This window comes from Bacillus sp. 2CMS4F, from assembly GCF_023161785.1.
Classification (GTDB): Bacteria; Bacillota; Bacilli; order Bacillales; family Bacillaceae; genus Bacillus; species Bacillus halotolerans.
In genome coordinates, this window is the sequence record NZ_JALNTO010000008.1 from 1 (window position 1) to 115,343 (window position 115,343).

The 115,343-nt window shown below is 44.5% G+C and carries 116 protein-coding genes and 3 pseudogenes (1 of these 119 running past the window's edge); 56 read left to right on the forward strand and 63 right to left on the reverse strand.

Going from position 1 to position 115,343, the window contains the following annotated elements; translation table 11 throughout:
- Positions 1 to 97 precede the first annotated feature (97 nt).
- The gene (locus MTN95_RS12525) at positions 98 to 367 is read right to left on the reverse strand and encodes an excalibur calcium-binding domain-containing protein (RefSeq protein ID WP_248338370.1); all 270 of its coding nucleotides are present in this window, start codon (positions 365 to 367) and stop codon (positions 98 to 100) included.
- A 211-nt stretch (positions 368 to 578) separates the two neighbouring features.
- Between MTN95_RS12525 and MTN95_RS12530 the strand changes: the two genes are divergently transcribed.
- Positions 579 to 1,478 carry an SDR family oxidoreductase gene (locus MTN95_RS12530; RefSeq protein WP_248338372.1) on the forward strand — a complete coding sequence of 300 codons (900 nt, stop codon included), beginning with the start codon at positions 579 to 581 and terminating at the stop codon, positions 1,476 to 1,478.
- Between the two features lie 45 nt (positions 1,479 to 1,523).
- On the opposite strand, the gene comK is transcribed toward MTN95_RS12530, so the two are convergent.
- The gene (comK, locus tag MTN95_RS12535) at positions 1,524 to 2,102 is read right to left on the reverse strand and encodes a competence transcription factor ComK (protein WP_024120818.1); all 579 of its coding nucleotides are present in this window, start codon (positions 2,100 to 2,102) and stop codon (positions 1,524 to 1,526) included.
- A gap of 292 nt (positions 2,103 to 2,394) precedes the next feature.
- Between comK and MTN95_RS12540 the strand changes: the two genes are divergently transcribed.
- Positions 2,395 to 2,628: an IDEAL domain-containing protein gene (locus MTN95_RS12540; RefSeq protein WP_248338374.1), complete on the forward strand. Its 234-nt coding sequence runs from the start codon at positions 2,395 to 2,397 to the stop codon at positions 2,626 to 2,628.
- 28 nt (positions 2,629 to 2,656) lie between these two features.
- Here MTN95_RS12540 and MTN95_RS12545 read toward each other — a convergent pair whose 3' ends face one another.
- Entirely contained in the window at positions 2,657 to 3,514 is an 858-nt protein-coding gene (locus MTN95_RS12545; protein ID WP_248338376.1) for an SDR family oxidoreductase, read from the reverse strand.
- Positions 3,515 to 3,625: 111 nt separating this feature from the next.
- Between MTN95_RS12545 and MTN95_RS12550 the strand changes: the two genes are divergently transcribed.
- The 7 genes and pseudogenes from MTN95_RS12550 to MTN95_RS12575 all read left to right on the forward strand — a co-directional run bounded on the left by MTN95_RS12550 (position 3,626) and on the right by MTN95_RS12575 (position 10,478).
- The gene (locus MTN95_RS12550) at positions 3,626 to 5,155 is read left to right on the forward strand and encodes an FAD-dependent oxidoreductase (RefSeq protein ID WP_248338378.1); all 1,530 of its coding nucleotides are present in this window, start codon (positions 3,626 to 3,628) and stop codon (positions 5,153 to 5,155) included.
- Between the two features lie 257 nt (positions 5,156 to 5,412).
- Positions 5,413 to 5,790, forward strand: a pseudogene (locus MTN95_RS21680) (protoglobin domain-containing protein); the annotation flags it as partial.
- Positions 5,791 to 5,799: 9 nt separating this feature from the next.
- Entirely contained in the window at positions 5,800 to 6,594 is a 795-nt protein-coding gene (locus tag MTN95_RS21685; RefSeq protein WP_373271219.1) for a methyl-accepting chemotaxis protein, read from the forward strand.
- A gap of 137 nt (positions 6,595 to 6,731) precedes the next feature.
- A complete protein-coding gene (locus tag MTN95_RS12560; protein WP_105955337.1) occupies positions 6,732 to 7,289 on the forward strand; it encodes a biotin transporter BioY in 558 nt (185 codons plus the stop codon).
- Between the two features lie 6 nt (positions 7,290 to 7,295).
- On the forward strand, positions 7,296 to 8,735 hold the full coding sequence (locus MTN95_RS12565) for an acyl-CoA synthetase (RefSeq protein ID WP_248338380.1): 1,440 nt from the start codon (positions 7,296 to 7,298) through the stop codon (positions 8,733 to 8,735).
- A complete protein-coding gene (locus MTN95_RS12570; protein ID WP_105955336.1) occupies positions 8,732 to 9,826 on the forward strand; it encodes an acetyl-CoA C-acyltransferase in 1,095 nt (364 codons plus the stop codon). Before MTN95_RS12565 ends, MTN95_RS12570 begins: the two co-directional genes overlap by 4 nt.
- 70 nt (positions 9,827 to 9,896) lie before the next feature.
- Complete coding sequence (locus MTN95_RS12575) at positions 9,897 to 10,478, forward strand: histidine phosphatase family protein (protein WP_105955335.1); 582 nt, start codon at positions 9,897 to 9,899, stop codon at positions 10,476 to 10,478.
- Between the two features lie 28 nt (positions 10,479 to 10,506).
- On the opposite strand, the gene MTN95_RS12580 is transcribed toward MTN95_RS12575, so the two are convergent.
- The 3 genes from MTN95_RS12580 to MTN95_RS12590 form a co-directional block, all read right to left on the reverse strand.
- Positions 10,507 to 11,478 (reverse strand): ABC transporter substrate-binding protein, encoded by a 972-nt coding sequence (locus tag MTN95_RS12580; RefSeq protein ID WP_248338382.1) that lies wholly within the window; start codon positions 11,476 to 11,478, stop codon positions 10,507 to 10,509.
- A gap of 228 nt (positions 11,479 to 11,706) precedes the next feature.
- Positions 11,707 to 12,699 (reverse strand): NADPH:quinone oxidoreductase family protein, encoded by a 993-nt coding sequence (locus tag MTN95_RS12585; RefSeq protein WP_095713693.1) that lies wholly within the window; start codon positions 12,697 to 12,699, stop codon positions 11,707 to 11,709.
- 71 nt (positions 12,700 to 12,770) lie between these two features.
- Positions 12,771 to 13,220: a GNAT family N-acetyltransferase gene (locus tag MTN95_RS12590; protein ID WP_248338384.1), complete on the reverse strand. Its 450-nt coding sequence runs from the start codon at positions 13,218 to 13,220 to the stop codon at positions 12,771 to 12,773.
- Between the two features lie 441 nt (positions 13,221 to 13,661).
- Here MTN95_RS12590 and aprE point away from each other — a divergent pair, with 441 nt between their 5' ends.
- Positions 13,662 to 14,807 (forward strand): subtilisin AprE, encoded by a 1,146-nt coding sequence (gene aprE / locus MTN95_RS12595; RefSeq protein WP_202852686.1) that lies wholly within the window; start codon positions 13,662 to 13,664, stop codon positions 14,805 to 14,807.
- A gap of 40 nt (positions 14,808 to 14,847) precedes the next feature.
- Here aprE and MTN95_RS12600 read toward each other — a convergent pair whose 3' ends face one another.
- Positions 14,848 to 16,140 carry a M48 family metallopeptidase gene (locus MTN95_RS12600; RefSeq protein WP_248338386.1) on the reverse strand — a complete coding sequence of 431 codons (1,293 nt, stop codon included), beginning with the start codon at positions 16,138 to 16,140 and terminating at the stop codon, positions 14,848 to 14,850.
- A gap of 142 nt (positions 16,141 to 16,282) precedes the next feature.
- On the opposite strand from MTN95_RS12600, the gene MTN95_RS12605 reads away from it, so the two are divergent.
- On the forward strand, positions 16,283 to 16,678 hold the full coding sequence (locus tag MTN95_RS12605) for a YhfM domain-containing protein (protein WP_248338388.1): 396 nt from the start codon (positions 16,283 to 16,285) through the stop codon (positions 16,676 to 16,678).
- A gap of 41 nt (positions 16,679 to 16,719) precedes the next feature.
- On the opposite strand, the gene MTN95_RS12610 is transcribed toward MTN95_RS12605, so the two are convergent.
- The 4 genes from MTN95_RS12610 to MTN95_RS12625 form a co-directional block, all read right to left on the reverse strand.
- Positions 16,720 to 18,261 (reverse strand): fatty acid--CoA ligase family protein, encoded by a 1,542-nt coding sequence (locus tag MTN95_RS12610; protein ID WP_248338390.1) that lies wholly within the window; start codon positions 18,259 to 18,261, stop codon positions 16,720 to 16,722.
- Positions 18,262 to 18,378: 117 nt separating this feature from the next.
- Complete coding sequence (locus tag MTN95_RS12615; protein ID WP_105990533.1) at positions 18,379 to 19,023, reverse strand: SDR family oxidoreductase; 645 nt, start codon at positions 19,021 to 19,023, stop codon at positions 18,379 to 18,381.
- 63 nt (positions 19,024 to 19,086) lie between these two features.
- Positions 19,087 to 20,082, reverse strand: a complete 996-nt coding sequence (lplA, locus tag MTN95_RS12620; RefSeq protein ID WP_248338392.1) for a lipoate--protein ligase — start codon at positions 20,080 to 20,082, stop codon at positions 19,087 to 19,089.
- Between the two features lie 12 nt (positions 20,083 to 20,094).
- On the reverse strand, positions 20,095 to 20,829 hold the full coding sequence (locus MTN95_RS12625) for an MBL fold metallo-hydrolase (RefSeq protein WP_105955327.1): 735 nt from the start codon (positions 20,827 to 20,829) through the stop codon (positions 20,095 to 20,097).
- Positions 20,830 to 20,986: 157 nt separating this feature from the next.
- On the opposite strand from MTN95_RS12625, the gene yhfH reads away from it, so the two are divergent.
- Together yhfH and gltT are read left to right on the forward strand one after the other, a co-directional pair.
- Entirely contained in the window at positions 20,987 to 21,121 is a 135-nt protein-coding gene (yhfH, locus tag MTN95_RS12630; RefSeq protein ID WP_024120799.1) for a protein YhfH, read from the forward strand.
- Positions 21,122 to 21,392: 271 nt separating this feature from the next.
- A complete protein-coding gene (gltT, locus tag MTN95_RS12635) occupies positions 21,393 to 22,682 on the forward strand; it encodes a glutamate/proton symporter GltT (RefSeq protein ID WP_105955326.1) in 1,290 nt (429 codons plus the stop codon).
- 41 nt (positions 22,683 to 22,723) lie between these two features.
- Here gltT and MTN95_RS12640 read toward each other — a convergent pair whose 3' ends face one another.
- The 4 genes from MTN95_RS12640 to MTN95_RS12655 form a co-directional block, all read right to left on the reverse strand.
- Complete coding sequence (locus MTN95_RS12640) at positions 22,724 to 23,131, reverse strand: ASCH domain-containing protein (protein WP_105955325.1); 408 nt, start codon at positions 23,129 to 23,131, stop codon at positions 22,724 to 22,726.
- 14 nt (positions 23,132 to 23,145) lie between these two features.
- Positions 23,146 to 24,186 carry a M42 family metallopeptidase gene (locus MTN95_RS12645; RefSeq protein ID WP_248338394.1) on the reverse strand — a complete coding sequence of 347 codons (1,041 nt, stop codon included), beginning with the start codon at positions 24,184 to 24,186 and terminating at the stop codon, positions 23,146 to 23,148.
- A gap of 133 nt (positions 24,187 to 24,319) precedes the next feature.
- Complete coding sequence (locus tag MTN95_RS12650; protein WP_081638270.1) at positions 24,320 to 24,502, reverse strand: hypothetical protein; 183 nt, start codon at positions 24,500 to 24,502, stop codon at positions 24,320 to 24,322.
- Positions 24,503 to 24,592: 90 nt separating this feature from the next.
- A complete protein-coding gene (locus MTN95_RS12655; RefSeq protein WP_095713702.1) occupies positions 24,593 to 25,369 on the reverse strand; it encodes a YhfC family intramembrane metalloprotease in 777 nt (258 codons plus the stop codon).
- A 121-nt stretch (positions 25,370 to 25,490) separates the two neighbouring features.
- On the opposite strand from MTN95_RS12655, the gene fabHB reads away from it, so the two are divergent.
- Positions 25,491 to 26,468: a ketoacyl-ACP synthase III gene (gene fabHB / locus MTN95_RS12660; protein ID WP_248338396.1), complete on the forward strand. Its 978-nt coding sequence runs from the start codon at positions 25,491 to 25,493 to the stop codon at positions 26,466 to 26,468.
- A gap of 42 nt (positions 26,469 to 26,510) precedes the next feature.
- On the opposite strand, the gene MTN95_RS12665 is transcribed toward fabHB, so the two are convergent.
- The 6 genes from MTN95_RS12665 to MTN95_RS12690 all read right to left on the reverse strand — a co-directional run bounded on the left by MTN95_RS12665 (position 26,511) and on the right by MTN95_RS12690 (position 35,394).
- The gene (locus tag MTN95_RS12665; protein ID WP_105990528.1) at positions 26,511 to 28,838 is read right to left on the reverse strand and encodes a YhgE/Pip domain-containing protein; all 2,328 of its coding nucleotides are present in this window, start codon (positions 28,836 to 28,838) and stop codon (positions 26,511 to 26,513) included.
- A 70-nt stretch (positions 28,839 to 28,908) separates the two neighbouring features.
- The gene (locus MTN95_RS12670) at positions 28,909 to 29,484 is read right to left on the reverse strand and encodes a TetR/AcrR family transcriptional regulator (protein ID WP_248338398.1); all 576 of its coding nucleotides are present in this window, start codon (positions 29,482 to 29,484) and stop codon (positions 28,909 to 28,911) included.
- Between the two features lie 149 nt (positions 29,485 to 29,633).
- The gene (gene hemY / locus MTN95_RS12675; protein ID WP_101863793.1) at positions 29,634 to 31,046 is read right to left on the reverse strand and encodes a protoporphyrinogen oxidase; all 1,413 of its coding nucleotides are present in this window, start codon (positions 31,044 to 31,046) and stop codon (positions 29,634 to 29,636) included.
- Positions 31,047 to 31,060: 14 nt separating this feature from the next.
- The gene (hemH, locus tag MTN95_RS12680; RefSeq protein ID WP_248338400.1) at positions 31,061 to 31,993 is read right to left on the reverse strand and encodes a ferrochelatase; all 933 of its coding nucleotides are present in this window, start codon (positions 31,991 to 31,993) and stop codon (positions 31,061 to 31,063) included.
- 74 nt (positions 31,994 to 32,067) lie between these two features.
- Complete coding sequence (gene hemE / locus MTN95_RS12685; protein WP_248338402.1) at positions 32,068 to 33,129, reverse strand: uroporphyrinogen decarboxylase; 1,062 nt, start codon at positions 33,127 to 33,129, stop codon at positions 32,068 to 32,070.
- 120 nt (positions 33,130 to 33,249) lie between these two features.
- Positions 33,250 to 35,394, reverse strand: a complete 2,145-nt coding sequence (locus tag MTN95_RS12690; RefSeq protein WP_248338404.1) for a transglycosylase domain-containing protein — start codon at positions 35,392 to 35,394, stop codon at positions 33,250 to 33,252.
- Positions 35,395 to 35,515: 121 nt separating this feature from the next.
- Between MTN95_RS12690 and hmoB the strand changes: the two genes are divergently transcribed.
- From hmoB to MTN95_RS12710, 4 genes are all read left to right on the forward strand, one after another.
- Positions 35,516 to 36,016, forward strand: coding sequence for a heme-degrading oxygenase HmoB (hmoB, locus tag MTN95_RS12695; protein WP_044156545.1), 501 nt, complete (start codon positions 35,516 to 35,518; stop codon positions 36,014 to 36,016).
- 48 nt (positions 36,017 to 36,064) lie between these two features.
- Positions 36,065 to 36,379, forward strand: a complete 315-nt coding sequence (locus MTN95_RS12700) for a hypothetical protein (RefSeq protein WP_248338415.1) — start codon at positions 36,065 to 36,067, stop codon at positions 36,377 to 36,379.
- A 79-nt stretch (positions 36,380 to 36,458) separates the two neighbouring features.
- A complete protein-coding gene (locus MTN95_RS12705; protein WP_216394564.1) occupies positions 36,459 to 37,850 on the forward strand; it encodes a hypothetical protein in 1,392 nt (463 codons plus the stop codon).
- Positions 37,851 to 37,922: 72 nt separating this feature from the next.
- Positions 37,923 to 39,113, forward strand: a complete 1,191-nt coding sequence (locus tag MTN95_RS12710) for a M20 family metallopeptidase (protein WP_248338417.1) — start codon at positions 37,923 to 37,925, stop codon at positions 39,111 to 39,113.
- Positions 39,114 to 39,129: 16 nt separating this feature from the next.
- Here MTN95_RS12710 and MTN95_RS12715 read toward each other — a convergent pair whose 3' ends face one another.
- Genes MTN95_RS12715 through ecsA form a run of 3 tightly spaced genes read right to left on the reverse strand, consistent with a single transcriptional unit; the run spans position 39,130 to position 41,822 of the window.
- Complete coding sequence (locus MTN95_RS12715) at positions 39,130 to 39,837, reverse strand: EcsC family protein (protein ID WP_024120784.1); 708 nt, start codon at positions 39,835 to 39,837, stop codon at positions 39,130 to 39,132.
- A gap of 22 nt (positions 39,838 to 39,859) precedes the next feature.
- Positions 39,860 to 41,086 (reverse strand): ABC transporter permease, encoded by a 1,227-nt coding sequence (locus MTN95_RS12720; protein ID WP_248338420.1) that lies wholly within the window; start codon positions 41,084 to 41,086, stop codon positions 39,860 to 39,862.
- A complete protein-coding gene (gene ecsA / locus MTN95_RS12725) occupies positions 41,079 to 41,822 on the reverse strand; it encodes an ABC transporter ATP-binding protein EcsA (RefSeq protein WP_024120782.1) in 744 nt (247 codons plus the stop codon). The genes MTN95_RS12720 and ecsA overlap by 8 nt, the downstream gene beginning before the upstream one ends.
- A gap of 490 nt (positions 41,823 to 42,312) precedes the next feature.
- Between ecsA and MTN95_RS12730 the strand changes: the two genes are divergently transcribed.
- The 3 genes from MTN95_RS12730 to MTN95_RS12740 all read left to right on the forward strand — a co-directional run bounded on the left by MTN95_RS12730 (position 42,313) and on the right by MTN95_RS12740 (position 44,618).
- Positions 42,313 to 42,750: an HIT family protein gene (locus MTN95_RS12730; RefSeq protein WP_003327743.1), complete on the forward strand. Its 438-nt coding sequence runs from the start codon at positions 42,313 to 42,315 to the stop codon at positions 42,748 to 42,750.
- A gap of 146 nt (positions 42,751 to 42,896) precedes the next feature.
- Positions 42,897 to 43,976 carry a 3-phosphoserine/phosphohydroxythreonine transaminase gene (gene serC, locus MTN95_RS12735; RefSeq protein ID WP_248338508.1) on the forward strand — a complete coding sequence of 360 codons (1,080 nt, stop codon included), beginning with the start codon at positions 42,897 to 42,899 and terminating at the stop codon, positions 43,974 to 43,976.
- A gap of 123 nt (positions 43,977 to 44,099) precedes the next feature.
- A complete protein-coding gene (locus MTN95_RS12740) occupies positions 44,100 to 44,618 on the forward strand; it encodes a tryptophan transporter (RefSeq protein ID WP_248338422.1) in 519 nt (172 codons plus the stop codon).
- Between the two features lie 73 nt (positions 44,619 to 44,691).
- Here MTN95_RS12740 and yhzF read toward each other — a convergent pair whose 3' ends face one another.
- Entirely contained in the window at positions 44,692 to 44,883 is a 192-nt protein-coding gene (gene yhzF / locus MTN95_RS12745; RefSeq protein ID WP_024120779.1) for a membrane protein YhzF, read from the reverse strand.
- Positions 44,884 to 45,009: 126 nt separating this feature from the next.
- Here yhzF and MTN95_RS12750 point away from each other — a divergent pair, with 126 nt between their 5' ends.
- Both MTN95_RS12750 and MTN95_RS12755 read left to right on the forward strand, forming a co-directional pair.
- Complete coding sequence (locus MTN95_RS12750; protein WP_024120778.1) at positions 45,010 to 45,366, forward strand: YtxH domain-containing protein; 357 nt, start codon at positions 45,010 to 45,012, stop codon at positions 45,364 to 45,366.
- 177 nt (positions 45,367 to 45,543) lie between these two features.
- A complete protein-coding gene (locus tag MTN95_RS12755) occupies positions 45,544 to 46,155 on the forward strand; it encodes an HTH-type transcriptional regulator Hpr (RefSeq protein ID WP_010333593.1) in 612 nt (203 codons plus the stop codon).
- Here the strand turns inward: MTN95_RS12755 and MTN95_RS12760 are convergent.
- Complete coding sequence (locus tag MTN95_RS12760) at positions 46,152 to 46,493, reverse strand: YhaI family protein (protein ID WP_024120776.1); 342 nt, start codon at positions 46,491 to 46,493, stop codon at positions 46,152 to 46,154. The genes MTN95_RS12755 and MTN95_RS12760 overlap by 4 nt on opposite strands.
- A gap of 207 nt (positions 46,494 to 46,700) precedes the next feature.
- Here MTN95_RS12760 and MTN95_RS12765 point away from each other — a divergent pair, with 207 nt between their 5' ends.
- Both MTN95_RS12765 and MTN95_RS12770 read left to right on the forward strand, forming a co-directional pair.
- Positions 46,701 to 47,219, forward strand: coding sequence for a DUF3267 domain-containing protein (locus MTN95_RS12765; protein WP_044156556.1), 519 nt, complete (start codon positions 46,701 to 46,703; stop codon positions 47,217 to 47,219).
- Positions 47,220 to 47,290: 71 nt separating this feature from the next.
- Positions 47,291 to 47,509, forward strand: a complete 219-nt coding sequence (locus tag MTN95_RS12770) for a hypothetical protein (protein WP_081638266.1) — start codon at positions 47,291 to 47,293, stop codon at positions 47,507 to 47,509.
- A 70-nt stretch (positions 47,510 to 47,579) separates the two neighbouring features.
- Here the strand turns inward: MTN95_RS12770 and yhzE2 are convergent, their stop codons facing one another.
- Together yhzE2 and yhzE1 are read right to left on the reverse strand one after the other, a co-directional pair.
- Positions 47,580 to 47,666, reverse strand: a complete 87-nt coding sequence (gene yhzE2 / locus MTN95_RS12775; RefSeq protein WP_003155248.1) for a sporulation protein YhzE2 — start codon at positions 47,664 to 47,666, stop codon at positions 47,580 to 47,582.
- Between the two features lie 125 nt (positions 47,667 to 47,791).
- The gene (yhzE1, locus tag MTN95_RS12780; protein WP_003327753.1) at positions 47,792 to 47,878 is read right to left on the reverse strand and encodes a sporulation protein YhzE1; all 87 of its coding nucleotides are present in this window, start codon (positions 47,876 to 47,878) and stop codon (positions 47,792 to 47,794) included.
- 159 nt (positions 47,879 to 48,037) lie between these two features.
- On the opposite strand from yhzE1, the gene MTN95_RS12785 reads away from it, so the two are divergent.
- Positions 48,038 to 48,913, forward strand: a complete 876-nt coding sequence (locus tag MTN95_RS12785) for a peptidylprolyl isomerase (RefSeq protein WP_227598321.1) — start codon at positions 48,038 to 48,040, stop codon at positions 48,911 to 48,913.
- 43 nt (positions 48,914 to 48,956) lie between these two features.
- On the opposite strand, the gene MTN95_RS12790 is transcribed toward MTN95_RS12785, so the two are convergent.
- The 6 genes from MTN95_RS12790 to MTN95_RS12815 all read right to left on the reverse strand — a co-directional run bounded on the left by MTN95_RS12790 (position 48,957) and on the right by MTN95_RS12815 (position 56,705).
- The gene (locus MTN95_RS12790) at positions 48,957 to 49,169 is read right to left on the reverse strand and encodes a sporulation YhaL family protein (protein ID WP_010333590.1); all 213 of its coding nucleotides are present in this window, start codon (positions 49,167 to 49,169) and stop codon (positions 48,957 to 48,959) included.
- A 124-nt stretch (positions 49,170 to 49,293) separates the two neighbouring features.
- Positions 49,294 to 50,238, reverse strand: coding sequence for a 3'-5' exoribonuclease YhaM (yhaM, locus tag MTN95_RS12795; protein ID WP_248338424.1), 945 nt, complete (start codon positions 50,236 to 50,238; stop codon positions 49,294 to 49,296).
- A gap of 73 nt (positions 50,239 to 50,311) precedes the next feature.
- On the reverse strand, positions 50,312 to 53,209 hold the full coding sequence (locus tag MTN95_RS12800) for an ATP-binding protein (protein ID WP_248338426.1): 2,898 nt from the start codon (positions 53,207 to 53,209) through the stop codon (positions 50,312 to 50,314).
- 4 nt (positions 53,210 to 53,213) lie between these two features.
- The gene (locus MTN95_RS12805) at positions 53,214 to 54,440 is read right to left on the reverse strand and encodes a metallophosphoesterase family protein (RefSeq protein ID WP_248338428.1); all 1,227 of its coding nucleotides are present in this window, start codon (positions 54,438 to 54,440) and stop codon (positions 53,214 to 53,216) included.
- Positions 54,441 to 54,556: 116 nt separating this feature from the next.
- Positions 54,557 to 55,816, reverse strand: a complete 1,260-nt coding sequence (locus tag MTN95_RS12810; protein ID WP_248338430.1) for an ABC transporter permease — start codon at positions 55,814 to 55,816, stop codon at positions 54,557 to 54,559.
- Positions 55,809 to 56,705 (reverse strand): ABC transporter ATP-binding protein, encoded by an 897-nt coding sequence (locus MTN95_RS12815; protein WP_044156564.1) that lies wholly within the window; start codon positions 56,703 to 56,705, stop codon positions 55,809 to 55,811. Before MTN95_RS12815 ends, MTN95_RS12810 begins: the two co-directional genes overlap by 8 nt.
- 127 nt (positions 56,706 to 56,832) lie before the next feature.
- Between MTN95_RS12815 and MTN95_RS12820 the strand changes: the two genes are divergently transcribed.
- Positions 56,833 to 57,018, forward strand: coding sequence for a YhzD family protein (locus MTN95_RS12820; protein WP_059336506.1), 186 nt, complete (start codon positions 56,833 to 56,835; stop codon positions 57,016 to 57,018).
- A gap of 20 nt (positions 57,019 to 57,038) precedes the next feature.
- On the opposite strand, the gene MTN95_RS12825 is transcribed toward MTN95_RS12820, so the two are convergent.
- Complete coding sequence (locus MTN95_RS12825) at positions 57,039 to 57,806, reverse strand: enoyl-CoA hydratase (RefSeq protein WP_024120767.1); 768 nt, start codon at positions 57,804 to 57,806, stop codon at positions 57,039 to 57,041.
- Positions 57,807 to 57,971: 165 nt separating this feature from the next.
- On the opposite strand from MTN95_RS12825, the gene MTN95_RS12830 reads away from it, so the two are divergent.
- The 3 genes and pseudogenes from MTN95_RS12830 to khtU all read left to right on the forward strand — a co-directional run bounded on the left by MTN95_RS12830 (position 57,972) and on the right by khtU (position 60,096).
- A complete protein-coding gene (locus MTN95_RS12830; RefSeq protein ID WP_081638265.1) occupies positions 57,972 to 58,310 on the forward strand; it encodes a hypothetical protein in 339 nt (112 codons plus the stop codon).
- 61 nt (positions 58,311 to 58,371) lie between these two features.
- Positions 58,372 to 58,869 carry a K(+)/H(+) antiporter subunit KhtT gene (gene khtT / locus MTN95_RS12835; RefSeq protein ID WP_010333581.1) on the forward strand — a complete coding sequence of 166 codons (498 nt, stop codon included), beginning with the start codon at positions 58,372 to 58,374 and terminating at the stop codon, positions 58,867 to 58,869.
- A gap of 7 nt (positions 58,870 to 58,876) precedes the next feature.
- A pseudogene (gene khtU / locus MTN95_RS12840) lies at positions 58,877 to 60,096 on the forward strand (K(+)/H(+) antiporter subunit KhtU).
- Positions 60,097 to 60,114: 18 nt separating this feature from the next.
- On the opposite strand, the gene MTN95_RS12845 reads toward khtU, so the two are convergent.
- Together MTN95_RS12845 and MTN95_RS12850 are read right to left on the reverse strand one after the other, a co-directional pair.
- Positions 60,115 to 61,620: a coproporphyrinogen III oxidase gene (locus MTN95_RS12845; RefSeq protein WP_248338432.1), complete on the reverse strand. Its 1,506-nt coding sequence runs from the start codon at positions 61,618 to 61,620 to the stop codon at positions 60,115 to 60,117.
- A gap of 111 nt (positions 61,621 to 61,731) precedes the next feature.
- Entirely contained in the window at positions 61,732 to 62,598 is an 867-nt protein-coding gene (locus tag MTN95_RS12850; protein ID WP_248338434.1) for a Cof-type HAD-IIB family hydrolase, read from the reverse strand.
- A 487-nt stretch (positions 62,599 to 63,085) separates the two neighbouring features.
- Here MTN95_RS12850 and MTN95_RS12855 point away from each other — a divergent pair, with 487 nt between their 5' ends.
- Positions 63,086 to 64,159 (forward strand): DNA alkylation repair protein, encoded by a 1,074-nt coding sequence (locus MTN95_RS12855; RefSeq protein ID WP_248338436.1) that lies wholly within the window; start codon positions 63,086 to 63,088, stop codon positions 64,157 to 64,159.
- A gap of 44 nt (positions 64,160 to 64,203) precedes the next feature.
- Here the strand turns inward: MTN95_RS12855 and MTN95_RS12860 are convergent, their stop codons facing one another.
- Together MTN95_RS12860 and MTN95_RS12865 are read right to left on the reverse strand one after the other, a co-directional pair.
- Positions 64,204 to 64,557, reverse strand: coding sequence for a YlbF/YmcA family competence regulator (locus tag MTN95_RS12860; protein ID WP_010333576.1), 354 nt, complete (start codon positions 64,555 to 64,557; stop codon positions 64,204 to 64,206).
- A 92-nt stretch (positions 64,558 to 64,649) separates the two neighbouring features.
- Positions 64,650 to 65,783: a DUF445 domain-containing protein gene (locus MTN95_RS12865; RefSeq protein WP_248338439.1), complete on the reverse strand. Its 1,134-nt coding sequence runs from the start codon at positions 65,781 to 65,783 to the stop codon at positions 64,650 to 64,652.
- A gap of 262 nt (positions 65,784 to 66,045) precedes the next feature.
- Here MTN95_RS12865 and MTN95_RS12870 point away from each other — a divergent pair, with 262 nt between their 5' ends.
- The 6 genes from MTN95_RS12870 (at position 66,046) to MTN95_RS12895 (ending at position 70,163) form a co-directional block, all read left to right on the forward strand.
- Complete coding sequence (locus tag MTN95_RS12870; protein ID WP_059336406.1) at positions 66,046 to 67,137, forward strand: YheC/YheD family endospore coat-associated protein; 1,092 nt, start codon at positions 66,046 to 66,048, stop codon at positions 67,135 to 67,137.
- On the forward strand, positions 67,127 to 68,488 hold the full coding sequence (locus MTN95_RS12875; protein WP_069486318.1) for a YheC/YheD family endospore coat-associated protein: 1,362 nt from the start codon (positions 67,127 to 67,129) through the stop codon (positions 68,486 to 68,488). The genes MTN95_RS12870 and MTN95_RS12875 overlap by 11 nt, the downstream gene beginning before the upstream one ends.
- 158 nt (positions 68,489 to 68,646) lie before the next feature.
- Positions 68,647 to 68,856 carry a YheE family protein gene (locus MTN95_RS12880; RefSeq protein WP_248338441.1) on the forward strand — a complete coding sequence of 70 codons (210 nt, stop codon included), beginning with the start codon at positions 68,647 to 68,649 and terminating at the stop codon, positions 68,854 to 68,856.
- A gap of 212 nt (positions 68,857 to 69,068) precedes the next feature.
- Positions 69,069 to 69,272 carry a beta type acid-soluble spore protein SspB gene (sspB, locus tag MTN95_RS12885; protein WP_010333571.1) on the forward strand — a complete coding sequence of 68 codons (204 nt, stop codon included), beginning with the start codon at positions 69,069 to 69,071 and terminating at the stop codon, positions 69,270 to 69,272.
- 106 nt (positions 69,273 to 69,378) lie between these two features.
- Positions 69,379 to 69,504 carry a hypothetical protein gene (locus MTN95_RS12890; protein ID WP_081638264.1) on the forward strand — a complete coding sequence of 42 codons (126 nt, stop codon included), beginning with the start codon at positions 69,379 to 69,381 and terminating at the stop codon, positions 69,502 to 69,504.
- 38 nt (positions 69,505 to 69,542) lie between these two features.
- Entirely contained in the window at positions 69,543 to 70,163 is a 621-nt protein-coding gene (locus MTN95_RS12895) for an NAD(P)-dependent oxidoreductase (RefSeq protein WP_202852706.1), read from the forward strand.
- Between the two features lie 45 nt (positions 70,164 to 70,208).
- Here MTN95_RS12895 and bmrD read toward each other — a convergent pair whose 3' ends face one another.
- Both bmrD and bmrC read right to left on the reverse strand, forming a co-directional pair.
- The gene (gene bmrD / locus MTN95_RS12900; protein ID WP_248338443.1) at positions 70,209 to 72,230 is read right to left on the reverse strand and encodes a multidrug resistance ABC transporter ATP-binding protein/permease BmrD; all 2,022 of its coding nucleotides are present in this window, start codon (positions 72,228 to 72,230) and stop codon (positions 70,209 to 70,211) included.
- Entirely contained in the window at positions 72,227 to 73,984 is a 1,758-nt protein-coding gene (gene bmrC, locus MTN95_RS12905; protein WP_105955298.1) for a multidrug ABC transporter ATP-binding protein BmrC, read from the reverse strand. Before bmrC ends, bmrD begins: the two co-directional genes overlap by 4 nt.
- Positions 73,985 to 74,431: 447 nt before the next feature.
- Between bmrC and MTN95_RS12910 the strand changes: the two genes are divergently transcribed.
- On the forward strand, positions 74,432 to 74,932 hold the full coding sequence (locus tag MTN95_RS12910; protein ID WP_248338445.1) for a universal stress protein: 501 nt from the start codon (positions 74,432 to 74,434) through the stop codon (positions 74,930 to 74,932).
- Between the two features lie 125 nt (positions 74,933 to 75,057).
- The gene (nhaC, locus tag MTN95_RS12915; RefSeq protein ID WP_248338447.1) at positions 75,058 to 76,419 is read left to right on the forward strand and encodes a Na+/H+ antiporter NhaC; all 1,362 of its coding nucleotides are present in this window, start codon (positions 75,058 to 75,060) and stop codon (positions 76,417 to 76,419) included.
- A 37-nt stretch (positions 76,420 to 76,456) separates the two neighbouring features.
- Here the strand turns inward: nhaC and dat are convergent, their stop codons facing one another.
- On the reverse strand, positions 76,457 to 77,308 hold the full coding sequence (gene dat, locus MTN95_RS12920) for a D-amino-acid transaminase (RefSeq protein WP_248338449.1): 852 nt from the start codon (positions 77,306 to 77,308) through the stop codon (positions 76,457 to 76,459).
- A gap of 282 nt (positions 77,309 to 77,590) precedes the next feature.
- Here dat and MTN95_RS12925 point away from each other — a divergent pair, with 282 nt between their 5' ends.
- A complete protein-coding gene (locus tag MTN95_RS12925; RefSeq protein WP_024120750.1) occupies positions 77,591 to 78,439 on the forward strand; it encodes a polysaccharide deacetylase family protein in 849 nt (282 codons plus the stop codon).
- Between the two features lie 24 nt (positions 78,440 to 78,463).
- On the opposite strand, the gene MTN95_RS12930 is transcribed toward MTN95_RS12925, so the two are convergent.
- From MTN95_RS12930 to MTN95_RS12940, 3 genes are all read right to left on the reverse strand, one after another.
- Entirely contained in the window at positions 78,464 to 79,207 is a 744-nt protein-coding gene (locus MTN95_RS12930; protein ID WP_248338451.1) for an NAD-dependent protein deacylase, read from the reverse strand.
- Between the two features lie 85 nt (positions 79,208 to 79,292).
- Positions 79,293 to 80,408, reverse strand: coding sequence for a mechanosensitive ion channel family protein (locus MTN95_RS12935; RefSeq protein WP_248338453.1), 1,116 nt, complete (start codon positions 80,406 to 80,408; stop codon positions 79,293 to 79,295).
- A 150-nt stretch (positions 80,409 to 80,558) separates the two neighbouring features.
- A complete protein-coding gene (locus MTN95_RS12940) occupies positions 80,559 to 80,666 on the reverse strand; it encodes a YhdX family protein (RefSeq protein WP_003224203.1) in 108 nt (35 codons plus the stop codon).
- Between the two features lie 234 nt (positions 80,667 to 80,900).
- Between MTN95_RS12940 and MTN95_RS12945 the strand changes: the two genes are divergently transcribed.
- Genes MTN95_RS12945 through crcB form a run of 3 tightly spaced genes read left to right on the forward strand, consistent with a single transcriptional unit; the run spans position 80,901 to position 82,367 of the window.
- A complete protein-coding gene (locus MTN95_RS12945) occupies positions 80,901 to 81,626 on the forward strand; it encodes a glycerophosphodiester phosphodiesterase (RefSeq protein WP_024120746.1) in 726 nt (241 codons plus the stop codon).
- On the forward strand, positions 81,619 to 82,011 hold the full coding sequence (locus MTN95_RS12950; protein ID WP_202852712.1) for a fluoride efflux transporter FluC: 393 nt from the start codon (positions 81,619 to 81,621) through the stop codon (positions 82,009 to 82,011). Before MTN95_RS12945 ends, MTN95_RS12950 begins: the two co-directional genes overlap by 8 nt.
- Positions 82,011 to 82,367, forward strand: a complete 357-nt coding sequence (crcB, locus tag MTN95_RS12955) for a fluoride efflux transporter CrcB (protein WP_248338510.1) — start codon at positions 82,011 to 82,013, stop codon at positions 82,365 to 82,367. Before MTN95_RS12950 ends, crcB begins: the two co-directional genes overlap by 1 nt.
- Positions 82,368 to 82,380: 13 nt before the next feature.
- On the opposite strand, the gene MTN95_RS12960 is transcribed toward crcB, so the two are convergent.
- Entirely contained in the window at positions 82,381 to 83,766 is a 1,386-nt protein-coding gene (locus MTN95_RS12960) for a hemolysin family protein (protein ID WP_105955290.1), read from the reverse strand.
- A 633-nt stretch (positions 83,767 to 84,399) separates the two neighbouring features.
- Complete coding sequence (locus MTN95_RS12965; protein ID WP_248338455.1) at positions 84,400 to 85,581, reverse strand: pyridoxal phosphate-dependent aminotransferase; 1,182 nt, start codon at positions 85,579 to 85,581, stop codon at positions 84,400 to 84,402.
- 157 nt (positions 85,582 to 85,738) lie between these two features.
- Here MTN95_RS12965 and cueR point away from each other — a divergent pair, with 157 nt between their 5' ends.
- From cueR to MTN95_RS12980, 3 genes are all read left to right on the forward strand, one after another.
- Positions 85,739 to 86,170 carry a Cu(I)-responsive transcriptional regulator gene (gene cueR / locus MTN95_RS12970; RefSeq protein ID WP_024120741.1) on the forward strand — a complete coding sequence of 144 codons (432 nt, stop codon included), beginning with the start codon at positions 85,739 to 85,741 and terminating at the stop codon, positions 86,168 to 86,170.
- 58 nt (positions 86,171 to 86,228) lie between these two features.
- Positions 86,229 to 87,563, forward strand: a complete 1,335-nt coding sequence (locus MTN95_RS12975; protein ID WP_248338457.1) for a hemolysin family protein — start codon at positions 86,229 to 86,231, stop codon at positions 87,561 to 87,563.
- Between the two features lie 177 nt (positions 87,564 to 87,740).
- The gene (locus MTN95_RS12980; protein WP_202852714.1) at positions 87,741 to 88,640 is read left to right on the forward strand and encodes an NAD-dependent epimerase/dehydratase family protein; all 900 of its coding nucleotides are present in this window, start codon (positions 87,741 to 87,743) and stop codon (positions 88,638 to 88,640) included.
- A 24-nt stretch (positions 88,641 to 88,664) separates the two neighbouring features.
- Here MTN95_RS12980 and MTN95_RS12985 read toward each other — a convergent pair whose 3' ends face one another.
- From MTN95_RS12985 to MTN95_RS12995, 3 genes and pseudogenes are all read right to left on the reverse strand, one after another.
- Positions 88,665 to 89,792 (reverse strand): NAD(P)/FAD-dependent oxidoreductase, encoded by a 1,128-nt coding sequence (locus tag MTN95_RS12985; RefSeq protein WP_202852715.1) that lies wholly within the window; start codon positions 89,790 to 89,792, stop codon positions 88,665 to 88,667.
- A gap of 101 nt (positions 89,793 to 89,893) precedes the next feature.
- On the reverse strand, positions 89,894 to 90,493 hold the full coding sequence (locus MTN95_RS12990) for a 1-acylglycerol-3-phosphate O-acyltransferase (RefSeq protein WP_024120737.1): 600 nt from the start codon (positions 90,491 to 90,493) through the stop codon (positions 89,894 to 89,896).
- Positions 90,494 to 90,628: 135 nt separating this feature from the next.
- Positions 90,629 to 91,625 (reverse strand): annotated as a pseudogene (locus MTN95_RS12995) (aldo/keto reductase).
- A 196-nt stretch (positions 91,626 to 91,821) separates the two neighbouring features.
- Here MTN95_RS12995 and sigM point away from each other — a divergent pair.
- From sigM to MTN95_RS13010, 3 genes are read left to right on the forward strand one after another with little or no spacing between them, the layout of a single operon-like run.
- Positions 91,822 to 92,313, forward strand: a complete 492-nt coding sequence (sigM, locus tag MTN95_RS13000; RefSeq protein WP_024120735.1) for an RNA polymerase sigma factor SigM — start codon at positions 91,822 to 91,824, stop codon at positions 92,311 to 92,313.
- Entirely contained in the window at positions 92,303 to 93,379 is a 1,077-nt protein-coding gene (locus tag MTN95_RS13005) for an anti-sigma factor (RefSeq protein ID WP_103672370.1), read from the forward strand. The genes sigM and MTN95_RS13005 overlap by 11 nt, the downstream gene beginning before the upstream one ends.
- A complete protein-coding gene (locus tag MTN95_RS13010; RefSeq protein WP_024120733.1) occupies positions 93,367 to 93,657 on the forward strand; it encodes a hypothetical protein in 291 nt (96 codons plus the stop codon). The genes MTN95_RS13005 and MTN95_RS13010 overlap by 13 nt, the downstream gene beginning before the upstream one ends.
- Before the next feature lie 30 nt (positions 93,658 to 93,687).
- Here MTN95_RS13010 and MTN95_RS13015 read toward each other — a convergent pair whose 3' ends face one another.
- Positions 93,688 to 94,119 carry a GNAT family N-acetyltransferase gene (locus MTN95_RS13015; RefSeq protein ID WP_248338459.1) on the reverse strand — a complete coding sequence of 144 codons (432 nt, stop codon included), beginning with the start codon at positions 94,117 to 94,119 and terminating at the stop codon, positions 93,688 to 93,690.
- Positions 94,120 to 94,228: 109 nt separating this feature from the next.
- Here MTN95_RS13015 and pdxR point away from each other — a divergent pair, with 109 nt between their 5' ends.
- Positions 94,229 to 95,635 carry a MocR-like pyridoxine biosynthesis transcription factor PdxR gene (gene pdxR, locus MTN95_RS13020; RefSeq protein ID WP_248338461.1) on the forward strand — a complete coding sequence of 469 codons (1,407 nt, stop codon included), beginning with the start codon at positions 94,229 to 94,231 and terminating at the stop codon, positions 95,633 to 95,635.
- Positions 95,636 to 95,672: 37 nt separating this feature from the next.
- On the opposite strand, the gene MTN95_RS13025 is transcribed toward pdxR, so the two are convergent.
- The 4 genes from MTN95_RS13025 to citA all read right to left on the reverse strand — a co-directional run bounded on the left by MTN95_RS13025 (position 95,673) and on the right by citA (position 100,834).
- Positions 95,673 to 97,028, reverse strand: coding sequence for a sodium-dependent transporter (locus tag MTN95_RS13025; protein WP_248338463.1), 1,356 nt, complete (start codon positions 97,026 to 97,028; stop codon positions 95,673 to 95,675).
- A 117-nt stretch (positions 97,029 to 97,145) separates the two neighbouring features.
- Entirely contained in the window at positions 97,146 to 98,543 is a 1,398-nt protein-coding gene (gene bcaP, locus MTN95_RS13030) for a branched-chain amino acid transporter BcaP (RefSeq protein WP_101860899.1), read from the reverse strand.
- A 248-nt stretch (positions 98,544 to 98,791) separates the two neighbouring features.
- A complete protein-coding gene (locus tag MTN95_RS13035) occupies positions 98,792 to 99,661 on the reverse strand; it encodes an SDR family oxidoreductase (RefSeq protein WP_105955280.1) in 870 nt (289 codons plus the stop codon).
- A gap of 72 nt (positions 99,662 to 99,733) precedes the next feature.
- Positions 99,734 to 100,834, reverse strand: coding sequence for a citrate synthase CitA (gene citA / locus MTN95_RS13040; RefSeq protein ID WP_024120727.1), 1,101 nt, complete (start codon positions 100,832 to 100,834; stop codon positions 99,734 to 99,736).
- Positions 100,835 to 100,942: 108 nt separating this feature from the next.
- Here citA and citR point away from each other — a divergent pair, with 108 nt between their 5' ends.
- Complete coding sequence (gene citR / locus MTN95_RS13045) at positions 100,943 to 101,818, forward strand: transcriptional regulator CitR (RefSeq protein ID WP_105955278.1); 876 nt, start codon at positions 100,943 to 100,945, stop codon at positions 101,816 to 101,818.
- 69 nt (positions 101,819 to 101,887) lie between these two features.
- On the opposite strand, the gene lytE is transcribed toward citR, so the two are convergent.
- Positions 101,888 to 102,889: a peptidoglycan endopeptidase LytE gene (lytE, locus tag MTN95_RS13050; RefSeq protein WP_024120725.1), complete on the reverse strand. Its 1,002-nt coding sequence runs from the start codon at positions 102,887 to 102,889 to the stop codon at positions 101,888 to 101,890.
- Positions 102,890 to 103,427: 538 nt separating this feature from the next.
- On the opposite strand from lytE, the gene MTN95_RS13055 reads away from it, so the two are divergent.
- Positions 103,428 to 104,804 (forward strand): alkaline phosphatase PhoA, encoded by a 1,377-nt coding sequence (locus MTN95_RS13055; RefSeq protein ID WP_248338465.1) that lies wholly within the window; start codon positions 103,428 to 103,430, stop codon positions 104,802 to 104,804.
- A gap of 30 nt (positions 104,805 to 104,834) precedes the next feature.
- Here the strand turns inward: MTN95_RS13055 and spoVR are convergent, their stop codons facing one another.
- Positions 104,835 to 106,241, reverse strand: a complete 1,407-nt coding sequence (gene spoVR / locus MTN95_RS13060; protein WP_248338467.1) for a SpoVR family protein — start codon at positions 106,239 to 106,241, stop codon at positions 104,835 to 104,837.
- A 166-nt stretch (positions 106,242 to 106,407) separates the two neighbouring features.
- Here spoVR and MTN95_RS13065 point away from each other — a divergent pair, with 166 nt between their 5' ends.
- From MTN95_RS13065 to lytF, 3 genes are all read left to right on the forward strand, one after another.
- A complete protein-coding gene (locus tag MTN95_RS13065) occupies positions 106,408 to 107,940 on the forward strand; it encodes a mechanosensitive ion channel (RefSeq protein WP_483861567.1) in 1,533 nt (510 codons plus the stop codon).
- Between the two features lie 111 nt (positions 107,941 to 108,051).
- Positions 108,052 to 108,492, forward strand: coding sequence for a nitric oxide-sensing transcriptional repressor NsrR (gene nsrR, locus MTN95_RS13070; RefSeq protein WP_010333538.1), 441 nt, complete (start codon positions 108,052 to 108,054; stop codon positions 108,490 to 108,492).
- Positions 108,493 to 108,644: 152 nt separating this feature from the next.
- Positions 108,645 to 110,090, forward strand: coding sequence for a peptidoglycan endopeptidase LytF (lytF, locus tag MTN95_RS13075; RefSeq protein ID WP_248338469.1), 1,446 nt, complete (start codon positions 108,645 to 108,647; stop codon positions 110,088 to 110,090).
- Between the two features lie 42 nt (positions 110,091 to 110,132).
- On the opposite strand, the gene MTN95_RS13080 is transcribed toward lytF, so the two are convergent.
- A complete protein-coding gene (locus MTN95_RS13080) occupies positions 110,133 to 110,456 on the reverse strand; it encodes a YqzG/YhdC family protein (protein ID WP_024120720.1) in 324 nt (107 codons plus the stop codon).
- 201 nt (positions 110,457 to 110,657) lie between these two features.
- On the opposite strand from MTN95_RS13080, the gene MTN95_RS13085 reads away from it, so the two are divergent.
- Positions 110,658 to 110,900, forward strand: a complete 243-nt coding sequence (locus tag MTN95_RS13085; protein ID WP_024120719.1) for a YhdB family protein — start codon at positions 110,658 to 110,660, stop codon at positions 110,898 to 110,900.
- A gap of 15 nt (positions 110,901 to 110,915) precedes the next feature.
- Here the strand turns inward: MTN95_RS13085 and MTN95_RS13090 are convergent, their stop codons facing one another.
- From MTN95_RS13090 to glpD, 5 genes are all read right to left on the reverse strand, one after another.
- Entirely contained in the window at positions 110,916 to 111,440 is a 525-nt protein-coding gene (locus tag MTN95_RS13090; RefSeq protein ID WP_248338471.1) for an NADPH-dependent FMN reductase, read from the reverse strand.
- Positions 111,437 to 112,084: a response regulator gene (locus MTN95_RS13095; RefSeq protein WP_248338473.1), complete on the reverse strand. Its 648-nt coding sequence runs from the start codon at positions 112,082 to 112,084 to the stop codon at positions 111,437 to 111,439. Before MTN95_RS13095 ends, MTN95_RS13090 begins: the two co-directional genes overlap by 4 nt.
- Positions 112,081 to 113,223, reverse strand: coding sequence for a GAF domain-containing sensor histidine kinase (locus MTN95_RS13100; RefSeq protein WP_105955272.1), 1,143 nt, complete (start codon positions 113,221 to 113,223; stop codon positions 112,081 to 112,083). The genes MTN95_RS13095 and MTN95_RS13100 overlap by 4 nt, the downstream gene beginning before the upstream one ends.
- Positions 113,224 to 113,370: 147 nt before the next feature.
- Complete coding sequence (locus tag MTN95_RS13105) at positions 113,371 to 115,116, reverse strand: phospho-sugar mutase (RefSeq protein WP_105955271.1); 1,746 nt, start codon at positions 115,114 to 115,116, stop codon at positions 113,371 to 113,373.
- A 133-nt stretch (positions 115,117 to 115,249) separates the two neighbouring features.
- A protein-coding gene (gene glpD, locus MTN95_RS13110; RefSeq protein ID WP_101860906.1) for a glycerol-3-phosphate dehydrogenase crosses the window boundary here: on the reverse strand, positions 115,250 to 115,343 show its end. Its footprint extends 1,574 nt past the window's final position; the window shows 94 of its 1,668 coding nt (coding positions 1,575–1,668); its start codon lies beyond the right edge, outside the window — the gene reads right to left on this strand; the stop codon is at positions 115,250 to 115,252.

Consider the following 115,343-nt stretch of genomic DNA (forward strand, 5'->3'; position numbering starts at 1 on the left):
CAATCACCGATAAGCTATCGGCAATTGGCTGTATAAAAGGTGTTTTGATCCCTGTCTCAAAAACAGGGGTCAGTCCCACAACAGATTGCTTTTTTGTTTAGCGTTCGCAGGCGATAAAATCTTTATCACGGTCTCTCTTTTTATTGGCATCATAAAGCGCCTTAGATACGTAAGGCTTGTACTTCGTTTTTCCGCCTTTATTTTTCACCTTGGACGTACGGGCTACCCCGCCTTTGTACACTTTGTTTAATTCCTTGCAGTTCTTATACGTCTTTACCTTCGTTTTGGCTTCCGCCACATGGTCAGCTCCGTATGAAAAACCGAAAACGAGACCGAGTGACAGCAAAAGCGCCGCGGATTTTTTCATGACAATATACTCCCCTATACCCAATATTTAGTTGTTTTATAGCGATTTTATCATAATTCAATTCGTCATATTTTACAAGATAAATATGGAAGGAGGGACAGTTTTTTTGCTTTCTTTGTCTTGCAGAGATGCAAACTGCCAAAACATGTTTTTCTCACTTTGCTCAAGGGTACACATACGAATGTACACCACACAAAAAGGAGCGTTGATGATGTCTGATACAAAACGAAACAATCCTTTAACAGCATTTTTTCACGATGAATTTCCTGAACAATACCAAGAACCGCCCGGCTTGCAGCAAAAAATGAAGCCGGTTCCGGACTGCGGAGAAAAAAGCTATAAAGGAGCTGGCAAACTAAATGGCCGAAAAGCTCTTGTCACCGGCGGTGATTCCGGTATTGGCCGCGCTGCCGCCATCGCTTATGCGCGGGAAGGCGCCGATGTGGCAATCAACTATTTGCCCGCGGAACAGCCTGATGCAGAAGAAGTAAAAGAACTGATTGAAGCAGAAGGACACAAGGCAGTCCTGATTCCAGGTGATCTGAGTGACGAATCGTTTTGTCACGATTTAGTCAAACAAGCGCATAACGAACTCGGCGGGCTGGACGTGTTAGCGCTCGTTGCCGGTAAACAGCAAGCAGTGCAAAACATTGAAGACCTTCCTACTGAACAAATCTATAAGACGTTTGAAGTGAACGTCTTCTCGCTATATTGGGTTGTTAAAGCGGCGCTTCCGTATTTGCCGGAGGGCGCGTCTATTATTACCACAACTTCAGTTGAAGGCTACAACCCAAGCCCGATGCTGTTAGATTACGCGGCGACGAAAAACGCGATAATCGGCTTTACCGTTGCGCTCGGAAAACAGCTGGCGCCCAAAGGCATCAGAGTGAACTCTGTTGCGCCAGGACCAATCTGGACTCCGCTGCAAATTTCCGGCGGACAGCCAACTGAAAACATTCCGAAATTCGGCAAAGGAACGCCGCCGTCACCATTAAACCGCGCGGGACAGCCGGCGGAACTGGCAGATGTTTATGTATTCTTAGCTTCAGAGAATTCAAGCTATGTGACATCTCAAATATACGGCATCACCGGCGGAATTCCGACGGCCTAGCGTTTTAGAAGGAGCTGCCCTGTTTGGTCAGCTCCTTTCTATTTTCTAATACCGCTCCCCGAGCTCACGCAAAATAAAATCATAAATCATCTTCGTCCGCTCTTCCTTCGGGTACAGCATAAATTCCTGCCGTTTCGGGACACGGTGTTCGATTCTGTCCTGAAATTTGGTTCTGAGCCAGGCTGTCCGGTATACCTGATTCTCGAACGAATTGCAGGAGACCGGCAGTTCCATCGTTTTTCCGTTTGAAAACGTCACTTCCGTATCGTCGAATTCAGTCGGTTTGAATTCTTTTACATGCACATGGGAAATCCAGCCGCATTGGGGTCTAGTCGAAGAAAGTGTAGGGAATAAAAAGATTTGGTTCGAAGGGTCCACCATGATTGGCGGTTTGTGAGAAATTTTTGTCACTTCATAAGTTCCCGCTTTTCTTCCCGCGTAGCTTGATCCGAAAAATCGGCAGCTTCGGTCGACAATTTGCAGCGGCTTCATGCTGACGTAAAACATACAGTCTTTTTCAATGATTTTTGAACAGATTTTGCCGTCGATTTCTTCTGGCAAAACGGCAATTGTTGCGCTGTTTACTTCATACGATTCTAATGGTGCGTCAGTTTTCTGACTCATGTTATGGCCTCCATCCTTTTTCTGCAAAATTTATACTAATAATCTATCATCTGTGTTTATAAAACGACAGGATTTTTTAACAAATGAACTAAAATCATCTTTTTTTTATATTTTTTAGTTCTATTTTACTAGTAATAACCCGATTTTACTTTACTGCATGATTTCAGATCACAGCATTTCGCAGGATATGTCGGTAGATTGCCAAGTATTAGTTGTCTAAAGATTATAAAAATTTATTGATTTTTTCGACCGTTATCCATATACTATAAAAAAGGCATTGGGGGGATTCTTTATGAAAGAGAAAAAGTCGTACACTGAGCTCATGAAGTCCCGCAACACGCAAAAAACAAAAGAATTTGATGTAACAATGATGGATATTTACATTCAAATGGTGCTCGATGAATCCTTGTTTAAGCGTCGGTTGACCATGCTGACTGACGAAATCAACAAAGCCTTGGACGAAAAAGATAAAGATGCGTTTCTTACGCTCTCTAAAGAATATGCAGCGCTCAAACAGAGCGAATAAGCCAATCCTTAAGGATTGGCTTTTTTAATTACCCATTTACAATCGTTCCCCCGTTGACATGAATGGTCTGACCGGTGACGTAAGTAGAATCATCGCTGGCAAGATATAAATAGCTCGGTGCCACTTCCACCGGTTGGCCCGGCCGTTCCATCGGCACATCCGAACCAAACACTTCCACATCTTTTGCAGCAAAGCTGGCCGGAATGAGCGGTGTCCAGATTGGCCCCGGCGCAACCGCATTGACACGAATGCCTTGCTGGACAAGCGATTGGGAAAGAGATCTCGTAAAAGAGACAATGGCTCCTTTCGTCGCTGAGTAATCGATCAGTGTTTTATTGCCTTTGTACGCGGTGATCGATGCTGTATTGATAATACTGCTTCCTTTTTTCAAATGAGGCAGCACAGCCTTCGTTAAATAAAACATAGAGAAAATGTTCGTCTGGAAGGTTCTGATCAGCTGGTGGCTAGTGATTTTTTTAATGCTCGGCTGCACATGCTGCTCAGCGGCATTATTAACCAAAATATCTATGGTTGGAAAAGCCTGGCTGGCCTGTCTTACCACTTCATTACAAAAAGCTTCATCTCCGACATCTCCTGCAATCAGCAGGCACTTCACCCCTTCTTTCTCCACATACTCCTTTGTTTCTTCGGCGTCCTGATGTTCATTAAAATACACAATGACCACATTCGCCCCTTCTTTTGCGAATAACACCGATACAGCGCGTCCGATCCCGCTGTCTCCGCCTGTAATAATGGCCGTTTTGCCCGCTAGTTTTTTTGCCTTCATCGGCTTATCAAATACCGGACGGGGATCCATCAGATATTCGAATCCCGGCTGCTGGTCCTGATGCTGCGGCGGCAATGTTTTCTTTTTCTCATTCGCCAATGCAATCACTCCTTTTCAACCCTATTATGGTATGAACAAAGCCTGCTTCCTATGTATGAAAAGATAGAAAATGGAAAAATTAAGAATAAATGATATTGGAGGTACAATGGTTTGGCTAATCAACCTTTTTCAAAAGAAGCTCCCGAAACATATTGGAGAACATCGGCGGACTTGCCTTCTTTTCCGGCGCTGCAAGAAGATACGGAATGTGATGTCACCATTATTGGAGGAGGCATTACAGGAATCACGACGGCCTATGAGCTGTCCAAAAGAGGCTTCCGTGTCGTTCTGATTGAAGCGAATCAGGTTCTCAATGGCACAACGGCCCACACAACGGCAAAAATTACAGCGCAGCACGACATGATTTATGATGAATTTATCCGCAATTTCGGATTGAACCACGCAAGGCTTTATTATGAAGCGAACCAGAATGCAATTGATTATATAAAAGGAATTGTTGATGAACTTCAGATCGATTGCGAATGGACCGAACAAGACGCTTACCTTTACACAACAAGTGAAGATGCTGTACAAAAAATCCGCACTGAGCATGAGGCATACACAAAACTCGGGATTGAAAGGGATCTCATAAAAGATCTTCCGCTTCCCGTCGGCTCTAAGCTAGCGCTCGTGATGAAGAATCAGGCCCAATTTCACCCGCTTCACTTTTTAACCGCGCTCCTTGATCAGATCGTGCAAAAAGGCGGACGGATTTATGAAGAGACTGTTGCGCTTGATATTAAAAAAGGAGAAATGCCTGAAGTTGTTACAAAAAGCCGGCACGCCATTAAAAGCCGATTTATCGTATGCTGCTCCCATTTCCCTTTTTATGACGGGGGCGGATTATATGCAACAAGAATGTATTCTGACAGATCCTATGTCCTCGCCGTCAAGCCGAAGATCAACTATCCTGAAGGCATGTATTTAAGTATAGACCAGCCGTCAGTTGCGCTTCGCTACACCATTGTGAACGGAGAAAAGCTGATTCTCTTCAGCGGAGTAAGCCATAAAACAGGCCAAGGCAAAGACATGTCGACCCATTACGAAACGCTGAGACAATTGGCAGAAAGCACAATTGGAATCGAAAGCATTCCCTATTACTGGTCCACACAAGATCTCGTGACAATCGATAAAATCCCATTCATCGGGCCTATGTCTGAAAACGAAGACAATATTCTCGTTGCGACCGGCTTCAAAAAATGGGGCATGACATCATCAGCTGTCGCAGCTCAGCTTTTGTCAGACCTTGTGGAAAAAAAAGACAATCCATATGAGAGCATTTTTACACCGTCTCGTTTCCATCTGAATCCCGGCTTGCAAAAGGTGATTTCTTACAATGCAGATGTGGCTAAGCATTTCATTAAAGGGAAGCTTGAAAAACCGGACGTCGAGTTTGAAGAGATCGCGCCAGGTGAAGGAAAAGCCGTCACCATTAACGGCAGACGCGCGGGGGCATTCAGAGATGAAACGGGCTGCCTGCATCTCGTTGATACAACCTGCACCCATTTAGGCTGTGAAGTGGAATGGAACGATGGAGAGCACACATGGGATTGTCCGTGCCATGGATCACGCTTTAAACCAACTGGCGAGGTAGTCGAAGGACCGGCCATCAAATCACTAAAACAAATTGACCTTGATTAAACCGTTCATACAACTGAACGGTTTTTTTATAAATAATTTCTATCTGCCGTCTTCATTCGTGCTTCCCTTGACCGATAAAAAAGAAAAAGGCTTAAAAAGCCAAAAGATAAAATTATATTTTCCCAAGGGGGATCACTGTATTGTTATTTAAAAAAGATAGAAAAAAAGAAACGGCTTATTTTTCAGATTCAAACGACCAGCAAAAAAAACGCATTCAGCTCACAAACAAGTTCTCAGATGTGAAAAAACAGCTCAAAATGGTCAGACTGGGAGATCCAGAGCTGCACGTGCTGCAGGAGCTACAGCCCTTAATCCAAGAAAACATTGTTTACATCGTTGACGCTTTCTATAAAAATCTTGATCATGAAAGCTCATTAATGGATATCATTAACGACCACAGCTCAGTTGACCGCTTAAAACAAACGTTAAAACGGCATATTCAAGAAATGTTTGCCGGTGTCATTGATGATGAATTTATTGAAAAACGAAATAAAATTGCTTCTATCCATTTACGAATCGGCCTTCTGCCAAAATGGTACATGGGGGCGTTTCAGGAATTGCTTCTATCAATGATTGACATTTATGAAAAATCAATTACAGATCACCAGGAACTGCTGAAAGCAATCAAAGCAACAACTAAAATCTTGAACTTAGAACAGCAGCTTGTCCTTGAAGCGTTTCAGAATGAGTACAACCAAACCCGAGATGAACAAGAAGAAAGGAAAAATCTTCTGCATCAGAGAATCCAAGAAACCTCCGGGTCGATCGCAAATCTGTTTTCAGAAACGAGCCGATCCGTTCAAGAGCTTGTTGACAAATCTGAAGGCATTTCCGAAGCATCCAAAGCCGGCACAGTGACATCCAGCACCGTTGAAGAAAAGTCGATCGGCGGGAAAAAAGAGCTTGAAATCCAGCAAAAACAGATGAACCAGATCGATACAAGCCTCGTCCAAATCGAAAAAGAAATGGTCAAGCTGGATGAAATCGCACAGCAAATTGAAAAAATCTTCGGCATCGTCACAGGCATCGCCGAACAAACGAATCTTCTGTCGCTAAACGCATCTATTGAATCAGCCCGTGCAGGCGAACACGGCAAAGGCTTTGCCGTTGTGGCAAATGAGGTGCGAAAGCTGTCTGAAGATACGAAAAAAACCGTTTCTACAGTGTCCGAGCTTGTGAACAACACCAATACACAAATCAACATCGTGTCGAAGCATATTAAAGACGTGAACGGGCTTGTCAGCGAAAGCAAAGAAAAAATGACACAAATTAACCGTTTATTCGATGAAATCGTTCACAGCATGAAAGTCAGCAAAGAACAATCAGGGAAAATTGACGTCGATCTGCAGGCCTTTCTCGGAGGGCTCCAGGAGGTCAGCCGCGCCGTTTCTCATGTGGCTGCTTCTGTTGATTCGCTTGTCATTCTTACAGAAGAATAATCATCAAAAACCGGCCGACCGCAGCAGGGCCGGTTTTTTTGCGCCCATTTGTAAACACTAATTAAAATTAAGTTGACATAAAAGCTGTCTGCATTTATTGTATAACCATATTTTATTCGTTAGTTGGAGGATTTCATATGAAATTACTAGACATGATGCACATTGCAATCTTTACTGCACTGATGGCAGTGCTTGGTTTTATCCCCCCTCTTTTCTTATCCTTTACACCTGTTCCCATTACACTGCAGACGCTCGGTGTCATGCTGGCTGGCAGCATTCTCAGACCCAAAGCCGCTTTTTTAAGCCAGCTTGTCTTTTTGCTGCTCGTCGCCTTTGGAGCGCCGCTATTGCCCGGCGGCCGCGGCGGGTTTGGCGTTTTTTTCGGACCGAGTGCGGGTTTTCTGATTGCTTATCCGTTCGCCTCGTGGCTGATCAGCCTAGCCGTTCACAGACTGCGTAAGGTGACAGTGTTTCGTCTCTTTTTCATTCATATTGTGTTCGGCATCATCTTTATTTACCTGCTTGGCATTCCTGTACAGGCTTTTATCATGCATATTGATCTGTTACAGGCCGGTTTTATAAGTCTTTCATTTGTGCCCGGCGATTTATTAAAAGCGGCAGCATCTGCGCTGCTTGCTATTAAGATCACCCAAGCCTTGTCTCTTTCTGATACGATGTATACAAGAGGAGGCTGACATTCTGTGACCATTACACATACATATCTATCCTTTGCCGATAAAAATCCAAGCCGGATTGCGATCCAGACTGAATCTGAACATATTACATATCGGGATTGGAACCGGCTCGTCACCCAAACTGCCAATTGGCTGCGGGCGCAGCCAAACGTTCCAAAACGTGTAGCCATCCTGCTCCCAAACAGCCTTGCCTTTTTACAGCTGTTTGCCGGAGCTGCCGCGGCCGGATGTACGGCGGTTCCCATTGATACACGCTGGAGTGCGGCTGAATGCGGTGAGCGGCTGGCATTAAGCGGTGCTGATTTTGTGGTGGCTTCATCTCTTTTTAAAAACAAACTGACAGATTGTCTGACACCCGTAGTTTGGCTGGAAGACTGTATGGCGCATATCTCAGAGGCATCCGCTGCCCCGGCCCCAGCCGTTGATCCGGAGCTTCCCTTTTATATGGGTTTTACGTCAGGCTCAACAGGCAAGCCGAAAGCATTTACGCGCTCTCATCGCTCTTGGGTTGAAAGCTTTCATTGTACAAAAACTGATTTTTTGGTCTCTTCAAATGACAAAGTTCTGATTCCGGGAACATTACTGTCCTCTCACTTTTTATACGGTGCTGTCAGCACTCTGTATCTCGGTGGAACCGTTTGTTTGCTTAAAAAATTCATTCCCGCTCAAACGAAGGAGTGGCTAACACAGAAATCCATCAGCGTACTCTATACCGTACCGACAATGACAGATGCCCTCGCCAACATTCACGCTTTCCCTGACAGCTCCGTTAAAATCATTTCTTCGGGAGCGGACTGGCCGGCAGCATCCAAGGAGAAGCTTGCATCCAAATGGCCTCATTTGAAGCTGTATGATTTTTACGGCACATCTGAGCTTAGCTTTGTTGCGTATCTCTCACCAGAAGACAGCAAACGAAAACCTCATTCAGCGGGCCGCCCTTTTCATAATGTCCGCATAGAGATCCGCAGCGCCGCCGGGGACCTCTGTCAGCCGGGGGAAATCGGGAAAATATTCGTCAAAAGCCCGATGAAGTTCTCAGGCTATGTAAACAGCCGCACACCAGATCAATCGGAATGGATGACAGTAGATGACATGGGCTATGTTGATGAAGAGGGATTTCTGTACATAGCAGGACGGGAAAACGGGATGATCGTATATGGCGGATTAAATATTTTCCCTGAAGAAGTTGAGCGCGTGCTTCTCTCCTGTCCAGAGGTTGAAAAAGCAGCTGTGGCAGGCATTCCGGACGAGTATTGGGGAGAAACCCCCGCGGCCGTCATTTGCGGGAATACAGACGCCAAAAAGCTGAAAGCCTGGTGCAAGCAAAAACTGGCATCCTACAAAATCCCGAAAAAATGGGTATTTACAGACAATATGCCGGAAACAAGCAGCGGCAAAATTGCCCGTTCCAGCGTAAAAAAATGGCTGCGGGGTATGGTGGATTGAACGCGGTTATTGCAGATGCAAAACGAACGATTTTCGGAAAAGAAAACGGACTGCTGAAGCAGTTTCTGCCGGAGGATTTGGCCGCTCCTCTCATCAGCTGTCTCGGCCGAAAGTTAGAGAATCAAATTGACGAGGTAATTTTGGGAAACGCCACTGGCAGAGGCGGCAACCTCGCCCGGCTATCAGCACTTGAAGCTGGACTTCCTTTATCTGTTCCCGGCATGACGATTGACAGACAATGCGGCTCCGGGCTTGAAGCAGTGCGTTCCGCATGCAATCTTATCAAAGCGGGTGCCGGAAACATTTATATCGCAGGCGGCGCAGAAAGCAGCAGCCGATCGCCTTTTTCAAAAAGAGCCCGCTTTTCGCCGGACACTGTTGGTGATCCCGATATGGGCATGGCGGCCGAATATACAGCAGCACGCTATGCCATCCCAAGAAACATGCAGGACGAATACGCACTTCTCAGCTTTCAACGCAGCTGGAGTGCTCATACCGAAGGATTGTACCGTGAAGAGATTGTTCCTCTCGGGGAGTTGGAGACAGACGAAGCTTTTCTGAAAAGACGGCCGATGGAAGCGATCATTTCTCGTGCAAAGCCGGTGTTTGACACCAGCTCCGGAACGGTTACAGCCGCCAATAGCAGCGGCATTTCAGATGGAGCGGCTGCACTCCTTGTCATGGAAGAGAAAAAAGCTGCATCCCTCGGCTATAAATCTGTGCTGCGCTTTATCGGAAGCGCCGTTAGCGGCATTCATCCCAACTATCCGTCCGCCGCGCCGGTTGAAGCGATCAAAAAGCTTTTAGCTGCAAACGCGTTGACAACTGACGATATCGGTTTATTCGAAATCAACGAAGCCTTTGCCGTTAAAATATGTGTCTGCTCACAAGAACTTGGCATTCCCTATACGAAGATCAATGTGCGGGGCGGCGCATTAGCTCACGGCCATCCTTACGGCGCTTCCGGGGCGGCACTGGTCACCAGATTGTTTTATGAAGCGCAGAGACGGACAGGCTGTCAATATGCTGTTGCCGCCATCGGAAGCGGCGGCGGAATCGGCTTGGCTTTATTATTTGAGGTGTTGGCATAGGCTTTTTCATAGGATGCATGCCTCTGATTTAGTATAATAGCGATAAGATCAAAGTCAGGAAGGGGATTTTATGACAGCCGTTTGCTTAGTAAGACACGGAGAAACCGATTGGAACCTGCAGCAAAAATGCCAAGGGAAAACAGATATCCCGCTGAACGCGACAGGCGAACGCCAAGCAAAAGAAACCGGAGAATACTTAAAAGATTTCTCTTGGGATATCATTGTCACCAGCCCGCTGAAAAGAGCCAGAAGAACCGCGGACATTATTAATGAATACCTCAATCTTCCTATCGTCGAGATGGATGACTTTAAGGAGCGTGATTACGGGGACGCGGAGGGCATGCCGCTTGAAGAACGGACAAAGCGCTATCCGGACAAGAACTATCCAAACATGGAAACGCTAAAAGAGCTCACGGACAGGCTGATGGGCGGATTGGTGAAAGTAAACCGCGCATATCCAAATCAAAAGGTACTCATTGTCGCGCACGGCGCAGCGATTCACGCACTGCTGACAGAGATTTCCGGCGGTGATGCCGAGCTTCAAAATACGCGCCTTGTCAATGCCTGCCTCAGTAACATTCAATTTGCAGAAGATAAATGGAAAATTAAAGACTATAACATCAATAGCCACTTATCCGGTTTTATTCAATAACAAAAGACAGGCGTTTGCCTGTCTTTTGTTATTTATTTTCTGCTGTCATATCATTTTGAAGCTCATCTAATATCGCATTCGCTCCGTCCACACTGCGGCGCAGAGACCATACCTGACGGTCAACATGGTACACATGTCCGTTTTTCACTGCATTCAGCTTCTTCCACAGAACATTTTTTTCGATGGGGCGTTTGCCGTCCGCGTCAATGTCGTCTGTTTTTCCTGTCATCAGTATGATTACATCCGGGTCTGTTTTCAGCAGCTGCTCAAGTGTCATTTTCATGTTCACAGAGTCGCCGCCATTACCGGTTTTTTTGTTATCGGACGTGCTGATCGCATATTGATAGCCGACTTGTGTTAAAAGTCGCGATGTGAAGAAATTTTCATCTCTGGCCATAATCGTATCATTTGTATTTCCAATCAAAAGCACAGATTGACTGTTCGCACTGATCTTTCTCTTTGTTTCATTCACTTTTTCTTCATGCGCTGTCAGCTTTTTCTCCATTTCCTTCTCTTTGCCGACTGCTTTGGCAATGGTAAGAGAAGCGTCAATTGTATCCTGATAATCAGCATTTAAATTATGAAGCGCGATCGTCGGCGCGATTTTTTTCAGCTGATCATATATCTTCTTATGACGGGTCGTGTCTGCAATAATCAAATCCGGTTTTAGCGAAGCGATTTTTTCCATGCTTGGCTGCGACCGTGTACCGACAGATGTGTAGCCGTCAATTTTTTTCAATACATCCTTGTTGATCAGCTGCTTTGCTTTATTGTCATCCGCCACTCCAACAGGCGTAATGCCGAGATCAAGCAAAGTGTCGATAAAGCCAAGCTCAAGCACAACGACCCGCTTCGGATGCTCAGGCACGTTCGTTTTCCCTAAATCATGTGTTACCGCTGCTTTATTTTCTTCACTGTTTTGATGGCCGGCTGAAGAAGAACAAGCCGCAGTCAAAACAGAAAGAAGTAAAACTGTAAGAATAATCAGTGTTTTTTTCATAACATTCCAGTCTCTCCTGTATGTAGTTTCTCAATTAAGATGTCCAAAAGATAGTATAACACGGAATGATAATCATTATCACTATTATTATTATTGAAAATCAGTATAGAAAGTTTCACATCGAAGTATCGTTTCTCTGTTGCTATGAGATGCACTTGCATATTCTAGAATCAAACAAAAAAGCTTGCAGAAAAAGCATCGTGTTTTCTGCAAGCTGAAACTTCAATTTTACAGTTTTACAAGGACTCTTCCTTGAATGTGATTTTGCAAAATATCTTTTAGCGCATCAGGTGCTTCTGTTAATGAGACTTCCTTGTCTATGATTGTCAGGAGCTGTTCAGGCTTAAGATCGGATGCCATGCGCTCCCAAACCGCCGCTCTAAGATCCATTGGACAATAGACTGAGTCTATCCCCAGCAGGCTGACTCCGCGAAGAATAAACGGATACACCGTTGCAGGAACCTCTCCCCCGCCCGTTAAACCGCTCACCGCGACAGATCCGCCGTATTGGATTTTGCTTAAAAGCGAGGCAAGCTGCTTCCCGCCGACAGGATCAACGGCTCCTTGCCATTGCTGCTTGGACAGCGCCTTACGTTTACCGTCATAGACATCTTCCCTGCTGATTACTTCATTAGCACCGAGCTGCTTCAAATAGTCAGCCGCCTCCCGGTTTCCTGTGCTTGCGACCACGTTGTAGCCGCGTTTGCTGAGCATCGTTATTGCAATTCCGCCGACACCGCCGGTTGCTCCGGTGACAAGCACGCTCCCTTTTTCAGGAGAGAGTCCGTTCTGTTCAAGACGATGCACAGATAACGCCGCTGTAAACCCCGCCGTTCCGTACGCCATCGCTTCTTGCAGCGAAAGGTTCTTTGGCAAAGGCACCAGCCAGTCGCCAGGCACTGAAACATATTCGCTTAATCCGCCATGACGTGAGACACCAAGCTCATAGCTTGTCGCAATGACTTCATCCCCTTCGGCAAAACGCGGATCATTTGAAGAGACAACCGTACCTGCAGCATCAATGCCTAAAATAAGCGGATATTCTCTTACAATATTGCCGCCCGCTTTTCCGGCCAAGCCGTCTTTGTAGTTGATGCCTGAATATGCTGTTTTAATCAGCACGCCGTCTTTCGGCAAATCCTCTGTTGATATGGTTTTGATATTGACTGAAACATCATCTGCATTTTTTTCTGCCAGCAATGCTTGAAATAACGTTGACATTCGGCACACTCCTTTTCATCTTTATCGTAACCGAACATCGGCCAAAAAACCAAATCATGAGGCCTCTATTTTCACTTCTCCGGCACATTAAGGCTGTAATGCACAAATGCGGTTTCCTCTTCATAGCCGTTTTGCTCATATAAACTTCTTGCCGTCCGGTTGTGAGGTTCCGTCTGCAGCTTTAAACATTTCGCTTCGTTTTCCGCGGCATAATCCTTTGCAGCGGAAAGCAGCCGCCGGCCAACTCCCTTTTTTCGTACAGAAGAAGCGACGAATACATCATTTAATATGTAGATTCTTTTCATAGCCACGGAAGAAAAGGCTGGATAAAGCTGTGTAAAACCAATGAATTCCCCATTTTCTTCTGCGATAAAAATAACAGACTCTTCATTTTCCAGGCGAGCTTTCAAAAAAGCCTCCGCTCCTTCCAGATCCGACGCCTGCTTATAAAATTCCCGATACTGATTAAACAGCGGTGCTATAGATGCCGCATCTGCTGGTAAAGCTTGACGAATGTTCATCTCGTTTCCTTCTCTCTATATGCTGTTAACAATTACATTTTATATTTAATAGAATTTTCTGTAAACCATATTGATCAGAATACTTTTTTCAGCATGCATGGAAAAAATATCACGATAATATCCATTGATCTCATAGAAAAACATGCAGGTCAATGGAACTGATTTATTCGACAGGTTTTTTTCTGGTCGCGGGAGGATTTAACCTGAAAAAACATGAAATTTCAACATAATGATTATTTACTCATGTCTATTTTCGTTCTTTTCTGTATGAATGCAGTTATTTCGAGTCTCTATAGAAATAACGAGAGATGATATACCTAAATAGAAATAAAACAATCTCAAAAAAATGGGTCTACTAAAATAGTATCCAATCTATTACAATAAATTCACAGAATAGTCTATTAATAGGCTGCTCTGAAATTGTAAAGGAGAGGGTAAAGAGTGAGAAGCAAAAAATTGTGGATCAGCTTGTTGTTTGCGTTCACGCTAATCTTCACGATGGCATTCAGCAACATGTCTGCACAGGCTGCCGGAAAAAACAGTGAAGAAAAGAAGTACATTGTCGGGTTTAAACAGACAATGGGAGCTATGAGCACCGCCAAGAAAAAAGATGTTATTTCTGAAAAAGGCGGGAAAGTTCAAAAGCAATTTAAGTATGTAAATGCAGCCACAGCAACATTGGATGAAAAAGCTGTAAAAGAACTGAAAAAAGATCCGAGTGTTGCTTATGTGGAAGAAGATCATGTTGCACATGAATATGCGCAATCTGTTCCTTACGGCATTTCTCAAATTAAAGCGCCGGCTCTTCACTCTCAAGGCTACACAGGCTCTAATGTTAAAGTAGCTGTCATCGACAGCGGAATTGACTCTTCTCATCCTGACTTAAACGTTCGAGGCGGAGCAAGCTTCGTACCTTCTGAAACAAACCCATACCAAGACGGCAGTTCTCACGGCACGCATGTAGCCGGTACTGTTGCCGCTCTTAATAACACAATTGGTGTTCTGGGCGTAGCGCCTAGCGCATCGTTATATGCAGTAAAAGTGCTTGATTCTACAGGAAGCGGCCAATACAGCTGGATTATTAACGGCATTGAATGGGCGATTTCTAACAACATGGATGTCATCAACATGAGTCTTGGCGGACCTTCTGGGTCTACAGCGTTGAAAACAGTAGTCGATAAAGCGGTTGCAAGCGGTGTCGTCGTTGTTGCCGCAGCCGGAAACGAAGGAAGTTCAGGAAGCACAAGCACAGTCGGCTACCCTGCAAAATATCCTTCTACTATTGCAGTAGGCGCAGTAAACAGCAGCAACCAAAGAGCTTCTTTCTCAAGCGCAGGTTCTGAGCTTGACGTTATGGCTCCCGGCGTGTCGATCCAAAGCACACTTCCTGGCGGCACATACGGCTCTTACAACGGAACCTCAATGGCGACTCCTCACGTTGCCGGAGCAGCAGCTTTAATCCTTTCTAAACATCCGACTTGGTCAAATGCGCAAGTCCGTGATCGTTTAGAAAGCACTGCGACAAACCTTGGCAGCTCTTTCTACTATGGAAAAGGGTTAATCAACGTACAAGCAGCTGCACAATAAGATAAAAGAGAAGCAGGTCACTCCATACCTGCTTCTTTTTTTATTGGTCGTCCCCCTGTTCTGAGGCCGGGTGTTCTGAGGTATTTTCTTCGGTTTCCGCATGTTGAATCCGTTCCATGATCGAAGGATGGCTCCCTCTGAAAAGTTTCACGAGAAAAGGCGGATCAACCTGGCTCAGCCCCGTAACAGCCAAATCCTGAAACGTTCTGACTGCGGCTTCGCTGTCCCCTGTCAGCTCAATCCCATATTGGTCAGCCTTATTCTCCTGATAGCGGGAAACAGCATTAGAAAAAGGCGTAACAGCAAAGCTCAAAACAGATACGATAAGCAATAACAGCGGCAATGCCGCAAGATCGCGCCGGCCCTCTACATGAAACAGATTGCGTGCAAAGCGTACCCCCCGCTTGTAAAGCTTATCAACCACATAAAATCCCGCTAGCGACACAATTAAATAGCCAGCCAATCCGATATACACGTGCTTCATGACATAATGGCCCATTTCGTGCCCCATAATAAAGAGAATTTCCGAATCATCGAGTTTATTCAGCGTCGTATCCCATAGAACAATCCGCTTATTAGCCCCAATTCCTGTCACATAGGCATTAAGCGCGTTTGTTTTCTCGGACATATTCACTTCATACACATGATCAGCCGGAATATCGGCTTCTTCGGCCAGTGCCAAAATTTTACTTTCCAGCTCTTTGTTTTTCAGCGGATAAAAATCATTGTATAAAGGATCAATAATCACCGGCTGAATAAAAAACAGAAACAGCGAAAACGGCACTGTTAACAGCCAGGCGTAAAACCACCATTTTTTTTCATGCTTTTTGATCAGCCAATAAAACACCAGCACGCAAAGTGTAAAGATCGGAAAACTGATCCAAAAATCAATGACTTGATCTTTAGCCCAGCTGGAGGCTGTCTGCGTCGAAATATTGTAATCAAGTGATACCTGATAGCCTATCCAATCCAAAGGCAGCGTCACCAGAGCCGTGATCAGCGAAAGCACAAACACGAAACCGATGATCTGCAAAAAACGAAAACGCACAGCCGCTTCCATCCATTGCTTGATTTTCTTTGAAACACCGCTGGTCAGCAATACAAAAAACAGAAACCAATCAAGAGGAATACTGATAAAAAATAAAAAGTTCTTCACGTCAGAATACTGTTCGGCGACAGCCAATTGAGACGGCTTCATGAAAGAAGCCGGGTCAGCCTGTGTTCCTTTCACGGCCTCCGGCACAGCGGAATCGCCGGACATAAAGAAATACCAATAGAAAAAAAGCCCATACAGCACATATGCAAGCCCTGCACCCGCAATCCACTTGCGCATAACGCCTCACTCCTCACATCTAGACCCATTACTTCTATTGTAATCATAAATTCAATTTCTTAGAACCAAGCTGTGAGTTCGGACTTTTTCGCATGGAATCGCCCTTTGCTGGAGAAACTAGCAAATGTTTGGAGTGATGCAGATGAAAAAAATAGTAGCAGCCATCGTGGTTATCGGTCTTGTGTTTATTGCATTTTTCTACCTTTACAGCCGGTCAGGCGATGTATATCAATCGGTTGATGCGGAATTGATCACCCTGTCTTCAGACGGGCGGGAAAAGATTGAAATCGAAAAAAGACAGCACGTCAAAGATATGCTGGACATTATGAATCAGGGAAAACAGCTGAAAACTGAAAAAACATCAGCTCCTGATTACGAAGGCACGATTAAATTTCATAAAGACAGATTTGACTCATTCAGATTATGGATTAACGACAGCCAGCAGGCCATTTTTTTAAAAGACGGAACGTATTACAAATTAACGCGAAACGATACCAAAGCGCTGCAAACTATCATTAAAAAAGAAGCAAAGGATTAACAATGAAAAAAGCGAAGCTCACTGGCTTCGCTTTTTTCACATTAATGAGGCAGCATATCTTTGAGCGCCCGTCTGAGCATTTTGCCTGTCGCATTTTTCGGAATCTCATCAAGAAAGATGATCTCGGCAGGCCGTTTGTATTTTGCCAGATGCTTTTCACAATGCGCCATGATTTCTTCTTCTGTGACACCAGACCGTTTCGGTACGACATATCCCTTTACCGCTTCGCCGCTTTCAGCATCAGGCACGCCGATGACAACAGCCTCCTTTACGTCCGGGTGGCTGTACAGCACCTCTTCCACTTCACGCGGATACACATTGTAGCCGCCTACAATAATCATGTCTTTTTTCCGGTCAACAATGTAAAAATAACCGTCCTCATCCCGCCTTGCCAGGTCTCCCGTATAAAGCCACCCGTCCTTTAAAGCGTGCTCCGTTTCCATCGGCATATTATAATAGCCCTTCATCACATTGGGCCCTTTTACGATCAATTCGCCCACCTGGTGATCAGGGACCTCTCGGCCGAGCGGATCGACGACCTTGTTTTCGACATGCAAAATACTTGTCCCGATGGAGCCTGGTTTTCTCCCTCTGTCAAACGGGTTAAAGCATGTGACAGGCGATGCTTCCGAAAGCCCGTAGCCCTCCAAAATGGTAACGCCGAATTTCTCTTCAAATGCCGTAAGCAGCGCGACCGGCATGGCCGCACCACCCGAGATGCACAGGCGAATAGAAGAAAAATCATCTGCCTTTCCTTCTTCATGCTGGAATAAATAGTTATACATCGTAGGCACGCCGGCAAAAATGGTTGCCTGCCGCTGCTTTACAAGTTTAAAAACAGAAGCGGGGCTGAACTGCGGTTCAATCAGCACGCATGCGCCGCTCATCAGCGGAGCGTTCATGCAGACAGTTAAGCAAAAAACATGAAACATCGGAAGAGCGCAAACCACATTGTCTTTCTCATCCATTCCCAAATACCCGGCGACATCGTTTGCATTACTGAACAAATTCTGGTGGGTCAGCATCGCGCCTTTCGGTTTTCCCGTTGTTCCTGACGTATATAAAATGACCGCAGTATCATCAGGCACAACCTCTGGATGGCGTGCAGCACCGGATGCCGGACGCAACACTTTTGTAAACGTTGTCATTTTCATTCTGACCTCGGGATATGAAACTTCCGGCTCAGTTTCTCCCGTCCGGCATAAAATGACGAGTTCGACCTTTGGCAAAGATTCGTGCATGCTTTCATAAATCGGCAAAAGCTGATCTACTCCTACGATTGCTTTGACATCGCCGTTTGTCAGCATATAGCCGATTTCTGTCGGCGTGTACGTCGGATTGATCGGCACCACCACAATACCGGCCTTTAATGCGCCGAAAAATGCGATGACAAAATCAGGCGAATTGCCAAGCAGCAAAGCAAGGTGATCCCCTTTTTCCATACCCGCCTCCTGAAGGCCGTCCGCAAAACGCTGAATATTGTCATTCAGATCCTTGTAAGTAATCACTTGATCCCTAAACCTGCATGCGATGCTGTCCGGCTTCTCAGATGCTGTCTCTTCTAATTTTGAAACCAGATTCATTCTCCCACCCCTTAAAGTGAATGAGTAGTCATTCATTATTGAAGATAAGCTTTCCTTTTCATTATAGAGAAACACAAAAAAACACTCAAGAGCAAAAAGCCCCGAGTGTCAGTAGTGTTATAGATTCTTCAAAGCTTCGGCAATCGGTGTATCTCCTGCAGTGAGATCAAAAGCCCGATTTTCCGTGTTGATTTCATCTAAAGAGGCAATGGCTGCTGCCGCAACGTCATCACGTGATATATCACCCCGCTCTAGATCTGGGGCTGCGGAAACCGTTCCTGTTCCCGGTTCATTGCGAAGGCCTCCCGGACGTATAATCGTATAGGCTAAGCCGCTGGATTCCAGAATTTTATCAGCATAATGCTTGGCCACGTAATAAGGTTTAAGTGCCTCATTCCAATTTTCACGGCGGTGGGCCTGCAGGGCGCTGACCATAATAAAACGTTTGATCCCCGCGATTTCCGCAGCCTCTATTGCTTTTGCCGCTCCGTCAAGATCCACCAGCAGCGTTTTATCATAGCCTGTGCTGCCCCCGGAGCCCGCTGTAAAAATAATCGCGTCACAGCCTTTTGCCGCAGCTGCGATTTCTTCCGGGCTTCCTTCTAGATTTGCTAGCACAGCTTCCGCGCCGGCCGCTTCCAAAGATGCTTTCTGTTCTTCTTTTCTGACCATCGCTCTGACGGAATGATCAGCATTCTCTTTGAATAAAGAAACAAGTCTTTGTCCGATTTGTCCGTTCGCTCCGATTAAAAACACTTTCATGTGAATCCCTCCTGCCTCCATTATTTCAAAACGCAAATTTCCTTTCAAACAATGTGTTTCACATTAATAAATCAGATCAAGAAAATCTTCTTTCGTAATGTTCCCAAAATAATGCTTCAGATTCACATCTGCCAGCGCATCAGCGATCACACTGCGCTCATATTGCTTTCCAATCAGCAGGTTTTCGATTTCCGATACATCGCCCACACCGAAGAAATCGCCGAAAATTTTGCAGTCTTCAATTTTCCCTTTTTTTACTTCCAAACGCAAATCAATAGACCCGATCGGATAACGCTTTGAATGGTTCAGGTTAAATTTAGGTGAGCGGCCATAGTTCCAGTCCCAATTTTGATAGCGTTCTTCCGAGATTTTGCGAATGACTTCCCAATCTTTTTCAGTCAGTTTATACTCCGGCACATCTTGAATGTGATTTGTATTGAAAATATGTTTGAGCAAATGACTGCGGAAATCTTCGGTCGTCATTTTATCATCAAGAAACTCACTGATGTTTGCCACACGGCTTCTGATTGATTTGATGCCCTTTGATTCAATTTTATCCTTTTTGACTTTTAAAGCGGACACAACATGATCAATGGCTGAATCAAACATGAGGGTGCCATGGCTGAAGATGCGGCCTCTTGTGGCAAATTGGGCGTTCCCTGATATTTTGCGGCCATTTACCACAATATCATTCCGGCCGCTTAATTCCGCTTCAACTCCGAGCTGATGTAGCGCTTGAATCACCGGCTCAGTGAATTTTTTGAAGTTATGAAAGCTGTCACCGTCATCCTTCGTAATAAAGCTGAAATTTAAATTCCCTAAATCATGATACACAGCCCCGCCGCCAGACAAACGGCGGACGACGATAATTCCGTTTTCCTCTACATACTTTGTATTGATTTCTTCTATTGTATTTTGGTTTTTTCCGATGATGATAGACGGCTGATTCACGTAAAAAAGCAAATACGGCTGTTCAGGGTCTAAATATTTAAGGCAATACTCCTCGATAGCAAGATTGATCCGCGGATCATTGATATTTTGATTGTCAATAAATAACATGGTGCTCCTCCTTTATCCTTCCCACACAAAACCAGATTTCGCAATGTTCACTTTTCCGTTAAAAACGGTCTTGGCTTCTTTGCGAAGATTGTCATGCACGCCGAAATGAGGCAGATGGGTCAGCAGCAGCCCGCCCGCTCCCGCTTCTTCTGCAATTCGCCCTGCTTCCAAGCTGTTCATATGGCCTGCGCTTGTCCCGTCTTGATCAGCATAAAAATTACATTCTGAGATCAATAAATCAGCGTTTTCCGAAAACGGAATAAATGAATCCTGATAGCTGGAATCAGCAGTATACACAACAGTATGGCTGCCGTCAGTAATCCGCATCGCATAACAAGTCACCGGGTGAACCGTCTTTAAAAAGGTGATCGTAAACGGACCGACAGTCAGCTGCTGATCAGGCTGATAGGCAATCCCTTTCGTATGCGTTTTATATGTAAGCTTTTGAAACTGTTCTATATCAGCATCATGTCCGTAAATCGGAAGCGAGTGCTCTCCTTTGCCGAGGAATGATCCGACTTGCTTCGCAAATTGCAGCGGCCCGATGTCGGCAATATGGTCATGGTGATAATGAGACAGAATCACCGCGTCCAGCTTTTCCGCCGGGACATATCCAAACAGCTTAGATAACACGGCACTTCCGCAGTCCACTAACAATGAAAAATCCCCCGATTGAAACAAGTAACCCGACGTCGCTTCATTTGCGGCCGGAAAACCGCCGTAGCATCCGATAACTGTAACTTTCATAATGTCCTCCTTCTTTTCAAAGAAAATTGATCCTCCTTCAATATACCCATTTTTCTAAAAAAAAGCATGTTTTAAACATTGTATCAAAACAGATGTTGAATTTTAATTTCTGTTATATTACAATGAAGGCATTACAAAGGGGAAAGAGGGATTGGTTATGCTAGGGAAAATTACTGAATTTTTTAGAAACCTGCCTTCGAAAAAGTGCGCGGAATGCGGAAAAAAGATTGATGAGCAGCATGAGTGTTATGGTAATATTTGCAACGACTGTATAAAAGTAAGCGATATGTAAAGGGGCGAAAATCTCACGCATACAGTGTGAGATTTTCTTCATTCTTCTAACTTCTCTTTATATTGAAATAATAGTCAGGTTGGGTCAAAGCTCACCTGTTTTTAGATAATTCTGGTGATTCATTCTCTGTTTTTGAATATTCTATATTTTCAAAATATAATTTACTATAGACGAACCTATTTCTTATCTATTATAATTTGATCTAATAGTGAGATTAAATATATGTCTATTCATGATATATGTTGATACTTTGTTTTTTGGGAGGTAATCTATGAAAAGAATTAGGTTTGGATTAGCCACGCAAATATTCGTTGGACTTATTCTAGGTGTTATTGCTGGCGTTATTTGGTACGGCAACCCAGCACTGCCTACTTATCTGCAGCCAATCGGGGATCTCTTTTTACGCTTAATCAAAATGATAGTGATTCCTATTGTTGTCTCCAGTTTAATCATCGGTGTAGCCGGAGCCGGAAATGGAAAGCAAGTTGGTAAATTAGGCTTCAGAACAATTCTGTACTTTGAGATTATTACGACCTTTGCCATCATTCTCGGACTAGCCCTTGCAAACATCTTCCACCCGGGTACAGGAGTTAATATACACGAAGCTCAAAAAACAGACATCAGTCAATATGTTGAAACAGAAAAAGAACAAAGCAATAAATCAGTGGCAGAGACATTCCTGCACATTGTGCCGACAAACTTCTTCCAATCCTTGGTCGAAGGGGATCTTCTTGCCATCATCTTCTTTACCGTACTATTTGCATTGGGAATTTCCGCGATCGGTGAAAGAGGCAAGCCAGTATTAGCCTTTTTTGAAGGCGTTTCCCATTCGATGTTCCATGTGGTAAACCTTGTGATGAAAGTAGCGCCATTCGGGGTTTTTGCTCTAATCGGAGTTACTGTCTCTAAATTCGGACTCGGTTCTCTTCTATCTCTCGGAAAGCTTGTCGGATTGGTATATGTCGCACTTGCTTTCTTCTTAATCGTCATTTTTGGGATTGTCGCAAAAATTGCCGGTATCAGCATCTTCAAATTCCTGGCTTACATGAAGGACGAAATTTTATTGGCGTTCAGTACGTCCAGCTCTGAAACCGTTCTTCCGCGCATCATGGAAAAAATGGAGAAAATCGGCTGTCCGAAAGGTATTGTGTCTTTCGTTATCCCGATTGGATATACGTTTAACTTAGACGGCTCCGTTCTCTATCAATCTATTGCAGCGCTGTTTCTTGCACAAGTATACGGCATTGATTTAACAATTTGGCACCAAATTACGCTTGTATTAGTTTTGATGGTTACATCTAAAGGAATGGCTGCCGTTCCGGGAACTTCTTTTGTCGTCTTGCTTGCAACACTGGGCACGATTGGTGTTCCGGCAGAAGGACTTGCCTTCATTGCCGGTGTAGACCGCATTATGGACATGGCACGTACAGTTGTAAACCTGACTGGTAACGCACTTGCTGCCGTTGTCATGTCTAAATGGGAAGGCATGTTTAATCCTGCAAAAGCAGAAGCTGTCATGACCCAATCTAAAGCAGATCAAAACGCAACCATTTCCGGTTAATCAAAAAGCCTGCTGGGTTCTCAACGCCCCGCAGGCTTTTTTTAATCTTGAACAAGCTCAAACAGCTCTGTAATCAAAACAGTGTCTTCATTCAGTTCCATTTCGCCATTTTTGATCAGCTCGGCCCATGCTCTCCGATGGTCCTCTTGAAATTCATCAATTCGGTCTCCGTTGCCCTCTCCTTTGACTAACCTCATATCAGGCGCTCCAAAGGTCGTTTCAAACACATCTGTCACTTTTATATTGCATCTCGGATGATCATGTTTATCATAAACGGTTACAAGCTGTCCCGCTGTTTGATATACTTCACTCAGTTCATCTTTTGAATATAACGATTTCGGCGCGCAGGTGGCCGTTTTTTCTCCAGCAAGGATTTGCTGGATCAGCTGTTCTCCAAGACCTTCATCGCCTTCCCAGCCAAAAGTGCTTTTCAGTTCATAGATTTTCATTTATTTTCTCCCTCTTATACCATCGGTGATTGCACATAATAATACAGGAGCTTCGCTGTATGGCGAAGAGAAGACTTATGCGTGCGTTCAAAAGCGTGCGAAGCGTCAATTCCCGGCCCGATCAGGCCGTGCACAATATCATGCCCGGATCTGATCGCTGCTGAGGCGTCCGACCCGTAATACGGGTAAATATCGAGCTTATAGTCAATATGGTGCTTTTCAGCTAAATCGACCAAATGCTTTCTCAGCTGATAATGATACGGACCGCTCGAATCCTTCACACAAATCGAAACCGAATATTCGTCTGTCGCCTGGCCGTCGCCGATAGCCCCCATATCCACCGCCAAGTATTCAACAGTTTCAGCAGGAATATTAGAGTTCCCGCCGTATCCGATTTCTTCATTATTAGAAATCAGAAAATGAGTCGTATACGGCAGTTCAATTTCTTCTGTTTGAATTTGATGGATTAAGCGAAGCAACAAAGCCACACTTGCTTTGTCATCTAAATGGCGTGATTTAATGAATCCGCTGGATGTGATCTCAACACGGGGATCAAACGAAACAAAATCTCCGACGCCAATGCCAAGCTCTTCCGTATCCTTACGGCAGTGCACAGGCTCATCCAGGCGGATTTCCATATTCTCTTGATTGCGCTCCGCTTTTCCCGCGTCTTTGTACACGTGCACAGACGTTTGATGCATTAAAATGGTGCCCGTATACGTTTTCCCTGAAGCCGTTTCAATTTGGCAATACTCCCCTTCGATCGAGTTATAGCGGAAACCGCCGATCAAATCGATTTTCAGCCGGCCGTCTGCTTTAATTTCTTTCACCATCGCGCCCAAGGTGTCAACGTGCGCCGTCAGCATTCGGTGACGGGATGTATCACGGCCCGGAAGCGTGGCAATCAAACCACCCTTATGGTTCAGAACCGTTTCGACCTTCCATTCTTTTAAAAGGTTTTCAACGTATTTGATCACCTCATATGTATTCCCTGTCGGACTTGGGATAGAAACGAGTTCTTTAATCAGCTCCATTGTTTTACGAACGGATGTCATAGGACATTCCTCCTTTTATTTTCTATTTAAAATATACTCTTTTCCCGCTGAACTCGTCCAATCTTTTCCTATCAATCTAGCATATGCTGTAGAGAGCATGGGAAGAGGAGGGATATCTATGTGCTGTCGTCATTCACATGAACGGAAACATCATTGTAATTTTTGGTTTGATGATTTTTGGTTCTTTGACGAGTGGTTCGATAAGGATTTCCACGACCATTGCAAGAAAGAGAAAGAATGCCATGACCCTTGCGAGAAAAAGAAGAAAAAGAAAAGACATTGCTCTTGCAAAAAACGCTGCCACTCTTGCTGTCATTGCTAAGGACTGAATCAGAAATATTCTGATACCCATGCCTAAACGAATATTTCATTTTTCCAAGCGGGCTGTTACTGCTGCTTGGATTTTTTATTGAAACAGCCTTTTTGCCTTTACAATCCAAACCACTGATGCCGCGGCTATCCCAGCAACGATGAGTTCAACAGCCGCCGCATGTTCTATCACTCCTTTTTGGTATAAAACCGCCGGTACATTAAACAGCCCGTGTAAGAGAATCGAATACAGCAAAAACAGCGGCCGGCGGCTTTTAACCGCATACAGCACAAATAGTGACAGACCGATTTGAACAGAGATGGCGCTGATTCTTTCAATTCCGCCGAGCAGCCATTCATACGAAGGTGTATTCAGCAGCTGCGCCTGAATCGGCATAAGTGCCTGCTTCACATCTTGATTAATCAAAAGCTGTTCAAAAGTGCCGCTATTGATCGCAAAAGCGTACACGATAAGCGTAATGCTGGACAAGCCGGTTATTAATATAGCCTCCAGACCGCCGTGGCCCGCTCCGAAGGCCAGACCGTCCGCCCAAGAAAGACGGCGCTTCATAAAGAAACGCATCATGATATACCTTCCGCACTCCTCAAAAATCCCGGCCATCAAGCATCCGTAAATGGCATACCAGACTGGATGCTTCATCACTTCTTTCGTCGTTTCATTCATTTGCAGCACATAAACATGAACGCCGCCCTCCAACAGCTGAGCAAAGACAAAAAACGTAAGAGCGCCAATAAAAAACACCTTAATCGGAGCATGATACTTTCGCCTAAACCATATCATCAGTCCAATCGGCAATAAAAACGCAATAACCCCGGAAATAATCATAGAGGCTATCGCTCCTTGACTGACCATTTTTTTCCTCCTTTTCTGGTTTTCTACTGACAGTTTCTCTTTTTTTATCAAAAATCCTCTTTTTAGTACCAGATACTAATATCTAGTGTTATAATCTGATAATAAAAGGAGTTGTGTTATTATGTCAAAAGCAAACATTACAGCAATCGGCACCTATGCGCCGAGCCGGCGTTTAACCAATGCTGACCTGGAAAAAATCGTAGATACATCTGATGAATGGATTGTTCAGCGCACAGGAATGAGAGAACGGCGGATTGCCGATGAGCAGCAGTTCACTTCAGACTTATGCATTGAAGCAGTCAAAGATCTCGAGAGCCGTTACGAAGGAACACTTGAAGATGTGGATATGATTCTCGTCGCCACAACAACAGCAGATTATGCCTTTCCGAGTACGGCTTGCCGGGTGCAGGAATATTTCGGCTGGGAGAACACCGGCGCGTTAGATATCAATGCGACATGCGCGGGACTGACATACGGTCTCCATTTGGCAAACGGATTGATTACATCCGGGCTTCATCAAAAAATTCTCGTCATCGCCGGAGAAACATTGTCAAAAGTGACTGATTATACAGATCGAACGACATGCGTTCTGTTCGGCGATGCTGCGGGCGCACTATTGGTTGAACGAACTGAAGAGGCGCCGGGATTCCTCGCCTCCGTCCAAGGAACATATGGAAAAGGCGCAGATATTTTGTACCGGGCAGGACTGCGGAGCGAACTCAACGGCATGCCGCTTGCGGATTCCGGGAAAATGGTCCAAAACGGACGCGAAGTGTATAAGTGGGCCGCAAGAACTATTCCCCGGGAATTTGAACGTCTGTTACACAAAGCAGGGCTCAGCCGCGATGATCTTGATTGGTTTGTTCCCCACAGCGCCAACTTGCGCATGATCGAATCGATTTGTGAAAAAACACCGTTTCCGATTGAACAAACACTCACCAGTGTTGAATACTACGGAAATACATCTTCAGTCTCTATTGTTTTGGCCCTTGATCTGGCAGTGAAAGCCGGGAAGCTGAAAAAAGACCAAACCCTGATGCTTTTCGGCTTCGGCGGAGGATTAACGTATACCGGACTTCTGATCAAATGGGGATGTTAAATCAAAAAAGACCTTGTTTCCTGAGAAACAAGGTCTTTTTCATTAGGAAGCCGGCTGTTCTTCTGAAGTGTCTTCCTTCCGGCTTAAGATCGTAAAGTAGGTAATGCTCAGCGCGATCATGACCAGAGCAATGCCGATTAAGACACCGGCCATCTGCCACATGTAGCCGAAATCTCCGTTTGAAATCACCGCTCTGAACCCGTTTATGCTGTAGGTCATCGGCAGCGCGCCATGGATCACCTGATAGAAATTAGGAAGCAATTCTAATGGGAAGGTTCCTCCGCTGGCCCCGAGCTGCAGCACTAAAATAATGACTGCAATAAACCGGCCCGGATTGCCCATCGTCGTGGCCAAAAATTGAATCATTGCAAGGAAAGCGAGACTCGTAATGATCGTAAACACGTAAAATCTCCATGTGCTTTCCACCTCAAGCCCGATTCCCAGAAGAAGAACTGTCGCCACAATAAGCGATTGAATGATTCCCACCAGCATCATGACATTAAATTTACTGAAGAACCACTCAAATCCGTTTCTCGGACGGCCTGATGCTTCTTTCAGCGGGAATACGACCGTCAGCATAATGCCGCCGACATATAAGCCCATTGATAAGATATAAGGCGTCAGCCCTGTTCCGTAGTTAGGGACGGAATGAATCGCGTCGTCATTAGTTTTGACCGGATCCGCAAACATACCGTATGTTTCATCATCAGCACTGATATCTCCTGTTTGATCAGCCGCATCATTCAGCTTATTAGACAGCTGTCCTGTGCCGTCCAACAGCTTGCCTAAGCCTGTATCAAGCGATTCAGATCCCTCAGCGAGTTTTGATGATCCGCTTTGGACCTGTTTAGACCCGTCTAACAGCTTAAACAATCCGCCGGATACTTGGCTGCTTCCTGTCACCAATTGCTCTGAGCCCGCTTTTGCTTTTGCGAACTGCTTATTATATTCACCGATGCCGGCTGTCAGTTTAGTTTGGCCATCTGTCACCTGCTGTGACGCATTGTATATTTTCTCAGATCCAGCAGTTAATTTGTCAATCGCGTCTTGAGTGGCTTTTGCGCCGTTATAAAGCTTAGAGGTAGCTTCCGGCAATGCCTTCACCTGGGCAACCTCCGCTTTCACATCTTCCAATGAGCTTTTTATCGTTGCGATGTCAGGCAGCTGATCAGCTGCAGGAAGCCCACTTAAAATTTCATCAAAATCAGGCGCATCAACTTTCGGAAGCTGCTTTTCAACAGAATTGATCAACTGTTTTTTTTGCTCCGCTGTTAAGAAATCACTCGAGTTGATGAGATTTTTGAATGCCTGATCACGGTTTTTTAAGCTGGTTTCAAAGTCAGACAGCTGTTTTTTAAATTCCTTCATCGCAGTTTCTGACTTTTCCAGGTTGTTCACAGCTGTTTCAAGCTGTGTTAAATCGAGCGCATTTATGAGTTTTTCCGCTTTTGCTGCTTTTTCCGACTCTTCTTGCGCTTTACTGTTGAGCTGATCCAGCCCGTTTGTCAGATTAGGCAAGCCCTGCTGTACCTTTTGAAGGCCGGCATTCAGTTCATTTAGCTTGCCCGTTATCTTGCCTGATCCTGCTGCAAGCTGACCAGATTTATCATAAATCTGGTTGCTGCTGTCCTGGAATTTACCGAGCGAGCTGTCAAGCGATTGGATGCCGCTCGTCACCTGAGCCGCTCCATCTGCAAGCTGCGCTGTTTTGTCACTGATGGTAGCGGTGCTTTCCTTCAGCTTCGCCAGATTTTCTTTCAGCTGGGCGCTTCCGTTTTTCGCATCCTTTGTGCCGTCATCAATTTTTTTCGCGCCGCTGCTCGCGTCGCTGAGACCTTTGGCAATATCTTTAAAGTTATCAAAAATCACTTTCGTATATTGCTCGGTCACTTCTTTAGAAACAGAAGCTTTCAGTTTATCAATCGCTTTTTCGCCGATCGTTGCTCCTACATAGTTTGAACCGGCATTCGTATGGTATTTCAAATCCAGTTTTTTCGGATTTTTGTCCATTACAGTGCTGGCGTTTTTAGAAAAGTCTTCTGGAATCTCGACTACTAAATAGTATTTTTGATTTAATAAGTCCTTTAACGATTGGTCGAGATCATTGGAAAAATGCCAGTCAAAGCTTTTATTATCCTTTAATTCTTTTACCAGATCATCACCGATTTGAAGCTTTTCTCCCTCATATGTCGTTCCTTTGTCCTGGTTGACGACAACGACAGGCAGCTGGTCAACTGTGCCGTACGGGTCCCAATAGGCCTTTAAGAAAACACCGCTGTAAATAAGCGGGACAAACAAAATGGCGATGATGGGAATCAATAATTTTTTACTCGTTACGATGTCTTTCCATTGACTTCGTATTGTGTTCATCCTGATGCCTCCATTCTAAAACTGACTCATCATGAAAAATGGTCATTTTCTTGTAAAGAGAAAGGATTATCTAGTTGGCTGACAATCCTTTGACAACATACAACTCAAGCAGTTCCGCAATCGTTTCTTTATCAAGCGGGGGATGCTGTTTTTCCCAATCAAAAATGAGCGCGATATAAAGCTTCAACATGACAAAAGCCGTCAGCTCAGGATCACATGGCTTGATATCTCCGTTTGCGACACCCTCTTCTATCTTATTTTTAATATAAGAAAGAATGGAACGCTCCATTTTCTGAATCACGTCCTGAACTGCCATTGTACCAATCTCAGCATTTTCTTGAAAAATTTTAATCGTCAGCTGATGTGTTTTCCTGAATTCAAGAATGGCAAACAGCGCCCTGTGAACATTTTCATGGAACGGGAGATCAGGCTCCATCGCTTCATCGGCTTTTTGCTTCATTTCTTTTAATAACGTAGAGAAAATATCGTCAAACAGCTCTTCTTTATTTTTGAAAAACGTATAGATGGTTCCTTTTCCCACGTTCGCAAGCTTCGCCACCAAATCCATAGTCGTCGCTTTATAGCCAAACTGTGTGAAAGACTTTGTGGCAGCCTCCAAAATGAGCTTTTTTCGATCTATTGACATTGTATATCACCTCAAAACTGACCATTTGAACATTTTAGTCAATAAGTACATATGCAAATGTATCATACCATGCTGAACAATTCAAACATTTTTTACACAATATTGCCATCATCTAGACACAAAAAACCTCCGTACCGGGTACGGAGGTTTTAGTCGAATAAATATTTCAGCGCGTCTGACACAGCTGCTTTTCCTTGATCGATACAGTCCGGGATTCCAACACCCTCGAAGGATGCGCCAGTCATGTACACACCAGGATATGAGGAAGCCAGCGCTTCACGGAGCTCATTGATACGGCGTTTATGGCCGACATGGTACTGAGGCATGCTTTCATGCCAGCGCGTAACACATGTCATTTCCGGCTCACCGTTGATTTTCATTACTTTCTTTAGGTCTTCCAGCACAATGTTGATAATGTCGTTATCTGAGAGGTCGACGATGGATTCGTCTCCGGCTTTTCCGACATATGCCCGAAGCAGTGTTTTGCCTTCCGGCGCTGCGTGCGGCCATTTTTTGTTCGTCCACGTACAAGCTGTGATCGCGAAATCACTGTTTCTTGAGATGACAAAGCCCGTGCCCTCATGTTCCATTTGGACGGCGCCTTCCGGGAAACCCAAGGCGACATTCGCCACAGATGTGGAATGCATGTTTTTCAGATTTGCAACAGCCGGCAAATCTGAAAGCATTCCCGCGGCAGCTTTATGCGGTGCTGTTACAATCACTGATTCGGCATCAAGTGATACGCCGTTATCAAGATCAAGCGAGTAGCCCGTGCCCTCTCGGCTAATCTTGGTAACCTTTGTGCCTTTGTATACCTTTGTCAGCTTTAGTTGATTTTCAATCTCTTCGACAAGCGTCTGCAGGCCTGTTGTCAGCGTCTGAAACTGCCCTTGTTTTTTGGCTGTCAGCTGCTGGCCGGAGCCTTGAGGTCTTGTTTTTTTCATCCCCAGGATCAGGCTTCTGTGCTTTTGTTCCGTCTGATAGAATTGCGGGAATGTTGACATCAGGCTGAGTTTGTCGATATCACCTGCATAGATGCCTGATAAAAGCGGCTCGATTAAATTCTCGACAACTTCATCCCCGACACGTCTGCGGAAAAATTCTCCCAGTGACTGATCCTCTTTTGATTTACTTGCGGGCAGGATGAAATCCATTGCAGCTCGCGCCTTCCCTGACAGAGAAAACAGCCCCGTTGACACGAACGGCGCAATTTTTGTCGGTATTCCCATTACAGCCCCCTTCGGCATCGGATGCAAAGTGCGGTTGACAAGCACGTAAGATTGTCCGGTCGCATTGTTCACAAGCAGATGGTCAAGACCTAAGTCTTTGACAAGCTGCGGAGCGCTTTTTTTCCGTTCCAGGAATGAATCAGGCCCTCTTTCGATGATATAGCCGTCCTTCTTGACTGTCTGGATTTTTCCGCCTACTCTCGGACTTGCCTCAATAAGCGTCAGCTCAAGCGGCAAATCCTTGTCTCTGATTTCTTTTTCCATGTAGAAGGCGGCGGCTAAACCGGTAATGCCGCCGCCGATGATGACTACATGTTTTTTGCCGTCACTCATGTTCATCGCCTTCTTTAACGTCCTAATTTTTTCAAAACGACTGTTGCTAAAGCATCAATAAATGCCGGCTTAGCGTTTGGCATGTCCGGCCGGTAATAGCTGGCGCCGATATCGTCAGTCACCACTTTGCATTCATAGTCATTGTCATAAAGCACTTCTAGATGGTCCGCGACAAATCCGACAGGCACATATACAAATGCTTGATAGCCTTTTTGTTCAAATAAATCACGTGTCAGATCTTGCACGTCAGGTCCGAGCCACGGATCAGGCGTGTTGCCTTCACTTTGCCAGCCGACAGCGTATTCAGATACGCCTGCGCCTTCAGCGATCAGCTTCGCGGATTCATGAAGCTGATCCGGGTACGGATCTCCGTACTCTTTAATTTTTTCCGGAAGGCTGTGCGCGGAAACGATGAGCATCGCGTTTTCTCTTTCTTCCTTCGGCATTGACGCATACGTGTCCTTCACTTGGTCAACCCAATATTTCACAAACTTCGGTTCATCGTACCAGCTTTCGACAGACGTAATTGTTAAGCCGCCGAGTTTTTCAGCCTCTTCTTTCGCACGTTTGTTGTATGACTGCACGCTGAATGTGGAGAAGTGCGGTGCCAATACAAGGCTGACCGCCTCTGTAATGCCGTCCTTATGCATCTCTGCCACAGCGTCTTCAATAAACGGCTCGATATGCTTCAGCCCGATATACGCTTTAAACGTAATCTCATCCTGAATCTCGTTTAAGTGCTGTTCAAGCTTATAAGCCTGTTCTTCTGTGATTTTGGCAAGCGGCGAAATGCCCCCGATTGCTTCATATCTGTCTTTCAGATCCTGAAGCATTTCAGGATCAGGCTTTCTGCCTCTTCTGATATGTGTATAATAACGCTCTATATCTTCTTCTTTGTAAGGCGTGCCGTACGCCATAATGAGAAGCCCCATTTTCTTTTTACCCACTGTTTACACCCTCTTTAGATGATCTATCACAAAACAATTTTGACAGGCTTTTATCCTGATACCAAAAAATATGCTCAGGAGTATTGGCCTATTTTCTTTGATTGAGAATATTCATGTACAAATGCAGTCAGCTTTTTCAGCACTTCCGGACTGACATCAGGAAATACGCCATGTCCGAGGTTAAAAATGAAGCTGTCCGATTTTAAGCCTTGATCAAGAATCTCTTTTGTTCTCTTCTCGATCACTTCCCACGGAGCAAGCAAAATAGACGGGTCCAGGTTGCCTTGCACCGTTTTGGTGATGCCTTTTGATCTGGCGTCATCAATGCCGAGTCTCCAATCGAGCCCCACAACATCGAGAGGAAGGTCATGCCAATCCGTTGCTAAATGGCTGGCACCTACACCAAACATGATAAGCGGCACATTTTCCGATGCCAGCTCAGAAAAAATCCGATTCATTACCGGTTTGATGTACGTTCTGTAATCCGCTTGATTCAGCGCGCCAACCCATGAATCAAAGATTTGAATGGCTTTTGCGCCCGCCTTAATTTGCGCTTTCGCGTACACGATAATCATGTCGGCAAGCTTTGTCATCAGCAGGTTCCAGGCATCCGGCATGCTGTACATAAAGGCTTTTGTTTTATTGTAGTTTTTCGAAGGCCCGCCTTCGATCATATAGCTGGCAAGCGTAAAAGGCGCACCAGAGAAACCGATTAGCGGGACGTCAAGCTGTTCATTGACAAGCAGTTTGATCGTTTCGAGCACGTACGGCACGTCCTGTTCCGGCTCAAGCTTGCCGAGCGTTTCAATGTCCTGCAGTGAACGAATCGGCTGATCAATCACCGGCCCGATTCCATTTTTAATTTCAACATCCACACCGATCGACGGAAGCGGCGTCATAATATCTTTGTAAAGGATTGCAGCATCGACTCCGTATTGCTCGACCGGAAGTCTTGTGACGTACGCACACAATTCGGGCTGATGTGTAATTTCGAACAATCCGTATTTTTCCTTCAGCTTACGGTACTCCGGCTGTGAGCGCCCGGCTTGTCTCATGTACCAAACAGGCGTGTGATCCGCTTTTTCTCCCCGCGCAGCTTTTAAAAACGTCTCGTTAAACGTTTCTCGTTTCCTCATCTGATTTCCACCTTTCATACTGCAACCATACGTTCGTGTTCCTTGACCATTACACTATACCTCGTTTTGGGCAAATGGTATAGAAATGCGGCTCAAAGTTCAAAAAATCGCCGAATTCCATTAAGAGGAAAACAGTTTCGGCTGAACGTAATCGGTTCCTTCTCCTTCTTTTTTTGTCTGTGTATTATAAGGCACCACTTTATAGGAAGCGCCCGAAAACAAATTGGCATATGGGATCTCATAGCTTCCCTTTCCTTCAACAGAATCAAGAAGCGTTTCCTTGCCGTCCTTATTTACATAAATTCTGTACACTGCCCGATCATCCTCTTGCGCATCCCATTTTAATTCAATCGTAAACAGCCCCGCTGCCCTAAATGTATAGTCAGCCGTCAGCGTTTTGACAGGCTCAAGCTCAATTGGGCTTTCAAGTTCTTTTACTTTTTTAGGCTTCGCAAACGCAGAACCCGTTTCGCCAGCCTGTGTCAAAATATCCTTAAACATTCTGGTCGGATATGCGCTTCCGCCTTTTAAGTAATGGTTTTGATCTGTTTTGTCATAGCCCATCCAGACAGCTCCCGTTATGTTCGGCGTATAGCCTGCAAACCAGGCATCCTTTGTTGCGCCGGAAACGCCTCTATATGAAGTAGAACCGGTTTTCCCGGCAAGATCGCCGTGATAGGCGCCGGACGTTGCTGTTCCCTTCTTAACCACCTGCTGAAGCATTCTCGTCATGTTCCAAGACGTCTGTTTGCTGAATACTCGTTTTCCTTCTTCTTTATGATCAGCTATTGTTTCCCCGTCTTCATCTGTTATGTTTGAAATAAAGTACGGCTCGGTGTATGTTCCATTCGCGGCAAACGTATGAAAAGCGCCGGCAAGCTGGAGGGGTGATACGCCTTTTTCCAAACCGCCGAGAGCCAGAGCAAGCCCTTCATCCGGTATATCAATGCCGTTTGCCTTCAAATAAGATTTCCCCGTTTCCACACCGATTTCATTCAGCGTCCACACTGCCGGCGCGTTTTTGCTGTAAGTGATGGCATCAGACATCGTGACTTCCCCTTCATAACGGCCGTCATAGTTTTTCGGTGTGTAATCTCCATAGGATTGTAATTCATCCTTTAACAGAGAGTACGGCTTAAATTTCTTTTCCTGCATCGCCGGTCCGTATACGGCCAGCGGCTTAAACGTTGACCCCGGCTGGCGCACAGCTGTCACACGATTATATCCTTTTGCCGTGTAATCTCTTCCGCCGATCGCTGCTTCCACACCGCCTGTTTTATTGTTGATAAAGACTGCGCTTCCTTCAGCATCTTGATCTGTTCCGGGATAATAGCTGCCTTCCTTCATGACTTGATATGCCGTTTTTTGCAGTTTTGAATCAAGCGGCACCTTAATCGTGTACCCGCCTTGAAGCAGCTGCTCTCCGGAAATGGAATACTTGTCCTCCGCTTCTTGGATCACAAGGTCAATATAGCTGTCAAACCAAGGTGTTTCCGACTGTTTTTTCACGTTCAGCCCGAGCGTCCTCCCCTGCGCGCTGACAGCCTCTTTCGCACTGATATAGCCTTGGTCATTCATCATGCCGAGAATCGTATCACGCCGCTCCTTGCTTTTATCAGGATGCAAAACAGGAGAATACGTAGAAGGCGCCTTCGGAATAGCAGCCAAGACCGCGCCTTCTGACACGGTTAAATCTTTAACTTCCTTATTAAAATAATAATGGGATGCAGCTTGAATTCCATAAACCCCGTGTCCGAAGTATAGCTGGTTCAGATACATTTCCAGCAGCTTGTCCTTGCTGTAATCCCGTTCAAGGTTGATCGCTATGATCACTTCTTTCGTTTTTCTTAAAAACGTTTTGTCATGTGTCAGAAAAATATTTTTGGCAAGCTGCTGTGTGATCGTGCTCGCACCTTCTACTTTTCCTCCTGCTAATATATCGCGGTACACCGCTCTTCCGACAGATTTCACATCGATACCGTGGTGTTCATAAAATCTCTTATCTTCCACTGAGATAAACGCTTCTCTGACCTCTTTCGGAATTTCATTGATAGAGACCGGTTCACGATTTTCTGTATACAGACTTGCGACCTCATCCCCGTTTTGGTCAACAATTTTTGAAGATGCGTGAAGGATAAGCTTCTTTTCATCTATGACATAATGACCGAGAAAAATGATTGAAATATATCCTATTAAAGCGAGAAAAGCAGTTAACACTAAAATAATGATGGGAATGAAAAGTTTCTTTTTCTTTATCTTAAACATGAACTCACCTCGCCTTTCTAAAGGTAGTATGGGAAAAATTGTTTGGATTTATGTTTGAAGCAGTCGCCAATAGAAACTTATACCATTGTTTTGATATACTAGCAAGCAGGAGGTGGCTGATATGAAGGTTTATATTACATATGGGACAGCCGATTTTTTGAAAAACATCGTGCAAAAACATTCCTCGGAAAATATGCTTTTGATGCAGGGACAGGAAAATGCGATTTTAATTCACGAAACAAATGGAGAAACGGTTTTTCAGGCCCCCCATTCTTATGAAGTCATTGACCAAGTCGGGGACATGAAGCATCCCGGTTTCGCAGTATTGAACAATATAGCCGTCACACAGGAAGGACGGCCGCTGTTTGAAAACAGATTTAAAAACAGAGCGGGAAAAGTCGAAAACGAGCCCGGTTTTGAAGCCATTCGTGTCCTGCGTCCGCTTGACAGCGACACGTACGTCATTCTCACCTTGTGGGAAACAGAAAGAGCCTTCCAAGACTGGCAGCAGTCAGGCTCATACAAAGAAGCCCACAAAAAACGCGGCACGTCTGCCGGAGTTGACACAACGTCCATTTTCTCCCGGCCTTCGTATGTCACCACATATGTTGCTGTCGAATAGCTGCCGGAATGTCCGGCAGCTTTTTTTGACGAAAGGGAGGGAAGCAAGATGAAGTATATTTGCCCAGTCTGCGGGTTTAAAGGGCTGACAGAATCGCCATATGATGATCAAGGGAATCACTCCTATGAAATCTGCTCGTGCTGCGGCTTCCAATTCGGATACGACGATTTTGAAATGACGCGTGAGGACGGTTCATATGTAGAGCCTTCGGAAAGCATAATCGCCTACCGAAAAAACTGGCTTGCTGCCGGTGCCGTTATTTTTTCACCCGAAAGCTACCCGCAGCATCAGCAGCAGGCTAAAAAAGTATTGAAGCACGAGTTGATCGAGCAGCTAAAACATATTCATGTCTATCTGAAGTAATATCTGAGGTCAGATGCTATCTGTCCCGGCACCTTCCGCCCGCCTATGAATAATCTGTAGGAAGCGGAAGGAGTGATCAATGATGGAAATCGGGATTATGTCTGTTCATGTTCTTTATGTGTTTTTTATTGGAGCGATCATTCTTTTTATGCTGCTGCGAAAAGATACAACCTTTATTTCGTTATTTGGGATTTTCATCATTTCGTTATGGGCCAGCCATTCGCTTTCAGCTTCGGTCAGCAGTTTATTCCACAGCTTCATCTATGCGGCATCTGAGCTGCTTCCTACGATTTTCATCATCTGTTTTATCGTGTCTATGAGTGATGTGTTAACGAAAACAGGGATAAATGAAGCGATGATTTCTCCCTTTGTCCGTCTTGTTAAAGGTCCTGTAATTGCATACTGGCTGATTGGCGGACTGATGTTTGCCATTTCTCTATTCTTCTGGCCTTCGCCGGGTGTCGCTTTAATCGGCGCCGTTCTGCTTCCGGCAGCCTCCCGTGCCGGCCTGCCGCCTATCGCTGCCGCCATGGCAATGAATTTATTCGGGCACGGCTTTGCCCTTTCAGGAGACTTTGTCATTCAGGCAGCGCCAAAACTGACAGCTGATGCAGCAGGCATCCCTGTCGGTGATGTCATCTCAGCAAGCATTCCGCTCGTTCTGATTATGGGCGTGACCACAACAACTGCCGCTTTCTTTATGATTCAGCGTGAACGCAAAAAACAATTGCGGCCCGCTTCTTTTTCCCCGATGATGTCAGAAGAACATGACACTTCAATGTATTTGCCGAAACGTCTTCGGTCATTGCTGGCTCTTTTGATTCCTCTTGTATTTGGCGCCGATATCGCGTGCATGGTCATATTCAACCTTCAAGGAAATGATGCAACCGCGTTAATTGGCGGATCGGCCATTTGCATCCTGCTGATCGTTCATTTCCTTGTGTATAAACAGAAAGGGCTTGAAAAAATCACTGGATATTTTATCGAGGGGTTTCAATTCGGCTTTAAGGTTTTCGGTCCCGTCATTCCAATTGCCGCTTTCTTTTATCTTGGTGATTCCGGCTATGAGAGCATCTTGGGTACTGAACTCCCTAAACATTCACACGGCATTGTCAATGATCTCGGCATCGCCTTATCTCACGCGATGCCTATGTCTAAGGAGCTTGCCGCCGCAGCCTTGACTGCCGCTGGAGCCGTAACCGGACTCGACGGTTCAGGTTTTTCAGGCATTTCCCTCGCCGGCTCCATCGCCAAGCTCTTTTCATCCGCTCTCCATGCTGACCCAGCCGTCCTGACAGCACTCGGGCAAATATCAGCCATCTGGGTGGGCGGCGGTACGCTTATTCCATGGGCGCTCATTCCCGCCGCAGCCATTTGCAAGGTCGATCCATTTGAGCTTGCCAGAAAGAACTTCCTCCCCGTTGTGATCGGGCTTTCGGTGACAACCATTGCAGCGATGATCATGCTTTGAAACCCGACCAGTTGAAATATTCAGACTTTTTCTATACAATCATGGAAAAGCTTAGAAAAGGGGGAAGCGGCTATGTCCATAAAGACGCTGCAAAAAGAGATAAACAAACAGCTCGACAGCTGTTTCGATGAAATGGTGGAAATCAGGCGCCATTTCCATATGTACCCTGAACTTTCCAATCATGAAGAAAAAACTGCCGCTTTTATTGCTTCCTATTACGAATCGTTAGGAGTCCCGATCCGCACCAAAGTCGGCGGCAATGGGGTTCTGGCTTATATTGAAGGCAGCGAACCCGGTCCTGCTGTCGCATTGCGGGCCGATTTTGACGCCCTTCCCATCCAGGATGAAAAAGATGTTCCTTACGCCTCCAAAGTGCCCGGTGTCATGCATGCATGCGGCCATGACGGCCATACAGCAGCTCTGCTTGCCGTCGGAAAGGTGCTTTATCAGAACAGGCATGATCTGAAAGGGACATTTATTATGATCCACCAGCACGCTGAGGAGTACGCGCCAGGGGGCGCAAAACCGATGATTGAGGACGGCTGTCTTGAAAACGCAGACGTCATATTCGGCACCCATCTTTGGGCGACTGAGCCGATCGGTACCATTCTCTGCCGCTCCGGCGCCGTAATGGCCGCAGCTGACAGATTTACAATCAGCATTCACGGAAAGGGCGGCCATGGCGCTCACCCCCATGATACAAAAGACGCCGTCCTGATCGGCTCGCAAATCGTTTCCTCGCTGCAGCATATTGTCAGCCGCAAAGTCAATCCGATTCACTCCGCTGTCATATCGACAGGCTCTTTCATGGCTGATAACCCGTTTAATGTGATTGCAGACCATGCAACTCTCATTGGCACAGCTCGTTCGTTTAATGAAAATGTCCGCGACATTCTGGAAAAAGAAATCGAAGCTGTTGTAAAAAGTGTGTGCAGCATGCACGGCGCTTCCTATGACTACAACTATGAACGCGGCTACCCGGCGGTAGTCAATCACCCTGCGGAGACCGACCATCTGGTAAACGTCGCAAAAACCACAGACGGCGTTCAACAGGTTCTTCAAGGTGAACCGCAAATGGGCGGCGAAGATTTTTCTTATTACTTACAGCATGTCAAAGGAACCTTTTTCTTTACCGGCGCCGCTCCTGAACAGCCTGAGCGTATCTTTTCCCACCACCATCCGAAATTTGATATCAATGAAAAAGCGATGCTGACTGCTGCCAAAGTGCTTGCGGGTGCTGCAATCACTTACCATTTATCATAAAAAAACAGCCGGAGTTTTACTCTCCGGCTGTTTCCTTTAATATTCTCAGATGAAAAACATGTCTTGCTGTATCTCCAAGCTGAGCAAGCAGTTTATAATTGGCAATTCCGCCGACTGCGGCCCCTACCCCTGGTAAAAGCTGAAAAAGCTTGACGACATCTATATAATCGCGATATTCCTGCTGAAACACTCTCCAGTCAATATCCTTTTTCTCCGTCTCCCAGTTTTCAATGACAGAAAAAAGCGATTTGCGGCAGTCATCACTTGAAAAAGCAAGCTGAAATACAAGAAGCAAAAACATCCTTTCTTCTGCATTCTTCACATCAAAGCCGTATATCGAGGACAAAGTGAATAAACATTTCATCTTAATGGAAAGCAGCAGCGGGAAATCGGCAATACCTAAAAAGATGCCGCCCGCCCCGGTGCCGACTCCTTCGGCAGCCGCCACTTTCTGATAAGAAGCAATCGTTTTTTTCGCAAGCTCGTTTTTTTCACTGAGTGAAAGCGTGCTTGTATCCTTCTTATAAGTGGTGATATTAGATCCTGCCATCGTTGCTTCCACCATTTTTTTCACGCTTTCAGTTACTGCTGCATGAATTTTTTCAGGTATTCGTTCATTCACCTTTGTTTGCACACGCTTTGAGAAGCGTTCAAACATGGAATCCTTTCGCAAAAAATGCATTTTCCATTGAAGAGCTTCCTGCATCAGCAGATTCTCGCTCATTTGACCTACCCCTTTTTTCAGCTCACAGCTTTCCGTGTTTTTTTAATCTGGCGGTCATGTAAGACGGCAGAACGCCAAAGATCAAGACGGCAGAGCCGATCAGCGCGTACAGAAAACCTGCAGCGCCCGCAGCATATGCAGAGGCCGCTGCCATGAGCAGAGCCTGCACGCTAAGCGCAGTTTTTAATAGAGAGAAATAGCTTTTCAGCTTCGCTTCCTTTTTGACAGGATATAGCTCTTGAAGCGCCAGATGGTCAAAGTGGCCAAACAGCGGCAAAAGCTGAATGCCTGTGATAAAGACGGTAAACATAGTCAAAATCCCTGCGATCATCGGGCTTGCAGACGCATACATAATAATCAGCGCGAAAATAACGGTTAATCTGACTTGAATGCCCAGATAATCACTTGAACGCAAAAACGCGCGGGCAAACATATAGGCAAACGTTTTACGCTGTTCAAACGGGACAAACCGCAGCAAAAAGTCGAGATACGCTCTCCGTTTCGCTTGTTTCTTTAAATGCGGCACATCCGTAAACAGGTTGGCAATTCGGTAAAAACGCTGCTTGCGTCTCAATTCGTATTCAATATGGCTTTCCCATTTAAATGTTTTTCCTTTTGCAACGGAAGACACATAAAGATAAAGAGCCGCCATAATGATATAGATCACAAGCGCATACACATAAACCGACTGAAAAACAAAATACAGAACGAGTGTATTAGCGGCAAAACGAATGACAAGATCCATCTGTTTCATGCTTCGGTCATTTTGAAACGTCATACGCCATTCCAAGGCCTGATTCCACGCTTTCAGCAGCAGAAGCTGTACAAATACCGCCGCGTACGACACGAGCGATGCCCCCGGCATGACAGCGAAATAAAGCGGCATCGCTACAAGGCTCAGTGCAATCAGCGGAAACAGCTGGGACACATAGCTGTAAACAAACGCCTGTCTCAAATACGGCTCCATCTTAGCCTCAAGCGGCAATAAGAAGACAAGGTCAGCCTCCTTTAAAAGCGTCCGCACATAAGATCCTGTCAGAACGAGTGAAAACAGAACGGCCATCACCCAAAAGGACGGAAAGTGGGCGGGAATGTCCCGTACCCATTTGCTGTACCAGCTCGCCGCACCTGCGATAAAAAAGATCAAAACGATAACGAGGTGATCGTTGAGCATATATTTCATGTACATTCTTGTTTCTTTAATATGCTCCTGCAGCCGTGACTGCCAAATATCCAGCATGTTATTCATGGCCAGCGTCTTCCTTTGTGAGCTCTAGATACAAATCATCCAGCGCCGCGTCCTTCATTCCAAACTGCTCTCTGAGCTCGGACAGCGTGCCGCGCGCCCGCACTTCGCCGTTATGTAAAATGATAAACGAATCACAATAGCGCTCCGCCGTTGCCAGGATGTGCGTTGACATCAGCACGCTCGCCCCGCTTTTCTTCGCTTCATTCATCCGCTCAAGCAGAGCATTGATTGCCAGCGGATCAAGTCCCAGAAACGGCTCATCAATGATGTAGAGCGCAGGCTCTGCCAAAAACGCACACATGATCATAACCTTCTGCTTCATCCCTTTAGAAAAATGCGCCGGGAACCATTTCAGCCTTTTTTCCATTCGGAATTCCTTTAACAGCGGCGGCAATCTTTTTTCCATGGTTTCTTTTGAAAGGCCGTATGCCATCGCCGTCAATTCAAGGTGTTCCATCAGCGTCAGTTCTTCATATAAAACGGGTGTCTCAGGAATATAAGTGAATTGGGACCGATAGCCTTCCCGATCCTCAGCAAAGGTTTTTCCGTTTAACTCAATAGATCCTTTATGCGGGTCCATCAGCCCGATGATATGTCTGATTGTTGTACTTTTACCTGCACCATTTAAACCGATTAAACCGACAATTTGGTTCGGCTCAAGGGTGAATGACACGTTTTTCAAAACCGGATTTCTCGTATAACCGCCGGTTAAGTCTTTTACCGATAGCAGAGACATAGTTTCTCCCCTTATATTGTTTTTCTTCATAGTACCAAAAACAAAGCCTGATTTGAAACAATTCCCTTTTAACAAATGATGAATTTGCTGTAATAAAGAGACAGGTTTCTGGACAATATAAACGTTGTAGAGGAAAAAGCATATCAACTGAAAAATGAGGTGTTTGTCAAAGACGTCTTAGGCACAGTTGGATAGAAAATAAACATGTCCTATGCTCAAACCTTTTTGCATTCACTGAATTGATGAATCTTCATTTCTGAAGCTGACTATCAAATGAGGTGTTTATCGCAGGAATCGTTAGGCATTAAACAAGTCTTCATTTTATTGACAAATGAGGTGCTTACCAAAGGCATATCACATTTTCTTCATAAAGCTGATTCCTCTGCATTCAGGGTGAACGCTCCGCCGTTCATCCTGTTTTCTATTTTCTTCATTTCTGTGGTACGATGAGTTTATACATAAAAAAACAATTTCATAAGGAGGAACCCTCATGCATAGTGCAGAGAATTGTATCTTTTGTAAAATTATCGCCGGCGAAATCCCGTCAGCAAAGGTTTATGAAGATGAACATGTGCTGGCATTTCTCGATATCAGCCAAGTGACGAAAGGCCACACCCTCGTTATCCCGAAAACACATATTGAAAATGTTTACGAATTTACAGACGAATTAGCGAAACAATATTTTCACGCCGTTCCGAAAATTGCCCGCGCCATCAGGGATGAATTTGAACCGATCGGCTTAAATACGTTAAACAACAACGGCGAAAAAGCAGGACAATCTGTTTTCCATTACCATATGCATATTATCCCGCGCTACGGAAAAGGAGACGGATTCGGAGCAGTGTGGAAAACACATGCAGATGATTACAAACCGGAAGATCTCCAAGACATTTCTTCATCCATTGCCAAACGCCTGGCCTCATCATAAAGATGAGGTTTTTTATTTGTGAACAATTCGCAAATATTCGTCATTTTCTTTTGATAATTCTAATTTTTTATCAAAAAAACTGAATTTTTGTGATAGGATAATTGTATTATTTATTACATTAACGTGGAAAACAGGGAGAGATCATGATGGAACGTACAACGAATTTTAACGCAGGTCCTGCAGCGCTGCCATTAGAAGTTCTGCAAACAGCACAGAAAGAGTTTATTGATTTTAATGAATCCGGCATGTCCGTTATGGAGCTTTCCCACCGCAGCAAAGAATATGAAGCGGTGCATCAAAAAGCGAAAAGCTTGCTGATTGAACTGATGGGCATCCCGGAAGACTATGACATTCTGTTTCTTCAAGGCGGGGCAAGCCTTCAATTCTCAATGCTTCCGATGAACTTTTTAACACCTGAAAAAACCGCTCATTTTGTGATGACAGGCGCTTGGTCTGAAAAAGCGCTCGCTGAAGCGAAACTGTTCGGAAACACATCTGTGACGGCGACAAGCGAATCAGACAATTACAGCTACATTCCCAAGGTTGACCTTACAGATGTAAAAGACGGCGCATATTTACATATTACATCTAACAATACGATTTTCGGCACACAGTGGCAGGAATTCCCGAATTCTCCAATTCCGCTCGTCGCTGACATGTCCAGCGATATTTTAAGCCGAAAAATCGATGTATCCAAATTTGACGTCATTTACGGCGGTGCCCAAAAAAACCTTGGCCCTTCAGGTGTTACCGTTGTCGTAATGAAAAAATCATGGCTGCAAAATGAAAATGACAACGTTCCGAAAATCCTTAAATATTCAACACATGTCAAAGCGGATTCACTTTACAACACTCCACCTACATTTGCCATTTATATGCTGAGCCTCGTCCTTGAGTGGCTGAAGAAAAACGGCGGAGTTGAAGCCGCTGAACAGCGCAACGAACAAAAAGCACAGGTTCTTTACAGCTGCATTGACGAAAGCAATGGCTTCTATAAAGGCCATGCCAGAAAGGACAGCCGTTCACGCATGAACGTTACCTTTACGCTCCGTGATGACGGATTAACGAAAAAGTTCGTTCAGGAGGCAAAAGATACAAAAATGGTAGGCCTTGGCGGACACCGTTCAGTAGGAGGCTGCCGTGCTTCCATTTATAATGCGGTGTCACTGGAAGACTGTGAAAAATTAGCTGCGTTCATGAAGAAATTCCAGCAGGAAAATGAGTAAAAAGTCTGGCTGTGCAAACCATTCGTTTGGTATACTGTTTGCATAACAAATTCTTTAAGCCTTCGCAATAAATGATGAGCATATTATTGGAGGGCAAAAAGCTTAGCAGAGGAGAGCATAGTTATGAAAACAAAAGAGTTAGTCATTATGGCTCTGTTTGCCGCAATCGGCGCAGCGCTCCATTCCATTATTCCGCCCTTTTTAGGCGGGATGAAACCAGATATGATGCTGATCATGATGTTTATGGGCATCCTTCTGTTCCCGCGGGTGCAAAATGTACTCGTTATCGGGATTGTGACCGGAATCATTTCAGCTCTTACAACCGCATTTCCGGCCGGACAGATTCCGAATATCATTGACAAACCTGTATCAGCGTTTCTGTTTTTCTTCCTGTTCCTTTTGGTCAGAAAGAGCCAGAAAACAGCTGCAGCCGCAGTGCTGACAGTCATCGGCACCATCTTATCAGGAACTGTATTTTTAACGTCAGCTTTATTTATCGTCGGTTTGCCTGGCGGTTTCGCCGCATTATTCGCCGCAGTCGTTCTGCCGGCAGCTGTATTGAATACAATTGCCATGATCATGATGTATCCGATTGTGCAAACCATTTTAAGACGCTCAAGTTTTATGGAAGCTGTAAAATAAATGTGACACAAAACCTCTTCCGCTTCCGGGAGAGGTTTTTTTAAAAAAAGAGCCCGCAGCATGTCAGCATGTTTTAAGCGAGGAGTTTTGTGAAAAAGATAAGACATAGTGTAAAGGCGGTTCCGGTTGAACAAACAAGCGCTTTCTGCCGGATGACTTTCTTCGGCGGATAAGAAGCAGCCTGGCTGAGAAGTCTGATATAGTAAATGGCGCCTGTTGCAAAGGCAAGGGTGATGCAGGATAACACAATCATAAAGACAGACAACCTTCTCCCTCCTTTTCACTTAAAAAATATGCTAAAATAAAGCAAGCTATGTATAGAAGTTCATCTTCGAACAAAATTGAAAAAGCTGCATGTATCATATTTCAAGAAAAAAACGGGGTGATTTTAATGGCGGACGGACGTTCTCTATTAACAGGACTATTCGTGGGCGGCATCATCGGAGGTGCTGCAGTTCTTCTATCAGCACCTTCTTCAGGTAAACAGCTGCGTGAAAAAATCAAAACCAATTGCGATTCTTTTGAAGAAACGATCAAGCGCTTAAAATCAGACGGCTTAACTTTAAAGGACCAGCTAGTGAAAGCGGCAAAAGAAAGTGCTGATGTCATTAAAGACGTGAGCGGTGAACTGCAAACCTCAATTAAAAAATGGCAGGAAGAGATCAAACCTCATCAGCAGGATCTTCAAAAAGAAATCGCCGATATTGAAGAAAAAATCAAACAGCTGGAGAAAACCTTACAAAACTAATATCCTATTCAAAGGAAAAAAGTGCGGGTCATAACATGACCTGCACTTTTTTTATTCGCAAAAGCCTTTCCTAGCAATGGCTCAAGAATTTATTAAAAAATTCTTACATTTTCATCTTTATTAATCTTTATTTTATTGGCATAATAGAGAAAAAGATAAAGAGAAGCAGGTGACGTAATGAATCAAGTGGAACCGCCTTATGATGTGAAAGAGGCTCTGGTCTTCACCCAGAAAATGGCTCAGCTTAGCAAAGCTCTTTGGAAATCGATTGAGAAGGATTGGCAGCAATGGCTCAAACCGTATGACCTGAATATTAATGAGCACCATATTTTATGGATTGCTTATCAGCTGAATGGAGCTTCCATTTCTGAAATTGCAAAGTTCGGAGTCATGCACGTTTCAACGGCATTTAACTTTTCAAAAAAGCTTGAAGAACGCGGGTATTTAAGGTTTTCAAAACGGCTGAACGATAAACGAAACACATATGTTCAGCTGACTGAGGAAGGAACTGAGGTATTCTGGAGCTTGCTTGAAGAATTTGATCCGACGCGCAACGCGGTTTTTAAAGGGTCACAGCCTCTGTATCATTTATTCGGAAAGTTCCCTGAAGTGGCAGAAATGATGTGTATGATCCGCCATATATACGGCGATGATTTTATGGAAATCTTTGAAACATCACTCACAAATATCGACAGCGACTTTGAAAGCGTAAACGGAAAACTGAAGAAAAAAGCAACGGACACTGCTGCGGATGAATCAGCCGAAGAACTTGAACCTGTAAACAGTTAATCAAAGTGTCTGATAATGTCTATAAAAACTTCCATCAGTTCTTTATAAAGCCCCTGCTCATACAGGGCAAAAATCGTTTCATGAACATCTAATTTTTCGTTCAGCTGTCCGGCAAAAAGCGCAAGGAGCTTATCAAAGGTTACAAATCCTTGCGCTTTTTGTGCTGCCAGCTCCTCCGACAATTCACCGCATATGCGCACAACCTCTTCCCCTTCTTCTCTGCTCAGCCCTTTATCAATCAGCAGCGCATAGAAAGGGTACCTGTCCATATCCACTGTTTTCACTAATAATTGTATGTAATATTCCAATCGCTCAATGCGATGATCCATCGAATCCATCCACACCACTTCTTTCTATCTTTAATCTTATTTTAGCTGATAATTCACTGAGAAGAAAGTTCTAACCCCATATTTCATAGATTGTTTGCTCCTTTCAAAAAAATACCTATTGAAAGATATTTTTTCTTAAAAAAGCATTGATTTTTTTTCTTGGGAGGAGTAAATTATTTTGAGATTCTATTCAAGATGTACGGAAGGATGACTTTGATGAATTGCTGGAAAACCATAAATCTGATGAAAGATTATGGTGCCGTTCGCATAATATTGATTGCTGTGTGTTTCATGATTATGGTTTTTATATCTAACTTCTTAGCATTTGAGCTGTTGCGGCCTAAAACAAGCTTGAGCGATGAATATGTACCGCTGTTCGGCGTTTTGCTCGTCGTTATTTTATTTGTACATAAAGTCATCCATGTCCTGCCGATCATCTGCAAAAAAAGAAAAATAGAAAAAAAGATTTATATATGGCGTATGCGAACGTGGAAACGAATACCGAAAACGACGATGCTGATTTCACTGTTAAGCCCTTTTATGCTGATAACACCTGTATTATTTTACGCCGCGCTGGCGTTTCCGAATCACGCCCATTACTTCTGCATGATTTCAGGCATTCATGCAGGCTACTGTCTGCCGGACTTTTTGCTGGCTCTGAAGCTGATGCAAGCACCGAAAGCATGCTTTATCGATCAGGAAGCAGACGGCTTTGATATTTTGGTCGAAAAGTAGCTGACGCTTGGCGCTGTGCCGATTTTTCAGTTTACATTCTATCTTTTTTGATAAATATTTGGTAATGTAATATGGGAGCAGTTCAGAGAGAGGGGGAATCTCCCATCATTTTATTCTATTTTATCGTGACTGCCTTGTTTATTGTTTACTTTATAAACAGGCTCACCAATACATTATGCCTTGTCAGAGAGATTCCTGAAGAGCGCCAGGATAAGGTATTTCGATTTATCAATGTATGTATATTAATTTTACTGATCTCTTCATTTGTGGAGATATCCTTTACTGTTTAAATATGAAGGAAGTAAAGAAAGCATAGCTGACGGTCTCGTTAGAACCGGCAGCTATGCTTTCTTGCATTGATTAGTAAAGCCAAGAAGCGCCGATGATAATCAACAAGATAAATAAGACGACCAATAAAGCGAAACCGCCTGCAAATACTTCACCCATCTTAAAAAGCACCTCCTGTAAAAAGCTTTATTTTCCAATTACATCTTATGCAGTTAATTGATGAAACGATTAGGCGCTTGTGAAAGTAAAGGATCGCTTATACAACAAGCGATCCCTTTTGCTGCTTAGTAGATGTAAGCTGCACCTACAATGATAAGCAAAATGAACAGTACAACAAGCAAAGCGAAACCGTTTGAATATCCTCCGCTCATGTTACATACCTCCTTTTCTTGATCAATATATTTGTATGTCATCAGGGAAAGTTTGACTAGACGAATGCCCTTTATTTAAAATCTTTTTACAGAAAGCCACAATATGTTATGATACGCATAGGCAATTCAATTTGGAATGATTAGGAGTGTTTGAAAACAATGAAGAAAATCGCAATAGCAGCTATCACTGCTACAAGCATCCTCGCTCTCAGTGCTTGCAGCAGCGGCGACAAAGAAGTCATCGCAAAAACAGACGCAGGCGATGTAACAAAAGGCGAACTTTACACAAACATGAAAAAACAAGCTGGAGCGAGCGTCCTGACTCAGCTGGTGCAAGAAAAAGTTTTGGACAAGAAATACAAAGTATCAGATAAAGAAATTGACAACAAGATGAAAGAATACAAAACACAGCTCGGTGATCAATATACTGCGTTAGAAGATCAATATGGAAAAGATTACCTCAAAGAACAAGTTAAATATGAATTGCTTACACAAAAAGCAGCTAAAGATAACATCAAAGTTACAGATGACGAAATTAAAGAATACTGGGAAAACTTAAAAGGCCAAATTCGCGCAAGCCACATCCTTGTCGCTGACAAAAAGACAGCTGAGGAAGTAGAGAAAAAGCTGAAAAAAGGCGAGAAATTTGATGCCCTTGCGAAGGAATACTCTACAGACACAGGCTCAGCTACAAACGGTGGCGAACTTGGCTGGATTTCAAAAGATAACGAACAACTGGATTCCACATTCAGAAAAGCTGCATTCAAGTTGAAAACAAACGAAGTCAGCGACCCTGTGAAAACACAATTTGGCTACCATATCATCAAAAAGACTGAAGAACGCGGAAAATATGAAGATATGAAAAAAGAGCTAAAATCTGATGTTCTCGACCAAAAACTTAATGACAACACAGCTGTGCAGGCAGCCGTTCAAAAAGTAATGAAAAAAGCTGACATCGATGTGAAGGATAAAGATTTGAAGGATACATTTAACACTTCTGCTTCTACTGGCAGTTCTTCAAACAGTTCTAAATAATAAAAAAAAGCTGTGCAGGCTCACCGGAGCTGCGCAGCTTTTTTTATGCGATGGAATGATTTTGGTTTTCTTCCTCACGCTGCTGGGACGTGCGGCGTTCTTTTTCTTTTTCCATCCTTTCAATATAAATCTGACCTTCTTTTTCAATAAAAGACTGGTCTAACTTATCTTCCTCTTTGGCTGCTGAAACCAGCTTATATGCACTGAAAATGATACCCACAATACAAAGATATACCCACCATGGAAAAAACAACACGGGCTTCTCCCCCTTTTGCATAGATTCTTTATTTTTAACCTTATGCAGGAATGAGACAGGTTATGAGCGGGAAAAGCATATCAAAAAGGACTGAGCTGAACATGTCAGCATCAGTCCTTTTTGATTATTGATGAAAAGTCGGTTTATAAAAGGAACGGTTTTCAAGTGCAAATACACGTTCAGTGTACTCACCCGGCTTCACGCGCTCCAGCGCTCTGTCCATCATATTCATTTTCGCATCCAGATTATCAATATAGTGCAAAATTTCCGCTTCTTTTACCATCGGCGGTTTTGGGCTGCCCCACTCTGCTTTGCCGTGATGGCTCAGGATCAAGTGCTGAAGGATCAAAACCTCTTCAGAATCGATTTGAAGCTCCTCAGCCGCTTTTGACAGCTCTGTGACCATAATGGAAATATGGCCGAGCAGATTGCCTTCTACTGTATAGGAAGTGGAAACGGGCCCGGACAGCTCTTTCACTTTTCCGAGATCGTGAAGGATAACTCCTGCATAAAGAAGATCACGGTCAAGAGACGGATATAAATCAGCAATGGCTTTTGCCAGATCCAGCATAGAGACGACGTGATACGCTAAACCTGAGACAAACTCGTGATGATTTTTCGTAGCCGCCGGGTAATCCATAAATTCTGCTTCGTGCTTTTTGACTAAATATCTTGTTATCCGCTGGATATTTGGATTTTTCATTTCAAATATATATTGAGTGATGGTATCCAGCATTTCATTTTTCGGAATCGGCGCAGTTTCCAAAAAATCATCAATATTGACGTTTTCATTCTCGCTCACCGGTCTGATATTTCTCAGCTTTAGCTGGGTGCGTCCGCGGTAATGGTGGACATCCCCCACAACCTTAACGATCGTCTGCGGCGCATAGGTTACTTCATCACTTTGCTTGGCATCCCACAGCTTGGCTTCAATATCACCCGACTGGTCTTGAAGCATCAGCGTTAAAAACGGTTTTCCATTGCTTGCAATCCCTTTTGTTAAGGATTTGATCAATAGATATTGGTCAACCTGTTCGCCAACCTCATGTAGCATAATCCCTTTAGCCATACTATTAAAGCTCCCTCCATATCTTACATAATATCAGTATATCACATACCGATTTTCAGCTATATAACCTCATTTATGATACTAAATGGATGATTTGATCACTTTGAAACGCATTTTTTACATGTTCATGGCATGTAAAATAGAAAATCTGCCGTTCTCCTCCTGATAAAACAGAAAGCATTTCCAGCACGCGGTTCAGACGTTTCTGATCGAAATGTACAAAGCTGTCATCGAGCTGGAATGGCAGCATTGCCCCATCCTGACGAGTAACGGCCAGAGCGAAACGAATTGCTGTATACAGCTGTTCACACGTGCCCTGAGACAGCTCTTCCGCCTGAAATACCGTTCCAGCGCTGTTCATAACCATGATGGAATCATCTGTTTCGGAAAAATAAATCGATTGATAGCTGCCGTCAGTCAGCGGGCGGAAGAATTCTCCAGCCGTCTCCAAAAGACGCGGCAGGCCGACTTTTTTATGCCGCTCCATTTTGTTTCTGATCACATGTCTGACCATTTGAATCGATGCCCATTTTTTTGCAGCTTCTTTCACACGCTCTTTTTGCATTTCAGTTTGCAATTTGAGATCTGAGACCAATCCCGAAGCCTCTAACTGTTCCTGTTTGACCAAAAGCAATGCGATTTGAGCGCGCAGCTGTTTCAGCTCCTCATCGAGCCGTTCTTTTTTTTCATGTTCCTGCAGTCGTTTTTGTTCCAATTCAGAAAGAGTGCCGGAGTCCGCCAGATGAAGTTCTGCTGAGCTGACACCTTGAAGCTGTGCATTAATGTTATACAGCCTTATTTCAGTATCCTTCAATTTCTTGCTGATGTCGGCTATGGCGAAAAACTCATTTCTGTTTTTTGCACCCGCCTCAGTGAATAATTGTTCGATCTGCGCTTGGAAATACCGTATTTCTTGCTCCAGCTCCAGCACCTGCTCTTCTTGAAATTGGATATCTGTTTCAATTTCTCTTTTTTGCTTCTCGATCTCTTTTTCGCGTTCCGCATTTTTCCGCAGTGCGTGAAGGACATCAGCCACGGGGGTTTGAGAATCGTTTTTGTCAGGATGCAGCATTCTGACGCGTTCCTCAAATGTCCGCCGATGCTTTTGAAGTCTCCCGGCTTCGATCGTCAGCTCATGTTTTTTCTTCACTTCTTTTTTTACATCCTTCATTACATGGTAAGCATCCAGTAAGAAGGAAGGGTCTTCCTTAAATCCGAGTTCATTCATGAATTGCTCAGCTTGGCTGAAGGAGGGAGCCATATCGGCCTCCCACTGTTCGAATTGCTGGATGATCCTTTCGTAAGCTGCCTCTTTCTGCTGGAGCTCTGCCCGCAACGATGTGAGGTGCTGTTTATTGCGGTCATCCTCCCATAACGCTTCTCTAATCGCTTCGGCTTCTCGCGGAGAAATATCCGTCTCTGGCTCTTTCCTCTCCCTTACTTCTTCAGAAGACAGCGGCTTTCTGCCAGTTGTAAAGGCATACAGCATGAGTGCAGCGCCGACGCATATGGCTGGAATCCATTGCCCCAGCAGCAGAAAGAGAACCATGAAGAGAATGCCTGCTGCAATCACGATCTTCTTTTGTTTCGCCTGCTGCCTTTCGAAGAACTTCAGCTGTTCCCTCAGTTTCATCTGCTCTTGATGCTGTCCCTGTGCTTCATCATATGCTTTAAGAGCGGCTTCTTTTTCTTTTCTTTGGCTGTTTTCAAGTATAGCGGAAGATACGTCACGAACTGCCCTTTCAGCGTCTTCCAGCTCGCGCCGCGCCGCTTCAAACGCTTCATCAAGCTGTCTTTTTCTGTCTCTTGCTTGCACGTAATGCCGCACCGCCTGCTGGAGTTGCCATTCATAGTCATAAGACGTGTTCATATTCAGCAGTTCATTTTCATCTGTTTTATTCAGCTGCTCCAGCCCGGCCGCTGCCTGTGAAGAGGACTGGCGCAGCTGAGCCTGGATGGCGGCAAGCTGTTCCCCGTAGGATTGGTACATATGATACGCTGATGATAGCTCTAGGATAAGCGCTTCATTCGCCAATATATCCTCATTCGGGTTAAGCTTTTGCAGCTGTTTGTCCAACTCTGCAAGCTTTACCCGAAGCGCCTCCAGCTGTGCGGATTTCGGATGAAGATGGGATTCATACTTTTCTAAACGATGTAATCCGTCAGCAGGGGATTGCCCCGCATGCTCCGGATATTGTTCAATCTCCTGTTCCAGCGCAGTTTTTTCGGTTAGCACCGGTTTCAGTTCAATGGCTCTGTCGATGTTTCGAATGTGTTCCGCAGTCTCTTTCAGCTCTGTTTCAGCAGCAGCAAGACGGGACTCGAGCGTTCTTTTCTCCTCAAGAAGCTGATGATAGCCCGCCTCCTCCGCTTCAGCCTGCTTCAGCTTTGCTGCCAGCTGCTTCAGCGTTTCCAGCTCCTGATTCAAATGAGGATTTCGGCCGTTTGGTTTAAAGAGCCTTTCGCTTTCCTTCATCAGTCTTGAATCAAGCTTTGATACGGCTTCAGCGCCAAACAGGCTGGAAAACAGCAGGAATTCTCCAATCTTGTCCCGACTAAAGGCGTGAATTTCCTGCAACCCGAATACGTCAAACGAATAAATGGCTTTGTACAGCGCCCTGTCCGTACCCTGGAACAGCTGCTTCAGAAAGTCTTCCTGCTTTACTTCTCCGGTTTCTGTGTACACCCTTACCTTCTCAGCGGTTCCTTTCGTCCGTTCAATCTTCATCACGCCGTATTCAGGGTGCTCAGCCTCAAGAACACCGCCATACACACCGCCTGATTTCGGTTCATATTTTTTCGATTTCGGAAAACCAAACAGCATGCTTTCGATAAATGACATCATCGTCGTTTTTCCTGCCTCATTTAATCCGTAGATTAATTGGACAGGCGAGGCGGAAAAGTGAAAGGTCCGATTTGAAAATTTTCCGTATTGGTAGATATGTATTGATATGATTCGCATAGCTTTCACCGCCTCATGACTCAAGCACCTTAAGCTGTCTTTTCAATAAAACCTGTGCCTGCTCTTTTATTTCCTTTATCTCCTCTTGACTAAACCGGTCTGCGTGTCTCCTATATACAGGATGCCGCTCAAGTCCTTCCAGCACGCCTGCAAGATCAGTCTGTTCAATGTCTTCCAATAAACCGCCGAAAAAAGGATCAAGGCTCTTAAGCTCTGCTTCATTTTCCGTCTCATCTTCCAATGAGAGCGGCCATATAAAATTCTCCTCGTCCACCTCTTGCTCCTGAAAGGCTTCAAGGAGCTCGTCCAGTGAACCTCTCGGCGCATCCGATAACCATTCTGGCGCGATCCCCTGTAATACGAGCTTCACACAAGCAGGAGTCCCTTTTTTCCGCAGCTTTGAAAACGTGTCCTCGACAATTTGAAAGAGCGCGGTCATATTCTCTATCGCTGACACATCAACTTCTGCTTTCTCCCACAGGACGTCATGCGCTTTCTTAAATTCATAGGAAATATCTCCGCGCTCCACACGGACAAGATAAAAGCCTTTATCTCCTGTCTCTTTCATATGGCGCGCTTGAGGATTTCCCGGATATATCACGGCCGGATTCCCGGCAGAAAGAACCTGGCGTTTGTGAATATGGCCAAGCGCCCAATAATCCATCCCGCTTTTCACAAGATCATCCTGAGTAAACGGGCAATATGGATCGTGTCCTTCAGATCCTGATAACGTGCCGTGGAGCATCCCGATATGAAAGGGCGCGTCAGTTGATCTCCGGTAGCGGGCGGCTTGGTTTTCCGTCACGGCTCTGGTCTGATAGCTAAAACCGTAAATGCTTGCTGCGCGCCTGCCATCCTTATAAAACGATTTTTCTTCAGGGACTGGGGATGTAAACATGTGAACATTCTCCGGCCATTCAATCGGCGTCCATTCTCCGCCGAGATGATCATGGTTCCCAAAAATCACATAGACTGAAATCCCGTACTCTCTAAGTCTATCGAACTGTTTTTTCAAAAAGAGCTGCGCCTTTAAACTTCGATTGGCCTCATCAAACAAATCCCCCGCCAGCAAAACGAAATCAACGTTCTCTGTGATTGCAGCGTCTATAATATGTCTCACGCTTGAAAACGTGCTTTCTTTGATCCGGGCAAAAATGGGTTCCGGCAGATGCGATATCCCGTAAAACGGGCTGTCGAGATGAAGATCTGCCGCATGAATAAAGGTTAGATCAGTCAACATTCTGCTCCTTTCCAGGATGAAGTACCCTTATTTTAGCACCGATTTCTTGCGAATGCACGTTCTGTCAAAACGAATACAATCAAAAACAGCCTGAGCATCCCCAGGCTGTTTTCCAATCAGCTTTTTGACAAACGCAGCGCTTGTTTGATTGCTTTAAACGCGCTTGAGTTGCCGTAAATCAAGACGCCGCCTTTATAAATTCTGGCGCCAATGACGGCAAGTATGATAATGGTGAGCAGTGTTATCCCGATGCCGGCAGCCGCCTGCCAAAACGGAATATCAAGCATGCCGACGCGCAAGAACATAATCATCGGCGTAAAGAACGGGATAAACGATGTGACCGTAATAAATCCTGCGTCCGGAGCGTTTAGTCCGAACATGGCAATCATAAAACCGGCAACCACCAAAAGCGTCATCGGTGTGATCGTTTGCTGCACGTCCTCTATTCTGCTGACGACGCTGCCAAGAAACGCGGCCAGTGTCGCATATAAAAAGTAACCGAGCAAAAAGAAAATAACAGCATATATCACGGTAGAAACAGGAACATCGGTCAGGTTAAGAAAACCGCCTACAGATGAAGCCGTTTCACTCGTTTTGTTCAGCTTCAGCGATAGATATCCGGCAGAAATAATGACAGCAAGCTGTGTTATTCCGACGAGCCCGATGCCTAACAGCTTTGCAAACATTTGCTGGATCGGCGGCATGCTTGAGATGAGGATTTCCATGACACGCGAAGATTTTTCGGTCGCAACCTCCATCGCAATCATACTGGCATACATAATAACGGAGAAATATATGACAAACAGCATAATGTAAACAAGCCCCATCGCCTGCCCCAGTTCTTCCTCAGACTTTGCACCCTCTTTCAGCGCCTCCTGCCCGACAGTGACAGGCGCATAGAGGCTGCTGATGGTTTCCTGCGAAACGCCGAGCTCCTCTGTTCCAACAGCGGTTTTTGTTTGTGTTAACGCCTGCTGCAGTGTTTGGTACGTGCTTTCATCCGAAATCGTTAACGCTTTGTACGTCCCTGAGATCGTCCCTTTGTCATCTCTTTTGATAATGAGCATCCCATCAACCGTTTCATCTCTGACTTGCTTTATAACCTTTTCCTCTGATTGCTTAGACTGCTTCACATCAAGATCGCTATCTGTATCGACTGCTTTCAGCTGCTTTGAGAAAATCGGATATAATTCGTTTGTTTCATCAATAACAGCAATTTTCTCTTTTGTATCTTCTCCTTGAAACATAGAAATGATCGATTCTAAATTGGTGACAGCCAATACAAGCAGAACCGTAATGACAGTAGAAATAATAAAAGACTTTGCCATAATCTTATTTTTGTATGTATGAGAAAGCATGATCAAAAATTTATTCATAGACGGCCCCCACCTTTTCTATAAAAATATCATGGAGTGACGGCTCTTCAAGCTCAAACTTTCGAATAAATCCTTTTCCTTGGAGCATGGCGAAGATCTCTTGAGAGATGTCTTCATTGGCAATTTGCAGCTTTACGCCGCCCGCCGTTTCTTTCCATTGCGTAATTCCTTCATGCCCCTGTAAAAAATGCAGATCGTCATCGGAATGAATGGTCACATTCTTTTTGCCGAATGAACGTTTAATTTCCTTCAGTCTACCTTGCACAACAGGCTTCCCTTTTTGCAAAATACAAAGGTGCTCACACAGCTCTTCGACATGCTCCATCCGATGGCTGGAAAATAAAATCGAGACACCGCTGTTTTTCAAAGAGATAACAGCCTCCTTCAACAGCTCGACATTGACAGGGTCCAGCCCGCTGAATGGCTCATCGAGAATCAGCAGCTCAGGCTTATGCAAAACCGACGAAATAAACTGGATTTTCTGCTGGTTTCCTTTTGAAAGCTCTTCTACTTTTTTATTCTCGTATTCTGTTATATTGAAGCGTTCAAGCCATGTTCCGAGCTCTTTTACGGCTTCGCGTTTCTCCATGCCTTTTAATCTTGCCAGATAGACAAGCTGGTCCTTTACCTTCATTTTCGGATATAGTCCGCGCTCTTCCGGCAAATATCCGATTTTGTTGCTCATACTGTAGTTGACGGGACGGCCTTTCCAGCTGATCGTACCCTCCGTAATGCTTAATAAGCCGAGAATCATGCGAAAGGTCGTCGTTTTTCCCGCTCCGTTTGCGCCTAAGAGGCCAAACATTTGCTGTTCCGGAATTTCCAAATTCAAACCGTCAACCGCTTTATAATCTCCAAATGTCTTCGTTACGTGATCAATCGTCAGCACCGAATCTCCTCCTTCCCTGACCCATTATATACTATATTTGGTTAAAACATAATAAAGGATTTTGGTTTGCTATTTAGAATATAAATGAAGAAAGAACGATAAATGATGAAGTTGGAGGCGAAATATGATGGCGGAGTATTTTCTTACGGCTTTTGATCCTTCGGGAGAAACACTGATAAACGAGCGATTTGAGGCGGAAAACGAAGATGCGGCAAAACAGCAGGGTGAAGCCCTGTTAAAGGAAAAAGAGCTACATAGTCATACCCATCGTTTAGTGAATGCAGCCGGAAAGCTGATTTTGTTTCAGAGATGATCAGCTTCCCGGCTGATCTGTTATGCTTGAAACTTTGGCTCCCGTTTCTCTAAAAATGCACGGATTCCTTCCTGGTGATCTTTAGTCCTCCTCATTCTCTCCTGGGCACTTCGTTCAAGAGCCAGCACCTTCTTCAATTCATCAATATGGAGGCTTTGAAAAATGGCTTTCGTTTCAATCATTGCCAATAGGGGCGAGGCTAAAAGCGTTTCAACATAAGGTCTTGCACCTTCCGCAGGATCTCCGTTAAATGTTCCATCCAAGAGACCCATGCCAGCCGCTTCTTCAGCGGATAGCTTTTTCCCGCTCCAAATCAGCTTTTTCGCTTTCGCTTCCCCAATCCTTTTTTTCAGCAAATAATGTCCCCCGCCATCAGGAACAAGGCCGATGCCGATAAAGTTCATTGCAAGAACGGCATTTTTCTCCGCAAGCACAATGTCAGCACAAAGTGCTAAACTCAAGCCCAGCCCCGCGGCAGCACCATGGACAGCGGCAATTGTCACTTTTTTCATTTCGTATAACGTTAAAGTAATAGCTTCGATCGTATCCATCAGCTGCCTAAATTGATCAGGATCATGCTCAGAGGTCATCATCCGTATATCGCCGCCTGCTGAAAAACCTTTTCCGGTACCTCTCAGGAGGACGATGAGCGCCTCGCTTTCAGAAACCTTTTCACACGCCTCCTTCAGCTCGAAAAGCATTTGCTCATTCAAGGCGTGATGAGCATCAGGACGATTCAGCACAATTTCTGCCACAGGCCCCTTCAGTTCATATTGAATATAATCCATATGAAACACCTCCATGTATGCGCTTTCTTTTTTTCTTTCTCATATACATTCCCCGCCGTCCTTAAAGAAACCTTTTTTATTTTTCAGGGTCAATAGATACTGAAAAATGCATATCATTTGAATGGGAACATAAAGTTTTATATAGTGAAATGGAAGGGATATAGAATGAGAAAGGGGGAAGGTAACATGGATAAATTGCTGATCAGCTTTCTATTAAGCTTATTTATGGTGTGCTTTCCCCCTTCTGACGTGGCCCTGCCCTCCCAGTTTGATGCAAGCACTGACAGCTATGTGCCAATGTCCTCATATCCGAAAGAATCACAATCAGCCAAAACGCCGTCACCGGGCAGCCTGCATCTGGCGGAGTTTATGAAAGAGTACAATCCATTGGCGCAGTCTATCAGAACGCTATCTGTCAAGCCGCTTGATGATCCTCACATCAACAGGCTGGAAAGGGTTTGTGCCGTCCCTGTCAAATACCAGTCTAATTACCTCCGAATATGAATGTATACCGTTTTGTTTGTACCCTATCTTTATGCCAACACTACATTCGGAGGGATTTTCATTGAATATAAAAGAAAACGATCTGCCGGGAATCGGCAAAAAATTTGAAATTGAAACAAGAAACCGCGAAAAAATGACGATTATCATTCATGATGACGGAAGAAGGGAAATCTATCGGTTTGATGACCGGGATCCGGATGAGCTTCTTTCCAATATTTCATTGGATGATTCTGAAGCAAGGCAAATTGCAGCCATTTTAGGCGGCATGGTCTATAAGCCGCAGGCGCTGGAATCCATCGAGATGGCGTTTAGCGACCTCATTATTGAATGGTTTAAGGTGGAAAAAGGCGCGAAGTCAATCGGGCGCACCCTCGGCGAACTTGATGTGCGTCAAAACTATGATGTCACTGTCATCGCCATCATTAAACACAACCAGCAAAAGTTTTTAAATCCGGGTGCTGACTCAGTGATTGAAGAAGATGATACCCTTGTCCTCTCAGGTGAAAGAAAGCATCTGAAGAAGCTGACTCATGATTTTCTTTCTAGAGAGGGCGTGTGATCAGCGGATGGATCATCTTGTTTTTGAAGTCGGAACCGCGCTTGTGCTTGTGGCAATTGCCAGTGTCATCGCAAATAAAATTAAGTTTTCAATTATCCCGTTTCTCATTATTTTAGGGATGCTGCTTGGCCCTCATGCCCCTAAAGTCGGGATCATTGACCTCACGTTTATAGAAAGCAGTGAAATCATTGAGTTTTTCGGACGGATGGGCGTGCTTTTCCTCCTTTTCTATCTCGGACTTGAATTCTCTGTCGGAAAGCTGATCAAGTCTGGAAAATCCATCGCAATTGGCGGATCAATTTATATTTTGATTAACTTCAGCCTCGGACTGCTTTATGGCTTTATCACCGGGTTTTCTTTTCTGGAAGTCCTCGTGCTGGCAGGCGTCATCACCATTTCTTCAAGCGCGATCGTCGCAAAAGTGCTGGTCGATTTAAAAAGAACGGCCAACCCGGAAACCGAGCTGATTCTCGGCATTATTATGTTTGAGGATATTTTCCTTGCTGTGTATTTGTCTGTTGTTTCCGGCCTTGTGCTTGGAGACGCGACATCAGTCGGGGGTGCGCTTTTGTCCATTCTGATCGCATTTGGCTATATGCTGCTGTTTTTTATCGCGGCCAGAAAGCTCCCGCCGCTTTTGAATAAGCTGTTGGACATACGCTCGAACGAAGTGTTTATTATCGTCATTTTTGCAGCGCTCTTTTTCATCGCCGGATTTTCAGAGACAATTCATGTGGCAGAAGCCATCGGCGCGCTGCTGCTCGGTTTGGTATTTTCGGAAACAGAGCATTCCGATCGGATTGAGCACCTTGTCGTTCCGTTTCGCGACTTTTTCGGCGCGATGTTCTTTTTCAGCTTCGGCCTCAGCATAGACCCTTTTTCACTTGGTGAAGCGGTTTGGCTGGCATTGGGAGCTGTGATCCTGACCATATTCGGAAACTTTATCGCCGGAATGGTGGCTGGACGCCGCGCAGGGCTTTCTCATAAAGCCTCATCCAATATCGGTCTTACGATCGTATCACGGGGTGAGTTTTCGATTATCGTTGCCAACCTCGGCATAGCCGGCGGCCTGTCAGCCACATTAAAGCCGTTCGCCGCATTATATGTCCTCATTCTGGCGATTTTGGGGCCATTATTAACAAAAGAGTCAAAATGGATTTACCGCCAGCTAAACAAGGTGTTTAAATGGAGCCGGACGTTCAGCCTGTGAAAAAACAACGGGGATAAAAAAAAGCAGCACTGTGATCAGTGCTGCTTTGTCGTTCTCTCAAAAATTTGCTCTAAATATTTGATCTTTTCGTCCGTGTAGTGCTCAAATCGGTCATTGTATGATTTCGGGTCTTTCGGATTGGCAAAGTGTGTGATTTTCCCTGTATCCGGATCAATAAATTTACTTGCCGCACCGCAGCCGATGCCGATAATCGTCTGCACTTCTTCCATAATCATAATGTTGTAGATGCTTTCCTGGCCCGGAATCGAGTACCCGACGTTTTCCAGATTTCCAAGAATATTTTTCTGGCGGTATAAATAATAAGGCACGTATCCATGCTCTTGCGTCCAAGCTACCGCATCATCCATCATTTGAGAAACCTCTTCTCTCCCGGCAACTTTGTATTTATGTTTGTTTCTTGTCATTTCTGACGCCCGCTTAAAGGAAAGGGTGTGAACAGTCAGCGATTCCGGCATCAGTTTCTCGGTTTCTGAAAGGCTGTGTCTGAACTCCTTCACGCCTTCGCCAGGCAAACCGATAATTAAATCCATATTGATATTATTCATGCCGTGCTGGCGTGACAGATGATATTTTTCAATGGTCTCTTCCACCGTATGATGACGGCCGATCGCTTTGAGCGTTTCGTTTTCATAGGATTGCGGGTTAATGCTGATCCGGTCAATATCATATTTGTTCAACACGGCAAGTTTTTCTTCAGTAATCGTGTCGGGGCGGCCGGCTTCCACAGTAATTTCACGAATGTTTTTCACATCCGGGAAGGAGCGGACCATTTCTTCATACAGAAGATCCATCTCTTCCGCTGTAATGCTTGTAGGCGTCCCGCCGCCAAAATATATGGTTGTGACCTTGACGCCATGCTCCTTGAGCCATTCGCCGATTTTCTGCATTTCGTAATGCAGCCCCCATAAAAATGAGCCGACTCTGCCTGCTTGTCCTTGGATGGCGTATGCAGGGAATGTGCAATACGCACATTTGGTCGGGCAGAAAGGAATGCCGATATAAATACTGACTTCGTCCTTTACTTGATATAAATCAGGAACTGCCGCCAGCTGCCTGTCGACAATTTGCTGCATCAATTCGATTTTCTCATCATGAATTAAATAGTCTTTTTTCAATTCTGCATGCGCCTGTTCCTTCGGCATCCCGCTTTGCAGCTTTTTATGAAGCAGCTTCGTCGGGCGGATTCCCGTGAGGATTCCCCACTTTTGCGTCATGCCCGTATGCGCTTGAAGAAGATTTAAGTAAACATAAGAAATTGTGTTTTTCACTTGTTTGAAAGCTTCTTTTTCATTCATATCAGGAGAAAAAGCTTTCGTATGGTGTTCCTTAATTCCGGTTCCTTTCACTTCTCCTGAAACCGTCACATGCTCATCTGTTTGCGTGCACGCTAAAGAGATGACAAGATCCGCCGGCTCCTCTCCGCCGTAGACAAGACCGCATTCCTCATAAAACAAATTTGCGATATTTTGCAGTGGCCGATGAAGGCGGTCATCGTGTATGCCTTCTATTTTAATTTGCAACTTCATCACCTAATTTATCAGATTCAAAACTTTCTTTAGTGTACAGAAATAAACAGCTAAAATCAATCCGGCAAAAAGCCGCCGCACCTGTTTGGGCGCGAGCGGCTTTTTTTATACGCGTTTCATGTGGAACTTATCGAGGAACCCTTTTCGCTGCTGCATACGGAAATATTCCTTCATCATATATGCGACGCCTTGCTCGTCATTTGACCTTGTGACCCAATCGGCTTTTCTCTTAATTTCCGGTGCAGCGTTCCCCATTGCAACCCCAAGTCCGGCAAGCTCAATCATCGGAAGATCGTCTTGCTGATGGCCGATAGCGACTACATCCTCCATCCCCAGCCCCAGTTCCGAAGCGACAAGTGCAAGGCCCGCTTCCTTCGAAACTCCCTTTGGAACAATGTTCATCTTCTCATCGTTTACGTGAATCACGTCAACCGCCGGGAAGGCTTTTGTAATCGTTTCTGTAATGTCTTGCTGAATATCGTGTTCTGTATATACTTCGATGACGGGCGCACTCACCGGTTCATCCATCAGAAGATCGCTTAACGATTCAACAAACTGAACCGGGTAAAAGATGGGATCTGACGGGTGGATCAGCGCTTTCCCAAGCAAATTTGAATTGACCTTTTTCTTGTTTCCTATCGAATATTTCTCGTGAAGAAGCCTGATGTTGCATTGATAGCTCTCAAGCACTTGAACAATATTAAAAGTATGATCGTCAGAAATTCTTCTTTCAAAAAAGGGCGCGTCTATTTTCTCAGCGATATAGGCGCCGCTGTGGGTGATCAGCTTTGCATCAAGCTTCAGCGATTTTGCTATTTTCTGAGCTGAGCGAAAATGGCGGTTGGTGACAAGTGTGACGTAAATCCCTTTTTTCTTAACATATTCAATCGCATCTTTCGTTGCCTGATGAATTTTCCCGTTCGACCGAAGCAGCGCTCCATCTATGTTTAAGGCAAGCAATTGTTTAGACACAGAGATGTCCCCCTCCTTGATGACTGTACTTGTGTATAGGATATGACCCTGTCTCTGTGTTTAGAACAACCTTTTCTGTACAGCAAAAAAAGCCTGACTCAGCAGACTTTATATACGCAATCATAATAGGATACGATCGAAGCAGCCATTCTCCCTAATATCGTTATTTCGATTTACGAAAAATCATGTATCAGGAACCCCTTATTTGACCAATGATGCGCTCCGAACACTTACTCTCTGTTGCTTATCCCCTCTATATAACGGCATGATATGCGACCGTATCCATTTGAAATAGGTAAGTGTAGGCGCTTTCAATATTATTATCCCAGTTTTCTCTGCAGATGACAAGGGTTTTTTTAACTAAAAAAAGTAACCAATATCTGTGTAACTAAGGTAGCGCGTAATGTTAATTATTGGATTATATCGCTTGAATAAGAACGTACATTCGTATACAATATAAACATTAAATGAAAAAAGCGGTGGTCCAATGACTGTATTAAAAGAAATTTATAATCAAGAACTGATCTCTCGATTGATAGATACTGTAAAAGAAACCTATCCAGCGTTCAACAAAGACAAATTCGAGGAGCTCTTAATGACGGGAGAATGGCCTGAGCTCGCTTTAAAAGAACGCATGCGCCGCATTACCGTTGCTTTATACGAAACACTGCCGAAACATTATGGCGAAGCGCTTGCAGTATTATGGGATGCAGCTCCTCATTTTAAGGGACTCAGCGGAATCATATTTCCTGATTATGTGGAGCAGTACGGCTTAGAGCATTGGGATGATTCAATGAAGGCGTTAGAATACTTTACGGCATATTCCACTTCAGAATTTGCTGTGAGGCCTTTTTTGCTTTTAAATCAGGAAAAAATGATTGCACAATTCCTGATATGGTCTAAGCATGAAAATGAGCACGTGAGAAGACTTGCGAGTGAAGGAAGCAGGCCCCGCCTCCCATGGGGAAAATCGATACCCGCATTGAAATCGGACCCCTTCCCCGTGCTGCCGATCCTTGAGCAGCTGATGCAGGACGAGTCTTTGTATGTGAGAAAAAGTGTGGCCAACAGCCTTAATGATATATCAAAAACGCATCCTCACTTGCTGAGAGAAGTCGCAGTACAATGGTATGGAACACACCCTCATACAGACTGGATCATCAAACACGCTTACCGGACCTTGCTAAAAAAAGGCGATAAACAGGCTTTATTGCTTTTTGGCTATCACGATGCTGATTCGATTCAACTGCAAGATTTAACGTGTGAGTCCAGCCGTATTTCTATTGGTGAAACCCTCAAGTTTACTTTTCACATTCATTCAGACAGGAATCAGAAAGTAAGAATTGAGTACGCCATTGATTACGTAAAAGCCAGAGGCCAGCATCATCGAAAAGTATTTAAAATAACAGAAACGAATATAGGAAAAAACGAAACAAAATCATATACCAAAACACAATCCTTTAAGGATTTATCTACAAGAAAACATTACAACGGAATTCATACATTATCAGTGATCATCAATGGAGAGGTAAAGAAATCGCTGGATTTTCTAGTTTGCTGAACGAATAAAAAAATCCCTTCTTATCCAGAAGGGATTTTGAATGATTAGCCTTCGACACTGCCGTAAAGCTCTTCTAAAGGCTTCATGATGATTTTGTTTAATTCGCCGATCAGCATACTCATTCGCTGCTCCGCTTCCATCAGCTGAGAGATTTTTTCGTGCTGCTGCACAAGCGCAACGGTTTTTTGAGCCTGCTGCACTTCATCTTCTGTAATTTCTTCTCCAGCCATTTGTTTTTGCTGAAGTCTCAGCTGCACATCACGGAAGTTTTCGAACATTCGTTTCGCAGACTCGTCTGCGTTTACTTCATCGTACAGGTTTTTTAAACGGGTAAACTCTTCGCTCCCGCGCAATGCATTTTCCAGATCATACGCTACATCGTAAAAATTAACAGCCATTGTAAATAGCTCCTTTCATTATTGCCGATTGACATACCACTCCACTATAACAGACTATGGAGCTCCTTTCATTAATCGAAACCCGATTCTTCTTAAAAAAGGATGACAAACAACGCTTGAATTGCACCTATGATTCCGCCGAGAAGGCCGCCCAAATAGGTTATCATTTTAAATTCTTTTTTCGAAATCGACAGCACCATTTCTTCAAGACGCTGTACCGGGAACTGATCCACCTGCTCCTTTACAATTTCCTCAAGGCGCATTCGTTTTAATACACTTTCAAGATTGGTTGAAATCCCCTCAAACAATTTGTCTAAAAGCGCCGGCAGGATACGATGGTTCAGATCATTTTCATAGCGGGCTGTAAGCGAGCCAATCGTATTTTCAAAAAACGGAGCAGTTGAAAATGCTTGCAGCACTCTTTGTTTCAGGCTAAAAATTAATACTTTTGCGTTCCATTTTTCGTCCGCTTCATTAAATGTATACTCCTTCAGCTTGCCCCATTCGTTTTTCAGAAGATCAGAAAGCAGCTTATTCGTTTCCTCATTCCGCAAAAACTTCAGAAGCTCCGGCAGCACGCGATCAGCAAGGCTTGAATTGCCGAGAAACATTTGCACCATGCTTCCAAGCATACCGCGTTCTTTTAAGAAATCATCAATCATATTGCCGAGACGGATTTTTCCTTCTTCACTTTCAAAATAATGAATGCTTCGCGCCAAAATATAGCCTGAAATCATCGGTATCTTCTCTTCTAGCTTTTCCTGCACTTCCAATGGCAGTGCTTCCTTTAACGTTTGATGCTCATATCGGCGGAAAAGTTCATTCAATTTATCATCCGTCCAGCGGCTGATCCAGGCGTCTGCCGCTTCACCCGGATGCTTTACTCCGGCTTTTTCAAGCGCTTCTTTTACTGTCATTTCAGATAGCGACAGGTTTTGAATCAGCTGTTCTCCGACTTGAAGCGCCTGCTTTTTGGCTGAATCTGAAACAAGCCGCTTTTTAATACCCTCAGGCGTTAATAAATGGTTTACCACCATCAGCCCCATTTGTTTCGCAAGCTCATCACGTCTTCTTGGAATCAATCCCGGAGTAAAAGGGACTCGTTTTCCAAACAAATAATATGCCTTATACGGCCTAAATAGCATTTGAATTGCTAAATGATTGGTCACCGCGCCGATAACTGCGCCGATCACGATCATAAATATAAAGGTTCCTGCAATACCCATTCCTGCTCATCTGCCTCCATCTGTGCTTTTACTTTTTCATAAATAGAATGACCTATTTGTATTATAGAGGTTGGTGTGATCACTTAGCAAACAAGGAGACAAAACATATGGCCATAAAATCAGCTTGTTTAACAGGAATAGGGCAAGATGCTGAATCGTAATCTGTAAAGTAGACTACCGACAGCTGTGTTCCTGATGTTTTTTGAAGCGTAAAGCTGCTGACACCCGCCGGCAGCTTTTTAATAAAAGGGGGAGTCTCACCATGATAACACTCGGTTTTATGTCCTTAACCCGCCAGCACGAGCAGGATTATTCCGCAGAATTGGCTACAAGAGCGCCCGAATTCGGCATACGTTTGATCCGCTTTACACCGTTTGACATTTTGCCCGACACTCTGCGTGTCAAAGCGCTGGTATATCATCCAGCGAGCAGCAATTGGAACGAAACAGAACTTGCGATTCCCGATTATATTTATGACCGCTGTTTTTATGGGAAGGATTCACAATCACAAAAAGCAAAGCCGATCGTCGAATGGCTCAAAAAATATCCGAAAACCGAATTTATCGGGCGGGGTCTTCCTGATAAATGGACTGTGTTTCAAGATTTGCAGGAGCATTCTGTGATCAATCCTTACATTCCGGAAACCATGAAAGTGAGCCGATTTGAACAAATCCATTCGTATTTATCGAAAGAAAAAGCCTGTATTTTAAAGCCAGCGTTCGGTGCTGGCGGCAGAGGCGTGATACTTCTGGAGCTTGGCAAGAAAAACATAACCGCCACCTACCATATCGGAAAGGATAAACAGACAAAATCCTTTTCCAACCAAGCTTCATTTAAAACTTGGTGCAAAAAAGTGCTTCAGCACCAATATTTGATGCAGCCTTATTTAAATATCCAAGATAAGGAGCAATACCCTTGTGATATCCGGCTGTTTATGCAAAAAAATGAGGACGGTGAATGGCATACCGTCGGAAAGGCAGTGAGACGCGGATACAAAAACGGGCTGCTGGCCAATTTATCAGGCGGATCGGATACGCTTACATTTGATACATGGTTTGAAAATATCCCGAAAAAACAGCAGGTAGTCTTACTGGATGACGTATTCTCGATTACCCAATCGGTTCCGTATTATCTTGATGAGCGATACGGGCCATTATTTGAACTCGGTCTGGATATATGCCTTGCGAAGGACGGGAGGATCTGGATCCTGGATATCAATTCTAAACCAGGCAGAAAATCAATTCTTCATGTTTCTCCTGAGAAAAAAGAACATCTATATACTTGTCCTCTTAAGCGGTGCAAATATCTATTTTCGCTGCAAAACCAGAAAGGAGTCCTTCCGCGTGAATCGTAAACGGTTTTTGATCGGCATAGACAAAAACAGTGAAAATACTCTGTTTCTGCCCTCCGCCATGAAGCAAGACGGCCTTTTGTCTGCCTCATTCGGAACGAAGGTTGTCAGATGCCATGTTACTTTCAGACGAAATCTCGAACAGACAGTGCTCCTCTCTGAAAATCTGTTTCACGAACTGCTGATACCACATCGCAGCCGGGCTGATATTCTCATTCATGATCATTCGGTGCACATTGGTCCGTTAATCGGCATCTTCACCGCGGGGTTTACCGCATCACTTGAGCGCCCTTTTAAGGACCGTTCTCTCTTTTTTTCTAAACTGCTCACTTTGCATGAACAAACAGGAAGCTATTGCTTCGTGTTCGGCGCGCACCAAATCAATTGGCAGGAAGGGACGATTGAAGCGCTTCTATACAGGGAAAATGGCTGGGAGAAACACATTGTCCCGCTGCCGAACGTCGTGTATGACCGTTTGCCGAACAGAAAAATCGAGAACTCAATTGTCTTGCAGAATACAAAAAACCGGCTGATCAATGAATATCAAATCCCATGGTTCAATAAAACATTTTTCAACAAATGGGATGTTCATCAATTGCTGGAAAAAGATCCGAGAACGGCTCCTTACTTACCGAAATCAATCCTTCATCCTACTGTTGAGCGGATTGAAGAGCTGAGTGATTCATTCGGCAAGGTTTATATAAAACCGGCGGACGGAGCACTCGGCACCGGGATTTATCAGCTCGCCAAAACGGAATCCGGTTTGACTGTGAAACATACGAATGATGCCAAATCTTTTTCTTCAATCGACTATCCCGATGCTTCCGCATTTCTGGATGAATTTCAAAAACAGCATGATCCCGCTGTCTTTCTCGTTCAGCAAGGGGTGAATTTGATTGAATTTCAGGGAAAACCAGCCGATTTCCGCGTTCATACGAATAAAAACAGTAAAGGCAAATGGACTGTGACCGCCATCGCAGTAAAAATTTCAGGAGAAAACAGCATTACAACACACCTATCAAATGGCGGAAAAGTGAAAACGCTGGCCGAAGTATACGATGATCCGGCGGAACGAATACATGTCATTAAAAAGCTTTCTGCGGCGGCATTGACTGCCAGCCAAGTGCTCCATGACCATATCGAAGGGTTCATCGGCGAGATCGGTTTTGATTTTGGCATTGACCAAAATGGTAAGGTATGGATGTTTGAAGCGAATTCACGTCCGGGCCGCAGTATTTTTTCTCATCCGAGTCTGCAATCTGTCGATTCTTTGACAAAACGAAGAAGCTTTGAATATGCTTCATATCTTTCGAAGATGGCCATTACCTCCCATGAATCGCTGTGGCCATCCTAATTTGCCCGCTTTATGTAAAAGCGGGCTTGAAGTTTATTCAACGCTGGGACAAGTTCATCATAAAGCCCCTTCAATGATGTTTTGCAACAATGATACAATGAATGTAATTCGTCCGTATCCATGTCAATTGATATCAATTTCAAGGAGCGTGGCCCCTGATGATTTCTCATTTCAGCTGGAAACCTTTGTTTCAAAAACAAAAACTGCCCGGATGGACAATTTCGTTTTACTATAAAGGCATGCATTACGAGGGCATCTATCATAAAAGCGGCGAGATTGAATGGGGAGATTTGTTTCCCGCCCGTGCTGATGAGCCTGGACTCAAAAACGAGATACATGAATTGATGCTTTTTCATATTTACGATTAGCTTAGCCTGAGCGGCTAAGCTTTTTTTATGCCTTCTCAAGATTTACCACTAAAATCCCCGCATGAGTTTCAGTCAAATCTAACATAATACGTAGTAACAAGCCGGCAAAGCATTGGGTTACGCCGAGACGGCAGTGACACCCGAGGCGGGTCCACAGACTGGTGCAACTCCAGTTAACCCAACCATATCAAATAAAAAAGGAGATTTTACACATGGCAAACCAAAACTCTTCAAATCAATTACTAGTACCTGGCGCAGCTCAGGCTATCGACCAAATGAAACTTGAAATCGCTTCTGAATTCGGCGTTAACCTTGGAGCGGATACGACTTCCCGCGCTAACGGTTCTGTCGGAGGAGAAATCACAAAACGTTTAGTATCTTTCGCTCAGCAGAACATGGGCGGCCGCGTACAATAACAATTCAATAAATGGCTGATAGAAGGCGCGGTTTCCGCGCCTTCTTTATATTTGTCACCCTTTTTTCCTGCACCACATATCCTAGGAGAAAAGGGAGGGAATCAAGGTGCCTTTCATCGCTATTGTGAATTGGGAGCTGGTGCAGTTCGTAAGTATATCCATGATTAATGAATATGTTTCCCATCGTTCTGTCTTTTTGTACAGGTATTCTTTCCCGCGCTGTTCAAACTGAGTACCTCCTTTTATAATGAGGGGCGAGGAGGTTTTTTCATGAAAATTGCCTTATTTGGCGCAACCGGCCGTGTCGGACAAGCCTTTTTAAGATTGGCAGGCACCAATGAACAACTTGATATTTACGCTCTGATCAGGTCATCGAATGATAAACTTGGCCTGCCGAAAGAACGAATCGTTATCGGGAATGCCCGCTGCCGGGAAGATGTGAAAGAAGTCATGAAGGATGCTGAGATCGTCATCAGCTGTCTCGGTACAGATGGCGACGATACGTTGTCAGCTGCCATGACACATATTCTTGCCATTATGCAGGAAAAGCATATCAAACGGCTCATAACAATCGGCACCGCGGGCATTCTTAATTCACGATGTGAACCAGGAAAATACCGATTTGAAACAAATGAATCAAAACGAAAGCTGACCCGCGCTGCCAAGGAGCATGCAAAGGTATATGACATGCTTAGAGATTCGTCCTTAGATTGGACCATGATCTGCCCCACATATCTCCCCGACGGAGAAGCAGCAGGTGAATACCGTGCAGAGCGCAACGTCTTGCCGGCGGAAGGCAAAAAGATCACTGTCGGCGACACTGCGGCTTTTCTGTATCACGAGCTTCTTACAGGAGACTATATCGGCTGCCGGGTAGGACTGGCTTATTAATGCGTACAAAAACCCAAAACATTGAATGTCTTGGGTTTTTGAAAACTATGCAATGGAGTGCTTCTGTCCTTTTTGCAGCTCATACATTTGATAATATTGCCCTTTTAACACCATTAGTTCCTCATGATTCCCTTTCTCAACAATTTCTCCTTTTTCAAGCACTAAAATTTGATCCGCGTTTCTGATGGTTGAAAGCCGATGGGCAATGACAAATGTCGTGCGCCCTTGTTTCACTACATCCAGTGCCTTCTGGATCAAAGCCTCTGTCTCCGTATCAATATGCGCCGTTGCTTCATCCAAAATCAAAATGGCGGGATCGTACGCCAGAGCTCTTGCAAAGGAAATGAGCTGCCGCTCTCCTGAGGATAGCGTGCTGCCTTTTTCTATGACAGGTTCGCTGATGCCTTTCGGAAGCTTTTCAAGAAGCGACTCAGCCCCGACTTGCCGCAGTGCTTCTATGATGTCTTCTTCTGAAATTCTTTCATCCTCCAGACTGACGTTAGAACCGATTGTTCCTGAAAATAAGTACGGATCCTGCAGCACAATCCCCATATGGGATCTAAGTTCCTGCCTTGACATGCTGTAAATGCTTCTCCCATCGATGAGCACATCCCCTTTTTGCGCATCATAAAAGCGGAAGAGGATATTCAAAATCGAGCTCTTGCCTGATCCGGTATGGCCGACAAGCGCTACAGTTTCGCCTTTTTGTGCTGTAAAGGAAATGTGTTTCAAAACATTTTCTCCTTCTTGATAAGCAAATGATACGTCTCTAAATTCAACCCGCCCCAGCGCGCGCTCCTTCGCCGGTTCACCCGTTTCTTCCGTTTCCTTTTCTTCAAGCAGTTCAAAAACACGCCCGGCGGACACCCGCGCCAGTTCCAGTTTAGAAAACTGATTGACGATACCTGTAATCGGCTGGAATAAGCGGTTTAAGTAATCCACAAACGCGTACAGCACACCGATGGAAACAATTCCTGCCGCGTTTAGGCTTGCGCCGCCAAAATGCCAGATCAGACAGACAAACGCAAGGTTTCGGATCACATTCACAAGGTTGTGTGACATTAAGGAGTTTAAATTCAGCATCCTGTTCTGATAGTAATAATGAGATTCATTTAATTCCTCAAACTCTCTCATTGTTTCTTTTTGATGGCGAAAAGCTTGGATGATCGGCATGCCTTGAATGGACTCATTCATTTTTGCATTAATGTCACTATTGATCGAACGGATTTGATGATTGTAATAGGAAGCGTATTTCCGGTAGATGATCGACCACAGCCAGATGATCGGCACAATCGCCAAGCATAAAAATGCGAGCTTTACATCCAGCAGGAACAACGCCGTAAATATCCCGATCATATATATGCCGCTTGTCACAAACGTTGACAGCACTGTCACATATAAATCTCTGATTGCCTCGGTATCATTTGTAATTCTTGCGACTACTTTGCCCGCGGGAAGATTATCAAAATAGCGGATCGGCAGTTTCTGAATGCGGGAAAACACATCCTGTCTCATCTTTTGAATAATGCGGTTGGCACTCATCTGCAATAAATAATGCTGCCCATATTGGAAAAATACCGAGAAGACAAGCAAACCGGCATACAGAAAAATAAGAAACGTCATCCCCTTCATTTCCCGCTTATAGAACTGAAAAATCTCCTGCTTTGTCAGCTTTTCAGCAGGATACGTCCGGCTTTCATTCCCATTAGTGATCGTCAGCTTTCCGTCAGAAACCGTTCTGTTCCCGTCAAAGCTGACAGCCTGATCAACGAAATAAAACGCCATTCCCACTTGATAAATATGCGCTTCTTTCTCTTTAGCAGCCGCTCCCTGCATCCGGTCCTCCCTGACATAGGAGGTGCCGTCAAATTCAACTGCATTTTTATCTTTTTTCGAGACCTCATACCATGTTTTTTCAATGCCGAGGATGTGGTCGTCAATCATTTTTTTGCCGATAAACGGTCCGGTCAGCTCTGCCCCGACTGCAATCGCAAGCAACAGGACGGCAGTGATCAGCAATTTTTTATATAGGAGTGCGTATCTCCATAATGTTTTTCCCGTGTTCATGCCCCTGCTCCTCCTTCTTCTGCAGTGAACAGCTGCTGCCTTTCGTATTGTTCCCGATACCATCCGTTATTGGCCATCAGCTCTTGATGTGTGCCTCTCTCAGAAATCACGCCGCCGTCCATCACAAGGATGAGATCGGCATGCTCCACAGCTGATAAACGATGCGTCAGAATAAATGTCGTTTTCTCTTGGCGGTTTTTCCTGATATTGCTGATAATAGCCGCCTCCGTTTTCGCATCTACAGCGGAAAGAGAATCATCCAGGATTAAAATCTCCGGATTCGCCATCAGCGCCCTCGCGATTGAAATTCTTTGTTTTTGCCCTCCAGAGAGTGCAACGCCTTTTTCACCCACCATTGTCTCCAGACCGGCCGGAAGCATTTGCAAGTCTTTTTCAAAATGAGCTTCTGAAACAGCCTTCTTTACCTCAGCATCACTTGCGTCAAGCTTTCCGTACAAGATGTTTTCTTTTACAGACCGGGAAAACAGCAAATGATCCTGCGGCACATATCCAATCCATCCGCGGAGCCGGTCAAGAGGAATCTGCTCAATCGGCACACCTGAACATGTGATGCTCCCTTCACCGGCTGGATACTGGCGCAAAAGCTGCTTAATGATCGTCGTTTTTCCGCTCCCAGTTTTACCGGCAATCCCGACAGTCTGCCCTTTTCGCACGGCAAAAGAAATATCTTGAATATTCACATTTGTTGAGCTTGGATATGTAAAGCTGACATGGCTGAAAACGATATCTCCAGGCTCTTTTAAATCAGACGGCCTCTTCGGATCTGTCACGTCCGGTTCATAAGAAAGGGTTTCATTTACCCGATCTAAAGACGCGTTGCCGCGCTGCATCACATTAATTAATTCACCGATCGCAAACATCGGCCAAATCATCATGCCCAAATAGACATTAAAGGAAACAAGCTCGCCAAGCGTCAGCTCATTACGGAAAACAAGAAACGCTCCATACCCCAGCCCAATCAGATAGCTGGCGCCGACAAGCAGCTTAACAGTCGGCTCAAACAGAGAATCGATAAAGGCTACCTTCATATTCTTCCGGTACACATCGGCCGTCATTTCATTAAAACGGCGTTCATCATTCGTTTCCTGCACATAAGCGCGAATCACTCTCACACCCGAGACCGATTCGAGCACCCTGTCATTCAGCGCTCCGAAAGAATTTTGTGCCTCTGTAAACCTTTCATGAATTTTACCTCCGTATATGCTAATCGCAACAGCCATAATGGGAAGAGGTATTATGGCTGCAAGCGTCAGCTTCCAGCTGATCAAAAACCCCATCGTCAAAAAGATCGTCATCATAAACATTGTAGAATCGACTAATGTCAAAATGCCAAAACCTGTCGTTAAACTGACAGCCTGGAGATCATTTGTCCCCCGCGCCATTAAATCTCCTGTTCTGTATTTTTCATAAAACGGCGGCGCCATTTTCAGCAAATGACCCATCAGCTTTGAGCGGAGAATTTTTTCCATCACATTCGCTCCGCCGAACAGCTGGTGCATCCAAAAATAAGACATGATATACACCACCGCCGTCAAACCTAAAAATACGCTGACATAAAACAGCAGCCCGCCTGAGGTAAACTCCCCCGATTTCATATCATCGATGGCGTTCCCCAACAGTTTAGGCGGAAACATCTCAAGTACATTTACACATAATAAAAGCACAATCGCAATGGTATAGCGCAGCCAGTAGGCTTTAAAAAACCAGCCCAGCTTTTTCAATACTGAAAACATCCATCCCCATCTCCTTTATCTCGTCAGCCGCCTTCTATTTTTTCCTTGCAGCTCTTTTCGTTCAGGTTGTCATAACCAATCCTTGCCTCTGTATTTGTCTTCACATCCGATACACCTGTCTTTCTTAAGATTTTGTATATAAAAAAGGCACGAAGCGTCAGCTCCATGCCTTTTGTTATCGATTATGATGTACAGAGCGCTTTTTGGCGCGCGGATTAACCCAATTCAAAAAAACAGAATAAGGGTTTGCCGCGCCAATATGAAACTGTTCTGTAAGACATATCATTCCTTGGCATAGCAAACCCTCCATTCATTCTGATTTTTCACTCTTTTTTCATAATATAAACAAAACCTTTTTTTGTCAATCATTACTTGAACAGAGAAAAGATTAAATAGATATGAAGTCGGGTATTGTATTGTACGACGTTTTTTGAAAGGGTGAGAATGATGTTTCATGCTGACCGTATTATTGTTGCGTTTGACGGAAGTGCAAACAGTAAGAAAGCGCTTCAGACAGCCATTGATCTTGCGAAAACGGTAAATGCAGCCATTACAGTCGCCCATTCACATGATATGAAAGACAACCAGACCATCATCGACCCGCCGAGGCCCGCAGCAGGGGCAAGCTATATTGGCGGAGGCATGACAAGTGTTCCTGACCCGCTGATATCAGATGTTGCGCCACCGGAGCCAATGATTTATGAAGACCGTACGGAAGAAGTCATCGCCGAAGCCAGAATGATGCTGAATGATCAGCAGACAGAGGGAGCTATCGATATATTGGAAGGTGACCCGGCTGAATCAATTATCGAGCATGCCAACCGGGTTTCAGCCGATCTGATTGTAACCGGAAGCAGAGACCAAAACAGACTGAAGAAACTTTTGTTTGGAAGTGTAAGTGAAAAGCTTTCGGCGAAATCAGATATACCGGTTCTGATCGTAAAGTGAGCACGCCACGTGCTCGCTTTTTTATATTCATAATTGTGAAAAAACACGGATTTTCGTTTTTTTCTGATATAATGCTTTCGTGCCCAAAAGCACAAAAGCATTAAAGAAAATGATGGGGTGTTGTTTTGGATTCTCAAAAAAAGCTGACGTTTCCGTTAGCCGTCGGTTTATTTATATTCATGTTAGGGGTCATTATCTCCTGCTTATTTTTTCTTCATACAGAACCGCATATCCCGCTGTTCCTATGTGTTGTCCTGCTTTCAGCAGCCGGTTTATGGTACGGTTTTTCCTGGAACAGTCTTGAAAAAGGAATTGTAAACGGGATTAAAAACGGTGTACAGCCGATCATTGTTCTGGCGCTGATCGGTATCTTAATCGGCGCTTGGATGTACAGCGGCGCCATACCGTCCGTTACAGTTTATGCTTTATCCTTTATTGAACCGAGCCATCTTCTGTTGACTGCTTTGTTTTCCTGCATGATCATCAGCACGCTAGTCGGCTCAAGCCTGACAACTGTAAGCACAATTGGCGTGGCACTGATCGGCGTGGCGAGTGCGGCAGGCGTTCCGCTCGAATGGACGGCGGGGGCAGTCATTTGCGGAGCCTGCTTTGGTGATAAAATGTCACCGATGTCGGATACAACAAATTTTGCTGCGGGTATAGGCGAAATATCTATCTTTGAACACATTCGCCACATGATGGGCACAACTATTCCCGCCTTGCTGATCACCGTTGTCCTTTTTTACTTTCTTGGTTTATCAGTCTCAGCAGACGCTGCTTCAACAGATGATATTGCACATGTTATTGCCGGAATAAAAGATGCAGCAAACGTCACACCGTGGGCGCTTCTTTCTCCGCTCTTAGTTGTTTTGCTGGCGATTAAGCGTGTGTCCGTTATTCCCGTTCTGACTGCCGGTATTATTTCCTCGGGAATTTTGACTGCCATTTTCGTTCCCGACAGCAGCATTCAGGCTTTTATGGCAGCCCTGCAAAATGGCACCATGTTCGAAACTGACAATGAGGCAGCCGCTAAAATCATCAACAGAGGCGGACTGCAATCCATGATGGGCTCAGTTTCTCTTATTATGATCGCTTTTGCACTCGGCGGTTTAATGGAGAAAATCGGCCTGATCTCCGCACTATTGGAGGGTCTGATGAAAGGAATCCGTTCAAAGGGCAGTCTCATTGCAGCAACTGTCTGCTCCAGTATCGGTGTCAATCTTGCAACAGGTGAACAGTATTTATCTATATTAATACCGGGACAGTCATATAAATCCTTATATGATAAACAAAACATTCAGCGGAAGTTTTTATCAAGATCATTAGAGGACGGCGGAACATTGATTAATCCATTGATCCCTTGGGGCGTCAGCGGGGCTTTTATGGCAACCGCGCTTGGTGTTCCCGTCATTGACTATATCCCATTTACGTTCTTCCTCTATATATCGCCGATCATCTCGGTTTTAGTTGGATATGTAAAAAAATAAAAAGAGCGCCGCTTGCAAAGCGGGCTCTTTTTTAACATTAAAATGATACGCGGGCTGCCTGCTGAATTCTTTCTTGAAAAGCCGCCTGCAGCTGTTTTGTCACCGGTCCGGGCACTCCGCTTCCGACTGATTTACCATCAAGCGTCACAACCGGAACAATCTCTGCCGTGGTTGAAGAAATAAAGATTTCCTCCGCCTGTCTCAGCTCTTCTTCAGTAACGGGCTTTTCATCAAGCTCTATGCCGTTCTTTACGATGAGATCCAAAATCTTCATTCGTGTAATCCCATTGAGAATCATTCGGTTAGCCGGATGCGTCCGCACCGTACCGTTTAAAACGGCATAAACATTAGAAGAGGTACCTTCTGTAACAATTCCGTCTCTTATTAAAATGCCTTCAAATGCTCCTGCTTCGTAGGCTTTCTGCTTTGCCATCACATTATACAGTAAATTCAGACTTTTAATATCGCATCTCAGCCAGCGAAGATCCTCATCCGTGATGGCTGAAACGCCGTATGTCTGCTCCTGTTCCGGCTTTTTAACAGAAAATGTATAGGCCGTCGTCTGCGGCTCAAGGCCCGCTTCATATTGGTGTTTTCGCGGAGCAACCCCTCTGGTGGTTTGAATGTAAACCGCTCCGTCGCTGACCGCATTTTCCTGCACAAGCTTTTGCAGGTCCCACTCTAAATCTTCTAAACTGAACGGCAGTGAAATTCCGATCTCAGCCGCGCTTCTGAATAAACGCTCCGCATGCTCGCGCAAGCCGAATAATACCCCTTTATACACCCTGATAACCTCATAGATTCCGTCTCCAAACTGATAACCGCGATCTTCCACATCAACGGATGCCTCGTTCCGCTCCACCAGTTGGCCATTGACTAAAATCTTCATATAAGCCCTCCCTTTTTCGTATTTATCCTGATGTCTAATCAAGCTGTCATTGTCACTCATTCTACCATATCAAACCAGCTGAAAAACAGAAAGATCAAGAACTCAATAGCTGGGAAGGAGATTATTTTTTCCTTAAAATCTGACATTTCGACATTTTTTCTATGTTCTTTCCAGTTTTATTCCTGTATACTTGACTCGTAATACATAGGTTGTAAACAATGGCACCTTCAGAGCTGCCAATACAGCGGTATGTAGAGATTTTATGCCACTGGAGAGATTGATATGCGACAAACGAGAGGAGACGCTTCTCCTTCTGCAGTTTCGCTTGCTTTTAAATTTGCAAGTTTAGCAGTTTTATGTGTGCTGCTTTTGCTTATGGTGATTTTAGGTTATTCCAACAGCTCCTCGAAAGCAAAGGAGATCACTGTCACAACAAACAGCCAGCTTCGTGATGAGAAGGAAAGCCTGAAGCTGAAAGACGACTCCCCAGGCCTGCTGATAAAACATTTGCAGACCGAGCAGAATATGGGAGACAAAACGGTTTATTTAACCTTCGATGATGGCCCGTCAGCCTCTACAAACCGCTTGCTGGACGTACTGAAAAGCGCCGATGTAAAGGCGACATTTTTTATGCTGTCACCGCGAATGAACGAATTCAAACACGCGGTTAAAAGGGCCGGAAATGAAGGGCATGCACTCGGTTTACACGGGGTCACGCATAATAACAAATTGTTTTACCAAACGCCGACATCACCGCTAAAAGAAATGCAGCAGGCGCGTGACACGCTGGAAAGCATTACAGGCTATCGCACTGATCTCGTCAGAACGCCCTACGGCAGCAAGCCGTCTCTTACAGATTCACAAATTCGCAATCTAGAAAAAGACGGTTTTGTGTACTGGGATTGGACGATTGACAGCATGGACTGGAAATACCGCAACTCAAAATACGTAGCAGAAGTACTGCAGCAGCTTGACAATATGGAACACAGCCATTCTAATCGGCCGTATGTGATTCTCATGCACGATCTTCCTGCTACAGTAAACGCACTGCCGGTGCTAATCCATAAACTGAAAGAAAAGGGCTATTCCTTCGGTGTGTTAAAGGATACAATGGTTCCGGTTCATGAATAAAAAGTGAGGCGCTTATCTGCGGCCTCACTTTTTTATGCCCAAGCTCCGGGCAAACTCTCCGATTTTTTGATGGATGACGAAATCAAACAAACTGTCGCAGTACGTCGGCTCCAGGTTAATAATGGCTTTTTTTATGCCTGGAATCCGGCTTGCATCCTCAGGCACAAATCTGGCGGGAGCAACCTCAAGAGACGTGCCGATCACCAATAATAGGTCGGCTTTATCCAGCTTTTCATAAAGCTTGTCAAAATGCAAAACGGCATCACCAAACAGAACGACATCGGTTTTTAATACCGTTCCGCACACCTCACCGTCATTTCCGACCGCTGTACACTCCGGCACATCATGCTTCAGCAAATGAGGGAGATCATATCGGGCGCCGCATGAGAGACAGCTTGCTGTTTGGATAGAGCCATGCAACTCGTATACACGTCTGCTTCCGGCTTTTCTATGAAGGCCGTCAATGTTTTGTGTGAATATATCCACCTGCTTCCCTTGTTTCTCCAGTTCTGCCAAAAGCAAATGCCCTTCATTCGGTTCATAGCTCCCGCTCATTTTCATTTGAAACAATTCTTTGAACTTAGGCCAAAACAGACGCGGATAGCTTAAAAAATAATCAAGGCTCATCGCCTCCATCCTTGAGGCATCCTCAGTCCAGATGCCGCCGGCTGAGCGAAAATCGGGTATGCCTGATTCTGTGCTCATTCCCGCTCCGGTCAGCACGACAATTCGCTGTGCTTCATTCAGCATGTTTCTGAATGCTTCCAATTCAACACCGCCTTACAGTCATTTTTCTCTTATTTTACCATGAAATGAAAAAGACTCCGCCTCTTTGAGACGAAGTCTTTCTTTTTTAAGCCCGTTCCTTTTCCCCTTTATTGAGATTTACTTGAAACGGATCGTGCTGGTGCTTCTGGTTGACATACACCATTTGTCCGGGATAAGCAAATTCAACCCCTTCAGCGCCGAGGATTTCAATAATTTTGTAGTTGATATCCTCTCTGACATGAAGGTTCTCCGCCCAAACCGTTGTTTTTGTATAGAAGTTGAAAAATAAATTGTAATAGCTGTCAGCAAACGTATCGAAATTGACCATGATTGTATCATTATCGACGCCTTCATGTTCAAGCAGCATCTTTCTGAGCGAACGAATGCAGCGTTCCAAATTTTCAATCGGCGTTGCGTAGGATACATGAATGGAAAACGTAATCTGACGCTTGGTCATTCTCGTCCAGTTCGTGATGGCTTCCATCGACAGCGTGGAATTCGGCACCGTTACAAGCGCACCCTGCGCTGTTCTGAATCTTGTGCTTCTGAAGGTAATATCCTCCACTGATCCGGTTACTGTCGCCGTTTCCACCCAATCACCGATCGTAAACGGCTTTTCAGTGATAATGATGATTCCGCCAAAGAAGTTGCTGATCGTGTCTTTCGCTGCTAACGCAAAAGCCAATCCGCCAAGCCCAAGGCCCGCCACAAACCCATTGACGTCATAATTGAATTCCTGCGCGATCACACTCACACTGAGCGCTATAATGACAAAACGGAGCAGCTTAGACAAAAACGGCGCCAGAATATCATCCATATCCAGTTCGAAGCGCTGATTCACTTTATGAAAAATAAAAGATGATGTAGCGGTCAAATTACAAAGCCCCCAGCACAACAGCGCCACAATCAGCGAGCGGTATACTTTGCTGATCAGCGGCATCTGTGCATCTAAAAACGGTGAATAGCGGATCGCTAAAAACAGCCCTAAGGCAACAAAAAACCATCTGGCAGGCTTATCGAATGCCACAACCACCTGTTTAAAAATTTCGGTTTTCGGTTTGTTTGTCATATTAAAAAGCAAATTAAAGAAATATCTTGTAAACAGTTTTCTTAGTATAAGAAACAACAGCAAAATTGCCAAACTGATGCCGGTTTGTATGATTTTATCTAGCGTGAAATATTGCTGCAGATGATCTAGCATGGCAGTCTCCCCTCTATCCCAATCGAATGTTTATTATACTAAAACATTCGGCAGAATGCTTCTCTAAATGTCTTTATAAAACACAAAACCCCGGCGGAGTGCCGGGGCAATTTCTCATTTTAACCATTCAGCCAGATTCAATAGGGACAGTCACTTACTTTTTTTCGTTTGTGTCTGATCAAGGAGAGTTGCTTTTTGCATTTCAGCATCTGTTTCGGCTTTAATTCTTTCCTCCACTCTGATTCTCCCTTTTCCCATGATCTCGCCTCCTTTTTTGCTATTATAAATTAACAGAATATTTTGCGAACATGTCGAAAGCACTATTTTTCTGCCGAAATATGCTCGGATACGGCGAGTGTTCTTGTTTCAGTTATACGTTGTTTTCAGCTTGGACTATTCAAATATAACAGAAAAAAATTCACAAGTTGGTATCGCGGTGCATATATGGATTTGATACAATAACAGAAATGCCCATATGAGGAGCTGACAAGCTTGTACACCATTGCCCACCGCGGAGCATCCGGCTACGCTCCCGAAAATACAATTGCTGCATTTGATCTCGCGGCAGAAATGAATGCAGATATGATTGAGCTGGATGTCCAGCTCACAAAAGACAGGCAGATTGTCGTTATACACGACGACAGAGTGGACCGGACAACAAACGGTTCAGGCTTTGTTAAGGATTTTACGCTGAAGGAGCTGCAGGCACTCGATGCAGGAAGCTGGTACGGCCCCGCTTTTCAAGGAGAAAAAATCCCGACTCTGGAGGACGTGCTCAAGCGCTACCATAAAAAAATCGGGCTTTTAATTGAACTAAAAGGCCATCCTTCGCAAATCGGAATTGAAGAAGAAGTGGGACAGCTGTTAGGACAATTTTCTTTTTCTATTAACAATATTGTTCAATCCTTTGGATTCCGCTCCATCCAAAGGTTCCGCGAGCTTTATCCATCGATTCCGACAGCCGTTATTACAAGGCCGAATTTTGGCATGCTGTCCAGAAATCAGCTGAAAGCCTGCAAATCTTTCGCAAATTATGTCAACATCAAATACACACGTCTCAATCGTCTCATGATCGCTTCCGCCCATAAAAACGGATTAAAAGTGTTTGCATGGACAGTAAGGCATCAGAAAACAGCAGCCAAATTGCAGGCCATGGGCGTGGACGGTATTGTCACAGACTACCCGGACTACGTATTAAAGGATGGAAAACATGAATAGATATAGTGCAGTTTTTATCGGAGGCGCCCTTGGCGCTTGTCTCCGATACGGATTGAACATCGGCATAAACAATGACATATTTCCGGCTGCAACTTGGCTGGAGAACGCGGCAGGCAGCCTTCTACTAGGCGTTCTGACCGGCTTTTTTATGATTAGGGCGAAACGGCCTTTGCTATCGGCTTTTTTAGGCACCGGTTTTTGCGGAGGCTTTACAACCATGTCAACATTTTCTAAAGAAACGGTCATGCTGTTGCAATCCCATTCGTCATTAGCTGTTTTGTATATGGCGTCCTCATTCATATCCGGAATCGGGCTTGCCCTCTTTGGCGTTTTGGCAGGACGGCGAATAGCCCGATTTCAAATAGGAAGGGGGCGGAAGCAATGATGACACTAGCTGGTATTTTCGTTGCGGGAGGACTAGGTGCTGTGCTGCGTTTTTGGCTCGGCAATGTCATAACATCTAAAACCGAAAGCCTTCGTTTTCCAGTCGGCATTTTGACCGTTAATATACTGGGTGCCCTCGGTCTTGGTCTTTTTACAGGTCTTCACGTGACAAATTCATCTGCAGCACTCATCATCGGCACCGGCTTTTTTGGCGCCTTTACCACTTTTTCCACTTTCAGCGTTGAAAGTGTTCAGCTCTTGCTGGCCAAGCGTGTAAAGGAAGGCATCCTATACATTGGCTTAACGCTTTGCGGGTCCCTCTTGGCGTTTTGGTGCGGCTGGACGCTGCTGACATAAAAAAACCTTGAGCTTATTTCTCGCTCAAGGTTGCACTGTTCAGCATGACCGGCTCGGGCATCGGCAGCGTATGGTGGGCCGTAACCCCGGTTGTTTTGCTGATTTCTTCTTTTATATCTATTTGCTTAATCAGACGGCCATCCATCTTCAGCACCTTTATTGTATATAATCCGATGCGAATGGATTCGCCAGCCTCAATATCAATGTTTTCTTTCAATATCAGGCCGCCGATGGTGTCCACGTCTTCTTGAATCGATGCGCCAAGAAGGCTGTTCACCTGATCCATGCGAACCTTTCCATCCATAACATAATGGCGGTCGCCAAGCTTTTGGATCAGCGGCTGTTCGTCTTCATCAAATTCATCTCTGATCTCGCCGACAATTTCTTCAAGAATGTCCTCTGTCGTGACAAGTCCCGAGGTTCCGCCGTATTCATCCGACAAAATCGCCATATGAATGCGTTCACGCTGCATTTTAATCAGCAGATCATGAACCGGAATTGTTTCAATGACTTCAATCACTGGCCGCACATACGGATGGATCGTCATTTTCATTCTTTCCTCTTCTGTCATAAACAGCAAATCAGAAAACAAATGCTTCGTATTGACCAAGCCAATTACACTGTCTTTGTCCCCATCTGTGACAGGCCAGCGGGTGTATTTTTCTTTCAGCATAACCTCCAGCATCTCGGCCATTGTCATATCTGTTGATACAGCGGCCATTTCCTTCCGCGGTATCATAATTTCTTTGGCAATGCGGTTATCAAATTCAAAAATCTTATTCACATATTTATATTCAGACGGATTAATCTCTCCGTTTTTTAAACTCTCAGACAACAGCATTCTGAGTTCTTCTTCAGAATGAGAACCCTCATGTTCTGACGCCGGCTTTAAACCAAACATGCCGCATAAAAGCCGCGCCGATCCATTCAGGATCCAAATAAACGGAAACAGGAGCAAATAGAATAGTCGCAGCGGACCCGCTATCAGCAAGGTTAGCTGTTCAGCCTTTTGAATCGCGACCGTTTTCGGGGCCAGTTCACCTACAACAACATGCAGAAATGTAATCAAGCCGTACGCGACCGCAAAAGAGACTGCATGAGAAACCGATTCCGGCAGGCCGAGCGGTTCAAACAATGGGTGCAGCAGCCGTTCAAATGCCGGCTCCCCCAGTACGCCGAGTCCAATTGATGTCACTGTAATGCCCAGCTGGGATGCAGATAAATATTCATCCAAATCTGTAATGACACGCTTTGCGAGTATCGCCCGTTTGTTTCCTTCTGTTATAAGCTGATCAATTTTGGATCTCCTTACTCTAACAATCGCAAACTCACTTGCGACGAAAAATGCAGTTAAAGCAATGAGCACACCAATTAAAATCAGACTGTCAATATCGTCCATTTAACCTTATCCCCTCATTAAAGGATAAGGAGTCACCTCCTGATATAATCATTTTTCCTTAACATTGAGGTACGCGGTGTATTGTTGCCTAAGCAGAGGGCCCCATCATACCACCTCCAAGTCAAAGTTTGATTATAAATTGTATATTTTATTGTAACACAACTCATTCCAAAAATGATTTTTAATTTTTAGACTTTTATCATGGGACAAACTATTGATTCATCTGGCCAGCAGGTTCTCGATATCCGTGTATAGCCTTTCAATCTCTGACTCTGCACCTGTTAAGATGCTAAAACTATTGGCAAGGCGCTGTTTACTGAAATATCAGACATTGATCTGTTTTTCAAGCTGAAGCTCGTTTAAGGCGGAACAATTGGTGACCGTTAGATCATTTGAAGCTTAAAAGATGCGTCTGTCACGCAGCGCAGGCAAGGGCTAGTAATTAGCTTATCCAGTTTGCGTTAAAAATGTTTTTTTCTTCATTTTGATAGTTCTGCTGTTATGATTGGATTTGGCGGTTTATCTAAGGGAGAGATAAAATCAGGAATTGAAAAACAGGACAAAGCTTGGGGCATACGACAAATAAAAAAGATAACAGCCTCAACTAGCTGTTATCTTTTTGTCTGAGATGGCCTATGAAAAATCTTTATATAAGGCAATAAAGATGTCGCGTGATTTTTTGATCTGCTCCAGCGGCACACTGAAGGATAAACGGAAGTGCCCTTTCATCCCAAAACCGCTGCTCGGTACAATTAACAATTTATACTTTTGCGCTGCATGTACACAAAATGCGACTTCATCTTCGATTGGCGACTTCGGAAAAACGAAGAAACCGCCTTTTGGCATTTCAAATTCAAAACCGGCTTCCTTTAAAATATCAACCATGAGATCCCTGCGCTCTTTATAAGCGCTTGCGTCTATTCTTAAATCATCCATTCTCGCCACAGCCCGCTGCATCATGACAGGCGCATTTACAAATCCAAGCGTTCGATTGCAGTACACAAAAGCGTTTATCAAAAGGTCAGCATCCGGCATGCTGCTGTCTAAGCCGATATAACCGAGCCGCTCCCCTGCTATGCCGAGGTCTTTACTGAATGAGCTCGCCAAAATGACACGGTGATACGATTGAAACGGATTTGCCAGTTCTTCATCATATATCAGCTGACTGTACGGTTCATCAAACAGCATATAGATGGTTTGGCCGTTTGTCTCTTCGATTTCTTTTAACAGAGCACCTAGATCATCTATATTTTTCTGGCTGAGTACGGTTCCCGTCGGGTTATGCGGTGTATTCAGGATGAGACCTTTCGTCTGCGGGGTGATCGCCTGCCTGACCGCTTCAATGTCAATCTCGAACCGGGCTGTCAGCGGGCAGCTGACAGCCTTCCCGCCATAGTTCTCAATATACAATTTATATTCTGCAAAATAAGGAGCGAGAATCATGACCTCTTCTCCCGGATTTAATATACTTTTTAACGCCACATTCAATGCGCCGCCCGCACCTACTGTCATGACAACGCGCTCAGCTGAAAACTCGGCAGCAAAGCGGCCGGCCAGAAATTGCGCGACTTTTTCTCTAGCTTCAGGAAGGCCCTGATTTTGTATGTATCCGTGGTTTCCTTTTTCAGCTTCTTCTATTAATGCTCTCGTAAAGGCTTCAGGCGGTTCAACGACCGGGTTGCCGATTGAAAAATCAAACACCTGGTCATTCCCGAACTCTTTCTTCAGTCTCGCTCCTTCATCGAACAGCTTTCGAATCCACGATCCTTTATTAAGGTTCTCTTCAATTTCCCGCGATAAACCAGCCAATCTCATCTGTCCCTTCTGCACATATAAATTGAACATTCTATCTATCTATGTTACTTCAATCAGAATTCGGATGCCACAATTTCCATATCCGGCATCTCAAAAAAACAATAAACTTGTGTAAGGCACCCTTCATATATTAAACTATTCTCATAACTATAACGTGATGGTTGGGAGGGATTTAGATGGGGCTGAGACTTATCGTATCAGTGAACTAGCGGCACTTGCCGGAGTAACGAAACGAACAGTTGATTATTATACGAATCTTGGTCTGCTGACGCCGGCCAGATCCTGTTCAAATTATCGTTACTACGATGAAAACGCACTTAAACGACTCATATTTATTGTAGATTGCAAGCAGCAGCGATTGGCCCTGTCCGATATTAAAGATCGACTGGAGAACCAGTTTCCCTCTTCAGCCATAGATCATGATGAAATTGGAAATCTGGCATCTGAAATTGATTATATGAATCAAAACATCTCCGGAATCTTGCATCGGTTTGAACGGCTGGAGCCTGAGGAGCGTGACAAGCTAAAAAGCAAACTTACACCCGAAAAGCTCGCCGTGTTCCAATCATTTATGCTGCTGTTAAGTTAAAACCATTTTACTAACAGGAGGTGTTACCTTCATTCTCATTGTAGAGTGAAGGTTCTAATTGGACATAGTGAATTTGATTTTAGTCGCTGTTTTAATCGCCCTGACGGCGTTTTTCGTAGCATCTGAGTTTGCCATTATCAGAATCAGAGGCTCACGGATTGATCAGCTGATCGCGGAAGGAAATAAAGCAGCAATTGCCGCAAAAAGAGTGACCACGCATCTTGATGAGTATCTGTCTGCGTGTCAGCTTGGAATTACATTGACTTCCATTGGATTAGGGGTTTTAGGGGAATCAACGATTGAAAGGCTTGTTCATCCGCTTTTCGTACAATTGGACGTACCAAGTTCCCTTTCACATATCATATCGTTTATTTTGGCGTATGCCATTATCACGTTCCTGCACGTTGTTGTCGGAGAACTTGCACCTAAGACAGTTGCCATCCAAAAGGCGGAAGCAGTGTCTATGCTGTTTGCGAAACCGCTGATTTGGTTTTACCGCATCATGTTCCCGTTCATCTGGCTTTTGAACAATTCCGCACGGTTATTGACAAAAGCTTTTGGCCTGGAGACCGTATCAGAAAACGAATTGGCTCACTCTGAAGAAGAGCTAAGAATCATTCTGTCGGAAAGCTATAAAAGCGGTGAAATTAACCAGTCAGAGTTTAAATATGTGAATAAAATCTTTGAATTTGACGACAGGCTCGCGAAAGAAATTATGATCCCGCGGACCGAGATTGTCAGCCTTCCGCACGATATTAAGATTTCTGAAATGATGGAAATCATTCAAATTGAAAAATATACCCGCTACCCAGTAGAAGAGGGCGATAAAGATAATATTATCGGGGTTATTAATATTAAAGAAGTGCTGACCGCCTGCATCAGCGGCGAGGTTTCTGTTGATTCCACCATCTCTCAATTCGTGAATCCGATCATTCATGTGATTGAATCTGCGCCGATCCATGATTTGCTTGTCAAAATGCAAAAAGAAAGAGTCCACATGGCAATCCTGTCAGATGAATACGGCGGAACTGCCGGACTGGTGACGGTAGAGGACATTATTGAAGAAATCGTTGGCGAAATCCGCGATGAGTTTGATATTGATGAAATCAGCGAAATCCGCAAAATCGGCGAAGGCCATTACATGCTGGACGGTAAAGTCTTGATCGACCAAGTGAACGACCTGCTCGGCATTCATTTAGAGAATGAAGAAGTCGATACGATCGGCGGCTGGTTCCTTACTCAGAAATACGATGTTGAAAAGAACGATTCAATTATCGAAGAAGGCTGTGAATTTATTATTAATGAAATTGACGGCCACCACGTCGCTTATATTGAAGTGAAAAAGCTCGCAGCAGAAAAGCTGATAGAAGTTGGAGAGTCGAAAGAAGCATAATTTGAAAAAGACACCCTTTATTGGGGTGTCTTTTTTTATTCTGGTTCGTTTTTGACGTGATCATACCTCTCTTCTGAAAACTGCTGCTAATAAATCGGTCATCCGCGGGAACTCTAAAAAGGTGCAACTGCGAGAAAAACGAACATCTCTGCATTATTATCGAAAAGGAGCGAAAACATGAAAGTTGTCGTAACTGGAGCAGCAGGTAAAATCGGACGCTGGGCTGTAAGAACAATATTAGAGGCCGGCCATGATGTGACAGCATCAGACAGAGTATTAAAAGAAGAATCCGCATCGAAAAAATTTATTCAAGCTGATTTGCGGGATTACGGTCAGGTATGTCAGCTAATGATGGGCTGTGACGCTGTGATTCACCTTGGGAATATCCCTACAGATGTCAGGAATACATCACAGGCGATATTTGAAAATAATATGCTTGTTAATTTTAATATCCTGGAAGCCTGTAAAGATTTTAAAATCCGTAAGCTTGTGTGGGCTTCAAGTGAAACGGTGCTGGGATATCCATTTGTGCCGGACGAGCTCAGTTACCTTCCCGTAGACGAGGAGCATCCAACGATCGTAAAGTCATCTTATGCGATGGCAAAACGGCTGACCGAAATCCTCTCAGATATGTATTCAAAGCTGATCAATACACAAATTGTCACTCTCCGCTTTGCGAATATATATGAGCCTGATGAGTACGAAAAAATCCCAGGCATGCACTGGAACGAGCAGCAAAAGGATATTCAAAAGAAAAACGCATGGGCGTATTGTGATGTCAGGGATGCTGCACATGCTTGCCTTCTAGCACTCGAAAAAAACAATCTCGGAAATGACGTCTTCCATATTACTGCACCCGATACCATCATGAAAGAATCGAGTGAAGACTTAGTAAAACGATTTTTCCCCGATGTATCTTTAAAGAGAGATATAAAAGGATTTGAAACGCTGATGGCAATCGATAAAGCCAAAAAGGTCCTTGGCTATGAACCGCGTTATACATGGCGTTCTGTATTAAATAATGACGGCTCTCTTAAAGCACTGCCAGAGGATCAGCTATCATTATCAAAAATATAAACATCACAAAAAAGCAGCAGGTGATCACCGGACTCCTGCTGCTTTTTTTATATCATAATCATCTAAATTGATATCCAAATCCATTTTGAGGGCCAGCTTCGCCAACTGCTCCCCCATATAGGGGCCCATTGTTAAACCAGACGACCCAAGACCGTTTGCCACTATGATCCCCTTCCAGCCGGGAAGAGATCCGATCACCGGCACATCGCCTGGTGTAAAGGGGCGTAAGCCGACTCTTGCCTCTTGAAAGGTGCTGTTCGCTAAGCCGGGAGCCATTTCTAATCCTTTGCTCAGAAGTTCCTGCAGCCCGCCAGCCGTTATCCGTACATCACGTCCGCCTATCTCATCTTCACGTGTCGCACCGATGGCTATTCTATTGTCATGATAAGCTAAAAGATATTCTTTGGAAGGCGGCATCACTGCAGGCCAGCTGTCGATATGATTTACATTCGGCACCTGCACATACACAATTTGCGCTTTTTGCACACTTACTTTGAAGTGAATTCCCAAAGGCGCTAACAATTGGTCTGCCCAAACACCGGCACAAACAATAACCTCGTCAGAAGAATAGATTTCATTACCGACAGTTACGCCTGTGACACGATTCGAATGATGTCGAAGTGCAGCATCGCCTTTTAAAATGACTGCGCCGTTTCTTTGAGCAGATCTCAATAATGTATCTCGCAGCACTTCTCCATCCACGCGGGCGGCTCCGCTTATATGAACAGAATGGTACCGTTCAGCCAGCAGAGGAAACAAATCAGCGGTTTGGTTTTCATGAAGAAACGTAATCTCACCAATTTCCGCGGCAGCTTGTTTACGCTCCCGCACACGTTTTTCGATCTTTTCTATCTTTTCTATATCTTGATGAATACTGAGAGCACCGACTTGAGCATAACCAATGTCCGTCTCGCCTTCTTTTCTAAGTTCTTCTATGAACCGAGGATAAAAGCGCGCTCCGTCCTTTGCCAGCCGGTACCAAGCCTGATCACGGCGAGGAGACAGCCATGGACAGATAATGCCTTTCGCTGCATGGGTGGCCTGGCCCTTATCTTTCCGATCTATAACAAGAACCTCTGCACCCATTTTGGCTAGCTGATATGCTGTTGATGCTCCCAAAATTCCAGCCCCGACGATTATCATTTTTTTCATGATCCGTAACCTTTCCCAATGGTCAATACCTCATTTAGTATAGCTAATGGCCCAGGAAATTATAAACAATCGGGAAATGGATGAATGCAATGACTGATGAATTAAAGTTGTTCCAGCTTCTTTTCAAGCTCTTTAATGCTGTTATTCAAAGCCTCTGTCATAGCCGCCAGCCTTTCCTTAGACGGAAGATGGGCAAAATCGGCCTGCTGCAAAGGTTTACCGATAATCAGCTTCATTTTTCCTTTTTTGAACAACGCCTTTCCGCTTGAAGGTCCTTTATAAGCGGCCGGAACAAGGGGCGCTTTCCCCATTTGCGCAATTGTCACTGCGCCTCTTTTTAAAGGCACATCCTCAGAGGTTCTTGTTCCGCTTGGGAAGATTCCGACAATTTCTCCTTCTTTCAGCAGCTTAATCGGCGTTTTAATGCTGCTTGGGCCGGGATTTTCCCGGTCTACCGGAAAGGCATGAATTTTCTTCAGAAACGAACCGATCCATTTATTTTGAAAAAGCTCTTTTTTCGCCATGTAGTGTATTTGATAAGGAAGAATCCCGACTCCGAGTGTGATCACATCAACCCAGCCAGAGTGTGTACACGCGATGACAAAACCTGAATCGGCCGGAAGGTTTTCTTTGTTATACACCTTCACTCCTCCGCGAAGAGAAAGAATAACTTTTAAAGCATTTGCACAAAACTTATACATATCGCACTTCCTTTGTCGTAATCAATGATTCTTTCTGTTACTTATTATAACAACATTTTTTATTACCTGGTACTAATTTTTAAGATTTCTCTTTTCTTAACGTCAAAAAACTGAGGAATCATCCTCAGCTTTTTGTTAAATGCCCTCTCTTGTCGGAGGCGCCATAAATTCCGGTCCGACCGGGTTTGATATCGTATGTTCCAATATGGTATTGATGTCTTTTTTATCTTCACTGCTCAGCGTCCAGCCGGTAATTTCTGATACCGCTTCTATTTGCTCAGGTTTTCTAGCCCCCCAAAGAGCGATTCCCGCTCCCGGCTGGTCTAAAATCCATCTGACGGCCAGATGAATCACTGATTTTCCATACCCTGTCTTCGCCAGCTCATCTAATTGATTGACAGCAGAAAGATACTCTTTAAATTTTGGCTTCTGGAATTTCGGATCGTGATTTCGGAGATCGTCTCCCTCAAACGATTGATCTTCTGTCATTTTTCCTGTTAACAGCCCTCTGCATAAACTGCCGTACAATAGTGTTGTCATCTGCTTGTCTTTTGCATACGGGAGCACATTCTCTTCAATTTCCCTTTCAAACAGATTGTAAGGAGGCTGGATTGTATGAAGCGGAGCAACAGTCCGAAACGTATCCATTTGTTCAACCGAAAAATTACTCACGCCGATTGCGCGGATTTTCCCGGCATCATATAATTCCTTCATCACTTCTGCGGTTTCCTCTATCGGGACAAGCGGATCAGGCCAGTGCACCTGATATAGATCGATATAATCCGTCTGAAGCCGTTGCAGGGAATCCTCGACCTCCTGTATGATTCTCGCTCTGTTAGCATGGCGGAACAGCTGATTGTTTTTCCAATCCAGCGCCGTTTTAGTGGCAAGAACAACCTGATCTCTTGCCCCATGCTGCTTGATCGCCTTCCCGACAATTTCTTCGGACTGTCCGAAGCCATATGCCGGCGCGGTGTCAATCAGTGTGATCCCCTTATCAAGAGCGGCGCGGATGGTTTCGATCGATGTTTTTTCATCAGTGCCCCCCCCACATGGTTCCGCCGATCGCCCATGTGCCGAGTCCAATTCGGGAGGCTTTTATTTCTGTGTCTGAGATACTGGTATATTCCATTGTGCCACTCCTTCACTTTTTCACTATGGTTTCCCTGATGGAAAAAATGTTAAACATTTCTCACCACTATCTTTCAGGGCAAATTTTCGGTACTATAGAGTAATGGTGTTTGATTACGTATTAAAAAGCCGTTTGCATGTAATGTGCAACTTTAAACCTTTCTTATGCGTGTATAACATAGAGGGGAGAAAAGGCAGTGACGATCGATGAAATTTACCAAATGTACATGAATGATGTTTACAGGTTCCTGCTCTCCATGACAAAAGACAAGCATCTTGCCGAAGACTTGCTGCAGGAAACCTTTATGCGGGCATACATACACATTCACTCCTATGATCACAGCAAAGTAAAGCCCTGGCTTTTTCAAGTGGCGCGGAACGCCTTCATTGATTACGTCAGAAAGCATAAGAAAGAAGTAACCATTTCTGATGATTTGATTGGAAGTCTCTTTCAGACTGCTGTTCAGAGCCCTGCACATCAGGTAGAGATAAAGGAAGTGCTGACTGGTTATATGTCCGAGCTCCCCGATAACTATCGGGAGGCGTTAACACTATATTATTTAAAAGAATTAAATTACAAAGAAGCATCCCATATTATGAATATTTCAGAGGCGAATTTTAAAAGTGTTTTGTTTCGTGCCAGACAGCGGCTGAAAGCACTTTATAATAGAGGTGTTAATGATGAATGAAGAATTTAAAAAGCGTTTTGATCAATATAAAAACGGTGAAATGAGCGATCAGGAAATGACCGCGTTTGAAGAGGAACTTGAGAAGCTCGAAGTGTATCAGGAACTGATTGATAGTGAGCTGCCAGACGATCATGATTGGGATGTCGACATCAGTCCTGAAAAACAAAAAGCCATTCTGGCCTACGGCAAACGGAAGTCTTATTTGCGTATTTCCGCGCTTGCCGTCATTTCGACATTAATGATTTTGCCGCTATGTACGCTGGGAAGCTACCTCTATTACGGAATGGGAGGAAAACACAGCACCGGCAATGAATTTATGGAAACTGCCGCAGTCACTGTAGCCCTGACTATGCCAAATGTTCTTGTCGATACTTCTGGACTGAAGAGCCAGGTGAAGCTGTTTGGCATGAATACAGAATTCCCGCTGCAAAAACAGATTGGCACGAAAACGGCCGCCGTGGGGAATGAACGGGTGGAAATGTTTTATGACAGAGTGAAAGCGCCGGTCGTCAACTACTATGACTTAGAAATCCATAAAGCCGGCCATTACTTTACACACCCATCAAGCGGGTCTGAACAAACAACCGCAAAAGCAGAAAAAACATTAAAAACTTTGCCTGAAGGGACTGTTTCCGAGGTCTACCTTTCTTATGACCGGGCATATCCGACAAAAGAAGTGTATCAAAAATTCAGCGGCTATGATGTAAGCTTTTTGTGGAACGCGGTTGAAACAGAGAACAATACAAAGGATACCCCTTACGCAGAGCCGCTTGGCTACCCAGGGAAAGATTCAAAGTTCCTGACTGCGCTTAATACAAAAGGCAAGTCAAACGGCGACCAATTTATCGATGCTTTAACTTACATATCGAAGCACGAGAAATGGGCGCAGGTCATCTCAAAACGAAAAGATTTAAAAGTGGATTCCCGCTTGGATTATGTAGAGAAAAATGGTGTTAATGTATACGGCTCAGTCGTTACAGGTCCGACCAAGGAAATCCAGCGCATGCTGAAAAACAAATCAGTAAAATCGGCAAATGTCGGCGAGGTGGAATTATGGAATTGGTAAGAATTTTTAAAGAACATAATGTATTTGGCTGGATATCTGTCGGAACAGCAATTCTGTCTTTGCTCTTGCTTAATTTGGCGATTATCAGCAATGTAACCTCTTATTCTTATCAAATGCTGCCGTTTGCCATGGCCGCCGTTCCGTTTGGCGTTATCGAGCTTTTCATCAAAAGAGGACGCACGGGTCCTGGCCTGCTCGGCGTTGTACTTAATCTCTTTGTAATTATCTGTGTGTATACCATCGTATCTGTGGATACCAACTTACAGTTTGGCTTTTAGCAGAAAAGACGCCTGAAACGGCGTCTTTTTTTAATACAATTGTTTTCTGAATAAATAGCTTTCAATCGTAAATCCCATTTTATCCGTATAAAATCTGTGGGCGTCTTTGCGCTGAAGACCTGATGAAAGACTGACAAGAGGATAGCCCGCATCTTTCGCCCAGTTTGCCGCATAATCCAAAAGAAGTTTGCCGTACCCTTTAGATCTGTGAGACCCGCTTGTGACAAGATCCGCTATCCATACGTACTCTCCTTTATGAAGCGAGACCCTTGGCAGTGCGCCGCACAGCGCCCTGATTGCTTTATCCTCATATAAGGCAAACAGCACATACGACTCTTTTTGGACACAGCGCTCCAGCCTATGTAAATACGTCTCTTCATCCAGCTCTGTTCTTAATTCGTGCATCACCGGATAAGCTTCCATCCACTCTTCTCTCGTCGTTAATTGTTTGATATGAAGCATCTTATCAATCCCCTCTCCATTCGTTACAATGATGATATCCGATTTATGGCATTCACCAAATAGCCAAAACCTGAAAAAATGACCACGCCAGATGCAAAGGAGAGATAAAATGGATATCACGCCGTTTCTGGATAAAACAAGCAAAACACCGCTGTATGAACAGCTTTACACCTATTTCAAACAAGAAATGACACATGCCAGAATCACCAAGGGAATGAGGCTTCCGTCAAAACGCAGGCTCTCCGGCTTGCTCGGTGTCAGCACGGCAACGGTAGAACGCGCCTACGAGCAATTAACCGCTGAAGGATATGTCAAAAGCAAGCCTAAAATCGGCTGGTTTGCGGCAGAAATTGAACCTGAGTTTCCGGCTGCTCCAGTATCATATCAACCGCCTCCTCAATCGGTCACTCATAAGGAGATAGAACCTGTTATTAACTTTCACCAAGGAAATGTAGATCCGGTCCACTTTCCCTTTAACGCTTGGCGAAAAAGCATAGTGAAAAGTCTCGATCTGTATTCTGAACAATTTCACACCTCAGGCGATCCTCAAGGAGAACCTGCACTCAGAGAAATGATAGCCCGATTTGTCAGACTGTCACGCGGTGTCAATTGTGGCCCCAGCCAGATTATTATCGGAGCAGGCACTACTGTCCTTCTGCAAATTCTTTGCCTTACGCTTCAGCCGGGAACAAAAGTCGGTTTTGAAGAACCGGGATTTCACCGTTCAAGACGAATGTTTGAGGCCAATCACATGAACGTGATCCCCATTTGCACTGATGAAGAAGGAGTCTTGCCGGCTAGCCTTACACACGAGAGCCCGCATCTTGTCTATACGACTCCCTCGCATCAATTCCCGCTCGGGAGCATAATGACGATCGCCCGAAGACAAGAGCTGTTATCTTGGGCAAAAGAGGCAAACTCATTTATTATTGAGGATGATTATGATGGAGAATTCCGCTACAGCGGGCAGCCCATTCCATCTCTGCAAGGCCTTGACCCGAATGGCAGGGTCATTTACCTCGGCACTTTTTCAAAATCATTGCTCCCTTCTTTGCGGATCAGCTATATGATTCTTCCTGCTGCACTTATTGAACCCGTAAGAAAAAATGCGCATTTGATGAAACAGGCGGTCTCTTCCCATAATCAATTGGCATTGGCAGATTTCATTGAAAACGGCGAATGGCAAAAGCATTTGAACAGGATGAGATCCTTGTATCGAAAAAAACATGCTGTTCTGCTGGAAGCGATACGAACTGAACTGGGAGACAGTGTTGAGGTTCTCGGAAAAAACTCGGGGCTTCACATCCTGCTCCGGCTCATGTTTTCAGCCAGTGAGGATGAAGCGATAAAAGCTGCTGCCAAAAACAGAGTGAATGTCTATCCGGTATCTCCATCGTACAAAAGCCAGCCGCCGTTTGTTTCTGTCTTAATCGGTTATGGAGGGCTTTCTGAAGAGGACATCCGGCTCGGTATCAAAAAGCTGAAAACAGCATGGGAGCCGCTGATGAAATCATAAAAAACAAAAAAACAGGCCCCCAGCGGAGCCTGTTTTTCTAAAAGGATATAACCCCGATTAAATTTAAGAACACAATAATAATAGCCAGCGGCACAACGAAACGGAGCAAATAAAACCATATATAAAAGAATGCTTTTCCGGGATGCGATCCTTGTCTCATTTCTGCCCACAGCTCCTGTTTCGATATTTTCAGCGGAATAAAAATAGAAATTAACAGGGCGCCTAATGGCAGCAGAACATTGCTGACAGTAAAATCGACAACGTCAAAAAACGTCTTATCAAATATGCGCACATCGCTCAGCATGCCATAAGATAAGCAAGATGGGATACCGACTAAGAAGATTAAAAACCCGCTTGTCCATGACAGTTTTTTTCTCTTTGTTTCATCGCCTTTGCCGATAATGGCTACAATCATTTCCACCATTGAAAAGGCAGAGGTCAGTGCGGCAAATAAAAATGCGACAAGAAAGCCGATGAAAAACAGGATGCCGAACGGAAGCTGTTCAAAAACGGCCGGAAGCACTGTAAACAGCAAAGTCGGACCTTCATTCGGCTCCAATCCGAAGGAGAAAACCGCAGGAAAAATAGCCAGGCCTGCCAAAAGTGTCACAATGATATTCATGACGACAATGGAGGCTGCAGACCGCGGGATATTTTGCGTTTTCGGCAGATAGGAGCTGTAAGTCACCATGACCGAAACCCCCAGTGTTAACGTAAAGAAAGCCTGTCCCAGCGCAAATAAAACAGACTCCGGCGTCAAATCGCCGAAATGAGGCACAAGCAAAAATTTCACGCCTTCAATCGCATGATCCAGCGTGAGCGACCGAAGAACAAGCAGGACAAACAAAATAAACAAAATCGGCATCATCACCGCGCTTACCCGTTCAATCCCTTTTTGAACCCCTCTTGCGACAACCAGCACAGTCAGCACCATAAAGATAAGCTGAGCCGCGAGCGTCTGCACGGGATTTTGAATAACAGAACCAAAAAGTGCACCGTACTGTTCCTGGGTGAGTCCGGACAGTGAACCTGATGCTGTTTTCACTATATATAGTAAAATCCATCCTCCGATAACACTGTAAAACGATAAAACTAAGAAACAAGCCGCTACGCCGACCCATCCTGTGAGAAACCAAGCTGTTCGCGGCGCTTCTTTTTTATATGCATCAATGGCATTCGTTTGGTTCCGTCTTCCAAAGATAAATTCTCCCACTAAAAGCGGATAGCCCAAGAGAATGGTAAATAGCACAAAAATAAGGAAAAAGGCGCCTCCTCCATTCGTCCCCGCTACATAAGGGAACTTCCAAATCGCGCCTAAGCCGATGGCTGATCCAGCGGCAGCCATGACGAAACCGATTTTTGAAGCCCATTGGACTGGTTTTTGCTCAGACAATGATGTCACTTCCTTTCCAGCCTATATTATCTCTTATTTTCATGCTTATTTCTATATATTCATTTGATGAGAATAGAAAAGAGAGCGGCCAGTGTCAGCCGCTCTCTTCTTTGAGAGTTATTGATTTAATTTTGAATGCTTTCTTGAATATAAGAAATAGATCGCCATGCCAATTAACAGCCACACAAGGAAGCGGACAATCGTTACCCATCCAAGATTAAAAATTAAGAACAGGCAGAAAAGAATTGCTAAGCCCGGGATAACCGGAACCCCCGGGCATTTAAAAGCTCTCGGGAGATCAGGCTGTTTCTTTCTCAATACGATAACCGCCACAGAAATCAGCACAAACGCTGACAGCGTTCCGATGTTTACCAGCTTGGCAAGCTCATCAAGCGGAACAAGTGAACCGAGAAGCGCCGACATAATGCCGAAAAACCAAGTCGCAACATAAGGTGTTTTATGCTTCGGATGAACCTTAGAAAGCGAGCCCGGAACCAGGCCGTCACGAGACATAGCAAACATAACGCGTGTCTGTCCATAAAGCATCACAAGCATAACCGTTGTCATTCCCAAAACCGCGCCGATATCGATAATGCCTGCCACCCAGTTTTGTCCCGCGCTTTGAAGAACGAGAGAAACCGGATGATCGACGCCTGCAAACTGGGCAAACGGAACAACCCCTGTCATGATAGCCGATACAGTAACATATAAAATCGTACAAGCCAATAACGAGAAAATAATTCCTTTCGGCAGATCCTTCCCAGGGTTTTTCGTCTCTTCCGCAGCAGAGGATACAGCGTCAAATCCGATAAAAGCAAAGAAAACGAGCGCCGCTGCGCTGAATACGCCGCCAAAGCCCATTGGCATAAACGGCTGCCAGTTATCCGGCTTCACGTAAACAGCTGCCACCGCAATAAATAAGAGAACGACCAGCACTTTTAAAATCACCATAATGTTGTTGACTCTTTTAGATTCTCTGATGCCTAAATAAAGCAAATACGTTATCGCAAGAACAATGACAAACGCAGGTAGATTAAAAATGGTAAATGTTCCTTTTACAGCCCCCGGAGCAGCCGTTAAGGCAACCGGGAGATGAATGCCAAGCCCGGACAAAAATGATTGAAAATACCCGGACCACCCGACTGAAACGGCACTTACCGCCAGCATATACTCTAAAATTAAATCCCACCCGATAATGAAGGCCAAAAGTTCTCCCATTGTAGCATAAGTAAATGTGTACACGGAACCTGAGACAGGCACACTTGAGGCAAATTCAGCATAAGACAATGCAGCGAATAAACAAGCCAGCGCTGCGACAACAAATGAAATGGTCAGTCCGGGTCCGGCAGTTACCGCGCCTGTCCCCGTCAGTACAAAAATCCCAGTACCAATAATGGCACCAATCCCAAGCAGTGTTAAGTCAAATGCCCCTAATTCTCTTTTTAAGGATTTTTCCCCATTTGTTGCAGCGATTAAATCTTGTATGCTTTTCTTCCTAAATACGCTTCCTTTCATTCCCCTTCAACTCCTAGCTGATGTTTTCTTTATATTTTATTTGAATTTTCTGAATTCATGAGCGGTAATGGCCGTTTTTCTTTTTTTCTACTATATTTGTACTGGTGATGAATCATTCCTTTCTCCTACTCAATATTATATATAAAAATCTGAAAATGAAAACTAAATTTTTAAAAAATTCGACCAACTTATGCAGTACCATATTTTCATGCACAAAAAAACCAGCAGATTTGCTGGTTTTTTGTGCATTATGTTGAAATAAAACGGCCGCCATTTACATGAATCGTCTGTCCCGTCATATAGGAAGATTCATCAGATGCGAGCAAGACGTATACACCCGCATGCTCAACCGGCTGTCCCGGTCTGCCCATCGGTGTATCAAGTCCATGCTGTTTCACTTTTTCTTCCGGGAATGTCGCCGGAATCAGCGGTGTCCAAATCGGACCGGGCGCCACCGCATTCACTCTGATGCCTTTATCAGCAAGAGATTTGCTCATTGATCGTGTAAAGGAGACAATTGCACCCTTTGTACTGGAATAATCAATTAATGCGGTATCCCCTTCATAAGCGGTAATCGAGGTCGTATTAATGATTGCGCCCCCTTCTTTCAAGTGAGGCAAAGCTTTCTTTGTCATATGAAACATTGAAAAAATGTTCGTGCGGAAGGTTTTTTCAAGCTGTTCTGTTGAAATATCAAGAATACTGTCCTGCGGGTGCTGTTCAGCTGCGTTGTTAACCAAAATATCCAGCTTCCCAAAATGGTCTACGGTTTGCTGTACAGCCTGTTCACAATGCTTCTCATCTCCGACGTCACCCGGAATCAGCAGGCAGCGGACGTTTTCCTGTTCAATCTGTTTTCGCGTTTCCTCCGCGTCAGAATGTTCGTCCAGATAAAGAATGGAGACGTCCGCCCCTTCTTTTGCGTACGCGATTGCTGCCGCTCTACCGATTCCGCTGTCGCCTCCTGTAATGATCGCGACTTTTCCTTTCAGTTTTCCGCTTCCTTTATAATCACGGTCCTCTGATAAAGGAAGAGGATTCATTTCGGACTCAATACCCGGCTGCCGGTCCTGCCGCTGCGGTTCTTGTCCTTCTGTTTGTCTGTCCATTGGGTTCATATTGATCACTCCTAGACATGATAATACTGATCGTTTACCACATCACAGCAGCGAATAAACCGCAACATATGTTTATAAAAGTACTTCTTCAGGAATAGCCCCTGTATATTTAGCTGACGGGCGGAAAATCATGTTGTTTTCTGCTTGTTCCAGCACGTGTGCGCACCAGCCTACCATTCGGCTTGCTGAAAACGTCGGTGTAAACAATTCATCATCAAAATCAATCGCTTTCATGACAGCAGCTGCATAAAATTCAACGTTTGTGTACAGCTTGCGGCCCGGTTTGTAGATGTCCAGCAAACGAATCGCCTCTGCCTCTACATGCAGCGCCAGATCCAAATCACGGTCATCTCCTGCAACCTCCTCAGCTTTCTGTCTCAAAGCTTCTGCCCGCGGATCTTTCGTCTTATACACACGGTGCCCAAATCCCATCAGGCGTTCTCCTTTTTCAAGCTTTGCTGTCAAATACGCTGCAGCATTCGCTTTTTCTCCAATGTCTTCAAGCATTTTCGTCACAGCAGATGGAGCCCCTCCATGAAGCGGGCCTTTCATCGTGCCAAGCGCCGCGGTAATGGCCGATACCAAATCACTCTCTGTAGACAAAGTGACCCGTGCCGAGAAAGTTGATGCGTTCATGCCGTGTTCCATGGCCAGAATCATATATGTTTCAAGCGCTTTCTTTTTTGCTTCTGAAGGCTGTTCACCTGTGAGCATATAATAATAGTTTTCGACATGTCCGTACTGGGAAGATGGCTCAATGGCTTGCTCGCCGCGCACCCAGCGTTTTCTGTAAGCGATAATGGACGGCGTGATGGCAATCAGCCGAATCGCTTCTTCTATTTTTGGATAAAACGTGTACGTATTTTCCCCTAATGCTGAAACAACCGTTCTCAGTACCGACATGTCGTCCATGTTGTTTGGCAGCGACTGAATCAAACGCCCGATGCGGTCAGGCAGGTTTCGCTCCGCAATCAGCTTTTTTTCAAATGTCTGTAATTCATCTGATGCCGGCAGTTTTCCAAATAAAATCAAGTAAGCGGCTTCTTCAAAGCTGTGATGCAGCGCGATGTCTTTTGCATGATGTCCTCTGTAGATAAGCCGGCCTTTTTCGCCGTCAATATGACTGATTGATGTGTCCACACATGTAATTCCCTTTAATCCGTAATGTACCATTTGTATTCCCCCTATCCTTTTCTGTTATTATAGTAAATATAATATTTAAAAAATATTGAATATTTTAAAGGGAATTAATTAAAAATCTTAATCAGAGGGAGAATGGAAATGGATTTCAAATGGCTTCACACCTTTGTGACCGCAGCGAAATATGAAAACTTCAGAAAAACAGCAGAAACGCTTTTTTTATCTCAGCCCACTGTAACCGTTCATATCAAGCAATTAGAAAAAGAAATCAGCTGCAAGCTGTTCGAGCGAAAAGGCAGGCAGATTCAGTTAACCGATGAAGGCAGGGCTTATTTGCCATTCGCTCTGAGGCTGCTTGATGACTATGAAAACAGCATGGCAGAGCTCCACAGAGTGAGACAAGGCTACTCTCAAACCTTACAGCTCGCGGTTTCGCCGCTTATTGCCGATACCGTGCTTCCATCTGTTATGAAACGATACACTTCAATGAATATCGAAACAGAAATTGCAGTGAAAATTTTTGAATCGGCAGAAATCTCGTCTCTGATTAAAGCCGGCGAGGCGGATATCGGACTGAGCTGTTTAAAAGTCCAGTCTTCTTCTTTAACATGCCACTGTTTATATAAGGACCCTGTCGTCCTCGTTGCGCCTCCTGATCAGCGTTTCACATCAGACGAAGAAATTGATGCCAAAGAGGTGCTTGAGCAATACCTGCTTTTGACCCACAATCATCCTGACTACTGGGACGACTTACTCCGTCAAGTCAGAGTGACTTTTCCATTTGTGAGAACAATGAAAGTCACACAAACCCATATAACGAAACGGTTTATAAAAGAAGGACTTGGCGTTTCATTCCTCCCCTTATCTACAGTAAAGCGCGAATTAGAGGAAAAACAGATGATCAGAATCCCTTACCATTCTGTGCAGCTGCCCTATGCCGGTGCTTATGCGATCGCCCTTTATGAAAATAAGAAGGAAAAAAAGTTTTTGGACTTTTTATCACATTTTCATTTTTAAATGTAACCAAAACGAAGATGCTCCGTCTAATGAAAAAAACCCGTTCTATGAACGGGTTACTTCGCAAAATTAGAATCTTTTCGCGCCGAGGTAGCGAGGCTTCCAGTAGCTGTTGTTCAGGCTGCTGATTTGTACGCCGTCAGATCCTGCATGAACGAAACTGTTGTTTCCAATGTAAATCCCCATGTGAGAAGGGCCGGATTTATAAGTTGTAAAGAATACGAAATCACCGACAGACGGGCTGGCAATGCTCTTCATGGAACTCCAGTACCCCGCAGTGCTCGTTCTTGCCACACTTGTTTGTTTGTTTAATACGTACCAAATGAATCCGCTGCAGTCAAAACCGGAAGTTGTTGTTCCGCCCCATTTGTACGGCGTTCCAGTTAGCGCTTTTGCATCAGAAACCAGTTTGCTTACGTTAAGTGATGTAGATGATACTTTGCTGCTTGAACTAGATGAAGGCTTAGATGAAGTGACAGGTTTTGAACTTGTTCCTTTCACCTTCAATACTTGTCCGACATAGATTAAATCTGATTTTAAGCCGTTGAGACTCTTTATTTTGCTAACCGTTGTGCCGTATTTTTTCGCAATTTTAGATAGACTGTCGCCGCTTACTACTTTGTATGTAGAAGTTGCAGACGTAGACACGCTTGATGAACCGGAGCTGCTTGAACTGCTTGAGCCCTTCACTTTCAGAACTTGTCCGATACGCAGAAGATCTGATTTTAAGCCGTTCAGTTTTTTCAGTTCATTGATCGTCATGCCGTATTTTTTCGAAATCTTCCAAAGACTGTCGCCGCTCACTACTTTGTATGTAGAAGAAGATGAACTGCTTTTTGAACCTGATGCTGCCGATTTACCGTTAATGGATAAAGTTTGTCCTGCGTAAATAATATCAGAATGAAGCTTGTTTTCTGATTTAATTTTACTTATTGTGGTGCCGTATTTTTTTGAAAGATCCCATAACGTGTCGCCTTTTTTCACCTTGACGCTTTGTGCAGATGCCGCTCCTGCAAATAAGGTCGATCCTAAAACTACTGCTGTTGTAGCTGTAATGATTTGCTTTTTCATGTTTTCCTCCCTAAATATGTATATCTATTATTATCTCTTTTTTTAATTAATCATCTTGTTTTCTATTATAAGGATGGATTCCCAACAGAAATAGTCTTGACTTCACGTGACAAATTTCTTAATTATTCGTTTTCAAAAAAAGTTTTTAAGGGTATTAAATATTTCATTTTCATTTCAAAGGTGACAAAAAACGAGTGCTTTTGTCATGTTTTTTGGGCGGTTTATCAACATTTAGGAAATAATTGAAGAAGGTTTTGGGGATTTATGACATAGCGTAAGAATGTGGAACTTATAGGTTTCGATAAAAACTGCGGGCATCCGCAGTTTTTTTATTTAAACAACCATATCACGCATAAACCATGAGGTAAAGATTTTTCCGGAAAAATGAATGCTTTGATGAAAGAAAGGCAAGATAACGGACACAGACAATTTATATTCATCACAATCCTTTACCTAATGTTTACAGGATCAACAGCCGCACTTAACAAACATTCCCTATCGTAATAAGCAGAATAAATTAAAGGAGGCCTGCAAAAAAATGAGTCTGTTTCAAAAAATGAAATCAAAATTGCTGCCAGTCGCAGCTGTTTCCGTGCTTACAGCCGGTATATTCGCCGGTGCAGAGCTGCAGCAGACCGAAAAAGCAAGCGCCAAAAAACAAAACAAAGATGAGATCAGAAATGTCATTGTGATGGTTGGGGACGGCATGGGAGCATCATACATAAACGCCTACCGTTCCATGAAAAATAACGGTGAAACACCGAACAACCCGAAGTTAACTGAATTTGACCGGAACCTGACAGGCATGATGATGACGCACCCGGATGACCCTGACTATAATATTACAGATTCAGCAGCCGCCGGAACCGCATTAGCGACAGGCGTTAAGACATATAACAATGCAATTGGCGTCGATAAAAACGGAAAAAAAGTAAAATCAATACTCGAAGAAGCCAAACAGCAAGGCAAGTCAACAGGGCTTGTCGCAACTTCTGAAATTAACCACGCCACACCCGCAGCATACGGCGCTCACAATGAATCGCGGAAAAATATGAACCAAATCGCCAACAGCTATATGGATGATAAAATAAAAGGCAAACAAAAAATTGACGTTTTGCTTGGCGGCGGAAAATCCTACTTTACCCGCAAGGACAGAAATTTAACGAAAGAATTTAAACAAGCGGGCTACAGCTATGTGACAACAAAACAAGCGCTGAAGAAAAATAAAGATCAGCAGGTGCTCGGGCTTTTTGCAGACGGAGGGCTTGATAAAGCGCTCGACCGCGACAGCAAAACCCCATCCCTGAAAGATATGACTGTTTCAGCAATTGACCGGCTGAATCAAAATAAAAAAGGATTTTTCTTGATGGTCGAAGGCAGCCAAATTGACTGGGCCGCTCACGACAATGATACTATCGGAGCCATGAGCGAGGTTAAGGATTTTGAACAGGCCTATAAAGCCGCTATTGAATTTGCGAAAAAAGATAAACACACGCTTGTGATTGCAGCTGCTGATCATACGACAGGCGGATTTACCATCGGTGCAAACGGCGAAAAAAATTGGCATGCGGAGCCGATTTTGGCCGCGAAAAAAACACCTGAGTTTATGGCCAAAAAAATCAGCGAAGGCAAACCGGTCAAAGATGTGCTCGCCCGCTATACAGATCTGGATTTCACACGTGAAGAAATGAAAAGTATTGAAGCCGCTTCACAGGCTGACAAAAGCAAAGGCGCCTACAAAGCCATCATCAAGATTTTCAACACCCGCTCTAACAGCGGCTGGACCAGTACCGATCATACCGGTGAAGAAGTACCGGTATACGCGTACGGCCCCGGAAAAGAGAAATTCAGCGGACTGATCAACAATACCGACCAGGCAAAAATCATATTTAACATTTTGAAAACAGGAAAATAAAAAGGATGCAGGACACTGCATCCTTTTTTCTTATAAATACCTGCGGTGAACCCCTTTTCCGTCATACGAAAACATCACTTGCTTATCCTCCAGCACAGATTCGATATGCACGCTTCTTCCCCACAGCTGGTATAAATAAGGAAGCACTTTCTCCAAGTATTTCAAATCCAGTTCTATGCCCTCATACCAATGCTTAATTAAGAGCTCGTTATTTTTCAGATAATCGCCTTCGTTTACTGTCAAATACGGAAATCCTCCGTTTACCCGCATGCTCACAAGCTGATTGCGGACAGCCTCCCACTCTTTATCGACGATTTTATAGTCTCTGCCCTGCTTTTGGAACAGGTAAAGATCCTCGCGCATCACTAAATCTTTTGTTAAATAATTGCGGATGAATGAGATATCTGATTCAATCTCTCTGACCTCAAACATTTTCTCCCGGCCTGAGTTCGGCTTGACGCCCATTTTCTTCATTTCCTCAGTCGGATTGTTATACCGTTCCTCAATATCTTCAAAAATCTTCAGTCCCAAATAATAAGGATTGATTCCCGTTTTTGACGGCTGGACAACCCCGGCATTCAGCTTGGCGAACTCTATCGCTTCATCAGAGGTTAAATCAAGCTCCCGGATAATTCTTTGATGCCAGTATGAGGCCCATCCTTCATTCATAATTTTTGTTTCCAGCTGAGGCCAGAAATAAAGCATTTCTTCTCTCATCATCGTCAAAATATCACGCTGCCACGGCTCAAGTTCCCTTGAATGCTCTTCAATAAAAAGCAGAATATCTTTCTCGGGCCGCGGCGGGAAAGGTTTTTTTGATTTTTTCAGTTGTTTTCTCGGTTTCTTTCCATCTAAATTCCATAGATCATCGTACGGCGTAGCCATTTCCTCAAATTCTTCTTCCTCATCATCCACACTCCACTGGAGCTTCGGACGCACCAAAGACGGATCGATATGCTCCTGGATTGAAAGGATCGCGTCTAAAAAGGCCTCCACTTCCTTTATTCCGTGAATCCGTTCATAATACTTAATCCGCTCCGCCGTTGCCGCCATGCTTTCCACCATGTCACGCTTCGTATTTTGGAAGCGGCAGTTGTTTTTGAAAAAGTCACAGTGGGCGAGAACATGGGCGACAATCAATTTATTTTGAATCAGTGAATTGCTGTCCAGCAAAAAGGCGTAGCATGGGTCTGAGTTAATGACAAGCTCATAAATTTTGCTTAATCCAAGGTCATAATGCAGTTTCATTTTATGAAACTGTTTCCCGAAGCTCCAGTGGCTGAATCTTGTCGGCATCCCGTACGCGCCGAATGTATAAATAATTTCAGCCGGGCAAATTTCATATCTCATCGGATAGAAATCAAGGCCGAATCCTTTTGCAACTTCGGTAATTTCCTCAATTGCCCGCTGTAATCCCTTTTTCTCCTCCGCGTTCAACCGAATCCCCCCTACTTGGACTTATCTATAATGTATGAGCCCGCCTGATAAAAGATGATAAGTCACATTTCCGCCTGAAAAAAACTTGCCCTGCACATTGGCCTGTTTGCCAAATGTGTAAGTGGGTAAAAACAGACCATATTACGAAAAAAAGGAGCGATACCAATTGAATGCAGCAGACATGTTTTCTTCTTATCTCAGTAAATTGCCAAACCTCATCATTGCTTTGCTTGTCTTATTAATCGGATGGGCTATCGCCAAAATCATTGAAAAAGCGGTGTACAAAGGGCTCAGAAAAACAAAAATCGACGACAAGATCTTTGCTGAGAAAAAGCCGTCACGCTATTCATCAGAAAAAATCGTAAGCAAGGTCGTTTATTTTATCGCTTTGATTATCGTCTTTATTTTATTCTTTAACATTTTGCACCTGACAACAGTGGCTTCGCCTTTTGTCAGCATGCTTTCTGCTATTGCAGCAGCTGTTCCGAGCGTGCTGAAGGCCGGATTGATTCTGCTGTTAGGCTGGGCGGCAGCTTCTGTGTTAAGCTTTCTTGTCAAAAAAATCGGGATGAAGCTGAACATGAGCGAAAAACTGCGCAAATGGAACTTGGTATCTGAAGAGAAAGATATTCACCAGGCAGTTAACGCCGCTTCACAAATTGTCTTTTATCTCGTGCTGCTCATTTTCTTGCCGGGCGTCTTATCTTCACTGAATATCAGCGGAATTTCAGGCCCGTTTACCAATATGATGGAAAGCGTACTCGCTTTTCTGCCGAAATTATTCGCTGCCGCGCTGATCGTTTTAATCGGCTGGCTCATCGCCCGCCTGGTCCGTGACATCATCACGAATTTCCTAGCAAGCATCGGTACAGAAAGATTCGCTGCTCGTATGGGATTATCCATTTACTTAAAGGATACAAGCCTTTCAGCTGTCATCGGAACCATTGCTTATGTGCTGATTTTAATTCCGGTTGTCATTTCAGCGCTTGATCGTCTTGATGTCGCCGGCATTTCTCAGCCAGCCGTCTCTATGCTCAATACCATCTTACACATGCTTCCGAATATCATTATCGCCATCGTACTGATTTTAGCCGGTATATGGGCCGGAAAATGGGTAAACACAATGGTGTCCGGACTGCTCCGCCGTGCAGGCTTTGATTCTTTATTAGGAAAAATGGGCGTAGAACCTGGCGCATCCGCAAAGCTGTCACTCTCCCAAGTTGTCGGTATGATTGCGCAAATCATTGTGATCCTGCTGTTTACAGCCGAGGCGCTGCAAATTGTTCAGCTGCATTTACTCGTTGAGATCGCAGGAGGCATCATCGCGTATCTGCCGAATGTCCTTGTCGCAGTATTTATCCTCGGAATCGGCCTTTACGCCGGAGAATTGGTGCGCAAGGTACTGGCCAGCATGATCAAAGGTCAGGAGTTCAAATCTTTAGCTGCGATTGCCAAGTATACAATCATCGCACTGGCTTTCTTTATGGCACTAGATCAGCTCGGAGTCGCTGACACAATTGTCAATTCCGCATTTATCATCGTGCTTGGCGGATTCGCACTTGCATTCGGTTTATCATTCGGTCTTGGCGGAAAGGATTTTGCTTCACGTTATCTTTCTAAATTCGAACGCAAAATTCAAAACACCGAGGTTGATACGAAAAACCGTTCAAAACAAAATCCTTCCAATGACATGAATTAAAAAAATGCGTGTGCCCAGCAGGGTGCACGCTTTTTTAGGGAAATTCCTTTTTTTTCATTTTATAATAGATTATGATAAGATATAGAAAATGTCTTATTCCGAGGTCTTAATATGAAGTTAACAAATTATACAGATTATTCATTACGAGTTTTGATTTTTCTTGCTGCAGAACGTCCCGGAGAACTTTCAAATATAAAACAGATCGCCGAAACGTATTCTATTTCAAAAAATCATCTCATGAAAGTCATATACAGGCTCGGTCAGCTCGGATATGTAGAAACGATACGCGGACGTGGCGGCGGCATACGTTTAGGCATGGATCCTGAAGACATTAATATCGGAGAGGTCGTCAGAAAAACAGAAGACGATTTTAATATTGTTGAATGTTTTGATGCGAATAGAAATCTCTGCATTATTTCTCCAGTGTGCGGCTTAAAACACGTGCTTAATGAAGCGCTTATGGCCTATCTTGCCGTTTTAAACAAATATACGCTGCGAGACCTTGTCAAAAACAAAGAGGAAATTATGCAGCTTTTGAAAATGAAGGAATAGTTGATGATTCCTTCTTTTTTTATGCCCTTTTTCCTGCTTTCTGTTAAGATAATATGACTGATTTTTAAAAAAGGCAAAACGATGAGTTGAATCTGCCGATATAAAAAAGAAACAGCATATTCAAAATCATTGGGGGAAAAAGGAGAGCTCAGATGAAAAAGAAATTAGCAGCAGGGCTGACAGCATCCGCAATTGTCAGCACAACACTAGCGATTACACCCGCTGAAGCAGCAACGATTAAAGTCAAAAGCGGAGATTCCTTATGGAAGCTGGCGCAAACCTACAACACAAGTGTAGCGGCCATCACATCCGCCAATCATCTTTCGACTACCGTCCTGTCAATCGGCCAGACGCTTACCATCCCAGGCAGCAATTCCGGCACTTCATCTTCTTCTTCAGGCTCAACAGCAAAGAAGAGCGGAAATTCTGTTTACACAGTGAAAAGCGGCGATTCACTATGGCTGATTGCCAATGAGTTTAAGATGTCGGTACAGGAACTGAAAAAGTTAAACGGATTGAGCAGCGACATGATTCGTGCAGGGCAAAAATTAAAATTATCCGGAAAGGTTTCTTCAAATTCCAGTTCCGGCACTTCAAGCAGCTCTAAATCATCTAAATCGAGCTCAAGCTCTTCAGCTTCGACTGGCACTTACAAAGTGCAGCTAGGTGATTCGCTTTGGAAAATCGCGAACAAAGTCAATATGTCCATCGCTGAATTGAAGGTATTGAACAATTTAAAATCAGATACCATTTATGTGAATCAAGTGTTAAAAACAAAATCAGCGGGTTCTAATTCGTCATCTAAAGACAATTCATCCAAATCGAATCAATCAACGTCAGCAACAACGAAGTACACCGTAAAAAGCGGAGACTCACTTTGGAAGATCGCAAACAAATATAACCTGACTGTACAGCAAATCCGAAACAGCAACAATCTGAAATCAGACGTTCTGTACGTCGGACAAGTGCTGAAGCTGACCGGCAAATCATCTTCCGGCACATCAACAACACCGTCTTCGTCAAATTCAAGCTCCGGAACAACGACGACTACATATACGGTGAAGAGCGGTGATTCCTTATGGGTGATCGCGCAAAAGTTCAATGTGACAGCCCAGCAGATTCGGGAGAAAAACAACTTGAAAAACGATGTCTTACAAATCGGCCAGAAGCTCACGATTACAGGCAAAGCTTCATCTTCAAATTCAAGTTCCGGATCTTCAGGCAGCACGATCTCAACAAGCGCGAAGATTAACAAAATGATCGCGGCCGCTAAGGAGCAGCTTGGCGTTCCATATCGCTGGGGAGGAACGACACCGGCCGGATTTGACTGCAGCGGATTCATTTACTATGCGCTAAACAAAGTGACATCCGTGTCCAGATTAACGGCGGCCGGCTACTGGAACACCATGAAATCTGTCAGCCAGCCTGCAGTCGGAGACTTTGTCTTCTTTTCGACATACAAAGCCGGCCCTTCTCATGTCGGGATTTACCTCGGAAACGGGGAATTCATTAATGCCAACGACTCAGGGGTTGTCATTTCAAATATGAACAACTCATACTGGAAACAGCGCTACCTCGGAGCAAAGCGTTATTTCTAAAAACAAAACTGTATGGCCTTTGTCGGCTGTACAGTTTTGTTATTAAAGACGAAACACATTGATGCTGATCATATGTTTTGTCACAGGGTGAAAATAAACCTCCGCACGCACGGAAAATGTTTCATCATTCTGTTTGACGGTCACCCGAAAGACATCCTTTGTCTGCTGGTCATTCACCTCGGTCCGCCCCATATAGGCGTAATCGGAAAAAGAAGCCCCTTTATATTCATCTTGAATTTTACTCCAAGCGAGCTGTTCCCACTTTTGAACAGACTCGTTCATGTTTTCTGAATGCCCTTTTGCAGCCATCGATAAGATGATGAAACCGCAAAACAGAAGCGCAATGGCATACGGCAGAGATTTCATGTTTTCAGTCTCCTGTACCCAGATTATTTTCATCTTAGGTTTTCCAAAACCGCTTGCTTCATTCAGACATTTTCATTTTATGTCTCCCTCATATTGCTACCCCAGTTCTGACGCAGACGCCAAGTTTTGCCCCGTCAATAACAGCTGATGCGGCATAAACTAATCCTGAACTTCTCACACAGGAAAGGAGAAGCGATTGATATGGATTATGCTGATTACGACAAAGCATTGTATTACACCCATCGTTCCCAATGGGATAATTTATTAATTTTAATGGTGCGGACAGAGGATGATTTGTTATCAAAACGAATTGAGCATTTTTTGCATGCATACCATTTTGAACAGGATTATGCTGTATTAGAAAAGGTGCTGTATTCTCTTCTCCGCTATATTGACCATGCCACTGAGCTGACATATGAGGATCAATTAGCGCTTCTCACATAAAAAAACCCCCGGTGTTTAGACGCCGGGGGTTCCTGCATTTGCGAACATGTGCAATTCTTCCATCAGCTCTTTTATGCTGGCCGCCATGTGTTCCGTTACTGTTGCGTTTTCCACATCAATCGTTACCGGATCAAGCACAAGCTGCCTCGGAATAGCATTGGCATATAAACCCCGCATCACGGTTCTCATATTGTTCAGCGCATTGATTCCGCCTTTTCCGCCGCCTGCTGCTGCCAAAAGAGCTACTGGCTTATATTTAAATTGTTCGCTGCTTAAAAAATCCAGTGCATTTTTTAAAGCGCCGCTCATGCCGCTGTGATATTCAGGAGATAGTAATACAATCGCATCCGCTTTGCTGACGCGCTGTTTCAGCTCTTGTACCCGCATAAGCGCGGCCTGTTCGGCTTCACCGTTAAATAACGGCAATATAAATTCGCTCAAATCAATCAAATCCGTTTGATACACAGATGAAATATAGGTTGCCGCAATTCTTGTCCTGCCATGTATTCTCGGCGAGCCGCTAATCACTAATATGTTCACGTTGTGGTCTCTCCATTCAGGTTGTATTTCACTGCAAAAAGCGCTGCTTGTGTGCGGTCCGCCAGCTCAAGCTTTGCTAAAAGATTAGACACATGAGTTTTTACTGTTTTTTCTGAAATAAACAACGCCGCTGCGATTTCTTTATTGCTTTTTCCGCAAGCAATTTCGTTTAGCACATCTCTTTCCCGCCGGGTTAATTGATAAAATTTTTCTTTTTCCGGTTCATTCTGTTTTTTCATATGTGTCAGGACATGGGGCATAATAGCTGAAGATAGCATATATTCGCCTGAATCAACCTGTCTCAGTGTTTTCACCAATTCCTCCGGCTCCGTATCCTTTAGCTGATACGCCTTCGCTCCTGCCTGAAGCGCAGGGATTACATGCTCCTGATCAGAGTAGCTCGTCAGCACGATGATATGGACTCCGGGAAATTGCTGTACTGCTTTTTTTGTTGCCGCTATTCCATCCATATCCGGCATCGACAGATCCATCAGCACGAGATCTGGCTTTGTTTCTTCGATGACACGGAGGGCCTCACTTCCGGTTGCCGCTTCTCCGACAACTTCAATGTCGTCCTTGGTGGCAAAGAAAAAACGAAGCCCCTTCCGGACAACATGGTGATCATCCGCTATTACAATTCTCATCTCACTGTCCTTCCTTTCTGATTGGTAAGTGGAAGTCTGACAGACAGCTTCGTGCCAGCTCCAAGCTCTGACTCAATGAAAAATTCCGCGCCGGCTTTTTCTGCCCGCTCTTTCATTCCTTTGATGCCAAGTGAAGGCAGGCCGTCGTGCGCTTCATAACGAAATCCTGCCCCATGATCGATAATATCCAGTTCTGCATAGGACGAAGAAGCAGCAATTCTGACATACGCCGTATCAGTCCCGGCATGCTTTTTGCAATTATTGAGGGCTTCCTGCACGACACGCCACAGCATATGCTCCTCTTCATCACGAAGGTCCGGACATCCTTTTTGTGTAAAGACGACATTCAATCCGATCAGAGTGCCGTAGCTTTTAATGGCTTCAGCCAGCCCTTTTTCCAGTCCTCCGGGACGAAGCTGCCAGATTAAGGACTTCATTTCAGCCAGCGCGTCCTGCGTTAACGTTTGAATAAAATCAATCATCTGCTGCAGGGTCTCTTCTTGTGTTAATGTCTTTGCCGCTTTTGCTGTTAAACTGACGGAAAACAGCATCTGGTTGACTGAATCATGCAGCTCCTGAGCGAGACGGTTCCGCTCCATTAAAAGAGCGTTTTTTTGTTTGTATTCAGCAAGCCTCATCCGCTGTATCGCTGTTCCGATCTGAAAAGCAACCGCCTCCAGCAAATGAAGCTCCTCCTCATCAAAAAGTGTCTTTCCGGCCGCCGCCACATTTAATAAACCAAACCGTCTGTCTCCATCTTCTAAGGGAACGGTTGCATGATGCGTAATCCCTTCTGTGTCAAAACAATGCAGCTCTTCAGCTGATTCTATGCGTTTACAGTTCATAATATTGGCTGCTTTTCTAAGTCCGCCGTTATTGAATTTCGTCAGGCAATAGCACTCCCCTTCACACATCAGCACTTTTTCCCTGCGGCTTAAAGCAGGCGGCAGGTATGCGTCTGCCGCTAATGTATAGGAACCGTCCTCTTCAATGAGAAAGATCCATCCAGACTGAAGATTCGTTAAGCTCAGCAATTCTTTTAAAACTTCATTCAGCGTTGCTTTGACATCGTGTCCTTGATTCAAAGTCTCGGCAATGGTTTTCAGCGTTCTTAATTTTTCCACCCTCGGTTTGGTCACGTCTCTCACTCCGGCTATGGTTATTATCTAAGATTATACCAGTTTTTTGAATATTGTTACTTCACATGAAGGATGATTTTCTTTCAGACTTTTGGATGAGAAATAGAAAAAAGCTGGATCACATTGCGTGATCCAGCTTTTATAGAATTACTTTGCTGTTGCTTCGACAATTTCGTCAACTGTCTTCATGACATCGTCAGAAAGTGCGGCAAGACGCTGTTCACTGTCTTGGAGGGATGTTCCTTTTACGGCGAAATAAAATTTGACCTTCGGCTCAGTACCAGAAGGACGGAGGCAGAACCAAGATCCGTCTTCCAAGAAGTATTTCAATACGTTTGATTTTGGCAGGTCGATGGCTTCTTCTTTATTTTCCGTCAAAACCATCCGTTTGCTTACAGCGTAATCCTCTGCTGAGACAACCTGTTTACCGGCCATTGTTTGCGGAGGATTTTGTCTGAAGGAAGCAAGAATCGCTTCAATCTGCTCCGCTCCCTGTTTTCCTTTCAGCGTCAGTGATTTCAGTCCTTCACGGTAAAAACCATATTCTTTGAAGATATTCATTAACGCTTCGTATAAAGACGTTCCTTGTTTCTTATAGAACGCGCAAACCTCAACTGCCAAAAGTGCGGCCTGAATGGCATCCTTGTCGCGGGCGAAATCTCCGATTAAATAACCATAGCTTTCTTCATATCCGAATTGGAAAGTGTACTGGCCTGAGGCTTCGTATTCTTTAATCTTTTCACCGATAAACTTAAAGCCCGTCAGTGTATCAATCGTATCGAGTCCGAATGAAGATGCGACATCGCGGCCGATTTCACTTGTTACGATTGTTTTGAGAACGACGCCATTCTCAGGCAGGATTCCTTGTTTTTTCTTTTCAGAAAGCAAATAATGAAGCAGCAGCGCACCGGTTTGGTTTCCTGTCAGCACTGTATATTTGCCTTCATCATTTTTCACCGCAATGCCAAGGCGGTCCGCATCTGGATCTGTTGCAATAAGAATATCTGCATTTTGCTCTTCGCCGAGCTTAATAGCGTATTCAAATGCAGCATGCTCTTCCGGGTTCGGAGATGTTACAGTTGAAAAGTCCGGATCTGGCCGTTCCTGTTCCTTCACGACCGTGACATTTTGATAGCCGAGGGCTTCGAGCCCGCGTCTGACCGGTTTGTTTGCGGTTCCATGCAGCGGAGTGAAAACCACTTTCACATCCACTTCTCCGGATAACTCACGGTGAACGGAAATAGATGTCAGTTTTTCAGTATAGACCTTATCAATCTCTTCACCGATGATCTTTATTAAGCCTTTTTCTTTTAACGCTTCTTCATCGTCGACCGTGATTGTCAGTTCATTTTCGATGGCGTTTACCTGCTCAATGACGATGTCTGCTTCACGCGGAGGCAGCTGGCCGCCGTCATCACCGTACACTTTGTACCCATTATATTCAGGCGGGTTATGGCTAGCCGTCACAACAATTCCTCCGTAAGCGTTCAGTTGTCTGACAGCGAATGACAGCTCCGGCGTCGGGCGAAGCTCATCAAATACGTACGTTTGGATGCCTTGTGTAGCAAGCGTTTTTGCAGCTTCCATCGCAAACTCCGGTGACTTATGGCGGGAATCATACGCAATGACAACGCCCCGTTTTTTCGCTTCCTCACCCTGCTGCAAGATGTATGCCGCGAATCCCGCTGATGCCTTGCGCACCGTGTAAATATTCATCCGATTCGTACCGGCGCCAATTTCTCCGCGCATACCCCCAGTTCCGAATTCAAGGTTTTTATAGAAGCAGTCTTCAAGAGCCTGATCATTCCCCTCTAATTCAGTGAGGAGCTTTTTTAATTCAGGATCTAAATTTTCTGTATGTTTCCAGCGTTCATAGCTCTTTCTCCAAGTCATAATTCGTCCTCCTATGTATCAGCCATATGCCATTATTTTAATATGAAGAGAGCGTCTCTGTCACTTGATATCTTGAGATCTGACGGTTTCTGGCTCATAAAAGAAAAAACGGGCTGCAGACAGCCCGTTATTTTTATTGTTCGACCGGTACAACCGCATCGTGTAATAGCTTGTTAAGGTTTTCTGTATGTTTGTTTTGCGTCTGCTCATCCCACTGGAATCGCTCG

Coding starts and splice junctions, on each gene's coding strand:
- MTN95_RS12525 (WP_248338370.1), bottom strand. CDS start 367: ATGAAAAAATCCGCGGCGCTTTTGCTGTCACTCGGTCTCGTTTTCGGT.
- MTN95_RS12530 (WP_248338372.1), top strand. CDS start 579: ATGTCTGATACAAAACGAAACAATCCTTTAACAGCATTTTTTCACGAT.
- comK (WP_024120818.1), bottom strand. CDS start 2,102: ATGAGTCAGAAAACTGACGCACCATTAGAATCGTATGAAGTAAACAGC.
- MTN95_RS12540 (WP_248338374.1), top strand. CDS start 2,395: ATGAAAGAGAAAAAGTCGTACACTGAGCTCATGAAGTCCCGCAACACG.
- MTN95_RS12560 (WP_105955337.1), top strand. CDS start 6,732: ATGAAATTACTAGACATGATGCACATTGCAATCTTTACTGCACTGATG.
- MTN95_RS12575 (WP_105955335.1), top strand. CDS start 9,897: ATGACAGCCGTTTGCTTAGTAAGACACGGAGAAACCGATTGGAACCTG.
- MTN95_RS12580 (WP_248338382.1), bottom strand. CDS start 11,478: ATGAAAAAAACACTGATTATTCTTACAGTTTTACTTCTTTCTGTTTTG.
- MTN95_RS12585 (WP_095713693.1), bottom strand. CDS start 12,699: ATGTCAACGTTATTTCAAGCATTGCTGGCAGAAAAAAATGCAGATGAT.
- MTN95_RS12590 (WP_248338384.1), bottom strand. CDS start 13,220: ATGAACATTCGTCAAGCTTTACCAGCAGATGCGGCATCTATAGCACCG.
- MTN95_RS12600 (WP_248338386.1), bottom strand. CDS start 16,140: ATGCGCAAGTGGATTGCGGGTGCAGGGCTTGCATATGTGCTGTATGGG.
- MTN95_RS12605 (WP_248338388.1), top strand. CDS start 16,283: ATGAAAAAAATAGTAGCAGCCATCGTGGTTATCGGTCTTGTGTTTATT.
- MTN95_RS12610 (WP_248338390.1), bottom strand. CDS start 18,261: ATGAATCTGGTTTCAAAATTAGAAGAGACAGCATCTGAGAAGCCGGAC.
- MTN95_RS12615 (WP_105990533.1), bottom strand. CDS start 19,023: ATGAAAGTGTTTTTAATCGGAGCGAACGGACAAATCGGACAAAGACTT.
- lplA (WP_248338392.1), bottom strand. CDS start 20,082: ATGTTATTTATTGACAATCAAAATATCAATGATCCGCGGATCAATCTT.
- MTN95_RS12625 (WP_105955327.1), bottom strand. CDS start 20,829: ATGAAAGTTACAGTTATCGGATGCTACGGCGGTTTTCCGGCCGCAAAT.
- yhfH (WP_024120799.1), top strand. CDS start 20,987: ATGCTAGGGAAAATTACTGAATTTTTTAGAAACCTGCCTTCGAAAAAG.
- gltT (WP_105955326.1), top strand. CDS start 21,393: ATGAAAAGAATTAGGTTTGGATTAGCCACGCAAATATTCGTTGGACTT.
- MTN95_RS12640 (WP_105955325.1), bottom strand. CDS start 23,131: ATGAAAATCTATGAACTGAAAAGCACTTTTGGCTGGGAAGGCGATGAA.
- MTN95_RS12645 (WP_248338394.1), bottom strand. CDS start 24,186: ATGACATCCGTTCGTAAAACAATGGAGCTGATTAAAGAACTCGTTTCT.
- MTN95_RS12650 (WP_081638270.1), bottom strand. CDS start 24,502: ATGACAGCAAGAGTGGCAGCGTTTTTTGCAAGAGCAATGTCTTTTCTT.
- MTN95_RS12655 (WP_095713702.1), bottom strand. CDS start 25,369: ATGGTCAGTCAAGGAGCGATAGCCTCTATGATTATTTCCGGGGTTATT.
- fabHB (WP_248338396.1), top strand. CDS start 25,491: ATGTCAAAAGCAAACATTACAGCAATCGGCACCTATGCGCCGAGCCGG.
- MTN95_RS12665 (WP_105990528.1), bottom strand. CDS start 28,838: ATGAACACAATACGAAGTCAATGGAAAGACATCGTAACGAGTAAAAAA.
- MTN95_RS12670 (WP_248338398.1), bottom strand. CDS start 29,484: ATGTCAATAGATCGAAAAAAGCTCATTTTGGAGGCTGCCACAAAGTCT.
- hemY (WP_101863793.1), bottom strand. CDS start 31,046: ATGAGTGACGGCAAAAAACATGTAGTCATCATCGGCGGCGGCATTACC.
- hemE (WP_248338402.1), bottom strand. CDS start 33,129: ATGAGGAAACGAGAAACGTTTAACGAGACGTTTTTAAAAGCTGCGCGG.
- MTN95_RS12690 (WP_248338404.1), bottom strand. CDS start 35,394: ATGTTTAAGATAAAGAAAAAGAAACTTTTCATTCCCATCATTATTTTA.
- hmoB (WP_044156545.1), top strand. CDS start 35,516: ATGAAGGTTTATATTACATATGGGACAGCCGATTTTTTGAAAAACATC.
- MTN95_RS12700 (WP_248338415.1), top strand. CDS start 36,065: ATGAAGTATATTTGCCCAGTCTGCGGGTTTAAAGGGCTGACAGAATCG.
- MTN95_RS12705 (WP_216394564.1), top strand. CDS start 36,459: ATGATGGAAATCGGGATTATGTCTGTTCATGTTCTTTATGTGTTTTTT.
- MTN95_RS12710 (WP_248338417.1), top strand. CDS start 37,923: ATGTCCATAAAGACGCTGCAAAAAGAGATAAACAAACAGCTCGACAGC.
- MTN95_RS12715 (WP_024120784.1), bottom strand. CDS start 39,837: ATGAGCGAGAATCTGCTGATGCAGGAAGCTCTTCAATGGAAAATGCAT.
- MTN95_RS12720 (WP_248338420.1), bottom strand. CDS start 41,086: ATGAATAACATGCTGGATATTTGGCAGTCACGGCTGCAGGAGCATATT.
- ecsA (WP_024120782.1), bottom strand. CDS start 41,822: ATGTCTCTGCTATCGGTAAAAGACTTAACCGGCGGTTATACGAGAAAT.
- MTN95_RS12730 (WP_003327743.1), top strand. CDS start 42,313: ATGCATAGTGCAGAGAATTGTATCTTTTGTAAAATTATCGCCGGCGAA.
- serC (WP_248338508.1), top strand. CDS start 42,897: ATGGAACGTACAACGAATTTTAACGCAGGTCCTGCAGCGCTGCCATTA.
- MTN95_RS12740 (WP_248338422.1), top strand. CDS start 44,100: ATGAAAACAAAAGAGTTAGTCATTATGGCTCTGTTTGCCGCAATCGGC.
- MTN95_RS12750 (WP_024120778.1), top strand. CDS start 45,010: ATGGCGGACGGACGTTCTCTATTAACAGGACTATTCGTGGGCGGCATC.
- MTN95_RS12755 (WP_010333593.1), top strand. CDS start 45,544: ATGAATCAAGTGGAACCGCCTTATGATGTGAAAGAGGCTCTGGTCTTC.
- MTN95_RS12760 (WP_024120776.1), bottom strand. CDS start 46,493: ATGGATTCGATGGATCATCGCATTGAGCGATTGGAATATTACATACAA.
- MTN95_RS12765 (WP_044156556.1), top strand. CDS start 46,701: ATGAATTGCTGGAAAACCATAAATCTGATGAAAGATTATGGTGCCGTT.
- MTN95_RS12770 (WP_081638266.1), top strand. CDS start 47,291: ATGGGAGCAGTTCAGAGAGAGGGGGAATCTCCCATCATTTTATTCTAT.
- yhzE2 (WP_003155248.1), bottom strand. CDS start 47,666: ATGGGTGAAGTATTTGCAGGCGGTTTCGCTTTATTGGTCGTCTTATTT.
- yhzE1 (WP_003327753.1), bottom strand. CDS start 47,878: ATGAGCGGAGGATATTCAAACGGTTTCGCTTTGCTTGTTGTACTGTTC.
- MTN95_RS12785 (WP_227598321.1), top strand. CDS start 48,038: ATGAAGAAAATCGCAATAGCAGCTATCACTGCTACAAGCATCCTCGCT.
- yhaM (WP_248338424.1), bottom strand. CDS start 50,238: ATGGCTAAAGGGATTATGCTACATGAGGTTGGCGAACAGGTTGACCAA.
- MTN95_RS12805 (WP_248338428.1), bottom strand. CDS start 54,440: ATGTTGACTGATCTAACCTTTATTCATGCGGCAGATCTTCATCTCGAC.
- MTN95_RS12810 (WP_248338430.1), bottom strand. CDS start 55,816: ATGAATAAATTTTTGATCATGCTTTCTCATACATACAAAAATAAGATT.
- MTN95_RS12820 (WP_059336506.1), top strand. CDS start 56,833: ATGGCGGAGTATTTTCTTACGGCTTTTGATCCTTCGGGAGAAACACTG.
- MTN95_RS12825 (WP_024120767.1), bottom strand. CDS start 57,806: ATGGATTATATTCAATATGAACTGAAGGGGCCTGTGGCAGAAATTGTG.
- MTN95_RS12830 (WP_081638265.1), top strand. CDS start 57,972: ATGAGAAAGGGGGAAGGTAACATGGATAAATTGCTGATCAGCTTTCTA.
- MTN95_RS12855 (WP_248338436.1), top strand. CDS start 63,086: ATGACTGTATTAAAAGAAATTTATAATCAAGAACTGATCTCTCGATTG.
- MTN95_RS12860 (WP_010333576.1), bottom strand. CDS start 64,557: ATGGCTGTTAATTTTTACGATGTAGCGTATGATCTGGAAAATGCATTG.
- MTN95_RS12865 (WP_248338439.1), bottom strand. CDS start 65,783: ATGGGTATTGCAGGAACCTTTATATTTATGATCGTGATCGGCGCAGTT.
- MTN95_RS12870 (WP_059336406.1), top strand. CDS start 66,046: ATGATAACACTCGGTTTTATGTCCTTAACCCGCCAGCACGAGCAGGAT.
- MTN95_RS12880 (WP_248338441.1), top strand. CDS start 68,647: ATGATTTCTCATTTCAGCTGGAAACCTTTGTTTCAAAAACAAAAACTG.
- sspB (WP_010333571.1), top strand. CDS start 69,069: ATGGCAAACCAAAACTCTTCAAATCAATTACTAGTACCTGGCGCAGCT.
- MTN95_RS12895 (WP_202852706.1), top strand. CDS start 69,543: ATGAAAATTGCCTTATTTGGCGCAACCGGCCGTGTCGGACAAGCCTTT.
- bmrD (WP_248338443.1), bottom strand. CDS start 72,230: ATGAACACGGGAAAAACATTATGGAGATACGCACTCCTATATAAAAAA.
- bmrC (WP_105955298.1), bottom strand. CDS start 73,984: ATGTTTTCAGTATTGAAAAAGCTGGGCTGGTTTTTTAAAGCCTACTGG.
- MTN95_RS12910 (WP_248338445.1), top strand. CDS start 74,432: ATGTTTCATGCTGACCGTATTATTGTTGCGTTTGACGGAAGTGCAAAC.
- dat (WP_248338449.1), bottom strand. CDS start 77,308: ATGAAGATTTTAGTCAATGGCCAACTGGTGGAGCGGAACGAGGCATCC.
- MTN95_RS12925 (WP_024120750.1), top strand. CDS start 77,591: ATGCGACAAACGAGAGGAGACGCTTCTCCTTCTGCAGTTTCGCTTGCT.
- MTN95_RS12935 (WP_248338453.1), bottom strand. CDS start 80,408: ATGCTAGATCATCTGCAGCAATATTTCACGCTAGATAAAATCATACAA.
- MTN95_RS12940 (WP_003224203.1), bottom strand. CDS start 80,666: ATGGGAAAAGGGAGAATCAGAGTGGAGGAAAGAATTAAAGCCGAAACA.
- MTN95_RS12950 (WP_202852712.1), top strand. CDS start 81,619: ATGAATAGATATAGTGCAGTTTTTATCGGAGGCGCCCTTGGCGCTTGT.
- crcB (WP_248338510.1), top strand. CDS start 82,011: ATGACACTAGCTGGTATTTTCGTTGCGGGAGGACTAGGTGCTGTGCTG.
- MTN95_RS12960 (WP_105955290.1), bottom strand. CDS start 83,766: ATGGACGATATTGACAGTCTGATTTTAATTGGTGTGCTCATTGCTTTA.
- MTN95_RS12965 (WP_248338455.1), bottom strand. CDS start 85,581: ATGAGATTGGCTGGTTTATCGCGGGAAATTGAAGAGAACCTTAATAAA.
- cueR (WP_024120741.1), top strand. CDS start 85,739: ATGGTTGGGAGGGATTTAGATGGGGCTGAGACTTATCGTATCAGTGAA.
- MTN95_RS12980 (WP_202852714.1), top strand. CDS start 87,741: ATGAAAGTTGTCGTAACTGGAGCAGCAGGTAAAATCGGACGCTGGGCT.
- MTN95_RS12985 (WP_202852715.1), bottom strand. CDS start 89,792: ATGAAAAAAATGATAATCGTCGGGGCTGGAATTTTGGGAGCATCAACA.
- MTN95_RS12990 (WP_024120737.1), bottom strand. CDS start 90,493: ATGTATAAGTTTTGTGCAAATGCTTTAAAAGTTATTCTTTCTCTTCGC.
- MTN95_RS13005 (WP_103672370.1), top strand. CDS start 92,303: ATGATGAATGAAGAATTTAAAAAGCGTTTTGATCAATATAAAAACGGT.
- MTN95_RS13010 (WP_024120733.1), top strand. CDS start 93,367: ATGGAATTGGTAAGAATTTTTAAAGAACATAATGTATTTGGCTGGATA.
- MTN95_RS13015 (WP_248338459.1), bottom strand. CDS start 94,119: ATGCTTCATATCAAACAATTAACGACGAGAGAAGAGTGGATGGAAGCT.
- pdxR (WP_248338461.1), top strand. CDS start 94,229: ATGGATATCACGCCGTTTCTGGATAAAACAAGCAAAACACCGCTGTAT.
- bcaP (WP_101860899.1), bottom strand. CDS start 98,543: ATGAAAGGAAGCGTATTTAGGAAGAAAAGCATACAAGATTTAATCGCT.
- MTN95_RS13035 (WP_105955280.1), bottom strand. CDS start 99,661: ATGAACCCAATGGACAGACAAACAGAAGGACAAGAACCGCAGCGGCAG.
- citA (WP_024120727.1), bottom strand. CDS start 100,834: ATGGTACATTACGGATTAAAGGGAATTACATGTGTGGACACATCAATC.
- citR (WP_105955278.1), top strand. CDS start 100,943: ATGGATTTCAAATGGCTTCACACCTTTGTGACCGCAGCGAAATATGAA.
- lytE (WP_024120725.1), bottom strand. CDS start 102,889: ATGAAAAAGCAAATCATTACAGCTACAACAGCAGTAGTTTTAGGATCG.
- MTN95_RS13055 (WP_248338465.1), top strand. CDS start 103,428: ATGAGTCTGTTTCAAAAAATGAAATCAAAATTGCTGCCAGTCGCAGCT.
- nsrR (WP_010333538.1), top strand. CDS start 108,052: ATGAAGTTAACAAATTATACAGATTATTCATTACGAGTTTTGATTTTT.
- lytF (WP_248338469.1), top strand. CDS start 108,645: ATGAAAAAGAAATTAGCAGCAGGGCTGACAGCATCCGCAATTGTCAGC.
- MTN95_RS13080 (WP_024120720.1), bottom strand. CDS start 110,456: ATGAAATCTCTGCCGTATGCCATTGCGCTTCTGTTTTGCGGTTTCATC.
- MTN95_RS13085 (WP_024120719.1), top strand. CDS start 110,658: ATGGATTATGCTGATTACGACAAAGCATTGTATTACACCCATCGTTCC.
- MTN95_RS13095 (WP_248338473.1), bottom strand. CDS start 112,084: ATGAGAATTGTAATAGCGGATGATCACCATGTTGTCCGGAAGGGGCTT.
- MTN95_RS13105 (WP_105955271.1), bottom strand. CDS start 115,116: ATGACTTGGAGAAAGAGCTATGAACGCTGGAAACATACAGAAAATTTA.